This is a genomic window from Nitrosospira briensis C-128 (assembly GCF_000619905.2).
GTDB lineage: Bacteria > Pseudomonadota > Gammaproteobacteria > Burkholderiales > Nitrosomonadaceae > Nitrosospira > Nitrosospira briensis.
This window is the reverse complement of the sequence record NZ_CP012371.1, coordinates 2593765-2707608: the sequence shown is the minus strand read 5'-3', so window position 1 is coordinate 2707608 and position 113844 is coordinate 2593765. Positions and strand designations below refer to the sequence as shown.

At 53.1% G+C, this 113844-nt stretch carries 119 protein-coding genes, 1 tRNA gene and 5 pseudogenes (2 of these 125 cut by a window edge); 76 read left to right on the top strand and 49 right to left on the bottom strand.

Annotated features, from left to right (window positions below):
* The 3 genes from F822_RS12325 to F822_RS12315 form a co-directional block, all read left to right on the top strand.
* A protein-coding gene (locus F822_RS12325) for an RNA polymerase sigma factor (protein WP_025042073.1) crosses the window boundary here: on the top strand, window positions 1-697 show its 3' portion. It extends 98 nt beyond the left edge of the window; only the last 697 of its 795 coding nucleotides appear in the window; its start codon lies off the left edge, out of view; it ends in the stop codon at window positions 695-697.
* Entirely contained in the window at window positions 694-1290 is a 597-nt protein-coding gene (locus F822_RS12320; RefSeq protein ID WP_025042074.1) for a hypothetical protein, read from the top strand. The genes F822_RS12325 and F822_RS12320 overlap by 4 nt, the downstream gene beginning before the upstream one ends.
* 263 nt (window positions 1291-1553) lie before the next feature.
* Complete coding sequence (locus F822_RS12315) at window positions 1554-5111, top strand: CHAT domain-containing protein (RefSeq protein WP_053111350.1); 3558 nt, start codon at window positions 1554-1556, stop codon at window positions 5109-5111.
* 29 nt (window positions 5112-5140) lie between these two features.
* Here F822_RS12315 and F822_RS14965 read toward each other — a convergent pair.
* Window positions 5141-5332, bottom strand: a pseudogene (locus F822_RS14965) (integrase core domain-containing protein); the annotation flags it as partial.
* Between the two features lie 349 nt (window positions 5333-5681).
* Here F822_RS14965 and F822_RS12300 point away from each other — a divergent pair.
* Window positions 5682-6819: pseudogene (locus tag F822_RS12300) on the top strand (IS3 family transposase).
* Window positions 6820-6972: 153 nt separating this feature from the next.
* On the opposite strand, the pseudogene F822_RS12295 reads toward F822_RS12300, so the two are convergent.
* A pseudogene (locus F822_RS12295) lies at window positions 6973-7230 on the bottom strand (transposase); the annotation flags it as partial.
* A gap of 675 nt (window positions 7231-7905) precedes the next feature.
* On the opposite strand from F822_RS12295, the gene F822_RS15435 reads away from it, so the two are divergent.
* Both F822_RS15435 and F822_RS12285 read left to right on the top strand, forming a co-directional pair.
* Entirely contained in the window at window positions 7906-8151 is a 246-nt protein-coding gene (locus F822_RS15435) for a hypothetical protein (RefSeq protein ID WP_156304420.1), read from the top strand.
* Between the two features lie 265 nt (window positions 8152-8416).
* Window positions 8417-9205: a hypothetical protein gene (locus tag F822_RS12285; RefSeq protein WP_025040983.1), complete on the top strand. Its 789-nt coding sequence runs from the start codon at window positions 8417-8419 to the stop codon at window positions 9203-9205.
* A 137-nt stretch (window positions 9206-9342) separates the two neighbouring features.
* Here the strand turns inward: F822_RS12285 and F822_RS12280 are convergent, their stop codons facing one another.
* From F822_RS12280 to F822_RS14960, 3 genes are all read right to left on the bottom strand, one after another.
* Window positions 9343-10545 carry a M48 family metalloprotease gene (locus tag F822_RS12280; RefSeq protein WP_082204645.1) on the bottom strand — a complete coding sequence of 401 codons (1203 nt, stop codon included), beginning with the start codon at window positions 10543-10545 and terminating at the stop codon, window positions 9343-9345.
* 25 nt (window positions 10546-10570) lie between these two features.
* Window positions 10571-11005 (bottom strand): hypothetical protein, encoded by a 435-nt coding sequence (locus tag F822_RS12275; protein ID WP_025040985.1) that lies wholly within the window; start codon window positions 11003-11005, stop codon window positions 10571-10573.
* Between the two features lie 209 nt (window positions 11006-11214).
* Window positions 11215-11385 carry a tyrosine-type recombinase/integrase gene (locus F822_RS14960; protein ID WP_082204711.1) on the bottom strand — a complete coding sequence of 57 codons (171 nt, stop codon included), beginning with the start codon at window positions 11383-11385 and terminating at the stop codon, window positions 11215-11217.
* Window positions 11386-11402: 17 nt separating this feature from the next.
* Here F822_RS14960 and F822_RS14955 point away from each other — a divergent pair.
* A pseudogene (locus tag F822_RS14955) lies at window positions 11403-11721 on the top strand (transposase); the annotation flags it as partial.
* A gap of 235 nt (window positions 11722-11956) precedes the next feature.
* Here the strand turns inward: F822_RS14955 and F822_RS15790 are convergent.
* Both F822_RS15790 and F822_RS15785 read right to left on the bottom strand, forming a co-directional pair.
* Window positions 11957-12232, bottom strand: a pseudogene (locus F822_RS15790) (site-specific integrase); the annotation flags it as partial.
* A gap of 12 nt (window positions 12233-12244) precedes the next feature.
* Window positions 12245-12478 carry a hypothetical protein gene (locus F822_RS15785; RefSeq protein WP_025040988.1) on the bottom strand — a complete coding sequence of 78 codons (234 nt, stop codon included), beginning with the start codon at window positions 12476-12478 and terminating at the stop codon, window positions 12245-12247.
* An 812-nt stretch (window positions 12479-13290) separates the two neighbouring features.
* Between F822_RS15785 and F822_RS12255 the strand changes: the two genes are divergently transcribed.
* On the top strand, window positions 13291-13710 hold the full coding sequence (locus F822_RS12255; protein WP_156304419.1) for a DUF4385 family protein: 420 nt from the start codon (window positions 13291-13293) through the stop codon (window positions 13708-13710).
* Between the two features lie 361 nt (window positions 13711-14071).
* On the opposite strand, the gene F822_RS12250 is transcribed toward F822_RS12255, so the two are convergent.
* Genes F822_RS12250 through F822_RS12195 form a run of 12 tightly spaced genes read right to left on the bottom strand, consistent with a single transcriptional unit; the run spans window position 14072 to window position 20832 of the window.
* On the bottom strand, window positions 14072-15079 hold the full coding sequence (locus tag F822_RS12250; RefSeq protein ID WP_231623512.1) for a tyrosine-type recombinase/integrase: 1008 nt from the start codon (window positions 15077-15079) through the stop codon (window positions 14072-14074).
* 51 nt (window positions 15080-15130) lie between these two features.
* Window positions 15131-15364 (bottom strand): DUF4224 domain-containing protein, encoded by a 234-nt coding sequence (locus tag F822_RS12245; protein WP_025040991.1) that lies wholly within the window; start codon window positions 15362-15364, stop codon window positions 15131-15133.
* A complete protein-coding gene (locus F822_RS12240) occupies window positions 15364-15630 on the bottom strand; it encodes a hypothetical protein (RefSeq protein ID WP_025040992.1) in 267 nt (88 codons plus the stop codon). The genes F822_RS12245 and F822_RS12240 overlap by 1 nt, the downstream gene beginning before the upstream one ends.
* Window positions 15627-16517: a hypothetical protein gene (locus F822_RS12235; protein WP_025040993.1), complete on the bottom strand. Its 891-nt coding sequence runs from the start codon at window positions 16515-16517 to the stop codon at window positions 15627-15629. Before F822_RS12235 ends, F822_RS12240 begins: the two co-directional genes overlap by 4 nt.
* Window positions 16514-16984 carry a hypothetical protein gene (locus F822_RS12230; protein WP_025040994.1) on the bottom strand — a complete coding sequence of 157 codons (471 nt, stop codon included), beginning with the start codon at window positions 16982-16984 and terminating at the stop codon, window positions 16514-16516. Before F822_RS12230 ends, F822_RS12235 begins: the two co-directional genes overlap by 4 nt.
* Window positions 16985-17002: 18 nt before the next feature.
* Window positions 17003-17278 (bottom strand): hypothetical protein, encoded by a 276-nt coding sequence (locus F822_RS12225; RefSeq protein WP_025040995.1) that lies wholly within the window; start codon window positions 17276-17278, stop codon window positions 17003-17005.
* The gene (locus F822_RS12220) at window positions 17257-17835 is read right to left on the bottom strand and encodes a deoxynucleotide monophosphate kinase family protein (RefSeq protein WP_025040996.1); all 579 of its coding nucleotides are present in this window, start codon (window positions 17833-17835) and stop codon (window positions 17257-17259) included. The genes F822_RS12225 and F822_RS12220 overlap by 22 nt, the downstream gene beginning before the upstream one ends.
* Entirely contained in the window at window positions 17832-19709 is a 1878-nt protein-coding gene (locus tag F822_RS12215; RefSeq protein WP_025040997.1) for a ParB/RepB/Spo0J family partition protein, read from the bottom strand. Before F822_RS12215 ends, F822_RS12220 begins: the two co-directional genes overlap by 4 nt.
* Entirely contained in the window at window positions 19706-20002 is a 297-nt protein-coding gene (locus tag F822_RS12210) for a hypothetical protein (protein ID WP_025040998.1), read from the bottom strand. The genes F822_RS12215 and F822_RS12210 overlap by 4 nt, the downstream gene beginning before the upstream one ends.
* Window positions 19992-20333 carry a hypothetical protein gene (locus tag F822_RS12205; protein ID WP_025040999.1) on the bottom strand — a complete coding sequence of 114 codons (342 nt, stop codon included), beginning with the start codon at window positions 20331-20333 and terminating at the stop codon, window positions 19992-19994. Before F822_RS12205 ends, F822_RS12210 begins: the two co-directional genes overlap by 11 nt.
* 17 nt (window positions 20334-20350) lie before the next feature.
* The gene (locus tag F822_RS12200) at window positions 20351-20599 is read right to left on the bottom strand and encodes a hypothetical protein (RefSeq protein ID WP_025041000.1); all 249 of its coding nucleotides are present in this window, start codon (window positions 20597-20599) and stop codon (window positions 20351-20353) included.
* Between the two features lie 17 nt (window positions 20600-20616).
* Entirely contained in the window at window positions 20617-20832 is a 216-nt protein-coding gene (locus tag F822_RS12195) for a hypothetical protein (RefSeq protein ID WP_025041001.1), read from the bottom strand.
* Window positions 20833-21313: 481 nt separating this feature from the next.
* Between F822_RS12195 and F822_RS14950 the strand changes: the two genes are divergently transcribed.
* The gene (locus tag F822_RS14950; RefSeq protein ID WP_036575826.1) at window positions 21314-21490 is read left to right on the top strand and encodes a type II toxin-antitoxin system HicA family toxin; all 177 of its coding nucleotides are present in this window, start codon (window positions 21314-21316) and stop codon (window positions 21488-21490) included.
* Between the two features lie 9 nt (window positions 21491-21499).
* The gene (locus F822_RS12190) at window positions 21500-21901 is read left to right on the top strand and encodes a type II toxin-antitoxin system HicB family antitoxin (RefSeq protein ID WP_025041002.1); all 402 of its coding nucleotides are present in this window, start codon (window positions 21500-21502) and stop codon (window positions 21899-21901) included.
* Between the two features lie 88 nt (window positions 21902-21989).
* Here the strand turns inward: F822_RS12190 and F822_RS12185 are convergent, their stop codons facing one another.
* From F822_RS12185 to F822_RS12175, 3 genes are read right to left on the bottom strand one after another with little or no spacing between them, the layout of a single operon-like run.
* Complete coding sequence (locus tag F822_RS12185) at window positions 21990-22403, bottom strand: hypothetical protein (protein ID WP_025041003.1); 414 nt, start codon at window positions 22401-22403, stop codon at window positions 21990-21992.
* Between the two features lie 48 nt (window positions 22404-22451).
* Complete coding sequence (locus F822_RS12180) at window positions 22452-22694, bottom strand: hypothetical protein (protein ID WP_025041004.1); 243 nt, start codon at window positions 22692-22694, stop codon at window positions 22452-22454.
* On the bottom strand, window positions 22691-23239 hold the full coding sequence (locus F822_RS12175) for a hypothetical protein (protein ID WP_156304418.1): 549 nt from the start codon (window positions 23237-23239) through the stop codon (window positions 22691-22693). Before F822_RS12175 ends, F822_RS12180 begins: the two co-directional genes overlap by 4 nt.
* Window positions 23240-23301: 62 nt before the next feature.
* Between F822_RS12175 and F822_RS12170 the strand changes: the two genes are divergently transcribed.
* The gene (locus tag F822_RS12170) at window positions 23302-23499 is read left to right on the top strand and encodes a helix-turn-helix domain-containing protein (RefSeq protein ID WP_025041006.1); all 198 of its coding nucleotides are present in this window, start codon (window positions 23302-23304) and stop codon (window positions 23497-23499) included.
* A 62-nt stretch (window positions 23500-23561) separates the two neighbouring features.
* Here F822_RS12170 and F822_RS16065 read toward each other — a convergent pair whose 3' ends face one another.
* On the bottom strand, window positions 23562-23774 hold the full coding sequence (locus F822_RS16065) for a YnfU family zinc-binding protein (protein WP_407938213.1): 213 nt from the start codon (window positions 23772-23774) through the stop codon (window positions 23562-23564).
* A 225-nt stretch (window positions 23775-23999) separates the two neighbouring features.
* Between F822_RS16065 and F822_RS12155 the strand changes: the two genes are divergently transcribed.
* The 34 genes from F822_RS12155 (at window position 24000) to F822_RS11985 (ending at window position 53166) form a co-directional block, all read left to right on the top strand.
* On the top strand, window positions 24000-24497 hold the full coding sequence (locus F822_RS12155; protein ID WP_025041009.1) for a phage regulatory CII family protein: 498 nt from the start codon (window positions 24000-24002) through the stop codon (window positions 24495-24497).
* A gap of 2 nt (window positions 24498-24499) precedes the next feature.
* Complete coding sequence (locus tag F822_RS12150; protein ID WP_025041010.1) at window positions 24500-26797, top strand: DUF5906 domain-containing protein; 2298 nt, start codon at window positions 24500-24502, stop codon at window positions 26795-26797.
* 272 nt (window positions 26798-27069) lie between these two features.
* Window positions 27070-27336: a hypothetical protein gene (locus F822_RS12140; RefSeq protein WP_025041012.1), complete on the top strand. Its 267-nt coding sequence runs from the start codon at window positions 27070-27072 to the stop codon at window positions 27334-27336.
* Window positions 27329-27538 (top strand): hypothetical protein, encoded by a 210-nt coding sequence (locus tag F822_RS12135; RefSeq protein WP_025041013.1) that lies wholly within the window; start codon window positions 27329-27331, stop codon window positions 27536-27538. The genes F822_RS12140 and F822_RS12135 overlap by 8 nt, the downstream gene beginning before the upstream one ends.
* A 1-nt stretch (window position 27539) precedes the next feature.
* Window positions 27540-27959 carry a hypothetical protein gene (locus tag F822_RS12130; protein WP_025041014.1) on the top strand — a complete coding sequence of 140 codons (420 nt, stop codon included), beginning with the start codon at window positions 27540-27542 and terminating at the stop codon, window positions 27957-27959.
* A gap of 133 nt (window positions 27960-28092) precedes the next feature.
* Window positions 28093-28476 (top strand): hypothetical protein, encoded by a 384-nt coding sequence (locus F822_RS12125; RefSeq protein ID WP_025041015.1) that lies wholly within the window; start codon window positions 28093-28095, stop codon window positions 28474-28476.
* Complete coding sequence (locus tag F822_RS12120) at window positions 28477-31209, top strand: hypothetical protein (RefSeq protein WP_025041016.1); 2733 nt, start codon at window positions 28477-28479, stop codon at window positions 31207-31209. It abuts the gene before it with no gap.
* Entirely contained in the window at window positions 31206-31505 is a 300-nt protein-coding gene (locus F822_RS12115) for a phage fiber-tail adaptor protein (RefSeq protein ID WP_025041017.1), read from the top strand. The genes F822_RS12120 and F822_RS12115 overlap by 4 nt, the downstream gene beginning before the upstream one ends.
* Window positions 31502-32083, top strand: coding sequence for a phage tail protein (locus F822_RS12110; RefSeq protein WP_025041018.1), 582 nt, complete (start codon window positions 31502-31504; stop codon window positions 32081-32083). The genes F822_RS12115 and F822_RS12110 overlap by 4 nt, the downstream gene beginning before the upstream one ends.
* A 94-nt stretch (window positions 32084-32177) precedes the next feature.
* Window positions 32178-32729, top strand: a complete 552-nt coding sequence (locus tag F822_RS12105; RefSeq protein WP_025041019.1) for a DUF1441 family protein — start codon at window positions 32178-32180, stop codon at window positions 32727-32729.
* Window positions 32647-34611 (top strand): phage terminase large subunit family protein, encoded by a 1965-nt coding sequence (locus tag F822_RS12100; protein ID WP_197272824.1) that lies wholly within the window; start codon window positions 32647-32649, stop codon window positions 34609-34611. Before F822_RS12105 ends, F822_RS12100 begins: the two co-directional genes overlap by 83 nt.
* A 58-nt stretch (window positions 34612-34669) precedes the next feature.
* Window positions 34670-35230, top strand: coding sequence for a hypothetical protein (locus F822_RS12095; RefSeq protein ID WP_025041021.1), 561 nt, complete (start codon window positions 34670-34672; stop codon window positions 35228-35230).
* Complete coding sequence (locus F822_RS12090; protein WP_025041022.1) at window positions 35227-36843, top strand: phage portal protein; 1617 nt, start codon at window positions 35227-35229, stop codon at window positions 36841-36843. The genes F822_RS12095 and F822_RS12090 overlap by 4 nt, the downstream gene beginning before the upstream one ends.
* Entirely contained in the window at window positions 36840-38819 is a 1980-nt protein-coding gene (locus F822_RS12085; RefSeq protein WP_025041023.1) for a phage major capsid protein, read from the top strand. The genes F822_RS12090 and F822_RS12085 overlap by 4 nt, the downstream gene beginning before the upstream one ends.
* Window positions 38820-38893: 74 nt before the next feature.
* Window positions 38894-39226 carry a hypothetical protein gene (locus F822_RS12080; RefSeq protein WP_025041024.1) on the top strand — a complete coding sequence of 111 codons (333 nt, stop codon included), beginning with the start codon at window positions 38894-38896 and terminating at the stop codon, window positions 39224-39226.
* Window positions 39227-39229: 3 nt separating this feature from the next.
* A complete protein-coding gene (locus F822_RS12075; RefSeq protein WP_025041025.1) occupies window positions 39230-39508 on the top strand; it encodes a head-tail joining protein in 279 nt (92 codons plus the stop codon).
* Window positions 39505-39672, top strand: coding sequence for a hypothetical protein (locus F822_RS15430; RefSeq protein ID WP_156304417.1), 168 nt, complete (start codon window positions 39505-39507; stop codon window positions 39670-39672). Before F822_RS12075 ends, F822_RS15430 begins: the two co-directional genes overlap by 4 nt.
* The gene (locus F822_RS12070; RefSeq protein WP_025041026.1) at window positions 39656-40078 is read left to right on the top strand and encodes a hypothetical protein; all 423 of its coding nucleotides are present in this window, start codon (window positions 39656-39658) and stop codon (window positions 40076-40078) included. The genes F822_RS15430 and F822_RS12070 overlap by 17 nt, the downstream gene beginning before the upstream one ends.
* A gap of 12 nt (window positions 40079-40090) precedes the next feature.
* Entirely contained in the window at window positions 40091-40876 is a 786-nt protein-coding gene (locus tag F822_RS12065; protein ID WP_025041027.1) for a hypothetical protein, read from the top strand.
* A gap of 3 nt (window positions 40877-40879) precedes the next feature.
* Window positions 40880-41188 (top strand): hypothetical protein, encoded by a 309-nt coding sequence (locus tag F822_RS12060; protein ID WP_025041028.1) that lies wholly within the window; start codon window positions 40880-40882, stop codon window positions 41186-41188.
* Between the two features lie 233 nt (window positions 41189-41421).
* Complete coding sequence (locus tag F822_RS12055; RefSeq protein WP_025041029.1) at window positions 41422-43950, top strand: phage tail tape measure protein; 2529 nt, start codon at window positions 41422-41424, stop codon at window positions 43948-43950.
* A complete protein-coding gene (locus F822_RS12050; RefSeq protein WP_025041030.1) occupies window positions 43947-44564 on the top strand; it encodes a DUF2460 domain-containing protein in 618 nt (205 codons plus the stop codon). The genes F822_RS12055 and F822_RS12050 overlap by 4 nt, the downstream gene beginning before the upstream one ends.
* Window positions 44561-45415 carry a phage/gene transfer agent baseplate hub protein gene (locus F822_RS12045; RefSeq protein ID WP_025041031.1) on the top strand — a complete coding sequence of 285 codons (855 nt, stop codon included), beginning with the start codon at window positions 44561-44563 and terminating at the stop codon, window positions 45413-45415. Before F822_RS12050 ends, F822_RS12045 begins: the two co-directional genes overlap by 4 nt.
* Window positions 45412-45843 (top strand): C40 family peptidase, encoded by a 432-nt coding sequence (locus F822_RS12040; RefSeq protein WP_025041032.1) that lies wholly within the window; start codon window positions 45412-45414, stop codon window positions 45841-45843. Before F822_RS12045 ends, F822_RS12040 begins: the two co-directional genes overlap by 4 nt.
* On the top strand, window positions 45840-49109 hold the full coding sequence (locus F822_RS12035) for a phage tail protein (protein WP_051536682.1): 3270 nt from the start codon (window positions 45840-45842) through the stop codon (window positions 49107-49109). Before F822_RS12040 ends, F822_RS12035 begins: the two co-directional genes overlap by 4 nt.
* Window positions 49106-49519 (top strand): hypothetical protein, encoded by a 414-nt coding sequence (locus F822_RS12030; protein WP_025041034.1) that lies wholly within the window; start codon window positions 49106-49108, stop codon window positions 49517-49519. Before F822_RS12035 ends, F822_RS12030 begins: the two co-directional genes overlap by 4 nt.
* The gene (locus tag F822_RS12025) at window positions 49516-50508 is read left to right on the top strand and encodes a phage tail protein (RefSeq protein ID WP_025041035.1); all 993 of its coding nucleotides are present in this window, start codon (window positions 49516-49518) and stop codon (window positions 50506-50508) included. The genes F822_RS12030 and F822_RS12025 overlap by 4 nt, the downstream gene beginning before the upstream one ends.
* The gene (locus tag F822_RS12020) at window positions 50505-50693 is read left to right on the top strand and encodes a hypothetical protein (protein ID WP_025041036.1); all 189 of its coding nucleotides are present in this window, start codon (window positions 50505-50507) and stop codon (window positions 50691-50693) included. The genes F822_RS12025 and F822_RS12020 overlap by 4 nt, the downstream gene beginning before the upstream one ends.
* A gap of 72 nt (window positions 50694-50765) precedes the next feature.
* Window positions 50766-51032: a hypothetical protein gene (locus F822_RS12015; RefSeq protein ID WP_036575851.1), complete on the top strand. Its 267-nt coding sequence runs from the start codon at window positions 50766-50768 to the stop codon at window positions 51030-51032.
* 60 nt (window positions 51033-51092) lie between these two features.
* The gene (locus tag F822_RS12010; RefSeq protein ID WP_025041038.1) at window positions 51093-51275 is read left to right on the top strand and encodes a hypothetical protein; all 183 of its coding nucleotides are present in this window, start codon (window positions 51093-51095) and stop codon (window positions 51273-51275) included.
* Between the two features lie 320 nt (window positions 51276-51595).
* On the top strand, window positions 51596-52102 hold the full coding sequence (locus F822_RS12000) for a glycoside hydrolase family protein (RefSeq protein WP_025041040.1): 507 nt from the start codon (window positions 51596-51598) through the stop codon (window positions 52100-52102).
* 82 nt (window positions 52103-52184) lie between these two features.
* Entirely contained in the window at window positions 52185-52487 is a 303-nt protein-coding gene (locus tag F822_RS11995; RefSeq protein WP_025041041.1) for a hypothetical protein, read from the top strand.
* Between the two features lie 54 nt (window positions 52488-52541).
* The gene (locus F822_RS11990; protein WP_025041042.1) at window positions 52542-52925 is read left to right on the top strand and encodes a hypothetical protein; all 384 of its coding nucleotides are present in this window, start codon (window positions 52542-52544) and stop codon (window positions 52923-52925) included.
* A complete protein-coding gene (locus F822_RS11985) occupies window positions 52897-53166 on the top strand; it encodes a hypothetical protein (RefSeq protein ID WP_025041043.1) in 270 nt (89 codons plus the stop codon). Before F822_RS11990 ends, F822_RS11985 begins: the two co-directional genes overlap by 29 nt.
* Window positions 53167-53316: 150 nt before the next feature.
* Here F822_RS11985 and F822_RS11980 read toward each other — a convergent pair whose 3' ends face one another.
* The 6 genes from F822_RS11980 to rpsU form a co-directional block, all read right to left on the bottom strand.
* The gene (locus F822_RS11980) at window positions 53317-53607 is read right to left on the bottom strand and encodes an Ea8.5 family phage-derived protein (RefSeq protein WP_156304416.1); all 291 of its coding nucleotides are present in this window, start codon (window positions 53605-53607) and stop codon (window positions 53317-53319) included.
* 261 nt (window positions 53608-53868) lie between these two features.
* Window positions 53869-53945 (bottom strand) — tRNA-Ile (locus F822_RS11975).
* A gap of 32 nt (window positions 53946-53977) precedes the next feature.
* On the bottom strand, window positions 53978-56209 hold the full coding sequence (gene rpoD / locus F822_RS11970) for an RNA polymerase sigma factor RpoD (protein ID WP_025041045.1): 2232 nt from the start codon (window positions 56207-56209) through the stop codon (window positions 53978-53980).
* 95 nt (window positions 56210-56304) lie between these two features.
* Entirely contained in the window at window positions 56305-58086 is a 1782-nt protein-coding gene (gene dnaG / locus F822_RS11965) for a DNA primase (RefSeq protein ID WP_025041046.1), read from the bottom strand.
* A gap of 147 nt (window positions 58087-58233) precedes the next feature.
* Entirely contained in the window at window positions 58234-58680 is a 447-nt protein-coding gene (locus tag F822_RS11960) for a GatB/YqeY domain-containing protein (protein ID WP_025041047.1), read from the bottom strand.
* Window positions 58681-58745: 65 nt separating this feature from the next.
* Window positions 58746-58958 carry a 30S ribosomal protein S21 gene (gene rpsU / locus F822_RS11955; protein WP_004179462.1) on the bottom strand — a complete coding sequence of 71 codons (213 nt, stop codon included), beginning with the start codon at window positions 58956-58958 and terminating at the stop codon, window positions 58746-58748.
* Window positions 58959-59108: 150 nt separating this feature from the next.
* Between rpsU and tsaD the strand changes: the two genes are divergently transcribed.
* Window positions 59109-60152: a tRNA (adenosine(37)-N6)-threonylcarbamoyltransferase complex transferase subunit TsaD gene (gene tsaD / locus F822_RS11950; RefSeq protein ID WP_025041048.1), complete on the top strand. Its 1044-nt coding sequence runs from the start codon at window positions 59109-59111 to the stop codon at window positions 60150-60152.
* Here the strand turns inward: tsaD and plsY are convergent, their stop codons facing one another.
* Window positions 60153-60749, bottom strand: a complete 597-nt coding sequence (gene plsY / locus F822_RS11945; protein ID WP_025041049.1) for a glycerol-3-phosphate 1-O-acyltransferase PlsY — start codon at window positions 60747-60749, stop codon at window positions 60153-60155.
* A gap of 663 nt (window positions 60750-61412) precedes the next feature.
* Here plsY and F822_RS11940 point away from each other — a divergent pair.
* Window positions 61413-61772 carry a dihydroneopterin aldolase gene (locus F822_RS11940; RefSeq protein WP_025041051.1) on the top strand — a complete coding sequence of 120 codons (360 nt, stop codon included), beginning with the start codon at window positions 61413-61415 and terminating at the stop codon, window positions 61770-61772.
* A gap of 129 nt (window positions 61773-61901) precedes the next feature.
* On the opposite strand, the gene F822_RS11935 is transcribed toward F822_RS11940, so the two are convergent.
* The 7 genes from F822_RS11935 to aroA form a co-directional block, all read right to left on the bottom strand.
* A complete protein-coding gene (locus tag F822_RS11935) occupies window positions 61902-62489 on the bottom strand; it encodes a CBS domain-containing protein (protein ID WP_025041052.1) in 588 nt (195 codons plus the stop codon).
* A gap of 249 nt (window positions 62490-62738) precedes the next feature.
* Window positions 62739-63455 (bottom strand): orotidine-5'-phosphate decarboxylase, encoded by a 717-nt coding sequence (gene pyrF, locus F822_RS11930; RefSeq protein ID WP_025041053.1) that lies wholly within the window; start codon window positions 63453-63455, stop codon window positions 62739-62741.
* 172 nt (window positions 63456-63627) lie between these two features.
* Window positions 63628-63885 carry a LapA family protein gene (locus F822_RS11925; protein ID WP_025041054.1) on the bottom strand — a complete coding sequence of 86 codons (258 nt, stop codon included), beginning with the start codon at window positions 63883-63885 and terminating at the stop codon, window positions 63628-63630.
* A gap of 165 nt (window positions 63886-64050) precedes the next feature.
* Window positions 64051-64335: an integration host factor subunit beta gene (locus tag F822_RS11920; RefSeq protein WP_036575864.1), complete on the bottom strand. Its 285-nt coding sequence runs from the start codon at window positions 64333-64335 to the stop codon at window positions 64051-64053.
* A 9-nt stretch (window positions 64336-64344) separates the two neighbouring features.
* Entirely contained in the window at window positions 64345-66060 is a 1716-nt protein-coding gene (gene rpsA, locus F822_RS11915) for a 30S ribosomal protein S1 (RefSeq protein WP_025041055.1), read from the bottom strand.
* A gap of 391 nt (window positions 66061-66451) precedes the next feature.
* A complete protein-coding gene (gene cmk / locus F822_RS15425) occupies window positions 66452-67138 on the bottom strand; it encodes a (d)CMP kinase (RefSeq protein ID WP_025041056.1) in 687 nt (228 codons plus the stop codon).
* Between the two features lie 39 nt (window positions 67139-67177).
* Window positions 67178-68491: a 3-phosphoshikimate 1-carboxyvinyltransferase gene (gene aroA / locus F822_RS15420; protein ID WP_025041057.1), complete on the bottom strand. Its 1314-nt coding sequence runs from the start codon at window positions 68489-68491 to the stop codon at window positions 67178-67180.
* A 579-nt stretch (window positions 68492-69070) separates the two neighbouring features.
* On the opposite strand from aroA, the gene cysK reads away from it, so the two are divergent.
* From cysK to F822_RS11865, 7 genes are all read left to right on the top strand, one after another.
* Window positions 69071-70066, top strand: a complete 996-nt coding sequence (gene cysK / locus F822_RS11900; RefSeq protein WP_025041058.1) for a cysteine synthase A — start codon at window positions 69071-69073, stop codon at window positions 70064-70066.
* Between the two features lie 221 nt (window positions 70067-70287).
* Window positions 70288-71238: a serine O-acetyltransferase EpsC gene (gene epsC, locus F822_RS11895; protein WP_051536692.1), complete on the top strand. Its 951-nt coding sequence runs from the start codon at window positions 70288-70290 to the stop codon at window positions 71236-71238.
* Between the two features lie 310 nt (window positions 71239-71548).
* Window positions 71549-72304 (top strand): tetratricopeptide repeat protein, encoded by a 756-nt coding sequence (locus F822_RS11885; protein ID WP_025041061.1) that lies wholly within the window; start codon window positions 71549-71551, stop codon window positions 72302-72304.
* A 315-nt stretch (window positions 72305-72619) separates the two neighbouring features.
* Window positions 72620-74035 carry a dihydrolipoyl dehydrogenase gene (locus F822_RS11880; protein ID WP_025041062.1) on the top strand — a complete coding sequence of 472 codons (1416 nt, stop codon included), beginning with the start codon at window positions 72620-72622 and terminating at the stop codon, window positions 74033-74035.
* A gap of 364 nt (window positions 74036-74399) precedes the next feature.
* Window positions 74400-74882 carry a membrane protein gene (locus F822_RS11875; protein ID WP_025041063.1) on the top strand — a complete coding sequence of 161 codons (483 nt, stop codon included), beginning with the start codon at window positions 74400-74402 and terminating at the stop codon, window positions 74880-74882.
* Between the two features lie 2 nt (window positions 74883-74884).
* Window positions 74885-75277: a SirB2 family protein gene (locus F822_RS11870; protein ID WP_025041064.1), complete on the top strand. Its 393-nt coding sequence runs from the start codon at window positions 74885-74887 to the stop codon at window positions 75275-75277.
* A 139-nt stretch (window positions 75278-75416) separates the two neighbouring features.
* Window positions 75417-77747, top strand: coding sequence for a penicillin-binding protein 1A (locus F822_RS11865; protein WP_025041065.1), 2331 nt, complete (start codon window positions 75417-75419; stop codon window positions 77745-77747).
* 94 nt (window positions 77748-77841) lie between these two features.
* Here F822_RS11865 and hemB read toward each other — a convergent pair whose 3' ends face one another.
* The 4 genes from hemB to F822_RS11845 all read right to left on the bottom strand — a co-directional run bounded on the left by hemB (window position 77842) and on the right by F822_RS11845 (window position 81548).
* Entirely contained in the window at window positions 77842-78843 is a 1002-nt protein-coding gene (hemB, locus tag F822_RS11860) for a porphobilinogen synthase (protein WP_025041066.1), read from the bottom strand.
* Window positions 78844-78927: 84 nt separating this feature from the next.
* The gene (gene yihA, locus F822_RS11855; RefSeq protein ID WP_025041067.1) at window positions 78928-79662 is read right to left on the bottom strand and encodes a ribosome biogenesis GTP-binding protein YihA/YsxC; all 735 of its coding nucleotides are present in this window, start codon (window positions 79660-79662) and stop codon (window positions 78928-78930) included.
* A gap of 150 nt (window positions 79663-79812) precedes the next feature.
* Entirely contained in the window at window positions 79813-80574 is a 762-nt protein-coding gene (locus tag F822_RS11850) for a type III pantothenate kinase (RefSeq protein WP_036575876.1), read from the bottom strand.
* Window positions 80559-81548: a biotin--[acetyl-CoA-carboxylase] ligase gene (locus F822_RS11845; protein WP_025041069.1), complete on the bottom strand. Its 990-nt coding sequence runs from the start codon at window positions 81546-81548 to the stop codon at window positions 80559-80561. The genes F822_RS11850 and F822_RS11845 overlap by 16 nt, the downstream gene beginning before the upstream one ends.
* Before the next feature lie 159 nt (window positions 81549-81707).
* Between F822_RS11845 and F822_RS11840 the strand changes: the two genes are divergently transcribed.
* On the top strand, window positions 81708-83411 hold the full coding sequence (locus F822_RS11840; RefSeq protein WP_025041070.1) for a glutamine--tRNA ligase/YqeY domain fusion protein: 1704 nt from the start codon (window positions 81708-81710) through the stop codon (window positions 83409-83411).
* Here the strand turns inward: F822_RS11840 and F822_RS11835 are convergent.
* Window positions 83385-83645, bottom strand: coding sequence for a hypothetical protein (locus F822_RS11835; protein ID WP_025041071.1), 261 nt, complete (start codon window positions 83643-83645; stop codon window positions 83385-83387). The two genes, F822_RS11840 and F822_RS11835, sit on opposite strands and share 27 nt — an antisense overlap.
* A gap of 75 nt (window positions 83646-83720) precedes the next feature.
* Between F822_RS11835 and trxA the strand changes: the two genes are divergently transcribed.
* The 4 genes from trxA (at window position 83721) to F822_RS11815 (ending at window position 87399) form a co-directional block, all read left to right on the top strand.
* On the top strand, window positions 83721-84047 hold the full coding sequence (trxA, locus tag F822_RS11830; RefSeq protein WP_025041072.1) for a thioredoxin TrxA: 327 nt from the start codon (window positions 83721-83723) through the stop codon (window positions 84045-84047).
* Window positions 84048-84189: 142 nt separating this feature from the next.
* Complete coding sequence (rho, locus tag F822_RS11825) at window positions 84190-85449, top strand: transcription termination factor Rho (RefSeq protein ID WP_025041073.1); 1260 nt, start codon at window positions 84190-84192, stop codon at window positions 85447-85449.
* 126 nt (window positions 85450-85575) lie between these two features.
* Window positions 85576-85800, top strand: a complete 225-nt coding sequence (gene rpmE, locus F822_RS11820) for a 50S ribosomal protein L31 (protein WP_025041074.1) — start codon at window positions 85576-85578, stop codon at window positions 85798-85800.
* 114 nt (window positions 85801-85914) lie between these two features.
* Window positions 85915-87399 (top strand): M48 family metalloprotease, encoded by a 1485-nt coding sequence (locus tag F822_RS11815; protein WP_025041075.1) that lies wholly within the window; start codon window positions 85915-85917, stop codon window positions 87397-87399.
* Window positions 87400-87465: 66 nt separating this feature from the next.
* On the opposite strand, the gene F822_RS11810 is transcribed toward F822_RS11815, so the two are convergent.
* A complete protein-coding gene (locus F822_RS11810) occupies window positions 87466-88128 on the bottom strand; it encodes a glycerophosphodiester phosphodiesterase (RefSeq protein ID WP_025041076.1) in 663 nt (220 codons plus the stop codon).
* A gap of 46 nt (window positions 88129-88174) precedes the next feature.
* Window positions 88175-88996, bottom strand: coding sequence for an alpha/beta hydrolase (locus F822_RS11805; protein WP_025041077.1), 822 nt, complete (start codon window positions 88994-88996; stop codon window positions 88175-88177).
* 166 nt (window positions 88997-89162) lie between these two features.
* Here F822_RS11805 and ppa point away from each other — a divergent pair, with 166 nt between their 5' ends.
* From ppa to F822_RS11790, 3 genes are all read left to right on the top strand, one after another.
* On the top strand, window positions 89163-89711 hold the full coding sequence (gene ppa, locus F822_RS11800; RefSeq protein WP_025041078.1) for an inorganic diphosphatase: 549 nt from the start codon (window positions 89163-89165) through the stop codon (window positions 89709-89711).
* Between the two features lie 82 nt (window positions 89712-89793).
* Window positions 89794-90429, top strand: coding sequence for a GNAT family N-acetyltransferase (locus F822_RS11795; RefSeq protein WP_231623511.1), 636 nt, complete (start codon window positions 89794-89796; stop codon window positions 90427-90429).
* Window positions 90430-90569: 140 nt separating this feature from the next.
* The gene (locus F822_RS11790; RefSeq protein ID WP_025041080.1) at window positions 90570-91298 is read left to right on the top strand and encodes an intradiol ring-cleavage dioxygenase; all 729 of its coding nucleotides are present in this window, start codon (window positions 90570-90572) and stop codon (window positions 91296-91298) included.
* 89 nt (window positions 91299-91387) lie between these two features.
* Here F822_RS11790 and lon read toward each other — a convergent pair whose 3' ends face one another.
* On the bottom strand, window positions 91388-93811 hold the full coding sequence (lon, locus tag F822_RS11785) for an endopeptidase La (RefSeq protein ID WP_231623510.1): 2424 nt from the start codon (window positions 93809-93811) through the stop codon (window positions 91388-91390).
* Between the two features lie 385 nt (window positions 93812-94196).
* Between lon and F822_RS11780 the strand changes: the two genes are divergently transcribed.
* Window positions 94197-94508: a hypothetical protein gene (locus F822_RS11780; protein WP_025041082.1), complete on the top strand. Its 312-nt coding sequence runs from the start codon at window positions 94197-94199 to the stop codon at window positions 94506-94508.
* Window positions 94509-94534: 26 nt separating this feature from the next.
* Complete coding sequence (locus F822_RS11775; protein ID WP_025041083.1) at window positions 94535-94906, top strand: cupin domain-containing protein; 372 nt, start codon at window positions 94535-94537, stop codon at window positions 94904-94906.
* Window positions 94907-95098: 192 nt separating this feature from the next.
* On the opposite strand, the gene F822_RS11770 is transcribed toward F822_RS11775, so the two are convergent.
* Genes F822_RS11770 through F822_RS11760 form a run of 3 tightly spaced genes read right to left on the bottom strand, consistent with a single transcriptional unit; the run spans window position 95099 to window position 99859 of the window.
* Window positions 95099-96124, bottom strand: a complete 1026-nt coding sequence (locus F822_RS11770) for a DUF1259 domain-containing protein (protein WP_231623509.1) — start codon at window positions 96122-96124, stop codon at window positions 95099-95101.
* A 35-nt stretch (window positions 96125-96159) separates the two neighbouring features.
* Window positions 96160-97098 carry a DUF6209 family protein gene (locus F822_RS11765; RefSeq protein ID WP_025041085.1) on the bottom strand — a complete coding sequence of 313 codons (939 nt, stop codon included), beginning with the start codon at window positions 97096-97098 and terminating at the stop codon, window positions 96160-96162.
* A 28-nt stretch (window positions 97099-97126) separates the two neighbouring features.
* Window positions 97127-99859, bottom strand: coding sequence for a 3-keto-alpha-glucoside-1,2-lyase-like domain-containing protein (locus F822_RS11760; RefSeq protein ID WP_025041086.1), 2733 nt, complete (start codon window positions 99857-99859; stop codon window positions 97127-97129).
* 270 nt (window positions 99860-100129) lie between these two features.
* On the opposite strand from F822_RS11760, the gene F822_RS14940 reads away from it, so the two are divergent.
* The 12 genes from F822_RS14940 to F822_RS11695 all read left to right on the top strand — a co-directional run bounded on the left by F822_RS14940 (window position 100130) and on the right by F822_RS11695 (window position 113068).
* Window positions 100130-100507, top strand: a complete 378-nt coding sequence (locus F822_RS14940; RefSeq protein ID WP_082204643.1) for a hypothetical protein — start codon at window positions 100130-100132, stop codon at window positions 100505-100507.
* A gap of 375 nt (window positions 100508-100882) precedes the next feature.
* The gene (locus tag F822_RS11750) at window positions 100883-102322 is read left to right on the top strand and encodes a TolC family protein (RefSeq protein ID WP_025041088.1); all 1440 of its coding nucleotides are present in this window, start codon (window positions 100883-100885) and stop codon (window positions 102320-102322) included.
* Window positions 102319-103860: an efflux RND transporter periplasmic adaptor subunit gene (locus F822_RS11745; protein WP_025041089.1), complete on the top strand. Its 1542-nt coding sequence runs from the start codon at window positions 102319-102321 to the stop codon at window positions 103858-103860. Before F822_RS11750 ends, F822_RS11745 begins: the two co-directional genes overlap by 4 nt.
* A 62-nt stretch (window positions 103861-103922) precedes the next feature.
* Window positions 103923-107090 carry an efflux RND transporter permease subunit gene (locus tag F822_RS11740; protein ID WP_025041090.1) on the top strand — a complete coding sequence of 1056 codons (3168 nt, stop codon included), beginning with the start codon at window positions 103923-103925 and terminating at the stop codon, window positions 107088-107090.
* A 285-nt stretch (window positions 107091-107375) separates the two neighbouring features.
* Window positions 107376-107747, top strand: coding sequence for an exosortase system-associated protein, TIGR04073 family (locus tag F822_RS11735; RefSeq protein ID WP_025041091.1), 372 nt, complete (start codon window positions 107376-107378; stop codon window positions 107745-107747).
* Between the two features lie 540 nt (window positions 107748-108287).
* Window positions 108288-108590, top strand: a complete 303-nt coding sequence (locus F822_RS11725; protein WP_025041092.1) for a putative quinol monooxygenase — start codon at window positions 108288-108290, stop codon at window positions 108588-108590.
* Between the two features lie 156 nt (window positions 108591-108746).
* Entirely contained in the window at window positions 108747-109964 is a 1218-nt protein-coding gene (locus F822_RS11720; RefSeq protein WP_025041093.1) for a DUF2863 family protein, read from the top strand.
* Between the two features lie 88 nt (window positions 109965-110052).
* Window positions 110053-110460 carry a peptide-methionine (R)-S-oxide reductase MsrB gene (gene msrB / locus F822_RS11715; protein ID WP_025041094.1) on the top strand — a complete coding sequence of 136 codons (408 nt, stop codon included), beginning with the start codon at window positions 110053-110055 and terminating at the stop codon, window positions 110458-110460.
* Between the two features lie 274 nt (window positions 110461-110734).
* Window positions 110735-111280, top strand: a complete 546-nt coding sequence (locus tag F822_RS11710) for a septation protein A (RefSeq protein WP_025041095.1) — start codon at window positions 110735-110737, stop codon at window positions 111278-111280.
* Window positions 111280-111579 (top strand): YciI family protein, encoded by a 300-nt coding sequence (locus tag F822_RS11705; protein ID WP_025041096.1) that lies wholly within the window; start codon window positions 111280-111282, stop codon window positions 111577-111579. The genes F822_RS11710 and F822_RS11705 overlap by 1 nt, the downstream gene beginning before the upstream one ends.
* Window positions 111580-111980: 401 nt before the next feature.
* Complete coding sequence (locus F822_RS11700; protein ID WP_025041097.1) at window positions 111981-112244, top strand: BolA family protein; 264 nt, start codon at window positions 111981-111983, stop codon at window positions 112242-112244.
* Between the two features lie 26 nt (window positions 112245-112270).
* On the top strand, window positions 112271-113068 hold the full coding sequence (locus tag F822_RS11695) for a peptidylprolyl isomerase (protein WP_025041098.1): 798 nt from the start codon (window positions 112271-112273) through the stop codon (window positions 113066-113068).
* 117 nt (window positions 113069-113185) lie between these two features.
* Here F822_RS11695 and alr read toward each other — a convergent pair whose 3' ends face one another.
* Window positions 113186-113844, bottom strand: partial view of an alanine racemase gene (gene alr / locus F822_RS11690; RefSeq protein ID WP_025041099.1) — the 3' portion only. It continues 415 nt past the right edge of the window; 659 of the gene's 1074 nt are visible here — the last part of the coding sequence; its start codon lies off the right edge, out of view; its stop codon occupies window positions 113186-113188.

Here is a 113844-nt window from a genome sequence, read left to right as displayed (position 1 = left end):
GCTTTCTTTTTTTATTAAACGCGGACGCGTTTCTATAGAGGAAGCATGGGACGTGCTTCAAGAGACAGTTGTGAATATTGTTAGAGGCGCAACAAATTTTTCAGGGGAGGAAAAAGCTAAAGCCTGGATTTGGCGGATAGCCCGGAATTGTCTAATTGATCATTTTCGTAAACATTCTCGTTATAAAGACGCGTTGCGTGAACATGAAGAACAGGAGAATTTTTTTTCCGGTTATCAATCGAAGGATGAGTCCCGCGGTAGGGAATCCACCGAAAACGATGCTGCAGATCTGCCTTCCGATGCGGAGAAACTCGACGAAGTAACAAAGAATCTTGACTGTGAGATCGAGCCGCATTGCCGCAATGAAAAAGATCCTTCGCAAAAAACAATGTATGAACGGGATATAGAGAATGTGAGAGATAACGAAAACGATGACCATGAAGTTGAGAAAGGAGCATTCGTGATATCCAACAACCCCAGAGCCGTTGCTGATTGCGTCTGCGCGGGACTTGAGGCGTTTAGCAGGGAGCATCCTCTACGCGTCCATGTTCTCGAAATGAAGATGGATGGGGTGAGTGACAAAGAAATTAGCATCAAAATTGGTCGAACCCTTTCGGCTACCCGGGAATATCTGAGCCAGTGCAGAAAAAAATTCGAACCATTTATAATTCATTGCAAGGGATTATTATCCTCATGACACAACCTCCTAACATACAAGATGAACAGTGGTTTGCTGCGTTAGCAGGCAACCCTGATCCCGCTGCAGATCCAGAGATCAATCGTGAAGCTTTGGCGTTGCGCAAAGCTTTGAAAGCACGTAACGAGCAAATAGCAGCGGAAATTCCCAAAGCTGACGCGGCACATTACGAACAACTCATGTTTCGTTTGCGCCGTGAAGGCTTAATTGAAACAGGTCGATACTCAAATCTCAACAAGCGTTTTGTTCGGTTTGCTGTAGCTGCATCCGTGATGCTGAGCGTAGGCTTGGTATATCTTACTCATCTACATCAAGATCCACTGCAAAATGAGGCAGAAGCCATACGTGGTTTGGGTGATATGCAAATTGTGTTGGCGGTGGATCCGGAAAAACATTTGACACATCTTACTTCCGAATTAGATCGGCTCCGCATCAACTATCAAGTCGAGCGCATAGGGGATGAAATTTCACTCAAGATTGAAGGCATAGACCCAAGGAAAGAAGAGGTGGAAACCTTTCTGAAGAACAATCACATTAAGCCACCGATAGAAATGAGCTTGAATCTGAATATTCGGCCAATGACCAAACCGTAACGAAATAACGATATCCAAACATGGATTGCAACATGAAGTCGAGAAGCTCCGCTTAAACGGATCTTCGAGATATTTTGTATTACAACCATCCGAAGATATTGCGATATTCGGCCTTGTCTTAAGACTATCATTTTAGATTAGCAAACTCTTCATCCAATCACCATGTCGGGACGTCTGCTGGAAGAATCTTCACCACATTGTCTTTTTCACTTTATCCGGCGAAAGAGATTTTATCTATGATTGTGTCTAATTGATAATAAGAAATGAAACATATAGTGCGTGGTCCCATCATCACATTACTTCTAATGATGAGCCTTTCTCCTGCCAGCGCATATTCTGGCGCAAAAGACGACGCTACCCAATTAAACCAACAGGCTTTGGCGTTATACCAGCAAAGTAAGTATGAAGAGGCGCTACCTCTGTATCAGCGCATTCTTGCACTTCAGGAAGAGACTATCGGTCTGGAGCACGCAGAGACCGCGCGAACTCTGAATAGCCTAGCCAAGTTGTATCAAGCCATCGATCAATACGATAGGGCGCTGCCACTATATCAGCGTTCTCTTACAATTCGAGAAAAAATACTTGGCTCAGAACATCCCGACACGGCGACTAGTCTAAATGGCCTAGCAAGCTTGTATGCAACGATTGATCAATACGATAAAGCGTTGCCGTTGTATCAACGAGCTCTAGCGATTCGGGAAAAGGTCTTGGGGCCAGAGCATTCTGATACTGCCCAGAGCCTAAATAACCTAGGGGTGTTATTCCGAACGATCGATCAATACGATAAAGCGTTGCCGTTGTATCAACGAGCTCTAGCAATTCGGGAAAAGGTCTTGGGGCCAGAGCATTCTGATACTGCCCAGAGCCTAAATAACCTCGCGGTGTTATATCAAACCTTGGGAGAAAACGATAAAGCGTTGCCATTGTACCAGCGCGCTCTAGAGATACGAGAAAAGGCTCTCGGACCAGAACATATTGAAACCGCTAGCAGCCTCAACAACTTGGCTGTGTTATATCGATCGATCGATCAATACGATAAAGCGTTGCCATTGTACCAGCGCGCCCTAGCGATCCGGGAAAAGGTGCTAGGCTCAGGGCACACTGCGACAGCCACTAGCTTGAATAGCTTAGCGGCACTATACGGCACCCTTGGCGAATATGATAAGGCCATGCCGTTATATCAACGGGCCTTGGAGGTCCGAGAAAAAGCCCTCGGCCCGGAGCACACCGAGACCGCTACTAGCTTGAATAATCTGGCGGCACTGTATGACACCCTTGGCGAATATGATAAAGCAATGCCGCTATATCAGCGAGCATTGGAGGTCCGAGAAAAAGCCCTCGGCCCGAAGCACATCGAGACCGCTACTAGCTTGAATAATCTGGCGGCACTGTATGACACCCTTGGCGAATATGATAAAGCCATGCCGCTATATCAGCGAGCATTGAAAATCCGGGAAGAAATTCTTGGCTCAGAACATATTGATACAGCCAACAGCATGGATATTTTGGCAGTATTGAATCAAAAGCTGAGTGCATACGATAAAGCGCTACCTTTATATGAGCGCGCTCTTGCAATCCGGGAAAAATTTCTTGGATTAAATCATGTTGATACGGCGGGCAGCCTTAATAATTTGGCTGCGCTTTACAGAATACTTGGCGAATATCATAAGGCGATGCCGTTATATCAGCGCGCATTAGTCATTCGAGAAAAGGCTCTCGGCCCAGAACACACCGACACCGCTAGCAGTCTCAATAACTTGGCAGTCTTATACAACACTCTTGATGAATACGACAGGGCATTGCCACTACTGCAACGCGCCCTTGCTATTCGGGAAAAGGTGCTTGGCCCAGAGCACACTGATACGGCTAGCAGTCTCAATAATCTGGCGGTCTTATACAACACTCTTGATGAATACGATAGGGCATTGCCACTACTTCAGCACGCCCTTGCTATCCGGGAAAAGGTGCTTGGCCCAGAGCACCCCGAGACCGCTGCCAGTTTAAACAATCTGGCGGCACTGTACGATAGCCTTGGCGAATATGATAAAGCTATGCCGTTATATCGCCGTGCTTATTATTCCGCCCAGTCCGCGCGCGTACCTGAAACGTTAAAGTTAGTACAAAGAGATATTGGATACTTTTATGCTAAACATGGCGATTCTGCTGCGGCGATTTTCTATCTAAAAGCAGCGGTTAATACCATGCAAACCATACGAGGCCAGTCCCTAGGGTTAGACATGGTTCTTCAGAAATCTCTATTGAGCAAGAACAAGGAAGTATATAAACAACTGGCCGATCTGTTGATCGTAGCAGGAAGATTAACTGAAGCCCAGGAAGTACTGTCTATACTTAAGGAAGATGAGTATTTTGACTTCATTCAGCGTGATATCAAAGCAGATCCTCGCAGTACGCGCATTAGTTACAATCAGACCGAGAAGTTAATCGCGGAACACATCGAAAAACTTGGAAATGAGAGCGCTATATTGGTTGACCAACTTAATACATTGAATAAAAAAATTGAGCCTGGACTTACATCCCAAATAGAGCAACAACGCAAACGAATCAAGCAACAGCTGGCCGCACAAGCAAAGAACATGGTGTCCTTACATAATGCTGTCCCAAAACAATTGGAAACAGCAAAAAAACAGGTGCGGATGGCGATAGACAAACAAATTCCTAGTCAGCTTCGCGAGTTGCTGACATCGCTGGGAAATGGTGTTGTGTTGCTTCAGTATCTGGTTACTGATACACATATCCGTATAATTCTGACTACACCTCAGATGCAATTTGCAAGAAACACAAAAATTCAAGAAAAAGAACTCAATCGAAAAATAGCAGAGTTCGGGCGAATAATAGAAAATCCTGCTCTCGATCCGCGTCCGCTGGCACAAGCATTGTATCAATTATTGATTGCCCCGATAGCGCAGGATTTGGAGCGAGCCAATGCCCAGATGCTCATGCTATCGCTAGACGATAGCTTGCGTTATCTGCCTATAAGTGCCTTGCATGATGGCAAGGCTTATCTTACCGAGCGTTATCCGGTGGTAATGTATAGTGAGCTTGCGAAGGCGAAACTACGTGATAAGCCTTCGACTCGATGGAGAGCAGCTGGATTCGGCATCACGCAAGCCACTGGCTTATTTAAAATATTGCCGGCAGTTAGGCAGGAGTTGGATGGCATAATCTATGTCGGTGTTAGGAAAACCATAGATGGTGTATTGCCGGGTAAAATATATTTGGATAAAGAATTTACCGAAGCACGCCTACGAAATGTGCTAGAGCAGGATTATCCTATATTACATATTGCCAGCCACTTCGTTTTTATTCCAGGAACGGTATCAAAGTCCTTCTTATTACTCGGTGACGGAAAACAACTCTCATTGGATGAACTACGATCTGGCGGATGGAAATTTGATTCGATAGATATGATGACGCTTTCGGCTTGTGAGACTGGGCTTGGTGGTGCTCAGGACGGAAGTGGGGATGAAATAGAAGGTTTTGGCGCTTTAGCGCAACGGCAGGGTGCCAAAAGTGTACTGGCCACACTTTGGAAAGTGGCTGATCGAAGCACAGCGATTTTTATGCAAGCACTTTATCATTTGCGGCAGGAAAAAGGATTCAATAAGGCCAATGCGCTACGTGAAGCACAATTGACACTGATATATGGCAAGCACCCGCTTCCAACTTTTTCACACATACCCCGAAAAGCAGAGACTAGAGTCAATATTACAAGCGCACCTATATATGTGCCAGATCCTGCAAAACCCTATGCCCACCCTTTCTTTTGGGCACCTTTTATCTTAATGGGTAATTGGTTGTGACGTCCCCCCAATTTTGCTGGGATTCAAAACTAGAATCTGGCCGCTTCTGGCAATCTGACCTGGTTGGATTTAACGTATTCGTTTGGGGTCAGTTTTCCAAGCGAACCGTGGGGCCTGTGATCATTATAGTCGCGCCGCCATGCTTCGATGATACGCTTTGCCTGCTCCAGGGATTCGAATTCGTGAGTATTCAGACATTCATCGCGCAGCCGGCCATTGAATCGTAAGCTTCCCCGTCAAGTAGACAGTTCAGAAGTAGAATTCATCCCTGAGAGCAATCGCTCGCGGAACAGTGCCGGGGGCAGGCTTCCCAGCGCGTCATGGGGGCGTTCTTCGTTATAGCTTTGTAGTCGTCCCTGAAAAACTCCTTTTTCAGCCAGTCAATTGTAAGTTTGGTATTTTGCTTGCCAGCAGTTGATTGAGACTGACCCGAAAACTGGCACACAAAAGCGCCAAGCGGCGCAGGATCTTGCGCAGGTAGAAGTGGCCCCAAGAATCTGAACAAGTCTATAAGTGGAAAATCTGCTACCTTTTGATGGTCCCTGCGGGGCTTTGATATGGAGCAGAGAAATGGCAAAAAGAGCAAGACGGACGCACTCAGCGGCGTTCAAAGCCAAAGTGGCACTGGCAGCGCTGGCTGGTGACAAGACGCTGGCCGAACTGGCACAGCGGTTTGAAGTTCATCCCAACCAGATTACCGAGTGGAAACGGCAACTGAACGAACGGGCGGTCGACGTGTTTGGCGGAGGCGGCACTGCGGCGGAGCCACCGGTTGATTTGAAGGTGTTGCACGCCAAGATTGGGCAACTGACGCTGGAGAATGATTTTTTAGAAGGTGCGCGAACCTCGGTGGGATTGCTGAGCGCAAAGCGATGATAGACGTCCACCACGCACTTCCGATCAGCCGTCGGGCCCGGTTGGCCGGCAACAGCCGGGGCAGCGTGTATTATCTGCCCAAACCAGTCAGCGCCGTGGATCTGGCGCTCATGCGCCGCATTGACGAATTGCACCTGGAACATCCGTTCATGGGCGCGCGCATGCTGCGCGACCAACTCAATCGGGAAGGGCTCGATGTTGGACGCAAGCATGTTGGCACGTTGATGAAGCGTATGGGCATTGAGGCGCTATATAGAAAGAGAAAGCCTGGAACCAGCAAGAGGCACCCCGGCCATGAAATTTATCCTTACCTGTTGCGCAGCCTCGCCATCAACCGGGCCAACCAGGTCTGGGCGCTCGATTCGACCTATATTCCAATGGCCAAAGAATTATCTACCTTACCGCCGTCGTGGATTGGGCCTCGCGCCGGGTATTAGCCGCAAAGGTAGCGATCACGCTGGAAGCCTGCCATGCCGTCGATGTGCTGCAAGAGGCGTTCCATCGCCATGGCAAGCCGGAGATCGTGAATACCGATCAAGGCAGCCAATTCACCGCGCATGAGTTCGTGCAGGCCGTCAGGGAACAGGGCTGTAACCTCAGCATGGACGGGCGCGGAGCCTGGAGGGACAATGTGTTCGTCGAGCGCCTGTGGAAATCGGTGAAATACGAGCGGGTGTATTTACATGCCTATGACTCGATCGCAGAAGCCAGAGCATCAATTATGCAATACATGGATTGGTACAACCGATCCAGGCCACATGCGAGCCTGGGCAAGAAAACGCCTGATGAGGCTTATGCCGTGATGCTGCCGACGGTCGAACTGGCAGCGTGAGAATCAGCAGAGATTCCACTTAAAATATTCAAGGTGTTGTTCAAACAAACGGAACCACTTCTAGGTTCACCAACTGGCAGGATCGTCTGATGGACAGCCTCTGATCCTGCGCCAAACGTGAAACCATATCCCGGCGCTCGGACGGCGCTACAGCTTTTTTAATACCGCCTTGATCGCTTCATTCTCCAGCGCAAGATTCGCATACATGCGCTTGAGCTGGCTGTTCTCCGCTTCCAGCTCTTTCACCCGCACCAACTCGGAAACCTCGAGCCCGCCATACTTAGCTTTCCATTTATAGTAGGTCGCCGAACTGATTCCATGCTTGCGCCAAATCTCGTTGACCGCAACACCACTGTCCGCTTCCTTCAATATCCCAACAATCTGGCTTTCCGTAAATCGCGATTTCTTCATTTGAACCTCCAGGCAAAATCCTGCCAGAAAGTTCTACTTTTTGCTTGTCTACCAAAGGGGGAAGCTTACGGTCCCTGTAATGCGGAATACCGCTGGTCGGTTGTTTGTTGTGGTTGTTTGTTGTGGTTCTTGTCATTTCCCGGGCGCAAAAAGGACCCGGGTGGCGGATGCTTTTGCCTATCGGCTTTTCACCTCTTGCATTTAGTACGTTGTCCACCGTGATGCATGCTGGCAGGCGAATCGTCTTGCCAACCCGGCTGAGTGCCTCGGCCACGCTGTTGCCGGTTAACCGAAATCCCATTTCTAATACCGGGCTCTCACGTCTCCAGTTAACGACGACCGTCAAAACCCCAAATGGTTATCCATTGACCAGTTAATTGCGCACAAACCTCCTGACAGAAGGTTTTACTTTTCGTCTCTTAAATGAGGGTTTTACGCATCTGCCTGCCTCAGAAATCAAATGATTTGATCATCCGTAAATATATTTTGCATATCTAAAAACGATTTCTACTAGTTAACCTGATGAATTCTTTTTTACAACGTTTCTTATATTGAAAGCCATTGCAATTTACACGCTTTCAAATGTTGAAGTAAGAGCGGATGTATTACGAAGCAATTAAATGTCCCCTTGGTGATGAGTTTTTTATTTAATAACCTTTTTAGGAGAAATATATCATGGGCAAGTTATTGGTTTTGCTAGAAATTATAGATTTTGCATATGACCTTTTATCACCCACGGAGACACAAGGACCAGAAGCTGATAACACGCATGCCCCTTCGGAAAATTCTCATGCACAGGCTCCTGAAACGCATCCTGAAGCACATGATTCCCAACCTTCCCATTTGGATAATTCACCCACTGGGCATGAAAGTGCTAGTCCTGATAATGGCGGCTTTGACGGGGGCAGTGATGGTGATTAACGCTCGGGAGGAAAAAACGATTATCGGCAACTCACTAATATAGGAATACAAGGTCTCTCAAACCAATGATGAATTTTTTTAATATTTGTCTTCTGGGAGATCTTGTTCCGCAAAACGCAAATCTCTTGAATATATTAGCTGATGCGGGAAGCTTTCCAAATTAAATATCCAAGTGATAGGTACCCATTTCCAATCGTGGATTCTTAATTAAATAGATTGCTTAACATAATACGAATTCAATAAATTATTTCGGGGAGAATAGATAATGACGGATCAAAAAACAATGAAAAGAATACAAATTTTTAAGGACTGGACCGATACGCTGGCTTTTATGCTTTGGTTTATTCAGACGGGATTAATCATCATTATTTTGATAAAACCTTATTGGGCAGGAATCCATGGACATCCCGCTTTTCAAGCGCTGGAACTTATCGTCAACACGATATATTCTCTGCAATTATCAATTCATATCGGCTGGATAATAGCTCTAGTGGTTCTCGCGATTATTGCAGGGGTATCGATACAATCACATCTTCTTCGGCCACAGAAGACAGAGACTATCGAATTTGTCAGTACACGTCCCTTTTATTCGTACAGTCGTTCTTGGTTTCTATTTCTGTTGACGTTCTCCGCAAGTCTATTTACAAACACTACGAGTTTTGACTATATCCAAAAAGAAAATCTAAGTACCATATCTGCCATATTGGGCATCATCGCATTTGCAGCAGCGGGTAACTGCTTATACTTGCTTATTCCAGGGGCTCGCACTCGAATCCAGCTAATTAGGACGGTGGGCAACAAAGGAAATCGAATCGTCATTTTTAATGGCGTTATATTTCCATCCATTCAGACCTATTTGCCCCAGCATATTTTGGCTGCTCAGATAAAAAGAGATTTTTTCTGGATTTTTACCTTCACTAATAATGTCGATATCGAGCTGAAGGATGGAAAAACATTAGTTTTGGTTGCCCCTGGCTCGCTTCTGGAAACACGATTATTTCCAAACATCATGAATCCCCTCATTGTCGATGGTAAAATCACTAACCAGAGGTAAATAATTGCAAGCTTTCTCAACTGAGAATCCCGTAAGAAATAGAAATCTTCTTGCGGGATTTTGCTATGAAGTCACCCTCTGACTATCAACTGTGAAATCCTGCAAAGTACCAACGCAATACACCTATACCCCATCTATTATTCGCGTGCTAATCTTTTTTTAACCTCGCCATACATAGCTTTCAGATTATCTGTGCGTTGCATGGTAGTGGGATGGCGCATAAGAGGCATGTCAACAAGCTCAACGAGAACATTTGCTGTTTTCCCCCAGGAAGGTGTGGTATCTACTGAGGCAACCTTTTTTAAGTTTGCGACGGGTAAGTCTTCCAAATCTTTCAGAAATACCTGAATTGAATTAGTCAGCTTATTATCGTCCACAAACACACGATCAAGCAGTTTTACTGCGCAAGAGTCGGATTGCAATTCCTGATCCACGTGATGAGCGGTAAACCGATCTTTCCTTACCTTAAGGTAATCAAATATAATTTCAGGATTATATTTCACTCTGGATACTACTTTCCACAGCTCCTTATCCGGAATCGAGTCAATTATCATGCTCTGCAGCTCTTTTGTTTCATGACGCTGTAATACGTGAGCCAATTCGTGCGCGAGTGCGAAATATGCCTTTGGATGACGATTTGGGTCATCGATCAGGCCTTGATCGATGTATAGAAAACCACCAGGCCGGGCAATTGCATTTCCTCCACTATTTTTTAGAATGAACAATTTGAATTCGTAATCGTGCTTTTGATTTACTGTGGAAAGAATTTCCTCCAGCATCTTATCCGCGATGGGATAATATTTCTGGCCGAGCTTATGTTCTCTTGCCAGTATATTGTCTTCCTGCTTATGTAAACGTTCTCCGTACATTATCTCAACTGTCATGGGTAACCAATTTAACTGTTGCGCTGCACGCTGGAGCGATTTAGGAATATTTTTCTTGATTGGTTTAAGAACATCCATTTTGGGCCGTTGCCCTCCCAACAATCCGGTAAGCACATTGACTCCTATATCTTTAACCTCTCCAATAGTTTGGTTCATCACATAACCGTGGAGAACATCAAAATTATCGGTGAGCTTAAACGGCTGCACAACTTGTGTGCAATTCCTATCGAAAACTACTAAGGCATGTGAAGCAATATCTTTTATTTTGAAATTAACTGCATTATCTTCGTCTCTTGTATCTTCATCCTCCTCGTCTAGATTTTCTTGCTGTTTCATTTGATGGCGCATGAGCAGCTCTAGTAAAGCCTCTTCATTCGCATTGGACGCTGAAGCTATAGTTATCAGCATGATCCAAAGGAAATGCCTTGCCGTGGTTGGTGACAATATGCCCATCATTTCCTCTGAATGGTTATAATCAAAATTAGTATAATTTTTGTTTCAATTGTTGAATTTTCAGTTCACGCGCATCGTAATAGCCATCTTCATCGAGAATCGCAGCCTCATAAATGAGCCGCTCATTCTCATTCGTTACCTTATCCGCTATTTTGTCGATCCTAGCTCGGGTTTCCGGATTGTTTAACGCTTCTTGTAGATTCCCTTTCGCTTTTTGTTGGTCCAGGGGCTTGTCGTTTTCTAGTTTCCGACCTCCTGTTTTTTCCCGACTCATGAGCTTATTTAATATAGTAGTTAAAGATTCACAAGGCACCACCAATGGATTACTCATTACCGACTTTGATAAAATCAATAACGTATCCGGTATGCTTGTTTGATGTAGCGCAGTATTGTCGCAGTTTGCATGGACCAGCTTGGTGGTCGCAAATAATACAATTATCCAAAGCCAAGATTCTAATTTCATACCGTTCTCCATCACGCAATTACGTTGCGAATATTTAAAATTATTTTAGATGAGTCCTGAACGCTTGGCTCTTATTTATTTTGACCAGGCCTAAGTTTTTAAGCAGATCTTCGCTGAATTTTTAGAGTGATCGTTTAGGGCAATTCTCACGGGACGGCCACCTGTGCCTCCCTAAAATATCATTTCGAAATTAGATGCTGTCTCTCTCTTTAGTAACTTACCTTGAATGTAGGACTATCCTCCGGCCGTGTCTTGCGGTGATCATAAATCCGAGTCGTGGCAATATTCGCATGTCCCAGCCATTCCTGTACCTTTGCAATATCCGCCTGATGATCGGGTGCATTGGTTGCCGCGGTCGCGCGTAGCGCATGCGCTCCGATCTTGAATCCTAGCGCATTACTGCGCCCGCGGCGAGATGGAGAACCGTATCAAGGGGTGCCAGCTTGATCTGTTCGCCGACCGTACTTCCACCGCGACCATGCGGACCAACCAGTTGCGGCTATGGTTCGCTTCATTGGCCTATGTCATGCTGGACTCGCTGCGCCGCATCGGCCTGCACGGCACCGCACTTGGCCAACGCCACTTGCGCCAGCCTGCGCCTGAAGATCGGTGCGCAAGTGCGCACGAGCGTGCGCCGCATCCGCATTGCCATGGCCAGCAGCCATCCTCATCAACACGAATGGTGCCTGGCTCAGGCGCGCCTGCACCCCGGCTGATCCTGAGCGTCACATCCCGCCCAATGAACGATCGCGCGATGCTGCGAGACACTGCATCGCCCCGAAAGCCCCTCGGCACATCAGACTTGCCGGTACACGTGCGCTTTGCCTCCCTTGCGCCCGAAAATAAGCCTATCGAGTCGCCACCCGCTTTGACCAAGCCTGCAACAAGCCGACTGACAGACCGAATTATTCCATGGAGAACCCAGAGCAATCGGGGTGTGAGAAATGCGGGCTAGTGATTACCGATTGCCGGGGTCTTGCCCTGATATCCCTCTACTGAAGGTCGCTTGATGCCTTTGACCGGATTATGGGTCACGGCATTTTTGTTGCACAAATATTCGAACAATGAGGACAGCGCGGCCAGACGATGCCGGATGGTCGTGCCGCTCAGCTCCCGGTATTTCAAATCATCCCGCCAGGCAATAATATGAGCGCGGGAAATTTCCCGAAACTCATCCGGCCGCTCGATGCCAGTGAACTTCATGAAATCCTCAAACGCATTTCGATAGGTACGTCGTGTCTACGGATTGTCGATGTTGGCAAACCATTCGATCGCCAGCGGAACATCAGTCAGGCGATGGAAGTCTGCGGTGCTCAGCAACCGGCTGGACGGAGGCAGCGAAACTGGAAGATCGGGTGTGCTCAGATGCCCTATTCCATTATTGATAACGTATTTTGTCAATAATAAACTATTGTAAAAAAGTAGTTTTATAGATGGGCTGGGTAAAAGCTTTTTTGAAATAGAGGCGGCCACAATTCAACATCTCCTGATACCAGGGAGATTTGGGGGTCCGGTCTTGTTATCTGCCATAGCTGTGATAGTCTTTCAACATACCTTTTCCGAGCATCGTAGCGAGGCCATATGGCGTTACATAGATTTTGTAGCAGACGGGCGAAATCAGCCGAGACCGTGGGAGAAATTGAAGAACCGGATTTTTCTGGGTTCTGATGAATTTGTGACGGGCCTGCAGCGCACTCTCGATTCAGATGCTTCCCAACAAGAAATACCTGCCGCCCAGCGACCACCGAAACTGTTGACCCAGATCGCCGAGGCACATGGACGAGGCGAAGCGATCTCGATGCTTACGCCAGCGATGGTTACAGTCTGAAGGAAATCTGGGATCCTTTCAGACTACCTTACCCCCGGGTGAGTCGCATTGTGAAACAACAACAATTGACAAGAAACAAGACTTGACCTTTATCTTCGTCTTTGACAATTACAATTGGCGCCGGAACTTCGGATTTGACACATGCAGCCACAGAAGGAGTCACAGGTTTGGCGTAGGTCGAGGAAAAGGCTAAGAAGGCATCTCCACAAGCTAATAACGAGAAAAATGGTAAGACGATACGAAAGGAAAATGACGAAAGATTAAAGGCGCAGGAACCGATGTATCCTCGGCAGGCTAAATCGCTGGCAAAGCAGTATAGAGAGACAGCGGGGATTGCACGCCAGGGCGGCGATCCCAAACCGCTTCTTGAAGCCCGCCACTTATTTCGAAAGCCAGTCTGAATGATCATCCTTCAGTTCGAGTACAGACAGGGCAATTCCAGAGTTCCAGAGAGATTGTGACAAAACATCGCAAGCCATCTTATTTGGATTTTGATAAGGAAAGCTATCCCTGGAAACCAGATATCGATTATCGGAAGGAGTCCGAAAAATATAAGGTGGGCAAAGGCGAGCAGGGTGTGCTGAGCGAGCCCTACAAAAGCGAATTAACTCCCCACTGGCAGTTTAGAACGCCGGAAATAGCAATTACCAGCAGCACGGTTCTTTATGAGATGTTTGAAAGCTACCTAAAAGTCCGGGATTTTGTTGGCGCTGATCTTGCAAGAAAATTCTTGCAGATGGGATATACCCGAGCACGGCGATATGCAAATTTCAAGGGTGTCGTTAAATATGACAGGACCAAGGACTACGCTTTGAAGGAGAAAGGTACCGGAGATCCAGCTAAAGCGAAAAGTGCGGTTATTTTTTACCAGAAATAGCAGCAGGCCGAAGCGCATCCAGACTACGCTTCCTGGAAGAAAGCGTGGCGCGAGAAATATGGTTAATTCTAACGATCAAACCCTGCTATAGCCAGTCAAAAAGTTAAGTATGTTTTACATGAGGTGAAATTCTTTCACACACATTTTTAAAAAATAAGGAGTACACGCGCCCGCGCATATACTCCTCAATTTATGGTGGGTCTGGCTGGACTCGAACCAGCGACCAAGGGATTATGAGTCTACAGCATATTTCCGATAAAACAATAACTTAGTTGAAATTGGTTTCCGCAAAAATTGATTTATAACCCCGCATGGTTATTAGGTTTCCGAGTTTTTGCGGAAATCAGAATGCATAAATTGGTCATTTCGTCGGTTCCACTTTCTCGCCTGCCCTTGCGCGGACATAATGCTCCGTCATCGTGACGGAACTATGGCCGAGCTGCTTTTGCGCTTGTACCAGGTCACCTGTATCAGCCTTGTCGGTCCCCGCCTTTGCCCGCAAATCCCGAACTTGATACTCGGCAATTGCATTCGCAAGTTTAGGATTACTGTTGATCGCTTTTAACCTGGCCGCATCGAAGCGGTAGCGCATCGCGTCACGGCCCAGCTTCGCTCCCCGTTCGTTGCAGATCAGCGCCAGGCTTCTCACCGAGAACTGCCGCTTGCGTTCGCTGATTCGCCGCAGCAGCTCTTCCAGTTGGCCAGTTATATTCATACGTAGCTTCTTGCGGCCCTTGTTCTGATCGATCAGCAGCATTCCTTCCCTGATATCGGTCTCCCTCATTTTCAGGACATCGGCCGGCCGTTGGCCGGTTAAGTAAGCGAGATCCAGCGCATCGCGCAGCGGGATATCTGCAGCGTTCCAGACGGCCTCGAAAACCATGTCCTCAACATAAATGTCCCGTCCGTCCTCGGTGAAACCCTTAACACCAATGCAGGGGTTAGGCAGATCCGTGAAGCCCGTACGCCTGGAGAAATTCCATATCACCGAAATCAGCGCACGCTCCCGGTTTGCGCGGACCGGGGCTGTCTTCCCTCGCCAGTTCATGTACTGCTGCACATTCACTGGTTTGATCGCACTCAGCGCCGCCGGCGGATCGTTAAAAAACTGCATGATGGGCTTGAGCTGCTTTAGGTAGTCCGCCTGAGTCTGCGGTGCCTTAGCCGTAAATTCTTTGGACAACAGATATTGGTCGCTCGCATATTTAAGAGTGATCAGCTGCAGATGTCGCGGACTTGCGCTGATCTCCAGCTCAGACCATTTCTTGACAGCCATCGGATAGTCAGTCCCCAGCGCGATCTCTTTGCGGGGCTTGCCGCCCGTATCGTAATAATAATACGTGATCTCCCCTCGCCTCCTGGCACGCATCCCGGCGGGTAAATTGCTGTTGACTGTTGGACGCCTTCCCATTCGTTTAATCTACGCTGTTTTTGTCAATTTTAGAATATTTGACTGCCACACTAGCGGGGCTGGCACCTTTTCTTCTACACCATTCACCGCTGCCCACGTTGTTATGGGGCGGCCTTTCGCGTTTACACGGAAAGCTATCCCCATATCCCGGAGCTGCGCTACCTGAAGCTGCTCACGTGTCTTGCCATCGCGGCCGCGTGCGATGCCTGTCAGCACTGTAACCTCTTCGGGGGTCAAGAACATCAGGGTTTCCTCCCATTCTTTCCAAGCGTGCGCCGATGCACCCACATGCTCGCCACAATGCCAAATGGGCCGCCCATCAGGTACGCGGCAATCTCCAGCAATGAGCTACTGGCGGGGATCATTTTGAGGATGACGAGGTTGCTTGCGCCAATGATCAAACTGTTTATAAACGCGGCTTTGTGGTGGCCCTGGTTGACATTGAGCGACTGGAAGCCCAGGGCGAATACGACGACGAAGGTGGCCGCGAAGATTATGAGGGCTGTCATTCGCCAAACTTTTGAGATTTCTTATCCAGTTCAGCACGGAGTTTTTCAATTTTCGGCCACAACAGCGTGTAACCTTCCCAGGCACATATTTCCTCCGCCGCCTTAATTAGGCCGTCTGTTTTTGGGTGAGCGTAGAGCGGGACTAGTCTGCAAGGTAAATTGCAGTTCCCATCTGCTATTGCGTCGTTGATGTGCTCGTTGACCAGATCGCGAAATTCATTGATGAAGATGAATCCATCTTGAGCATCGTGCGCAGCCCATGCGGCAGGCTCAACCTCTGGCGCTGGCGGTGCCTTACTGTCGCGTTCACCCCTGGTTTGGATAGTTGGTACACCAACCGTCGCTACATCAGCGGGGCGCCAGATATAGCCGCAAGACTGGCATTTGTGCGAACGGTGCGGCGGGTTATCCCATCCCTCTTCAGGCTGATCGATGTGCTGAGTGCGGCACAAGGGGCAGTGCAAGATCATAGGTAGCGGATCAACCGCTGGCGCCGGCGCTTCGCAGTAATCCAGGGCCTCCTGCCACGGATTATTTGCGTTGCTGTGTTCTCCGATATCTACACCCAAGCGGTCCGCTATCGCATTAGCCAACTTGTCCGCCCAATTTTCCGCGTTGTCGCGCTCACCGATGAGCTCCATCACAACCTCTGGCGGAGCAACCATTTTTACGGCGGCATTAACATGGTCTGGCGGTGTCGGGGCGGCAGACTCCTGTATTGCCTCTACCAGCGCGTCACCCGCAGAAACACCCGATGGGTTGGGGCAAAGATCGTTCATTGCCGAGATCTGCAAATTTTCTTGACCGCACAGGACGCAGCGACCAATGAAGGGTCCGCCCTTCGGTGATGTGCGGCGTAATGAGTGCTGAGTTGTTGGCTTGTTCATTTCGGTTCCTCGTCCAAAAAGCGTTTTAATGTCAAGGTCGCAAAACCGAACTGCTTTGCGACCTTTTTTATCCCATCTGTTTTTAGTGCCAGCAATATCTCGTTTTTTTTCTCACGAAACCTGTCCTTGGACAGACGAGATATTGCGCTCGAGGCTTTGACGCACGTGTTTGCGCGCCGGGCTTTGCATAGATCAGTCATGTCATATGACAACGACAAGTACCTTTCTATATACCTTTCGGGTAATCCAACCGCGTCACCGATCTCCCTGTTTGTCGCAAACTGCCCAAGCATTTTTTTAATGAGCTGGCGGTTTCGGTTAAACAGTTGACTCTTTTCGCCGAACTGTTGGGGTGAAAAATAGGCTGGAGCATCTACAGGCACATGCATCAGCAAGTGCGCCGTCGAGTAGGGTGGGAGAGGTTCGCCGCGCTTTTGCTTCCGGACTATCTGAGTTGATTCGCTCATAATTGCACTCTCCGTAGGCTACAGTTTTGAGCTGGCCAGCGTGACCTGCTGGCCTATGGGCGCAGTTGAGTAGGTACACATCAGCTCGCCGGGCTGGCCGTCTGTTTCCATATGGCCACGGCCGATCAGCTGCTGGCCCGGGCCTGGACGCGGGCAGCGGATTAAATTTTCCGGATCCATTTCGCGATCACGGATCCAGCTCAGCAACGAGAAAAACAGGATCAGTGCGATGATCATGATTGCCCATGCGGCAAAAGGATTGTCGGGATTGATCAGTTTGTGCTGTCTTTGCATGATGTCTCCTCAAAGAGTGCGTTGACGTTGTCGTACAGGTCATCGATGCTGCCAGCGTTGGCAATGAGGCCATCGCCGGGTTTCCACTCGACGCCGGCTTCGGTGTTGTGCAGCCTGGTGTTGCTGGCCAAGCCGGTGTAGGCCAGCGTGGTGCGGTGGATGTGCCAGAGATCGCCCATTTCGCGGATGTAGTGCGCCTCGTTTTCTTTGCGGACGTCACTGATGACGATGCCGGTGATGTACAGCGACGGGGGAGATTTGAGGATCCTGGCAAGTCTTGGCTGCAGCAGGATCAGGAGCATGTCGGGGTCGAGTTCGCGCAGCCAGTCGCCGGCGCTTTGCATGAGCTCGCGGGGGGATTTGCCGATTCGGATCACGACGGCTTCTTTTTTTGCCCGGTCCGTGAAATAGCTGTCATCAAGCCCAAACGCGGCCGCCACCATAGCTCTTATCGGATCGGCAAAGGCAAGCTCTACAAAGCCCTGGGTTTCGCACAGCGCTCTGGCCACGCTGCCTTTGCCGGATCCGGCGGGGCCGGAAAGTCCGATAATTTTCATGGCGCCACCGCCGCAACGGGGGTTTCAACGGGCTGTTTTCTAGGCCGTCCACGCTTTTTCGCGGCGGGCTTTTCCGCCGCCTGGATTGGGGTTGCATCGGGTTGCGTTTCGGCCGCTGGTTCGTCCGCCTGCGCAGCGGATTCCGCCGCCTCGATTGGGGTTGCCTCGGGTTGCGCTTCGGCCGCTGGTTCGTCCGCCTGCGCAGCGGGCTGCGCGCCGGGCTGCGTTTCGTCCGCCGGGTTTTCCTCGCGCGCGATCTCTTCCGCCGCATGCGCAGCCGACGTGGGGTCGGTAGGCGTGGGGTCGGTAGGCGTTTCGTCGGTTTCGGGGGTTAGCGGTGCGTCCGGATCGATGCCAACTGCGCGCAGGATGGTGTAGAAATTATTGGGCGCGTAGTTGATTTCGTTATCAGATCCATAGCACCGTGGGACATCTAGTACATAGTTATCGGCGTTTGCGGCGAACAATTCCAGCAAGAGCTGGGATAGCTCCCTGGGGCTCTTGTCACGGAAAGCCTCTTCATACAGGGTGCCTTTCTCATCGTTATTCGATAGCCAATCCTCTTCTCCGCGAGCAGCAAAAAGCCTTTCTGTTTCGGTCAGGGGAAGCTGATCCCAGAATGCGGTAATCATCATCGGGATTACGACTATGAGGGCTTTTTCACGCACTGCAGCATCACCCAGCCGTTGATGGAGGGCTGCGAACAGGCGCATGCGGCGCTCGACTTCGACCTTTTGAATCAGCTCACGAGCTCGCTGCTCGATCTGATACGGGCTTAAACGTGCCGGGGTATCATCTTCGGCGGGGATTTCAAGCCCTCTTTCCTTGATGAGCTGCTGTGCCGCAGCGAGGTCTACCAGCGTAGCCGGGGTGTCCTTGAGCAGGAGCGTGCGGGTGGGTAGATCGTCGCCCAGGAGGGCTGCAATCTCTCTGACACGGTAGTCGTGGCGGTGAGCAAAGTTCTCGTCTTCGATGTAATACTCGCCGGTGGGTATGATTTCTCTCGCGGCGTCACCCGTGATGGTGTTGGGGTCCTGCCGCAACCGGTCGATGTGCGCCTGGCGCTTTTCGGCGTAGCAATCCGGATCCGTGCAGACGTCTGCACTAACAATGTCCGAATAGATTTCACGGCAATTGCCGGAGCGTTTTTCGCACGATTGACAGTCGCCAGCCGCTTCGACCAGGTTAGCATCGTCGATGTCGAAGATGGCGCGCTCGAGATCCAGCGTGTATCGGGTGCGAATCATATTCACGGCATCCCGATAGGACGGGAGGGCATTGCTATAGCCGGGCTTGGTAATTTCCTTGAGGGCAGTCGCCTGCAGCTTTGCGCCAGGGATCCTCGCAACGAGCAGCGCAGTGCTGGCAGTCAGCTTGCCGTCGTAGAAAGCCTCGCGGCCGGCCGGGCACAGCGCGCACAGCTTGAGGCTGGCATAGACTGTCGCTTTGCTTTTGCCGAGTTTGCTTGCCAGGATCTCAACTGTGTAGCCGTTGGCGTCAAGCAGCTGCTGGAAGCCTTCGGCTTCTTCCAACGGATGCAGGTCGTTGCGATGCAGGTTTTCCAGCACTTGCAGCTCGAGCGCTTCCAAGTCTGTGAGGTCGCGGATGATAGCGGGGATGGTTTCAAGCCCGGCCATCATCGCCCCACGGTAGCGGCACTCGCCGGCAACGATTTCGTATTTGTCATCGCGGACCGGGTGGGGCCGGACGAGGATCGGTTGCAGCACGCCGACCTTTCCAATACTGGCCGCGAGCTCGGTGATCATGCTCCCCTCGAACCGCTTGCGGGGATTAGTGATAGAACGCTCGATCTTATCCAGGGGCAGCACTGCCTGGTGGGCGAGATCCGGCGAGTTGATGAATTGCTGGATCATGACTGGGCTCCTTCGACTGATGTCTCCGCGTCAGTGTTGTCGCTAATCAGTCGCCGTCCCATCTTTACTACCCGACCAAACTGATGCGCCCTTCCATCTGTCGCGATGGAAAGTTTCGCCGCATTAATTTCGACTTGAATGTTGTCATTCAGCACCTTCATATTTGCAGCAATCGCCATGCCGCGTGATATGTCTAAATCACCATCGCGCAGCGCGACTACTGTCTCCAAAATAAACCGTCGAACGTCTCCGAACGTTTCAATCGTCTGAACTTTTGTTATTTCACCCGGCATGATTTTTACTCCTAAGTTTAATTTCTAAGATCAACAACTCTGTACTCGCGTCGCTTTTTGTATTTCTGCCCTTCAAAGCCCTTAGCATCTCTGGGTAATACGGATCGATGCCACGCCGTGCCGGGGGCTCTCCATTCCACATTCCAACAAACACGCAGTCGTACCGCATCGCATGTGACGCAACATTTCCCCACCCGACTGGCGCCGCTAGTTTTGATAGCTTCATGCACATATCATTTATCTCTCCCCCGCAAATCCATTTTTCACGGCTGAGCCGTTTCAGTGCTTTCTGCACTCTGTAAACTGGGCGCTGTTTGGGGAAAAGTTTCATTTGGTCTCCATTGGGGGTTAAAGCGGGGTCGCGTGGTCGAGCGGGCTGCACTCGGCCGCGTAGAAAATGAGAAAGTGGAAATGCAGCCCGGGCAGGTTCGCCGGGGTCTCCATGCGGATAATTGCGGCCTCGCCTCGGCTGGCGTCCACCAAGGCAGCGGGGGCGAGTACGGCCTCGACTACACCGCTGCGGCCTTGCATGGCCGGGATGACGGCGGGGCGGGTGATGACTACGCGCTGGTTAGGGGCGAGCTTCATAGCAGGCATTTCGCTTTCCCCCGTTTTTATGTGGGACGGACTTGTTGGGCGTGCAGGGTTCTGGCGTGATGAAGCACTTTGGTGCGATCCATCGCTCCCCAGTCGCTGCGTTGCATTGCGCCGGCGATATACCCTTCAAGCAGGGTTTCTTTCGTCTCGGCAATGCCGGTGAACATGCCGAGTTCGTTCAAAAACTTGATTTCGTTTTCCGTGGTATGTGCCACGGGTGCTGTTCCAGCCATCTGTCTCTCTCCTGATTCGTTTATTCGGGACCTCTGGCTCTCACCCTGGCCGGACGAGGAAGGCGTACATAATCGGCCGTAAGGAAATTCGTATCTCGAGCCAGAGGGTTTTAAACGTGCCGGATTCTTTCCATCCGGCGTAAGTCATGCTGTTAGTCGCAAACTCGGGCATTACTCGACATTTTTGAGGACCATCTTGAATGCCTTCGAAGTCATCCAGTCCTGGTAAACACTTTCGTTTGAATGCGCTTACCGGGATCGTCGACCTATCCCCTGACCTCACCCGGGGCTTACCCAGTACGGGAAATTCTTATCTTGGTCAGTGGATGAGTTCAGAATAAGGCATACCTAATATCATTGTCAAGAACAATCATTAGGTATGCCTTATTATTTGATGCAATGATCACAGCTGCTAATGTTGGCGGTGACAGTGGTAAGCTAAATAGTTGACTATTCTTATTAAGTGTGTATAATACACACTATGAACAGCAAACAACTCATGCAGCTCTTAAAAGACAACGGTTTCGAGATAGACCGTATCAAGGGCAGCCATCATCAGATGAAGAAAGACGGCAGAACGGTGACAGTGCCGCACCCTAAAAAGGATTTGGGAGTTGGTTTGGTGAATGCGATTTTGAAACAGGCGGGATTAAAGTGAGGAGGAGTTATGCGTTATCCGATAGCGATTGAAATGGGGGATGAGTCACACTCATGCGGCGTGGTGGTGCCCGATTTGCCCGGTTGCTTTTCAGCGGGCGATACGGTGGACGAGGCCATAACGAATGCGCATGAAGCGGTATTGCTTCACCTGGAAACCTATCTGGATGAAGGCCGGGCTTTTCCCAAACCGCTCCCCATTGAAGAACACAGGAAAAATCCTGAGTTTGACGGCTGGATCTGGGCAATGGTAAGTGTCGATTTATCGCAGCTCGATGACAAGGTGGAGCGCGTCAACATAACTCTACCGAAGCGGGTATTGAGGGTTATTGACGAAGGCGCGAAACGATCCGGTGAGTCGCGCTCGGCTTTCTTGGCCAAGGCTGGGATAGAGGCTGCACGGCACCAATAGAATTCCCCCAGGTGGGGGTGGGGAAGCGTTACTTTTCCCTAGTTGGGGAACAGGTGAGCAGGAGGCTTGTGCAGACGTCTGCACTAAATTACTCAGTAACAGCCTCTTGTGGCAGGGAGTAATCCGGTTTCTGATATTTGCCGGAAGCAAAGCCTGTTCCGGCGCCGCTCCTCATATCTGTGCGCGCCATCTTTACCAGTTTTCCATCTGGCCCAAATCGAAAGGCAACGGCCGATGAGCGCGTATCTGTCCCCCCAAGAAACATACCAAAGATCGGAATGAACGTTGCTGGGCGCGCTTGGACATGCGCAAAAGAGTAAACGATAACCGTGCTATCCGTTGTAGTTGTGCTTGATGTTGGCGTTCCAAGCGCAGTTAGAACCTCATCTTGCGTGGTTATCCCTTCCTTGAACTGAGATAGCTGATTCGGTGATATTTCCTTTCCTACCGTCGCGCAGGCAGATAACGCTAACGCCATTGCGACGATTACAACAACTTTCATTGCTTTCCTTATGGTTGAGTTTTGATCGACTGGATTGTATCACTGCTGTTATTCATTCGCCTTCCGCATGAGCTGGTAGCTTAGAGACGCGAGCATGCCGGTGGTGAAGATGGGGTTGCGCTCGGCCTCGTCGGTGACAAAAGCGATGAAGTGAGGTTCCGGCTTCAGGTACATTACGACGGCTGCCATGCCTATGGAGTCGCCTTGTTGCGCATCCCCGGCTATCGTCAGAGCAGCCTCGGCGGTGTCGTGCGATATCGGTCGTTGCATTAGTGTAAAAGGCGGCTTCATTTTTTTCCCCTCCTTCGGTCCGTATACGTCTGTTTCTTTTCCGGGAAATTCGGTGCGCCGTATAGATGCCTGCGTTCTGGGTCAAAACCTAAATCGGTCTTCCTCCGGTCTTCAGTTGCCAGGCGGCGCTCTGGTTGTGATTCCATTGGCTTAGATTGTGGCGTAGCAACAGCGTCGGAAGCAGACATAACGGATACAAGCAATTCGCCGTTTGCTATCCAATTCTCTTTGGCCTTAAGTTCCATCCTCTCGAGGAGCTTTAATACTTGCTTCTGTTCGGTAGTTAATAACACGGGCGCGTTATCAGTATCATCCTCAAGCCCGCTCGGTCCTTTCTTATATAGAAGCCAGTCAACATTAATTCTCAGGAAATTACATACCTTTGTTGCATTGGGTGCTGTCATGTTCTTGGTTATACCAGACACCCATTCGTAAACTGATGGTGCTTTAGCTCCGGTGACTTTAACCAGATCAGCCTGAGTTTTCTTGCGCACCTTGAGCGCGTAAACAAGTCTGTCGTTCCATTTTTCCATACTTGCAATCATATCGTTTTTATTATTAGGTATACCTTGACACCTAATGTTAGGTATGCCTTATAATGAGAGCCATGGATAAGTCAGAATTTGCAAATCAAATTATTGATGCCCTCGGTGGCACGAATGCTGTCGCGCGCTTATTCAACATCAAACCTCCCTCTGTTTCCGGATGGCGTGAGGACGGTATTCCGGACGCCAGGCTTATGTATATCAAGGTAGCGCATCCCGAAGTATTCAGCACCCCCAACCAAACAAAGGCAGAAGCATGATCCCTTTGTTGAGATTAGAGGTCGATTGTGACGCAACAGCACTGACTGCCGCGCTCGATTCACTATCGGCCAAGCTTCCCGATCTGCCGCTTGAAATCGTACAGCGTTTTCTCGATTCCGGCACGGAGCTTTGTAGCGTCCACAGTGAAGGATTCGTGGCAGGCGGGGCAAATAAGCTTCTGATCTTGCTTCAACCTTCCGATCTTCTCGTCGAATTTCTTGCTGCAGTGGGGGCAGGGGATTGAAACAGTTTTCGAGTCTATATCGAGTTTCAAGGGAATTCCTTTTGTTGTTGAGATTGATGTGGAAATCAAATCTTATCACGTTGGAATTCCCGCCTTTTCCGTTCTGCCCGGCCTTCTCTCCCACTTCGGCCGTGCAGTTCCCCCTCCCTTCGGGGAGGGCTTTTCTTTGCTCAGCACTGGTTTCACGAAATCGCATGATCGAATCATGCGCCCGCGTAATGACAAAAAAAACGTTAATCGAAGCGGGGTTTTAACGTGACTCACCGCTATTCGGACATCAATCAGCACGATGCTCTTTACAAGGCCGCCCGGAAGTATCCAGGAGGGATCGAGTCCCTATACAAGCGGTTAGATTTACCTTCCGCCGCGAGGCTTTATAACAAGCTGCGCCCCGGTGTCGAGTCGGATTACACCGGCTTCGAAGAAGTCTCATTGATCATCGAAAATTTGCAGGAAGCTGGAAAAGATGAAGCTGCCGGGCTTCCCATCCAGGCGTTCTGTTGGCGGCATGGGTATGCTGCCGTAAAGCTTCCGCCTGCCGAGCATGTCTCCAACGGCGAGCTGCTGCAGATGATCTGCAAGGTGATGGCGGAAGAGGGTGAGGTGGCCGCCGCGATCTCAACCGCGCTCTCCGACAACTGGATATCGCCTCCCGAGCAGGAAAAGATAGAGCTGGCGATTCGCCGGGCCGTGCAAGGTCTGCTCGAGCTCGAAAAGCGGGTGCACGAGCGCCGCCGCGCCCCGCGCGCGTAAATATGACAGATGCCGCCACCGATCTGTACGCTGTCCCGGCCGCATTGCGCGAACGCCGGCAATGGCTGACATGGCGTTTTGAGCAGAAACCAGGCGATAAAAAGCCGCGCAAGATGCCGTACTACCTCTCCGGAGAAAGACGAAACGGTACGCAAGGCAGCCCGGAAGACCGCGCAGCCCTGGCAAGTTTCGAGGAGGCGTGCACGGCATTGTCATCTGGCCGGTTTTCCGGCATCGGGTTCGCCTTCCTCCCTGGCGATGGCTTGATCGGTATCGATATCGATGGGGCTATCAACACAGAAACAGGCGAGATCTCGGAACGCGCCACCAACATCATCCAGGCCTGCGCCAGCTATACCGAGTATTCGCCGTCCCGAAAAGGGGTGCACATCATCGTCTTCGGCGATTCCGATACGTTCAAGTCAAACGATATTGGTGTTGAGGTGTTTTGTGGCCGCCAGTATTTTACGGTTACCGGGGCACGCTTCCCGGGCACGCCGGCTGAGGTGGCGCCGATTTCAGATAAGACGCTCGCCCGCCTCCAAAAGACAGTCGATGCTGCCAAGAACAAGCATGTCAACTCTCCTCCCGTGGAAACGAGTGGGGATATTGATGTGCGCGCCAAGGTCGAGTCTGCGCTGGCGTTTGTCAACCCGACTTGCGGATACGATGAATGGATTCAACTCGGCATGGCCATCCATGCCGAGTTGGGTGAAGCCGGATTGTCGGTATGGGAATCCTGGTCTGCAAAGAGCGCAAAATATCCCGGCGGCAAGACGCTGCAATCTCACTGGAAGAGCTTCAAGCCCGGCGGCATTACTGGCGCAATTATCTTCAAACGCGCCATGGAAGCCGGCTGGAGGCCTCCAAAACTTCGCGCAGTGCCTAAAGACAAGGGTAAATCCTCTCCCTCCCCCTCTGATAAAGCGCCCGAGCCCCCAGAAAAGGGGGGAGGGGATAAGCGGGATAAGCAGCCGATCAATTGGGACCGCTATAACGACTTGATCGACAACTTTGCGCTGATCTATAGCACAGATACCTGCTATGACGAGAAAGCGCGAAAGCTGATCCGGGTAAATGCCATGCGTCTGGCCTTCGGCAACGATTACGTCAAGATGTGGCTGAATTCGGACAAGCGCCGGATGATCATGCCGGAGCAACTTGTGTTCGACCCTTCCGGGGCAATCGAGCCGCCTGCTGTCAATTTGTTTGCCGGGTTGCCGATGGAGGCGAAGAAAGGGGACTGTTCCGCAATTATCGAGCTGATCAGCCACTTGTGCGCGGAATCTGCGGAATCCGAACTGGCAATCGAAGAAGTAATCTCATGGACGCTGAAATGGCTGGCGCTGCCCCTGCAGCGACTTGGAACAAAGATGCGCTCGGCGCTGGTGTTCCACGGTCCTCAAGGGGCGGGAAAGAACCTGTTCTTTGAGATCGTAGCCAAGATTTATGGAGATTATGCGCTGGTCGTTGGCCAGGATCAGATTGAGGACAAGTTTAACGACTGGGCTTCACAGAAGCTGTTCCTGATCGCTGATGAAGTGGTTGCGCGCCAAGAGCTCTATCACCATAAAAACAAGCTCAAGGGCTTCATCACCGGCGAGACCATTCAGATTAACACCAAGATGATGCCGCTGAGGACTGAGGCAAATCACGTGAACGTGGTCTTCCTTTCCAACGAGCATCAGCCCCTGGCGCTGGAAGAGGGCGACCGCCGCTACTTCGTTGTCTACACCCCGCAGATGCGGGCAGACGATTTATACCAGCGAGTTGCAGACGCAATGCGCGCTGGCGCCATCGAGGCTTTCTATCGACACTTGCTGTCGCTCGACCTGACGGGGTTTACGGAATTCGATATCCCGCCAATGACCAGGGCTAAAAAAGACCTGATCGAGCTCGGGCTAAAACCTCCGGAGCGGTTTGTCCGCGAGTGGCTGAACGGTTATCTCCCTCTCCCTCTGAAGGTATGTTCCGCCGGTCAGTTATACCAGGCATTCAGGAGGTGGTGCGCCCTGACAGGCGAGCGGTTTCCTCCTACGCAGGAGCATTTCACCAAGATGGTACGCAAGACATCGGACCTGTTATCCAGCAGGCGGGCGGATCAGCCTGTCCTGCTCATCTACAAAGTCATAAAACTGGATGATGTGCAAAACGGGAAGAAGGCCGAACGGATGTGGATACCCGGTACTGAACAGCCGCCGATGGAAATGACGCAAGGCAAGTGGGCAGCACGTGAAGTAGCCCATTTCGAGCGGGCATTAGATGAATTTTTAGGCAAAAACGAGGGAAAACAGCTATGAAACCCATGCAGTTACGCAGGTTACGCCAAAAGACACCCGGTTACGCGCTCGGTTACGCCGGAAACCCGCGCAGTTACGTGGGTTACGCGGAAACTCGCATGCGCGCGTACGTGAGAGCGTTTTTCTATTCATCCAGTAAATCTGTAAATAACAACAATTTCGCAAAAGTTGAGACCTACCGCGTAACCGCGTAACCCACGTAACTACAGGGCTTTCAGGCGTAACCGCTGGCGTAACTAACCATTTTCGCGTAACCAAATAAAGGTGATGAGGTGATAGAAGAAAAGGACAAGGAAAAGCTTCGTGCTGATTACATTGCGGTCCGGAAGTGGTGGAAAGAAGCGGACGGATGGTCTGATATCGATCTTGCCGAGGCGGATGAGAGCATCGGCCGGGCGGTGAAAAGCGGGGATGCCGAGCTGATCGCATGTTGGGCTAATGACCTGGGAAAGAAAGCGGGTGAGATAAGGGCATTCACCCTGCAAGTGAGAGCGATGGAAGATCGAATTCGTGAGGTAGCGGTGGTGGCTAATGGATAGAAGCTATGCATTGCCTGCAAAGTATTACCGCGACCCGGCCGAGACGCTGGAAGCCCGGCAGCTTGACCGCCTGGGCTGCAAGCTGTGCACCAAGCATGCCAAGGTGCTGGGTCGGTCCATGTGCATGGATGAGCGCAATAAGCTGCAAGCGGGCGTGCCAACTGTAGGCCATAGGTGCCGCTGGTTTGATGAAAGGAGGTAGTGTGAGTAAAAAAATCTACAACGAACTGCCGGAACATTTCATACGCGGCATGCGCAACTGGGCATTGACCAACGCGGGTGTCATCAAAGAACGGCGCACCATCAGCTCAATTTACTCAGGCATTGGCGGCGATACATACGGCGAGTCAAATGTGCCTCTGCTGACAGGCGAGGCTCGGGATATAGACCAGGCTTTAAGTGCTTTGCCCGCCCGGTACAAACAGGCGGTATCGTTGTTCTGGCAATACGAGGGGTGGCCGTTGACCTGGTTTGCTCGCCGTTCAGGGCAGGGCGTTGACTGGCGCACCTATGAGCAACGTGTCATTCGTGGGCATGAGATGCTAAAGGCCGAGATCGCGCGCCAACGTGAGAAGTGGAATAACTATCGCGAGACAGTCAAAAATTTGAGGCAGTTGGCTTGATTTTCCATTTTTGTCGGTATATCCTGTCAAGTGTCGGATTTTCAGAAGTCCGCCCAGATCATATAGAAACGCAGCACAGCACCCGAATGGCCCGCGCCTTCGGGTTTTTTTATGCCCGTCATTTGGAGAATCAATGTCTAAATATGCTCATTCCGATGTGCTGGATGGTGGCCTCAATGCAATCAGAAATGGTGCGATCCGCATGCTGTTGCTCAAGGCTTTCGCTGTCGGTGACTCGTACGCAACCGTGACCGGAAACTCGATCTGTGAAGTCACCATGGCCCCCGGCGATTATGCACTGACCGGCGCCGATGGCGCAGCGCGTGTGCTGAGTGTCTCAGCCAAGAGCGGAGCGGCTTTCGCCAACTCAGGCGCAACACCGGATCTGCACATTGCTTTTACGGATAATGTGAGTAAGGTTTTGCTGGTAACGGACGAAACCAGCGATCAGGTGATTACCAGCGGGAATACGATAAATTTCCCGAGCCTGACTTATACCAGCGGTCAACCAGCCTAAGTGCCGGTCAATCTAAGCGACCCGCTCGGAGCAAAAGCCGGGTTCGTTCTACGCGGATCGGAAGGGATCAATGAGCTGTTAACAGGCTCGATCCCGGACGGCTCTACGCTCACGACCGAAACCACGGCGGGTGGCGTTGCTATTGTTCCTAGCGGTAGCTGGACGGCATGGAGGTATGTCGAAGCGGGTGTTGACCCGTTTGTGTCCGGAGATTTTACCTATAACTGGTATGGCGTTCTCCGAGACGATGCCGCGCAGGAATTTCTGCGCGTAGCCGGGGCTAGTTATGGATGGGCAATAGGCACAACCAGTTACTCCCCTGGCGTTCTGTATATGTATTGCGTGAACCTGCATTCCGGTTACGCTAAATATTCAAACTTGACTTATGACATAACCGATAACTCATTACACACTATTACGGTTCGTTATACCGAAGTACAAAATAAGGTCGAGTTCTTTCTTGATGGAGCATTGATAGGTTCTGGTGACTTCTGGAAAGAGGCTGGCGCGATGGGGCCGGACCAGAATTTCAGTATCACTGGACATGCAACAAAACCATTCAAGCATATAACTGCGCAAGCCTACATTGAGGCAATTAGCGATGCTGAGATAGCAAGACTTGTTTCCGACCCTAATGCTATTTTCACTGCATCGCCAAAGACTCTAACGGGATCGAACGCGACACAAGCAAATACCAGCGGCGTTGGGTATATCTCAGTGCCGGGTAATTTGTTCGGATTACCATCGAGTCAATCGAATTTGGTTTCTTCGGGAAGCATAACCCGAACACAAACGCTAACTGGCGGCAATGCAACTCAGGTCAACGCTTGCAGTGTAGGCTCAACGGACCCTTATGGCCGACTTCGCGGTCTATTGAAGCCGGTGCAGAAGGGGGAGTGGCTTCAAGTCAACACCAGCACGTTTCTCGACTGCACGATGCCGCGCAGCGACGACGCGCCAGGGTATATCGACTGGTCGCACTTTGCCATCCTGAACGCGTGGCCGAGCGTTGCATGGGATACCGAGAAAGGTAACCTCATAGTATGGGGCGGGGGCCACGCGAACTATGGCGGTAACGAGATTTACATTTGGAATGGACAAACAGGGCAATGGAAGCGCGGGAGTTTGCCGAGCAAATTCACGCTCACTGGAGATCCGGTAGACGCTTACATACTCGGTAAAGATGCGCCCCAGTCCTCTCACACTTATTGTAATAATGTTTACTTGCCGAATAACAGGATGTTCTGCACATTCGGCGGCGCAGCATATTCCAGCGGCAAGGCATTCCGCGAGCAGGTCGGAACGGGTTCCCGCGCTGTAGGGCCGTGGTGTTTCGATCTGGCACTGGCTGACCCTAACAAGGTGGGCGGGGCAACTGGCTCCGGTTGGGACACGACAAACGTAAAGGCCGGATCGAACGCCTGGTATAACCGCATAGACATGGTAGACGGCGGTTACAGCCTGGACAGTCTGAGCCATATTAATGGCGCTACGGTCTGCGTTGACGAAGGCGGCAAAGACGTTTGCTACTTCACGATGGACAGCGCCTCCGGCTTTCCATACTGGTACAGATATGAATTCGGGGATATTCGCGCTGGAGGACGGGATACCTTCTCCTACCTTACCCAAACACAGAACTCGGTTCTCTACGAAAGTTGGGGTGTTTTCGACAGCAAGCGCGGCATGTTCTATCGTGGCGGGCTAGGAGATTTAAGCGGGATCGGCTCTCCGGCGAAAGCGACTGAACTTGCGGCGGTGCATGTCTCAACGGCAGTTTGGAATTCTTACGATACCCCTATCCGCCTTGTTCGGTTGGAAGATGGAACTCCGCTTCCTACGAACATATCCAGCAGATCATTCGGCGCGGCTTACGGGGAACATGACGACTTACTTTATCTCTGGACAGGCTGGGAAGATAACCCCGGCACGTATTACACCGTAGCAATACCCGAATGGAGTCCGGTTACAGGCTGGGCGTCAACTACGTGGGCCGCAACCGAGCATGTACCCACCGGCCCTACGCCTATCGGGAACTATCAGATTTCTATCCTTGGCCGGATGCGCTATGTTCCCGCGCTTAAATCGGTAGTAATTGTTGATCAGCCCCGAACTGAAACCGCTCAAGATGCTTCGGTCTGGATGCTGAAGACAACAGAAGCTGAACTTGATTTGATAGGGGATGGGTTAGCTCAAGCTAATACGGGTATCACCGGAGCTGTTATCCAGCTTCATGCGCTCAGCGCAGCGGGATCAGTACAAGCCAATGTGGCCAGCACAGGCGCAATTGCGGCAGGGGCAGAACATAACCTTGTCGCAGCCGCTGCTACTCAGGCAAACATCGGCATGCCTGGCACAATTTCCCAGGCGCATGTCCTGAACGAAGCGGGATCGACGCAGGCGAATGCCGCAAGCGTGGGCGCGATCACGACAGGAGTTGTTCATGATCTCGCGCCCTCGCCCTCGACTCAGGCAAATATCAGCGCATCTGTCGTAGTTTCGCAAGCGCAAGCGTTGGTTTGTCCGGCAAGCGTTCAGGATAACGTAGCGGCAGCATCAGCTATCGTGCAGCAGCATATGCTGATTGCCGCATCGAGCATTCAAGCGAATTTAGCAAGCTCTGGATCACTCAGGCCAAGTGGTTTATTACCCACGCCATCATGGCGAACAATGGCTGTAGTTGGAGAGCTGAGGGTTATCGAAGTTGAGGCTGAAAACAGGACGCTATCAGCATGACGGGATTCGAGACTGACGCGCTCGGCGATTACATCATCAAAGATCCGGATGCGGATCTCGACTACGCGGTGGATTGGTCCGCATGGCTTGATGGCGACACAATCAATGCTGCCACATGGACGGTAGGCGCCGGCCTGACAAAACATGATGAGGCTGTGACCAACTCGATCGCAACGGTGTGGCTAAAAGGCGGAAACGTTGGGCAAACCTATTGGGTGTCGTGCCGGATAGTCACCGCAAATACCATGCCCCGTACCGAGGATAGAAGCTTCCGCGTGATAGTAAAGCAGCGATGATCAAGGTAAGCGTGAAGGCTGATATAAGCAAGGCCTTAGCTAAGCTTGGTAACGTACCCAAAGAGGTAATGGATAAGGCTGTGCCCAGGGCGCTGAATAAGATAGCGGCGCAAGTGAAGACTCAAACGTCACGCAGCATACGCGATGCGGGTTATGGCTTGAAGGTGTACGTGATCAAGAAGCAGTTGTACATTCGTCGCGCACGTCCCGGTGACCGACTGGCTAAGGTAGGAGCCAGGAGCGCAGTCGTTCCCTTAATAGACTATGGCGCCCGTGCTGTGAAGGCTGGCGTATCAGTCAATGTCAAGAATGGACGCAAGATCATAGCGGGCGCATTCATTGCAACCATGCCCAACGGTCACAAGGGCGTGTTCGTACGTACCGGGGCAGGCCACAAGCTGAGAGTCAAGAACGGCATGAGGGTATGGAGCGGCCTACCGATCAGGCAACTGTATGGCCCGAGCGTACCAGCAGCATTCGTCAATGACATAGTTCAAGCAGCACTGAAGAGGAAGATCATTGATAACTTTCCGCGCATCTTCGAGCATGAGGTGCGATACCTCAGCCTCAAGAGGTAAAAGGTACTTCCCAGGCCCTCCTACAGCGGGTGCGAGAACCGCGAGAAACGCGCAGATGTTTGGGTTCCCTTGACTTCCTTCCTTTGACCTCATCTTGAGCAAGATAGTAAATAAATCAGCTCTTTCAGAAATCGTCGGCATTTCTGAGCGAACGTTGACCGATTGGCAGCGTGACGGCCTGCCGGTTGTGTACAGCGGAGAGCGTGGCGAGTCGAACCAGTACGACACTGAGCAAGTAATCGCCTGGATGATCGCCCGGGAGGTTGCCAAGTTCCAGGTGGAATCGCAGAAAGACAGACTATCCCGCCTGCAGGGTGACAAGGTCGAACTGGAGATCGCGGAGAAGCGCGGACTGCTGATTCCTGTGGGTGAGATCGAGCCGGCGTGGAATGCGATGGTCGCATCCGCCCGCTCCTTTCTGCGCTCGCAGCCCGATCGCCTGGCTCATCTTTTAGAGGTAACGGATGGTGTGGATGCCAAGCGCGACCTGATCGCGGAAACTTTTGATGATGCACTACGCAAACTCTCCGAATACGAATCCGCTGAAGGCACTGCTGAAGCGGGTGACCAGGACCTTTGCGCCGCCGCCGAAAATAACGGTAGCGCAATGGGCGGAAAAGTACCGGTATATCTCAGCAGAGAATAGCGCCTTGCCGGGCAAGTACAGCCTGGCAATCACGCCGTACCTGCGCGGGATCCTCGAGTGCATCAATGATCGGACGGTGCGGAAAGTGGTTTGCCAAAAATCCGCGCAGGTTGGCTGGACCGATGGCGTGATCAATAACCTGATCGGGTACACGATCCACATCGCGCCGGCACCGGTTATCGTGATGTTTCCCAGGGATCAGAACGCAAAGGATTACAACGTCGAAAAATTCAACCCGATGGTTGAAGCGACGCCGGTACTGACAGCCCTGGTACAGACCAAGACTCGCACAGCCGATAACACACAGAACCGGAAAAAATTTCCCGGCGGCTTCCTCAAGTTCATCGGGTCGAACAGTACCGGCGGGGTGAAATCGACGCCTGCAAAGATCATGATCGTTGAGGAACCCGACGATTGCAACTTGAACATCAAGGGTCAAGGCGACTCGATCAAGCTCCTGGAGGAGCGGGGAAAAACGTATCACGATCGAAAGGTTATTGCAGGCGGTACGCCGAGTATCAAGGGTGTCTCCAGCATCGTTGCCGAAATGCTGGAAAGCGATCAGAGAAAAAACTTCGTGCCGTGCCACGAATGCGACGAGTCGCATGTGCTGGCCTGGGAGAACGTGCACTGGCACAGTGACGAAACCCGCAGCCATTCTGTGTATGGGCATGCGCTGCCGGAAACCGCATATTATGCTTGCCCAAATTGCGGGGCACTGTGGAACGATGCACAAAAAAATCGTGGCGTACGCAACGGCGAGTGGCGGGCCACTGCCGAATTTCGCGGCGTGGCTGGTTTCTACCTCAACGAACTCTATTCGCCATTCGCTGAAAGTAAACTTACCAGGCTCGTTGAGAAATATCTCGCAGCAAAAGCCGAAGAGGCCCAGGGTGACATCGGCGCGTTAATCGCGTTCTGGAACTCCTCCCTTGGTTTATCCTGGGAATATCAGAGCGACCTTCCTACCGAAGACGTGCTGAAGGATCGCGCGGAAGAGTACGAAGAATTTGTCGTTCCCTGGGGCGGCCTGGTACTCACCGCTGGTGTGGATGTGCAGCATGATCGGCTGGCAGTAGTTATACGCGCTTGGGGTCGAGGGGAAGAGAGCTGGCTGCTGTACTGGGGCGAGATCCACGGCGACACCCGGCTCGCCGAGCAAGGCGCCTGGATTGACCTTGATGCATTGCTCACGCGCGAGTTTGTTCATGCCGGCGGCACCAGGCTCATGATTCGCGCTGTAAGTATAGATTCGTCAGATGGTGTTACCTCGGACCCTGTATATAGCTATGTGCGCCGGCGCCTGAACAAGAACTACATGGCGGTAAAAGGCGCCTCAACAGACGATGGGCGCGAAATATTCGCTCCTCCCAAATCGTCGGTGGACACCAACCGCCAGCACAAGCACACAAAGCATGGGCTTAAGCCGTTCATAGTTGGGACATCGCGTGCTAAAGATTTGCTGCTCGAAGGCAGGTTGCAGTTGACCGGTTCGGGACCGGGCAGAATGCACTGGTATGACACGGTCCGCCTAGATTACTGGGAGCAGCTCACCAGCGAGATCAAGGTGCCGCACCGCACCATCCGGAACAAAAAAGTTTGGAAAAAGAAATCCGGCGTGCGTAATGAAGCGCTGGATTGTGAGGTCTATGCACTGCACGCGGCGCGCTCGCTGAAGCTGAACTTGTACAAGGAATCACATTGGCTGAACCTGGAACAGAAGGTGCGCCAAGCGGATATTTTCACCGAGCCCGCTACACCTGCAGCCGCCGCGGTTCCTGATGTGCCGTCTGTTCCTGTTGTGGCTGAAAAACCCGTAATCAAGCCAAAACCTGCGCCGTTCAATCCGGGTAGGAAGAGCTATAGCGCGTCGCGCTGGTAAACGAACAGCAGGGCGATATCGGTGCAGACGTCTGCACTGTCGAACACCGGGAATGTAAATGAATATATTTAACGCTTTACAGCAGGGCGACTCAACCTCCTGGAATGACGGAGCATTCACCGATGCGCGAGGTAACCGCTATGACAGCAGCGGGTACTCGCTCATTTATGAATTGCGCGGCCCGGCCTCTTTGACGCTTGTTGCTGTTACCGATGGGCAAGGTTGGAAAACGACCTTGACGCTTGAGCAAAGCGGAACCCTGCTGCCAGGACGTTACACTTTCGCGGCATGCGTCAAGGCTGAAGGTGTGCGCGTCACTGCCGCGACTGGCACCCTTACGATCACGCCGGATCTGTCACTCGCAACTGTCGGGCACGATTCGCGCAGCGTGGCCGAGAAAGCCTTGGCAGATGCGGAGTCCGCGCTGGCGAATCTAAACGCGAGCGGGAAGAAGTTACGGGAATACTCCATCGGTTCGCGCTCCGCGAAATACTACACGGCAGCTGAGCTCATAGCAGCTATCAGCTACTGGAAACTGCGCGTGCGCAATGAGCAGCACAGCAAGGCTATTGCCAACGGCTTGGGCAACCCATCGAACCTATACGCGAGGTTCAGATGAGCTGGTATGACGAGCGGAACGTCGCTGTGAAGGGATCCGTGGTCCTGGCGAAATGGAATAAAGAGCGGGCGCTAGCCAAAGCGCGAGCGGCCAAACCGGCGCAACGCTCATACGCCGGGGCGCAATTTACCCGGCTGACATCTGACTGGACCGCTTTAAATACCTCTGCAGATTCAGAGATACTGACCAGTCTCAGGGCGTTGCGCGCAAGGTCGCGCCAGATGGTGCGGGACAACGGCCACGCTAAAAACGCTGTGCGCATCGTACAGAATAACGTGGTGGGCGACGGTATAGGCATGCAAGCCCAGGTGGTCAATAGTCAAGGAAAGCTGCAAGAAGACATCAATACCCAGATCGAGGCCGCATGGGGAAAGTGGATTCTATCGAATACCTGCCATGTCGCTGGCAAGCTGGGGCTCACGGAGATTCTTCGTGTGCTGATGGGCCAGCAGGTAGAGGCCGGCGAAATGCTGATCCGTAAAATCAGGCAACCGTTCGGCGGCGGGAAAGCTCATTTCGCGCTGGAAGTGATCGAGGCCGACCGCTTGATGGATCAATTCCAAACCGCGAAGGCGCCGAACGGCAACACGATCCGCATGGGCGTGGAAATGGATCAGTGGGGTAGGCCCATTGCTTACTGGCTGCACCCTGTTCACCCGGGTGACTACACCTTTGCTTCGTTCGTTCCGGCCAAGTTTTTGCGCGTGCCGGCGGAAGACATCATCCATCCGTTCATAATCGACCGCTGGCCGCAAAGCCGGGGCGTGCCATGGTTCCATGCTGTTCTGAAAAAGATACACGACATGGCCGGCTACACAGAGGCGGAGATTGTCGCGGCGCGCGCGTCTGCCAATATCGTCGGGTTTATTACAACGCCAGACGAAGCGCCGGCGGATGATCTTGCCAATGGGCAGCGCGTCATCGATGCCGAGCCTGGGACATTCAAGCAGTTGCTGCCAGGTGAGTCTTTTATGGGCTTCAATCCAAGCCGCCCGAATGCTGCGCTTGAGCCTTTCATGCGCTACATGCTTCGCGAGATGGCTGCTGGTATCGGTGTAAGTTACGAATCCCTTTCTCGCGACTACTCGCAATCCAACTATTCCAGCAGTCGCCTATCTCTGCTAGATGATCGGGATCTGTGGCGAGTCCTGCAAGGGTGGCTAATCCGCGGTGTGATGCATAATATATATTGCGAGTGGATGGAAGCGGCTGTCATGTCTGGGGATTTGAATATTCCTCCCGATTATTACGAGGATAGAGAAAAGTACCAGGCAGTGCGCTTCAAGCCGCGCGGCTGGGGCTGGATCGATCCGGTCAAGGAAGTGAATGCCTTCAAGACAGCGGTCCGTAGCGGATTCATGACGGTTTCGGATGTTGTGGCGCAAACCGGTGGAGGGGTTGATGCCGAGGATACTTTTAAAGCCAGGCGTCAAGAGCTGGACATGATGTCTGATTTGGACCTGTCTTTCGATACCGATCCCGCCAAAGTTAGTTTACCTGGAGAGTCGCAGCCAACCGCAGTCGATCCTCCGGCCGAGGATGCTCCGAAAGATGGAGCAGAGGAAGAAAAACAATTACCCGCTTCGGCGGGTTTTTTATTGGAGCAAATATGATCAAGGAACGGCCGGCAAAACTTAAGCCGCAAGTTCGTGTCGTCTCACGGATCCTCAATGTTGATGGTACGCGGGCACTGACGAACAAAGAGACCCGAACAGTTGAATTGTCGTTCAGTTCGGAAGAGCCGGTAGAGATGTGGTACGGAACCGAAATCCTGAGCCATGCAAAAGGCGCGGTCCGTATCGATGGCATCCGCCAGGCAAACATGCCGCTCCTGTTCAATCACAACCGCGATGACCTCCTGGGGATCGTTGAAAGCGTGGAGATCAGGAGCGGGCGAGGCTACGCCACCGTTCGCTTTGGAAAAGATGAGCGCGGCGATTGGGCGATGCAGCAGGCCGATGACGGCATCTTGTGCAACGTGTCTTTCATGTATCGGGTATTCAAGTTTGAGGAGGATACCGAAAAAGAAATTTATAAGGCTACCGACTGGGAGCCGTACGAAATCTCACTAGTCACTGTTCCCGCCGACGCTACTGTCGGCGTCGGGCGTGGGGCTGGCGATGAAGAGCGGGATGTGGAAATCACATCCATACCGAAACCGGCGACCGCCGAAATTAAGAAGGAAATTCCAATGAAAGGTAAAAGAGTATTGCAAGACGCTGCCGGCGATGGCACGGGCGGCTCAGCCGGCGGCGCGCCGGCCGTGGTAGTCGTTGACGCAAATCGCGAACGTCAGACCGGCGCCGAAGCTGAACGGGCACGTATTGCTCAAATAGACGGTCTTTGCAACCAGCACAAGATCGATCCGGAAGTGAAGCGTGGCTTGATCCAAAAGGGTGCAACCGTTGAAGTCGCGCGCGGAGCAGTGCTGGACATCTTGCAGGCACGGAATACCCAGCAAGCGGTGGATCTCGGCCAAGGCGCGCATGCCGATATGACCCAGCGTGAAAAGGATGGGTACTCCGTTATCCGCGCCTTGAATGCTTCACTTAACCAAAACTGGAAAGAGGCAGGTTTCGAGCTGGAGGTTTCCAACGCCATCGCCAAACGCCTAGGCCGGGTTCCTCAAAACGAACGCGGCTTCTTCATCCCGACGAACATACCTTTTGCCGCGCGTGCAGCCTACTCGACGGGCGCGTCCGCAACAGGCGGCGCCCTGGTTGCCACTGATCTCCTGGCGGGTTCGTTCATCGAAGTCCTGCGCAACAAGGCTCGCGTGATGCAAATGGGCGCCACCGTCCTCTCCGGACTTGTCGGCAATGTTGACATTCCGCGTCAAACCGGTGCGTCTTCAACCTACTGGACATCGGAAGGCACCAACACCACGGAATCAGAAGCCACTTTCGACAAAATTTCCCTGACACTCAAAACCATCGGCACGTTCAGCCAGATCAGCCGCAACATGCTAATGCAGTCGACCCCCGATATCGACATGATCGTGCGGGCCGATCTGATCGCTCAGCTTGCGCTAGGCATCGATCTTGCCGCTTTGTCCGGCAGCGGTTCATCTGCGCAGCCTCTCGGTATCGCCAACGTATCCGGCATCGGTTCGGTTATCGGCGGCACCAATGGCGGGGCTTTGACCATCGATCAACTTATCGATCTTGAGACGGCGGTCATGGCAGCGAATGCGCCCGAAGAGTCTCTGGCGTACATGGCAAATGCAAAATCGGTAGGCGCGCTCAAGAAACTCAAATCCACCACCGGCCAATATCTTTGGTCAGGCTCGGCGGTTGGCCAGCGTTCCGGAACACCAGGCGAGATCAACGGTTATCCCGTTGCCCGCACCAACCAGGCGCGCGGCAATCTGACTAAAGGCACCGCCGCCGGCATCTGCTCCGAGGTTTTCTTTGGCGCCTGGAATGAGCTGCTGATCGGCGAATGGGGGGTTCTGGAGATTGTTCCGAATCCTTACGATGCGTCGGTTTACAAATCCGGCGGCGTACTGATCCGCGCACTGCAATCTATCGACATCGGCGTGCGTCACGCGGCCAGTTTCTCCGTGATTTCCGACACCCTGACTTCTTAATCTGGTCAATACCGTATCGATAACAAGCGGGCCGAAAGGCCCGTTTCCAATTCACGAATTCTGAAGGATTAAAAATGGCGAAATATATTGTGCGCGATGGCTTCCTGGTCATCACGCAAGTAAGAAGCAGTGATGGCAAGATTCACGACAAAACCATTATCGGCGGCGAAACGATCGAGCTCGATGACGATGTGGCCGCTCTTCATCTTCATAAACTAGAGCTTGCCGAGCCAAGGGCGCGCGCCGCGGCATTCAAGGCCGAACAGGAAAAGAAGGTAACGGCGATGTCCGCGTCGGGTCAGGCAAATTTGGTTGCGCAGTTGGTAGCGGCGCTGACGGCTTCAACGCAGCAATCAGCTCCAGCGCAGCAATCGGCTCCAGCTGAACCCAAAGCGCCCGAGGCCTGATCGATGTTCCAGGAGGACGTTACCGATTTCCTCGGGGACTTCGCGGTCCCGTGCATGAAAGGTAATGTCCCCTTCTCCGCAATCTTCGACATGCCGGACAACAGCATGCCGTTTTCCGGCGCCGATGCCATTTCAACTGACTATTCCCTCACCTACCCAACCGGCGTCGTTTCATTCAAACGAGATGATGTCGTCACTGTTGATGGCGTGAAGTACACCGCCAGAGGCGTAGGGGAAAAACAGGATGACGGCGTTTTTTCAAAGGTGATGCTGCAAAAATGAATACATACCGAATCAAGAATGGCGAACACTTTCTCATGGATGGCAAGACGCTGGAAGGTGGCGAGCTGATCGAGTTACCTGCTGACCTGGCAGAAATGCATAAATCTCGGATCGATCTTGTGCCGCCGGAGAAGGCAGGAAAGGCTGATGCCAAGCAAGCGTGAGCAAATTCTGTCGGCACTGGTAACCCTGTTGACAGGGACAACGCCGGCAGGAGCGAGTGTATTTCGTTCACGCGTGACAGCGATCGGGCGGGATGAATCGCCGGCAATCATAGTGCGGCCGGAAGAGGATATTCCAGAGAAGCAGTTTGCTGGGGTAACTATTGCCACGCTAGCCGTGGCGATCGACGTTTACACCCGGGGCGACGTACCGGATCAACTCGCCGATCCAATTATAGTTGCCGCTCATGCGCGGATCATGGTCGATCCAACCCTCGGCGGGCTGGCGTCGCTAACGTTGCAGGGCCCGGCAAAGTGGGAGTCGCACGAAGCGGATCAAACGGCCGGGTTCTCCACGTTTATCTATCACATCAGATACACCACTCAAGTTTTTGATTTAACCCAATAAAGGAGCAACAAAATGCAAACCATTTTCGGTGCCGGCAGCTTATGGGGCACGCCCTTGATCGACGCGACTGGCGCGGCTGTTGCTGTCCCCTCGCCCATCCAGTTCGGGTTGTCGCAGGAAATCTCCATCGACATGTCGTTCGATAACAAGTTGCTGTATGGCCAGAATCAGTTTCCGGTAAAGGCCGGGCGCGGCAAGGGCAAAATATCCGGCAAGGTCAAAAACGCACAGGTCAACGGCGCTATGTGGAACAGCATTTTCTTCGGCCAAACGCTCACGGCAGGGATCGCGACTATCAAGCAGGATTCAGTCGGCATTCTCATTCCCGCCTCTCCATTCACGATCACGGCGGGCGCGGCTGATTCTCTCGTGGCCATCAAGATCCCGGATACCGGCACCTGGGCAACTGATCTGGGCGTAGTGACTGCCGGCGGCTTGCCGATGACGCGCGTGACAGCTACTCCCGCAACCGGGCAATACACGGTTTCGGCTGGCGTCTATCTGTTTGCCGCGGCTGACCTGGGCTTGAAGGTATTCATCAATTATGGATATACCGCCACCAGTACCACCGCAACCAAATCCACCGTTGCAAACTTGCCGATGGGTTATGCGCCCACCTTCCGCGCCGACATTCTCCTGCCGTTTGAAGGCAAGGCTGTTACCTACACGTTCTACTCTTGCCTCGCCTCAAAGCTCACCGTAGCTACCAAACTGGATGATTTCGTAATCCCGGAAATCGACTTCGACTGTTTCGCGGATGCGCAAGGTCGGATATTCGATTATTCGATGTCGGAGTAAACCATGATCAATGGCATAAAAATGAAGTTGGGCGGGGCGGTCTACATCGTGCCACCGCTTTCCCTTGGCGCTATCGAGCTCATGCAAGACCGAATCAGCAAGTTTCAGGTTGGCGCCAGTCTCGAGTCTGTCGGGACCGTGATCGACGCCCTGCATTCGGCACTGGCACGTAACTATCCTGAGATGACGCGGGCAAAGGTAGCCGAGATGGTTGACCTCGGAGACATGCAGGAAGTCATGGAAGCGATCATGGATGTCGGCGGGCTCAAGCGAAAGGCGCTGGAACCGGGGGAAGCCCTGCCGGGGAAATAAACTGGTTTGAACTGTATTCACGTGTCTGCGCCAACACAGGGTGGACGTGGGACTACGTTCGGGATCACGTCGATATTCCCCGGCTGGAAGCTCTGAACAAATACTGGAAAGATCACCCGCCAGTTCACGTCATGATTGCAGCGTACCTGGGCATCAAACCCGAATCGAAACCTAAAAAGATGAGCGAAGCAGAAATCGCGCAACTGATGCAGCAGTTTCCACAAGGATAATCCATGGCAGATAAAGACGTATCGCTCGGTATCAGCGCGGAAGATGCCGGGCTGAATGCCGCCGTGGCGAATGCTGCGAAAGTGGTGCAAAACGCCACCTCGCAGATGGGCAAGAGCTTCGATTCGGTGGGCGGGTCGATCAAAAAAATGCAGGACATTTTTGCGGGATTCACCACGATCCTTGCTGGCGGTGCGGCTTTCAAAGCCGCTGTAGACCAGTCAGTCAATCTCACCAAGGAATCAATGGCGCTCGGTAAGGCGCTCGGTATCTCTGCGACTGAGGCCTCAGTGCTTAATGTCGCATTGGGCGATACGTACCAGACGAGTGAAAGCTTCATCGACTCTAACGGGAAGATGACCAAGCAGCTGCTGAAGAACGAGGATGCATTCAAGAACCTGGGCGTGGCCACCCGCGATAGCAATGGCAGCTTCCGCAATTCCGTAGACATTCAGATGGACGTGAACAATCGTCTGCTTGAGTTCAAGGAAGGCATCGACCGCAACATGGAAGGCATCAAGATTTACGGCAAGGGGTGGGATGAAGCGGCGCAAACCTTGAAACTCACCAGCGGCGTGATGGCGGCCGCCAAAGAGAAGTCAGACGCACTCGGCCTATCCATCGGGCAGGAAAACGTCGCTGCCACGACTCGATACCGTGCCGCTATGAATGATGTGCAGGATGTGGTCACGGCGGTACTGAAGGCCACCGGCGATGCGCTGCTACCTATCCTCTCCCGGTTGGGCGAATGGTTTTCTCAGATCGGACCCGCTGCAGTCGCGATGACCCGAGTGGCGATGGATGTTTTCGGCACAGTCGTGACAACCGTTGGCACGGTGATTGGGGAATTATGGAATATCGCGAGCACTGCATTCTCGGCCATCGGCCGTGTCGTGCAAGCTGCATTCGGCGGCGATGGTTTGACGGCGATGCAAGTCTTCACTGGCGCAATGAAAGCCGTGCAGGTTGCCGTTATCGCCATGCGCGTCGGCTTTGAAATCTCCATCGAGGCTATCAAGCTGATCCTGGCCGGCGCGGCCGAGAACATCATGCGCTTTGCCAACGTTGCCGAAAGGGCGCTGCACCTGGACTTCGAGGGGGCTAAAGGCGCATGGCGGCAAGGTGTCACAGACATAGAGGGGATAGTCGCGGCCTCGACCGCCCGAATGGTAGCCATAGCCGAGAAGGGCCGGTCCGACATGGACGGGGCCATCTATGGGGACGCGACCAAAGTAACGACCACCCCTATCGAACGCAAATCGTCCGGAGGCACATCCGGCGGTGGCGAGGCGAAGGATAAACCCTCGCGCGTGCCGATGTGGGATGCCGCGCTGGCGGAAGAGAAGGTTTACTACCAGCAAAGCAACAATTTAAAGGAATTTTCACTCGATCAGGAGAAGGCGTTCTGGGCCAGCATTCTCGCGACAAACAATGCCAGCCAGAAAGAGAAAATAGATATTTCTCGCAAGATGTCTGGAATAGATTTGGAGATCATGAAAAAGGCGGTCAAAGACAAGATCGCCATGACCTCCCAGACCATCGACGCCACTGAAAAAGCGGCAATGGGCAGCATCGCCCTGGACGAGATCCGCGCACAGCGGGAAGTCGACGAAGGATATATGAGCAAGCGGCAATTGCTTGATATTCAGCGCAACTACGAAGAGCAGCGTTTCCAGATACAAACTACCGCTCAGCAGGCGCGCATCGATGCAATGAAGGGCGACCCGAATTATGATCCGGTAGCCCTGCAAAAGCTGCTGGATCAGATGGCCGAGATTCAGTTTAAGCACGCGCTCGACGTGGAAAAGATCAATTCCGCCATGCAGCTCGACGTCAAGGAAAAGTGGGACGGCGTCCTCTTCCCCATCAGGGATGCATTCGACCGCACCATCAACGGCATGATCCAGGGTACGCTCACCTGGCGAAAGGCCATGCTGAATATCGGCGACAACGTCGCCGCCTCGTTCGTAAAATCAGCGGTCAATATGGCGACGGCCTGGGCATCGGCTGAGCTGCGGAAAACCGCCGCGACGCAGACGGGCTCCATGATGCGGGCGCTCTTTGAAAAGATGGGCTTGTTTTCTACGGTAGCCGCACAGGGAGCTGCGTCAGCAGCAACCGTTACGATCAAAACGGGAGAGGCCGTTGCAGTAGTTGGCGCAAATGCGGCGGAAGGTGCGTCAGGTGCGGCTGCTGCGGTCGCTGATATTCCAATTGTTGGCCCTGCCTTGGCGGCGCTAGCCTTCGCTGGGACTATGGCAATGATACTGGGCGCCAAGGGCCAAATATCCTCCGCAAAAGGCGGTTATGACATTCCTGCCGGCATAAACCCAATGACTCAACTTCACGAACGCGAAATGGTGCTGCCTGCCGAGCACGCGGATGCGATACGCAATATGACAGGTGGCAGCGGGGTAACGAACTTTCATATTCATGCCGTGGATGCGCAGAGCTTTAAGCGTTTGCTCATGGACAACGGGCGTGGGATTGCCGACGCGTTGAACGCTCAGGCTCGCAATTTTTACAAACGATGAGTAACACCGTTTTTCCGACATTGCCGGGGCTTGCGTGGTCTACTGGCAAACACCCCATATTCAAAACCAAGATTCAGGAATCCGTTTCTGGCCGCGAGTTGCGTTCATCGTTTCAGGCATACCCTCTCTGGCGCTTCACGCTGTCGTATGAGTTCCTGCGCGGCGATTCCAATGATGACCTAAAAAAGCTATTGGCATTTTTCCTTGTTGTGCGCGGCTCATGGGATTCGTTCCTGTATTCCGATCCGGATTTTAGTTCAGTCACTGATTATCAGTTCGGTGTGGGGGATGGAAGCACGACTCAATTCCAACTGACCCGGGCAATCAGCGCAGGCGGGAACGCTTTCGTTGAGCCGGTGCAAAACGTCAATATTTTGACCAATATCAAAAAGGCCGGGGTCACTCAAACTAGCCCGGCCAATTACAGCATCAGCAGCACTGGGCTGGTGACATTTGTTAGCGCACCCGCTGCCTCTGCCTCTCTTACCTGGACCGGAACATATTATTACCGCTGCCGGTTCATGATGGATGAGGGAGGTTTCGATCAATTCATGAAACAGCTATGGGAGCTCAAGAAATGCGAGTTCAAGGGCGCCCCGGGTAACAAGGTATGAAGACCGCATCTGCAGCCATGATAAGCCTGCTAGCAAGCAATCAGCAGGTGATCATGGCTGATCTTTACACCTTTACGCTGGTCGGCGGGTTCGTTGCCCGCTACACCGGAGCGGATGCCGATCTCACAGTGGGCGGGAATACTTTCAGTAGCGACGGTCCGATAATCACTCGCGGCAAAATTTCCAACAAAGCCGGACTGGAAGTGCAAACCATGGATATGTCAATCTTTGCCGATAGCACGACGCTCCTGAACGGCAAGCCGTGGCTGCAAGCTGCGCGAAGCGGAGATCTGAGCGGCGCGCACGTACTGGTTGAGCGCGCCTTCATGCCCACTTTTGGCGATACCAGCGCGGGCAAGCTGTGGGCGTTTTCGGGCAACGTTGCGGATATAGAAGTTGGCCGTACTGAAGCGCGACTTACTGTTAAATCCGATCTGGAAAAGCTCAATCAGCAATGGCCGCGGGACATGTATCAGCCCGGGTGCCTGCATACACTTTATGACAGCGGCTGTACGCTAAATAAAGTGGGTTTCAGGACAGCGTCCAACGTCGCCCCGGGGTCGACTGTGACCTTGATCAATTGCGGTCTGTCCCAGGCAGCGGGTTATTTTTCCTTGGGGACCATGGAATTCACCAGCGGTGCGAATGCCGGCATTACACGCACGATCAAACAATACACGCCAGGCGTGATAGTCCTGGCGTTGCCGCTTGTGGTGCCCCCTGCAATTGGTGACACATTCGCCGCCTATGCCGGGTGCGATAAGCAGAAATCGACGTGTTCTGGTAAGTTTTCGAACCTCGCGAACTTTAGGGGATACCCATTTATTCCGGTACCGGAAACAGTGCTATGAGTAATAAACGTGTCGCCATTGTCGACCAAGCGCGGACGTGGTTGAAAACCCCATGGCACCATCAGGGCCGTGTCAAAGGCGCGGGCGTGGACTGTGCATATTTTTTGGTAGAAGTTTTCGCCGATGCAGGATTTATTCCCCGCATTGACCTGGGTGAATACCCGCCGGATTGGCACATACACAGGGATGAACCACGCTTCCTGAATGTCCTGAAAAACTACGCGGATTTAACCGATCAGGATCCGCTCCCTGGTGACATCGCCATGTTCCGGTTTGGCCGGACGGCCTCGCACGGATCCATCGTTGTCGAGTGGCCGCTCATCATCCACGCTTATAAAGACGAGCGCATGGTCATCATATCGGACGCCTCGCGTGGACCGCTCGCCGATCGGCATGCCGGGATCTATCGATTAAGGGGCTTGGCGTGAGCGGTTTTTTCGGTGGAATAAAACAGAAGAACAACGTAACACCGATTATCGCGTCGGTCAGATTGCAGACGTCTGCATACGGCAGCGTGGTGCCGGTTGTTTTCGGGCGCGCCCGAGTGGCAGGAAACCTGCTCTGGTACGGGGACTTTACGCCGGTCGCGCACACCGCGAAGCAGTCGGCCGGTGGCAAGGGTGGCGCTGGCGGCAACCAAAAATCCACGACTTACAGCTATCAAGCTGCGGTTATCATCGGTTTATGTGAGGGACCGATAATCGGCATCCGGACGATTTGGCAAGGTAAGGAAATCCATAATACTTCCGACCTGAATCTGTCCCTGTACACCGGGTCATATTCGCAGTCCGCGCCGCCGTACATGAGCACGAACCACCTTGACCAGGCGCTCGGGTACCGCGGCACGGCATACTTGTTTTCGCCGGTCTACCAGCTCGATGATCAGGCGGCACTGCCGAATCACTCGTTTGAGGTTGATGGACTGCTTCAGTACGGCGGCGCGATTGTCGATGCAAACCCCAAGGATGTGCTTTTCAACGTTTTGACAGATGCAAATTTTGGCATGGGGTTTTCTGCATCCCTGATAGGCGACCTGACTCAGTATTCTCGATTCTGCGTGGCCAGCGGGATATTTATTTCCCCAGCCTATACGCAGCAAGAAACTGCGCACGGAGTAATTGAACGCCTGCTGCAGCTCGGCAATAGCAATGCGGTGTGGTCGGAAGATCGGTTCCGGGTTGTGCCTTATGGCGATGCCGCCGTCACTGGTAATGGGGAGACCTACACCCCGGACCTGACCCCGCAATACGACTTGGCAGATGATGATTTCCTGGACAATGATGACCCTGTCAGAGCGCGACGCAGCACTCAGGCAGACGCTTTCAACCAGATCAACATAAAGTTTTTCAACCGCGCGAACCAATACGCGGAGGAGCCCGCCGAGTTCAAGGATCAAGGGGCGATCGAGATGTACGGGCTCAGGTCGGGGAACCCAATAAACCTGGATGAGATCGCCGACCCAGCCGTTGCTAGGACCGTAGTACAGCTGATCGGCCAGCGCGACCTGTACCAGCGCAACACGTACGAGTTCCGCCTTGGCTGGAAATACGCCAGGCTTGAGCCGATGGACATCGTCACACTGACAGATCCCGCTCTCGGGCTAAACCGGACCCCGGTCAGAATCACGGAAATCGAGGAAGACGAGGACGGGGCGCTGTCCGTCAAGGCCGAAGAAGTTTTGTCCGGCGTGAGCTCGAGCGCGGTTTACTCAAGCCAGGTAGTCGGCGGATATAGCGCGGATTACAACGTATCTCCGGGAGACTCAAACGCACCGGTTATTTTCGAGCCTCCTACATCCTTGTCAGTTACTCCCCAGATTTGGATGGCGACATCAGGCGGTGTCAATTGGGGTAGCTGCGAGGTTTGGGTATCGAGGGACAACGCCACCTATTCACGGGTTGGGTTGATTTCCGGACCGGCACGGCACGGCACCGGCGCGCTGGCCAACGGATCTGATCCTGACGTTACAAACGCACTGGTAGTTGATGTGACAGCGTCAAAGGCTGTATTGACGGGCGGCACATTGGCTGACCGGGATCAGCTCAATACGCTGTGTCTGATAGGCAATGAGCTGGTCTCGTTCCAGACCGCCAACTTGACCTCGCCGTATCACTACAACTTGACCAGCTTGCGACGTGGCGCGTATGGATCGAGCAAAGCCGCCTGGACAGCGGGGACCCGATTTGCCCGGCTTGATCAGGCTATATTCAAGTATGACTATGACCCGGAAATGATCGGTACCACGATCTATATCAAGCTACGGTCAGTTAATGTTTATGGGCTGGCGGCACAAGATTTGGCCGAACTCACCGCCACGCCGTACGCGGTAACCGGGTCCTACCTCGGGACTATTACCGGCTTCGCATTGGAGCAGGCATTCACGGGCACCGGGGCTAAAGTAAAGTGGAACGCATATGCCGGCGCGACATCCTACAAAATCGAGGTATGGAGAGCCGGCGTACTGAAGCGCACAGTAAGCGGGATCGGATCCACCAGCTACGAATACACATTTGAGGACATGGCGGCCGACGGCGGTCCCTGGCGCTCGGTTGACCTGAAGCTGTACGCCATGTCCGGGAATGGCTCATCAGTGAGTGCAGCAACTCTCACGGTAACCAACCCCCAGATAGCGGCGCCCGCGGGACTTTCCGCAACCGCCGGCATAGGTAATACTACCATTGCCGCCACGTTGCCCGCAGATACAGACTATGGCGGCATGTTGGTATATGGATCGATCGCAAGCGGCTTCACGCCGGGCACGGGCAATCTGCTATATGACGGGCCCAACAATTCCGAAACCTTCAACGGCCTTCCGGCTGGGGTTGCCAGATTCTACAGGGTCGCTTTCTATGACCAGTTTGGAAAAGATGGTCTGAATTTCAGCTCGGAAATAACCGCGATTCCGCTGTCTGCTGGCGGCATTATCGCGGTAGCGGATCTGCCGACAGCAGGAACTCATGAGGGAGAAGTAGTTTACTTGACCAGCGATGAAAAGCTCCATCGTTGGAATGGCGCGGCCTGGGTTACATGGGTTGATGGCACTGATATTCTGGCCAACTCAGTGACGGCCGGGCAAATGAGTGTGACGAACCTTTCTTCCATAAGTGCGGACCTGGGCACGATTACAGGGGGAACTTTTACGTTCGACGGCGCCGGACACATCAAGGGTGGGCAGACCGCTTATAACACCGGCACGGGTTTATTCCTCGGGTATTCCGGAGAGGCTTATAAATTCAGCGTAGGCAATCCGGCAGGTAAAGCCCTGTTATGGGATGGCACAAACTTGACGGTGCAGGGCGACATTATCGCGACCGGCAATATAAGCGCGAATGCGGTCACTCAAGTCGGAACTGCCTATACATTAGCGCCAATTACCGGCGGCTCATTACAGTATCTATCTGTAAATAAAGCTTCAGACGGTCGAATGCTCGTGAATTTCTCATGCTTTATAAAGCCAGTGGGATTAGATGGAATGTCATCGAGCAGTTCTGAAATTGCTATCTATGTGAATGGAGTCCAAATATATAGGGAGCAGGTTATTTATACGGATACAGCTGCAAAAAATTTATCATTTTATTTTCCTTACGTCGACACTTCATCACCGGGAACTAAAACATATGAAATAAAAACCACTAGTGGTGCAAATTGCCAGTATTCCGCTAGATCAATTGTTGCGATGGAGTTAAAGCGATGAATTACATTGTGTATGAAACCACCACTGGTGCGATTGTGCGATCCGGCGAGTGTCAAGACGATATGTTGGATGATCAAGCTCGAGTTGGCGAAACAGCAATTGAAGGCGAGGCTGACGACACCACGCAATATGTTGATGGCGGGCTCGTTGCTTCTCGTCCCGAGATTACCGCTCTATGGAACAAGACGGAAGTTGCGGCGAATGGAAGCGATACGGCAACACTTGGGACCTCACTGCCAAACCCTACTGAAGTTTCAGTTTCTGTTCCCGATGGCGCCGTGGCGCCGGAAACGGAGATTGTTACCTCTGGAACGTTTTCATTTGCGACACCTATCGCCGGTTCTTACACGATAAATGTAATCCCGCCATTCCCGTTGCGGCCACATACTCAGATCATCGCAGCCATATGATTATCCAGCCAGTATTGGCGCCCACCTTGGATGGCTTAACCGCTACTCCCGCGCTAAAAAGTAACCTGCTGAAGTGGTCCGCATTAAATGACCCACGGCTGTTCGGCGCCGAAGTGTGGGCATCGAAAACGAATGACCGCGCGAGCGCCTCCAGGCTGGCCACGGTTTACGATAATTCGTTCACCCACGCGAATGACGGAGAAACTTGGTATTACTGGATTCGAGCGGTAAGTATCTACGGAAGGTCTGATGGCGAATGGTTTCCGCTGTCTGCAACGGCGGGAGTGTCATCAACCGCGCTCCTGGTGCAGACCACAGACATGGCGCTGAATGCCGTCACCAATCTGGAATGGGCGCAAGATCCTACGGCACACTCTCAAACAAGCTACAGCACTTGGGAAAGAATATTTTTGTATTCCTACCTTGGCACCGGCAATGACTTCGTTATTGAAATGCAGCATTTGGCAAATCTATCGATAGGCACTATCGGAACATCGCAATCGGCAAACGCACAGCAAAGGCTGATGCTTACGGAAAACACGATTTACAACGAAGGCACGGTAACGGTCACAAATGGCTCTGCGATAGTGACAGGTAACGGAACAAGTTGGCTTTCTAATATATCTGCCGGCGGCTTGTTTCTCCTGCCAGGTAAGACACGATATTTAATAGCGTCGGTGGACAGCAACACCCAAATAACATTATCGACCGCCTACTTAAGCACAGGCCAATCTGGTGTCACTTATTACGTTATAAAGTCGGCCTCTACTATTCTTACCTTGAATCAAATAACGGATCGATTCACCATAAGCGGAACTTATTGTCTTACTCACACCTTTCCTTTTCGCTACAGAATACCAGTGAATTCAGTGGCTGGAAAACTCTATGACATAACTTTGGATTGGGCTTTAGTTAGGGATAACACATCCTGGTCAATCAATAATTTATCTGTTGTGAAAACTCTCATTCTGGAGGAAATAAAGAGATGAAACAAAACCATATCATTTATGACGCATCATCTGGTGATGTAAAAATGATAATCACTACAGATAACCCTATGACGCTTACCCTTAATACACCTGATGGCTATAACTCTATTCCCACCGAAACAAGAAACATAGAGGAAATTGCAGGGGTTGACCCAGGTACCGAAACAGTGATTTTAGCTGGTTAACAGATAGGATTTTTGAACACCGAGCCGCCTTGAGCGGCTTTTTTATTTCCCAACCTAGAAGGAGCAATACCAATGACTAAGATGCGCGCAAAGATGGTAGTGGCCAACGTTGAAGAGTTTAAGAGCGGTCCTGATGGTGAGAAGACCGGCGAGCGCCTGTCCTTCCGTGCCGTGTCCCGGCCCAACGGCTACCCCGTAGACGGCTCCGACGAGGACAACACGTATGCCAAGTGGAGCCCGCAGGCCGATCTATCCATCACGGTGAACAATCCAGCTCTCTTCGGTCAATTCGAGCGCGGCCAGAAGTACTACGTCGATTTTTCCCAGGCATCGAACTGATCGCCAGCCACTGAGAATACCAAGCCGCCTTCAGGGCGGCTTTTTTATGGAGATTCGAAAATGTCGATAGTGAACAAAGCAGTTGATGAAGCAAAAAAGAAAGCGCTGGAAATGAATGACAAGATCGATGCGAAAGTGGATAGCCAGATCGACAAAGCGCAAGCGTCACGTTTTTCGTGGCTGAAGCTTGCCGGCGCCGCGGCTGTGCTGCTGATCATTCTCGGCATACTGGCTGCGAACTAAGGGGCAAATCATGCGGAATGAGACGGCGGCTATAGCAGCAAAATCCTCTCCCGGCGTAATCGCCGTCGCGTACACGTACATCATCGGGGCGCTGCCCGACATCATCACTATTGCCACTGCGACATATATGGTCACGCAAGCATGTCTTGGGATTTGGCGGGTGATAGAAAAGCTTAAGGAGACAAAAAAATGTGGATGAACTCAGGTGACTTTACGCGCATGGTTATAAAGTTTGCGATCATCTGCGCGCTATTTGGCGCCGGAGGTTTCTGGCTAGTGTCATGGCTGATTGAACACGTCAGCATAGATATTGCGATGTCATGATTAAACCATCCACCACGCAAGTTCGCTCAGCTGTGGCTGTTATGGCGCTGGCCGCATCCACGCTCGTGGGCATCGCCGCGCATGAAGGCTACAAGGGTGAGGCATACATTCCTGTGCCCGGCGATGTGCCGACTATTGGATATGGCACGACTGCCGGGGTCAAGATGGGCGATAAAACCACACCGGTGCGCTCTCTGCAAACCCTGCTTATGGAGATCGATAGTGTCTATGCGCAGGGCGTGCGGCGGTGCGTGACGGCGCCGTTGTATCAGCACGAGTTCGGCGCATACGTGAGTCTCGCCTACAACGTGGGCGTCCCTACATTCTGCCGGAAAGCTCTGCCGGGAAAACCGCCCAATCTTATCGATCTGATCAATGCCGAGCGGTATGCGGAGGCCTGCGAACGCATCGAGGCTTTCAAGTATGGACCAGGCAGAAAGGTATTGCCGGGCCTGGTAAAGAGGCGGGCCGAAGAGCGTGCGATATGCGAGGGTAGGGCATGAAAGAAAAAGCCTTCGTCGCCCTGTTGTTTCTGATCGCTTGTGCTGAAACGTGGCTGATGATTTACGCTTTTGAGGCATGGAAATGAGCAGCTGCGTAACTATTGAGTGGAGCGTCGGTTTTGTTCGCCTACACGATCAGCCCGCCAAGTTTGGTGAGTTTGCACCGTTCGATGATGGCTTTGCGGTGGTGCAAGTCGAGCCCGGGATCTTCGAAGCCAAAATTGCACGCGGCACTGTCCTGACACCAGAGCAGCATCGAGATTTGCGGGAGCAAATGGAATCCATGGGTGCGCAAGCCGTATTTTACTGGCGATTTAAAGAAGGGAGGCCGCCTTATAAGGTATGGATTGCAAGGCGCGAAATTGCACAAAAATCGGGCGATTGAGAAGCCCTACAATCGATTTAAATCATCAGGTTAAGGGTGAGACAAGGGGTAAAAATGTACAGTTTATTTATCGTTATCTTGATTGCGCTTGGATCGGCGCTCGGTGGCGGCGGGGTCGGTTGGATGGTCAAGGATTGGAAGGATGGAGCCAAGATCGCCAAGCTTGAGTCACGTGATGCAGTTGTGACTGCGGCGAATGCACAGTGTAAGACTGATGTCATTTCAGTCAAAGCCGGCGTGAAGGATGTTACCGATGCGCTGGCTGCAAAGAAGAAAGCTGCGGATGCCGCGATGAAGGATGCGGAGTATTGGGCTCGCAAACACTCGACTCTTGCGCAAGAGGTCAATAGCCTGCCGGTGCGTCCGGATGAATCGACGTGTGATGCAATAATCAGGGAGCAAATCGAGTATGTACAAAATCGCCATACTGGTAATTAGCTTGACGCTGGCAGGATGCGCCGGAAAGCCGGTGATCCAGACTCAGGTAATCGAGAGGCTTGTCGCGGTACCGTGCGAAGTCGAGACGCCAGCCGAGTGCAGGGACGCTTACGCAGTAGACCGCGTTTCACCGGCTGATGATGCACTGACTATCAATAGGGCGCTGCGGGCTGAGATAGAGGAAAGATGGGCGTGCGAGATTAAGCTACGGGCGGCGGTTCGGGGATGCAACGCTAAATAGGGTGATCGGCAAACCGCCTGCTTTGCGCTGGGTTGCCGCTCCTGCATTGGGTTTAAGGGTGATCGGCATTTCATGCGTAAGGCATTTTATTCGGCAGTTTGCCAACTTGCGCACATTTGCGTCAAGTGAAAGGTGTGGCAGTTTATTTTATTAATCATCGGCAAGCATTTTTGCACAAACAAAACACTTGCTCGTTCCATTATTATCCTCAACCACGCTCTTGATGAAGTCCGTCATTTCGCGTCTGGAGCTAAATAAATCTCCAAGCATGCCATTCGTAAATTCCGCATTTCCGAGCCTATAGGCGCGCTCAATATCAATTTCATTACCTTCAAAAATTATGCCTTCATGAAACCCGCACGCTTGCAAAACACCCGCCTTGATTGCAATTCCAATTGCAACGCTTTCCTTACGGTCGCAATCATTTATTAAACTTTTCACGAGTCCCACGCTCCCTCCCGCAACAAATCTTAGAGCAACACGCTGCTCCCATTGCTATTTTAACCATCGAGGGGCGCTGGTCTATTGGACCAAGGTACACCAGAGCTCCGGTGTGGGTATTTGCCCAAAAACGCGGGAGACCGTCGCGCCGATCACCAAAATTACTAGGTCAGGTTTATTTCAATAAAGCAGAATTGCGGAAAAGATACAGAATTGCGGAAAAAAGCACTTAGCCGAAAATGCGCTAAGTGCTTAATTTATTGGTGGGTCTGGCTGGACTCGAACCAGCGACCAAGGGATTATGAGTCCCCTGCTCTAACCAACTGAGCTACAGACCCGATTTAGACACCAGCAGTCAATACCGAACCTATCACCCTTCGGTATCCAGGAAACTGCGCAGGCGTTCAGAACGCGAAGGATGGCGCAGTTTGCGCAATGCCTTGGCCTCGATCTGCCGAATACGTTCACGGGTCACGTCGAATTGCTTGCCGACTTCCTCCAGTGTATGGTCAGTATTCATTTCTATGCCGAAACGCATGCGCAGCACTTTTGCTTCGCGCGGCGTCAGCGAGTCGAGGATGTCTTTCGTTACGTCCCGCAGGCTGGCATACACTGCCGCGTCCGCGGGCGCCATGGTAGCGGCATCCTCGATGAAATCGCCAAGGTGCGAATCTTCGTCATCACCTATCGGTGTTTCCATTGAAATAGGCTCTTTGGAAATCTTGAGGATTTTACGAATTTTCTCTTCCGGCATTTCCATTTTCTCCGCCAGCAGGGCGGGTTCCGGCTCCTGTCCGGTTTCCTGCAGAATCTGGCGCGAAATGCGATTCATCTTGTTGATGGTCTCGATCATGTGCACCGGAATACGTATGGTGCGCGCCTGATCGGCGATGGAACGGGTAATGGCCTGGCGAATCCACCAGGTCGCATAAGTTGAAAACTTGTAACCTCGCCGGTATTCAAATTTATCCACCGCTTTCATGAGCCCGATATTGCCTTCCTGAATGAGGTCAAGAAACTGCAATCCGCGGTTGGTATACTTTTTGGCGATGGAAATCACCAGCCGCAAATTGGCTTCGGTCATTTCGCGCTTGGCTCGGCGTGCCTTGGCCTCACCCGTCGACATCCGGCGATTGATTTCCTTCAGGTCTTTCAAGGGGATACCGACCTGCTGTTGCAGCGTCAACAGGTTTTGCTGCTGCTCCACGATATCCGGCCGGAAACGCTCCAGCGCTTGGCTATACGGTTTGCCAAGTGCGACTTCCTTGTCCATCCACTCAAAGTTGCTCTCATTACCAGGAAAAGCCTTGATGAAGTGGTTACGCGGCATCCCCGCCTTGGTCACGCAGAGTTCCAGGATTTTGCGCTCGTAGGTTCGCATTTCATCCACCAGCCCACGCTGGGTGTCACAAAGCTTTTCAACCATCTTTGCCGAGAACCGAATAGCCATGAGTTCGGCCGAAATCTGTTCCTGTATGTCTTTATAGGCTTTGTTACCCGGTCCTTTTTTCTCCAGCGCCTTCTGCATTTCCACATATGCATTTTGAATTACGGCGAAACGCTCCAGCGCGTCATTTTTCAATTTGAGCAAATTGGCATTGGCTATCGCAGCAATGTCTTCGTCTTCCCCATCCTCCGTGCTCAGTTCCTGCTCCAGTGACTCCTCGGAGATTTCTTCCCTGAGCAACTCTTCGGCATTGGGGTCCAGCAATCCATCAACCAGCTCATCGATGCGCATCTCATCTTTCGCCACCTTATTGGCGAGATCGAGAATCCCGGCTATGGTTGTCGGACAGGCGGAAATCGCCTGGATCATATGCTTCAGGCCATCTTCGATACGTTTTGCTATCTCGATTTCGCTCTCGCGCGTGAGCAATTCAACCGACCCCATTTCGCGCATATACATACGGACCGGATCGGTGGTGCGCCCAAACTCCGAATCCACAGTGGAAAGCGCCGCTTCGGCTTCTTCCACTACATCCTCATCGGCCACCGTGGGCGCAGTCTCCGACATCAGCAGTGTTTCCGCGTCGGGCGCTTCATCATAAACAGAAATGCCGACGTCATTGATCATGCTGATGATATTCTCGATCTGCTCGGCATCGAGCATATCATCGGGAAGGTGATCGTTGATCTCGGCATAGGTCAGGTAGCCGCGCTCCTTGCCTTGCACAATCAGGCTTTTGAGCCGCATACGCCGCGCCTCGAGATCCTGCGGTGCAAGCGAAGATTTTTCTGCATCTTTCGACTGGGCAAGCTTGCCTTCCTTTGCTGCCTTGACTTTACTTATTTTGGCAGCAAGCGGACTCGGTTCCTTGGTGGTCATTATCGGCCTCACGATTTCGGTCACAGCGGCCGGGACTTTAGCCGCCGACTTTGCAGTAGTTGTCGTAACATCGTCTTCCTGTGTTTCTGCAGCCGTCTTTACCGGCGCTTTTGCCACCACTTCTTTTGGCTGCCCTCTCGGCGACTTCTTCATATCGTTTGCTTCCTTTTTGGCGGCCACCCGAACGTCATCGGCGGGACGACTCACAGCCGCAGCCAGCGAAGCTCCGGTCTTTGCCTTTATCGCCGCTTTGACTTGTATTTTTGGTTTTACCATGTTTTTTTCCAAAATAGTATCGCCAGTTGAAATTCAAAAACTCTCTATTATATCAAGATTCAATTACACTGTCCGTATGCTGTCCCACATCGTCTTCAAGAAATCGCCATTCGCTGGAGCTCCTGTTTTTCCTCAGGAGTAAGCGCGCTCAAGGACTTGTTGTGTAATGCCGCCATTCGCTCTTTACGTTTCATTTCACGCAACCGGGCCATTGCGCCGGAAAACTCTGCTTCCAGATCTATCTCGCTATCCCACGTGAGCGTGTTGCTCTCCGCCTTCTCCAGGAGAATGCGATGGGAACTGTCGTGAAAATATGCGATAGCCGAAGGTATTGCCGTGTTTCCTCCAACGTTGGGGTGCGTATCGATAAATTCAACCAGAGCCTTCAGCGCTGCCACTTCTTCAGCATATTCCTCGTTCTGTATGAGCAACTCTCTATCCAGCTTCTGGATATAGCCGGGGTCGTATAACAATACCTGCATCAACCAGCGATAAGGTGAGGCAGGTTGTGGTCGAGGAGCCCTTTCACGCGACCGGGAAGCTGAAACGCGCTTGATCTTTAACAGCCCTTCCAACTCCCTCTGATCGAGGCCGCTGATCTCCGCCAATCTTTTTAACAGCATCAGCGCGAGCCCCGGCGCAGTAACCTTTGCAAGCAACGGCTTGGCATCCTGTACCAGTTTAGCTCGCCCCTCGCTAGTTTTGATGTCCGCACGCCCCGACAGTTCCCTAAATAGAAAAACCGATAACGGCAATGTCTGTTTTAACAAGGCTTCAAAAGTATCCTTGCCGAAATTGCGAACGTAGCTATCCGGATCTTCACCTTCGGGCAGGAAAAGAAAACTGACGTTCTTACCGTCCACAAGCTGCCCAAGACTATCCTCTAACGCCCGCCACGCCGCCTTCCTGCCGGCGTTGTCTCCATCGAAACAAAACACGACATTATCGGACTGGCGCAGAAGTTTCTGGACATGGTAAGGCGTTATTGCCGTGCCCAACGCGGCAACTGCGTACTCGATGCCATGCTGAAAAAGCGCCACCACATCCATGTATCCTTCTACCACGATGACACATCCCGCCATGCGGATTGCCCTGCGGGCGGTGAAGAGGTTATAGAGTTCGTGGCCCTTCTGAAACACGGGTGTTTCGGGAGAGTTAAGATATTTGGGCTCACCCTGTTCCAGCACTCGCCCACCGAAACCTACAATCGCTCCTTTGAGGTTAAGAATGGGAAACATGATGCGGTCGCGGAACCGGTCGTAGTATTTACCATCGTCGTTCGCGATCACCAGCCCGGACTCCACCAGCAGATTTTTCTGTGCCTTTGTCGGGGCGCTGGAAAATACGGCATCCAGGTTTCGCCAACCGGCCGGCGCATAACCAATGCTGAAGCGGGCAGCAGTCTCGCCCGTCAAACCACGCTTCTTCAGATAAATAATGGCATCTTTCGAATGCTTGAGCTGTTCCCGATAAAATCGGGCAGCTATATTCATTACATCGAGCAAATCCCCGGAAGAGTTTTGGCCTCCTTGCGGCTTGTCTTGCGCCGACCCCGATTCCACTGCTCCAGAGCGGGATTCCGTTTGTTGCACAGGAACCTGAAGCCCGATCCGGGCCGCCAGATCATCCACCGCTTCGACAAAATTCATGCCGTTGTATTCCATCACGAAGCCGATGGCGCTGCCGTGAGCACCGCAGCCAAAACAGTGATAAAACTGCTTGGTGGGGCTTACCGTGAAAGAAGGTGTCTTTTCGCTATGAAACGGGCAGCACGCCGCATAATTTGCGCCACCTTTCTTAAGCGGCAGGTCGCGCTCAATGACGTCAACGATATCTACACGGTTGAGCAGTTCGTGAATGAATGATTGTGAAATCATTTATAGTGGATCACGCAATATTGCCCCAAGGCAGGGCGCGAACAGGAAGTATTTTGTTGAAAGCAGGTACACGTACACTCCAGCAGTCTCGATACGCGCGATATTTGTAACAGCCTTTGCAGCTATCTGCGGCGATAAGCTGCGGTATCAGGTGATGAGCCTGTTTTTTACCAAGGCCGATACTTTTCCCATATCGGCGCGCCCTGCAAGTTTGGGTTTGAGTATCGTCATCACCCGTCCCATGTCCTGTTGTCCTTTGGCGCCAACAGCGGAAATCGCTTCGCTTACGGCACTTTCCACTTCGCTGTCGCTCAATGCCTGAGGCATATAATGTTGCAGCACGCCCATTTCGTATTTCTCTACATCGGCCAAATCCTGACGATGAGCAGCCTCATACTGGGCAATGGAATCCTTGCGCTGTTTCAGCATCTTTTCGATTACAGCGACTACCGCAACGTCATCCAGCTCGATACGCTCATCCACCTCGCGCTGCTTGATAGCCGCCTGCAGCAGCCGGATAGCATCCCGTCGCCGCGTATCGCCTGAACGCATGGCGGCCTTCATGTCTTCGGTGATTTGTTTTTTCAGATCCACAATGAACCAAACCGGGCAGCGCTTATTATTATGGAAGTTTCACTCGTTTTTTGGAGTGACTTTGACTAATAAAGTTTCGGGGGAAGCAATTGGCTGCGCAGACGTTTGTAAGTGCGCTTAACTGCCGCGGCCAACTTGCGCTTGCGTTCAGCCGTCGGTTTTTCGTAGAATTCCCGGGCACGCAACTCGGTGAGCAGACCGGTTTTTTCTATGGTACGCTTGAAACGTCGCATGGCAACTTCAAACGGCTCGTTTTCCTTGACTTTAATAGTGGTCATGAAGATTTGGTTCCTTTCTAGAAATGTTGAATGACTGACAAAGAGGGGCGGGGTAAACAGTATCGTATGGTTGATCTAACTATAGACAGCGCACTATTATATAACAAGTGCCAAATGCTGTCGTGAAAGAGTAATTTCTCCCATATTCCATTGCTCATACTTGGCATTGAAACATCCTGCGACGAAACCGGGGTCGCGCTTTATCACACTCAGCAGGGGCTGTTGAGCCACGCGCTTCATTCCCAGACGGAAATGCACGGGGAGTATGGCGGCGTGGTGCCGGAACTTGCCTCCCGCGACCACATCCGGCGGGTATTGCCTCTCGTCAGGCAAACGTGCGCGGCGGCCGGGCTCGACCTAAAAGCCCTCGACGCCATCGCCTATACTCAAGGACCGGGACTGGCGGGAGCGCTACTGGTAGGGGCGAGTATCGCAGCCGCCCTGGGTTTCGCACTGGAAATTCCCGTACTGGGCATCCATCACCTCGAGGGGCATCTCCTTTCTCCGCTGCTATCCGATCCCGCGCCGGCTTTTCCATTCGTGGCGCTGCTCGTATCGGGCGGCCATACCCAGCTAATGGAAGTGAGCGGCCTCGGGCTATATAAATTGCTCGGTGAAACCGTGGATGATGCAGCGGGAGAAGCTTTCGACAAGACCGCCAAGCTGCTAGGGCTGAGCTATCCCGGCGGTCCGGCGCTATCGAAACTTGCTGACGAATTTTTTCGGTCAGGCCAACCAAATCAATTCAAGCTTCCCCGCCCCATGCTCCGCAGCGGCGATCTCAATTTCAGCTTCAGCGGGCTCAAGACAGCAGTATTGACCCTGGCCAGAAAACAACCCCTGACCCAGCAAATCCGAGGTGCCCTTGCCTCTGCTTTTCAGGAAGCCGTCGTTGACGTCCTGACGGAAAAATCGCTGGCGGCACTTTCAAGAACTGGTCTTACTCAACTGGTGGTTGCAGGCGGAGTGGGGGCAAACCGTCAACTGCGGAGCAATCTCTGCCGGGAAGCCGAAAAAATGGGCGCCACTGTTTTTTTTCCCGAACTCGAATTTTGTACGGACAATGGCGCCATGATCGCATTTGCCGGAGCGATGCGATTACAGGCATCAGAAACGTGGAATAAAAAGCCGGATAATACGTTTACGATAAAAGCCCGATGGGATCTGGAGATGCAGGATGCCGCGGAGGGATAATCATGAGGCGCTGTGCTTGCCGATCCGTGGTTCACCACCCGCAATCAAGCTGGCGATATTTGATTTATGCCGCCAGACAAGCAATACGGACATGATAAAAACGACAACGGTACGGGCTTCAAAACCAAAAAAAAACACGGCGAAAATTGGCGCGAACCCCGCCGCGGCTAAGGCTGCTAGCGATGAGAAGCGCCAGATCGCAGCAACGATGATCCAGGTCGCGATTGCCAGCAGCCCTATCCAGGGGTTAAACCCCAATAATACGCCCAGTGCCGTCGCTACCCCTTTCCCGCCTTTGAAACGCAGGAATATCGGGAATAAATGGCCCAGAAACACTGCCAGCGCCACTACGGCAATCGCTTCCTCACCGAGCGCAAAACATTGCGCCAAGACGACCGACAGCCAGCCTTTGCCGACATCCCCCAGCAGCGTGAACACGGCGGCCGCTTTCTTTCCACTGCGCAGCACATTCGTGGCCCCTGGATTTTTTGAGCCGTATGTACGAGGGTCGGGCAAGTGGAAGAGCCGAGCTGCCAGCACCCCAAAGGAAATGGATCCCAGCAAATAGGCCAGCAGGACAAGGGCCATCAGCATCATTTAATTAGCGACATCGTTGCAGAGGGAAGAAAAAAATTCCCGTGATTCTACGTGAAAATAACTTCGTCCATACGCGCCTTTGTTTCTGCTGGAGCTTTTAACCTAAATCCGGTAGTTGGACGGGGTAAAGTGTACGGTTTTTGGGGTGCAGGGCAAGGCGCAACGACGCGGAATGCGACCGCGCAGGGCGGAGCAGTGCCTTCCGCAGGAAGGTGCGACCCCGAAGCGGGATGCTGGCGCCCCTTTGCGTGCGGAGCGCAATCGCGGCATCCCCTGCGCTGCCCGATCCCCGCTTCGCGGGGCCCCTCGGGCGACGCTTCGGGGCGCCGTTCCATTCCAAGAAGTTGCAACGCAGCCATGTGCCCCAAAAACTGTGCAATTCGCCCCGTAGCGCCCTCGCCCGGAAGGTGAGCGTTAAATAATATGAAATATTGTTATTAATCACGACACTGATCTATTAAATGAGCGGTCAACTACCGGATTTAGGTTTAATAAAGACTCCAGGATTTAATCGACGACTGAACTGGTAGAATCTGGGCGGTTCCAAGGGCGCGGCGACGGTTATAGCTGGACCTTTTCCTGGGGGAATCTGGTCTTGTCATGCTGCTGCACCGCTGTCGCGCCCCTCCGGAAAACCCGGGGATTTATTCAGAGACTTCATATATGGACATTATTTTTTTGAATGAGCTCAAGATCAAAACCTTGATTGGGATCTATCCATGGGAGCTCAACACTGCACAAACCATCCAACTCGATTTGGAGATCGGACTGGTGACAAGCCGAGCTTGCCAAACTGATAATATCGAGGATGCGCTGGATTATGCCTTTATTGTCCAGCGCATCAATGAAACCCTTTCACAGAAGCATTTTTCTCTGCTGGAAGCCTTGGCTGAGCATATCGCGCAAATCGTCTTGACCGAATTCAAATCACCCTGGATAAAAGTCAGCGTTGCGAAACTCAGCGCGATACGCGGCGTGAAAAAAGTGGGAATATGCATCGAAAGAGGATCGAAGCTCGCGTAGGAACACGAATGCTTCAGGTTAGGTACGTTCAGTCAGCTAATACAAGCCTGGATGGCTCGCATGCCGGGTAATTACGCCCCGAGAGTAGTTGAATGGCGCCTATCGCTCGCCCCGCAGCACACCCACATGCTAACTTGTGATCAATGCTTCTTCAATTTCAGTAAAAGTCCTCGCCACCTCTATCGGCAGAATTGCGGCGCCAAGTTGCTTCTCGATCTGCGTCAACGAAAAAATACCGCACACCTCGAGATTGCCCTCGTGATCGCTCTCTATGACTAAAGAATGCTGCCGCCCGGCATTGCGCAAGCTGGCGACGACATTTGCGACTTTGCCATGCTGAACCTGTTCGATCGGAATAGCTTCCAGATGATCGAGCGGTGTCATGATATCAGCGACCAGAATCTCATTATGCTTCATGTGCCGCTCCTGAATGAAGCGAAGCGGCTTTTCACCGAGAATATCGGCCGCGGTAATCATGCCCACCAGAATCTGATCCTGGTTCAGCACCAGCAGTGAACGTATACCTCGCTCCATCATGTGTGTATTTGCGCGTTCCATCGTTTCATTGGGTTCGGTTGTACCCGCCTCGACAGTACGCAGGTCGGTCATCACATCAAGAGCGGGCGACATCAGCGTGACAAATTTAGGCGGAATGGGACGGACGACCCGGATAGCGCCCGCCAGACGCTGTGCAGGGAGAGGGTGATATTCGGACATGGCATTATCCTCCAGTAGTGGTGGATGGGATGCGCTTGAAATCTGAAAATACAATGCAAGCCTTCCCGTATTTGAACTCTACGCGCAACGAGACGGCGGGTCAATTCGGTAAGCAGCATATATATCATCGCCACCAAACCGAGGACGCTCTTACTTGGGAGTGATAATTGGAAACGATCGGGGAAACGGAAGTTCTGGCAGGAACCAGGGCATTTCAAATTTAACCAACCGCAGGGTTATTGCGGAATTTCAAGCAGATAACCCCTGCCCATCCTTCAATTCACCGATTTCCTCGTTCAGTCGCCGCAGCATTCCTACCGGGTCTTCTGCCTGTGTGACCGGTCTGCCAATGACGAGGTAATCCGCGCCATTTTCAATTGCTTGGCACGGAGAAGTTACCCGCTTCTGGTCTCCCTGAGAAACGTCGGCCGGACGTATTCCCGGTGTGACGAGGCAAAAGCTCTCGCCCATCATTTTCCTGAGCATGGGCGCCTCCAGCGCCGATGCCACCACCCCATCCAGTCCGCAGTCGCGCGCCAGCAAGGCCAGTCGCTGGACTACATCCTGAGGGTCGCCTTTCAGGCCAATCTCGTTCATATCCTCCGACCCCATGCTGGTGAGGAGGGTGACGGCGATGAGCCTGGTATTTCCCACCGGCACGGCTTCCCGGGCTGCCGTGAGCATTTTTCTCCCCCCAAGCGCATGGATATTCATCATCCAAACGCCCAACCCTGCTGCGGCCTTGCATGCACCCGCCACAGTGCTGGGAATATCGTGAAATTTCAAATCGAGGAAAACCTCAAATCCGTTATCCATCAATTTCTCGACCAATTGCGGGCCCGCGGCGGTAAAAAGCTCCTTTCCCACTTTGACCCTGCATGATGCAGGGTCAAGCTTGGCCGTCAGGTCCAATGCCTGTTTTGCGTCAGGAAAATCCAGGGCAATAATGATTCTTGGGTCGTTCATACGATCAGTGCGTTCTCAATGAATTTGGCGGAAGCACTTACAACTGCTCAGTTCATATTGGATAGACGGGCTTTCGATAAATATCGTAGCTTCGCGAGTCTTTGATGGTGCGCATAATGCACGTTGACCCATTCCCGCTCTGCCTGGATGGGCAGGACGGATTGGCGCTTTCTTATCGCTGTTCATCCAGCGAAGGATATTTTTTTCTGTATATCGAAATTTCCCGCCTTTGGCTGAATATCTTGCCGAGGCAGGACCCGATGCCAATCGCTACGCCGAGGGCGAAAAACAATAATATTATCAGTACCAGCGGCGCGTGCCATTCATAACCGAAATAATAATGTAGCGTTACCGTTTCGACATTTCTCACGGTAAAGCCAAGCAGCAGCAGAAACAGCGCGATGCGCAAGAACCATCTCAGGTAACGCATGATTCCTTTTCCCCGGGGCCAGACATCGTTAACAGCATGAACCGTCAAATACCTCGAACCTCAATTTCTTCGTATTGCATCAATTGAATCGCTTCACATAAGTTAAAAAAACGGCATGGTCCTTCGACCCTGCCGTCATTATACCTACCCATCCAATACGATTTTTCAGGTTTTGTTATCGACCCGCTCACGCATTTCCTTCCCCGCCTTGAAATGGGGAACATACTTTTCCGGCACCTTGACCTTCTCTCCGGATTTCGGATTACGCCCGACACGCGGCGGCCGGTAGTTGAGATCGAAGCTGCCGAATCCACGAATTTCAATACGCTGTCCCTGCGCTAAACTCTTGGCCATCGCATCAAGTATCACCTTGACTGCAAGCTCGGCATCCTTCGCGCCCAACTGCGGATAACGGGCTGCAAGCCTCGAGATCAGTTCAGACTTTGTCATGGACACCCTTTATTGTTCAGTATTTTTAACATCCATCTTGGCTTTAAGCAACGCGCCCAAACTGGTGGTTCCCGCGCTTGCAGCACTATCCACCGTAACCTTGTGCATGGCGTCGGATTCCTCTGCGATATCCTTGGCCTTGATGGAAAGATTAATGCCGCGATTCTTGCGATCGACGTTGATTATCATTGCCTCGACCGTATCGCCTTCCTTCAGGTGCGAGCGGATGTCCTCGACCCTGTCGCGCGACACTTCGGATGCACGCAGGTAGCCTTCGACATCATTCTCCAGCGCAATTACCGCACCCTTGGCATCAATCGACTTGACTGTGCCTTTGACGAGGCTATTCTTGTCGTTTATCGAGACAAAGCTGTTGAACGGGTCGCCTTCCAACTGCTTGATACCCAGCGAAATCCGTTCACGCTCGACATCGATGGATAACACCATGGCTTCAACTTCGTCGCCTTTCTTATAATTGCGAACTGCTTCTTCACCCGGCTGGCTCCATGAGAGATCGGAAAGATGCACCAATCCGTCTATCCCGCCCTGCAATCCGATGAAAACGCCGAAATCAGTGATGGACTTGATTTGCCCGCGCACTTTGTCGCCTTTTTGATGGTTCATGGCAAAGTCATCCCACGGATTGACCTTGCATTGCTTCATGCCGAGCGAGATACGCCGCCGTTCCTCATCGATTTCCAGGATCATCACTTCCACTTCGTCGCCCAACTGCACCACTTTGGAGGGGTACACGTTTTTGTTGGTCCAATCCATTTCAGAGACATGCACGAGCCCTTCGATACCCTGCTCAATTTCAACAAACGCGCCATAATCGGTCAGATTGCTGACTTTTCCGAACAGGCGGGTATGCGGCGGATAACGCCGGGAGAGACCTACCCATGGGTCTTCGCTCAATTGCTTCATGCCCAGCGATACGCGATTCTTTTCCTGATCGAATTTAAGCACTTTGGCGGTGACTTCATCACCGACGCTGATTACTTCGGAAGGATGCTTCACACGTCGCCATGCAAGATCCGTGATGTGCAACAGTCCGTCTATACCACCCAGGTCCACGAATGCGCCATAGTCCGTTATGTTCTTGACAATACCCTTGACTATCGCACCTTCCGTCAAATTCGCAAGCAAGGTCTGGCGATCCGCACCCTGGCTTTCTTCCAGAACCGCGCGACGCGATACAACCACATTATTGCGCTTGCGATCAAGCTTGATGACCTTGAATTCCATCTCCTTGTTTTCGTATGGAGTCGTATCCTTGACCGGACGGATATCCACCAGCGAACCAGGAAGAAAAGCGCGTATGCCGTTGATCATGGCAGTCAGACCACCCTTGACCTTGCCGCTTACGATGCCGGAGACGATGGCGCCGCTTTCCATCGCAGCCTCCAGGTCATGCCAGGCCGTGAGCCGTTTGGCCTTGTCGCGCGATAAACGGGTTTCGCCGTAGCCGTCTTCGAGCGCCTCGATGGCGACACTCACGAAATCGCCGGCCTTGACCTCGATTTCGCCCTTATCATTCTTGAATTCTTCGACAGGAATGAAGCTTTCCGATTTCAGTCCGGCGTTTACAACCACAATGTTGTAATCAACACGAACAACCTGGGCGGTGATGACTTCACCGACACGCATTTCCTGGCGGGAAAGACTTTCTTCAAATAACGCCGCAAAACTTTCGGAAGAATCTATAGCGGGGGAAGCAATAATCATTGTGGAAGATACCTGGTTTGGAATCCCGTCAAAGAAAATCGACGGGGTTAAAAGTTAATAATAAGTGCCCGATCAGACCGCACGCTCCTTTTGCCCGGAAAAAGTGCGATCAGACAGCACCAGCCATACTCCTTAACTACTTGACTACTTGATCCATTGCCTGGACAACCCTATTTCCATATTTCAACTATTTTTCATGCGCCGAGACCTGAATCTTTGCCATAAAAGCAAAGTTTTATCCATAACACGTATTAGTCGAACGTGCTATTATCATACTGTAGCGTTTATGGCGCCTGCATTCTTCTTCTTTCTATTCTTTTTCCTGGCTCGCTCGCTGCGACTGCGGCCACCTGATACAAGTGCATCGAGAGGCGAAGCTGACTTCAGTTTTTCACCTGCGATCTTGTGCACAGATTTCAATATATTGCTTTAGTACGCTATCCACGGCTTGTGTTATGTCGAGGGAAGTCGTATCCAGCAACGTTGTATCCGTACCCAGTTGCAATGGCGCCACGCTCCGATTGCTGTCGCGGGCATCGCGGTCTCGTATATCCTGCAAAAGGGTGGCAATATTAGCACCTATCCCTTTTTCCATCAACTGCTTATGGCGCCGTTGGGCTCGCGTTTCAGCACTTGCCGTGAGAAATATTTTGAGAACGGCTTCGGGAAAAACGACCGACCCCATATCGCGGCCGTCCGCCACCAGGCCGGGAAGCTGGCAAAATGCGCGTTGCCGCGCTAATAGCGCGGCTCTGACCAGCGGATAAGCGGCTATTCTGGAAGCCGAGTTACCGCACGCTTCCGTGCGGATCGCATCGGTGACGTTTTCATTGCCCAACCGGATTTCTTCATCCTTAAAGACGACATCCAGGCTTGCGGCAACATCGCTTATTGTTCTTTCATCGCCCAGGTCGACCCCCGCACGCATCGTTGCCAGCGCTACCAACCGGTAGAGCGCACCACTGTCGAGATAGTGAAACCCCAGTTTTGCCGCCACCCGTTGTGCAACGGTGCCTTTGCCGGAAGCGGAAGGGCCATCAATGGCGATTACGGGAACGTCATTAATATTCGTATTCATGAAAAACCGCCTCGATAAAATTTACCCGGATTCTGCCGGTCAGGGACTGACGATGGCCGCGAACTTTTCAAAATAGCCGGGAAAAGTCTTGGCGACGCAATCGGGTTCGTTGATACGCACAGGCGCGCCAAAAGACGCCAGCGAAAAGCACATGGCCATCCGGTGGTCGTCATACGTATCAATCGCTGCATCCTTGGTGAGTCTATCGGTTGGCGGAGTGATACGCAGAAAATTCGCGCCCTCCTCCACCACCGCCCCCAACTTGCGCAATTCCTTTGCCATTGCCGCGAGGCGATCGGTTTCTTTCACCCGCCAACTGGCGATATTCCTGAGCGTGGTGGTACCAACGGCGAACAACGCCGCCACTGCAAGCGTCATGGCGGCGTCCGGAATATGGTTGCAGTCGAGATCAACGGCCCGCAGACCACCAGACGCAGGAGCGCTTGCCTCGATCCAGTTATTGCCCACGCTGATGCGTGCTCCCATTTCTTCCAGCACTTCAGCAAAACGGACATCTCCCTGAAGGCTGCCATGACCGATACCCTCTACTCGCACCGGACCGGCACCGATGGCGCCGGCGGCGAGGAAATACGAAGCGGAGGATGCATCGCCCTCGACAAATATCTCGCCCGGGCTGAGGTAGCGTTGGCCTGAGCGCATAGTGAAGCGGTGCCATTCCTCACGCTCCACCTGCACGCCGAAACGGGCCATCAGCGCTATGGTCAACTCGATATAAGGCCGCGAGATCAATTCTCCCACCACCGTTATCGTCGACGTATGATTGAAACGCATTGCGGATAAGGGCAAAGCCATCAGCAGACCTGTCAGGAACTGGCTGGATACATCGCCCCTCACCGTAATTTCCTCTCCGTGGATCCGCCCGGGCTTGATTTGAAGCGGCGGAAAACCTTCATTGCCCAAATAGGTTATATCCGCCCCCCACTGGCGTAACGCGCTCACCAGATCGCCGATAGGGCGTTCATGCATGCGCGGTACACCCGATAATTTGTAATATCCCTGAGCCAGCGCCAGCACGGCGGTCAAAGGACGGAAAGCCGTGCCTGCATTACCCAGGAATAAACTCGCTTCACTGATGGGGAAACGGAGAGGCAACTTTCCGCCTATACCTTGCACCCGATAACAATTTTCATTGATCAGGGCGATGGGCACACCCAGCGCCTCAAGTGCTTCCAGCATTCGCGCCGTATCGTCGGAAACAAGCAGGTCACGTATAACTGTCGCGCCGTCGGCCAATGCAGCAAGCAATAGAATGCGGTTGGAAATACTTTTGGAGCCAGGCAGGCGCACCGTGCCCTGAGCAGTCTTGACGGCCGGGAGATCAATAAAACTCACGCCGTGCCTTATGGATCATTGGGATCATCTTTGCCGATATGAATAGGAGTTGCATGAAGACTCGGGCAATCGCCCTGCCCTGTCTTTGAGATTCAATGCAGTGTCAGTGTCAGTATCAAGAAGCGGCATCGTTCCTGGTTTACAATACTTGCAAATGTTGGACGCCCGGCTTGAATAAGCGGTCTCGTTTCCGGAGCAGACTACAAGCATCAAAGTAGTACCTGAAGAGCGGGACGTCGCCTGCGTTCCACGATTGACCTCAGTCAAATGGTTACTCCGACGCTTATACTCATGTTAAAATAACTCAATGATTTCAGCGAGATATTATAGAGAAGACCGCGTAAACCCTGCGATAAACCAAGTATTATAATCAATACGTCTTGAATAAACATTAAACCTGCCGTTCTGATGAACGCGCAACGCCTGGATGCGCCTCACCCACGGTTGCAAGAAAGCCCATCTCGAATGGATTGGGTGGGTTGAAACAATTTAAGTTCTGTCTTCCAAACATGTCCATCTCACGGGCGTCATATTCGTGAACAGGCTTGCCCGGAACCCATACTGAAGGAAGTCGCAAGCATGCCGCGTTGGTTCAAGGATAACTCGCTGTCCATGGGACATACCCCGTTGGTCCGGCTCAACCGCATTACCGATGGCGCTCCCGCAACGGTGCTGGCAAAGATCGAGGGGCGTAACCCCGCTTATTCCGTAAAATGCCGTATTGGCACGGCGATGATCGAGGACGCGGAAGAGCGCGGACTGCTCCTTGCAGGAAAAGAACTGGTGGAACCGACCAGCGGCAACACCGGCATCGCACTGGCGTCGGTTGCAGCCTCCCGCGGCATACCGCTGACCTTGACCATGCCGGAAACCATGAGCCTGGAGCGGCGTAAACTGCTGGGCGCATATGGGGCAAAACTGGTATTGACGGAAGGGGCGCGGGGAATGAAAGGCGCCGTGTTGAAAGCCGAGGAAATCGTTGCTTCCGATCCTGGCCGGTATGTACTGCTTCAGCAATTCAACAACCCGGCCAACCCGGCCATCCATGAACGCACTACCGGGCCGGAAATCTGGAACGATACCGAGGGCGCCATTGATATTTTTGTTTCCGGCGTGGGTACAGGCGGTACTATAACCGGCGTTTCGCGCTACATCAAAAACACAAAGGGGAAAACGATCATTTCAGTTGCCGTTGAACCATCCGCCAGCCCGGTATTGACCCAATTGCGCGCGGGTGAACCGCTGAAACCCGGACCGCACAAAATCCCTGGAATTGGTGCCGGTTTCGTTCCGGAAAATTTGGACCTGGCGCTGGTGGACGATATCGAGCAGGTCAGCAATGAAGATGCGTTGCGCTATGCCCGCCGCCTCGCACGCGAAGAAGGCATTATTTCCGGAATTTCATGCGGAGCGGCTGTGGCGGTGGCGATACGTTATGCGAAGCGTCTGGAAAACGCAGGCAAAACCATTGTGGTCATCCTTCCCGATTCGGGAGAACGTTACTTGAGTTCCATTCTCTTCGAGGATGCGCTCGATGGTCAGGGTTCGGTGCATAATCCTAAATCCGGTAGTTGACCGCTCATTTGATAGATCAGTGTCATGATTAATAACAATATTTCATATTATTTGACGCTCACCTTCCGGGTGAGGGCGCTACGGGGAGAATTGCACAGTTTTTGCGGCACATGGCTGCGTTGCAACTTCTTGGAATGGAACGACCATTCCGCGTCGTTGCGCCTTGCCCTGCACCCCAAAAACCGTACACTTCACCCCGTCCAACTACCGGATTTAGGATGATGGCAAAATCAGGAAAAACAGGATACTCATCATCGAGAGGGACAGGTTTGGAAATCGACAAGGTTGTGGCCGAGCTGCGCGCCTTGCGTGTGAAATCACTGGAAAACCGGCAAAGGCGCGACAGGCCGCCTAAACTGCCCTCCCGCAAGATACTGGTCGGGATCGCGGATGGGCTGAGTGCAGTGTTGTTTCCGAACCGCCTGGGCTTACCCGAACTCACCAATGAGAGCGTCGATTATTACGTCGGACACACCTTGGATGTCACACTCCGCGAACTGTTGGTTCAAGTGCGCCGTGAACTGCGCTTTACTTCCGGCCTGGAAACCACAAGCGATTCGGATCGAGAACAGGCTGCGGCCATCACCCAGGCATTCGCCCGGCAATTACCCCATGTACGAACGTTGCTGGAAAGCGACATTCAGGCAGCGTACGAGGGTGATCCGGCTGCCCGCAGCCTCGACGAGGTACTGGTCTGTTATCCGGGCATCACGGCCATAACGCATTATCGCCTCGCGCATGAACTGCACTGCCTGGGCGCGCCGCTGATTGCACGCATGATTTCGGAAATTGCCCATTCCGCCACCGGTATCGAGATCCATCCAGGGGCGAAGATTGGAGGCAGTTTTTTCATCGATCACGGCACCGGCGTAGTCATTGGCGAAACCGCTATCATTGGCGAACACGTGCGCCTGTATCAAGCCGTAACGCTGGGCGCCAAACGCTTCCCCACGGATGAGCATGGTGCGCTAGTAAAAGGGAATATTCGGCATCCTATTGTCGAGGATGATGTAATTATTTACGCTGGCGCCACCATTCTTGGCCGTATCACCATCGGGCGCGGCTCGACCATTGGCGGTAACGTCTGGCTTACGCGCAGCATTCCGCCCGGCAGTGTTATCTCGCAAGCGCAGATACGTAATGAGGTATATGACGGTGGCGCCGGCATTTAAGCGGGTAAACCATATCCATATCGACATCGATACTGAAATCATCCCGATCCGCTGGATCAGGTTGGGGCTGGGTAGCCTGAATGCGCAGCCAACCGAACTCATCAGGAAGTTGATTGCGCTGAGATGTGCCTTGGCATTCCTGCCTGGATTGACGTTCGGTCAGCCGCTACTTAGACTCCGCGAGATACAGGAACGCCCACTTTTTTAGTAGAACAGCACAATACTAAATACCATGTACCCGAAATGCATTAAGTGCGGAAGTAAAAAAACGCATGGCTCTCGTGCCCGACCCGGGGAACGGACATTGTCCATGCTGTTCCTCCGCCCTGTGCGCTGCCGCGATTGCAGAGAGCGCTTTTGGGTGCGAAACCCCCATGCTTATCTTGTAACGGGATCGACACTAACCGTGGCCGCGCTACTGATTGCGTTGGTCTGGCTTATCATAGAACAAAACATGGCTGATTATTACGTCGGACCCATATCTGAAATCGAGCAGGAGAAACCCGCAATTCCCGGTAATGGCAATCCCGGACGCGATCATGAAGAACACTTGAATGCGGCGACCACCGGCGTCAAACAGCCTGCCGGAACAGCAGCGACGCGTAACACAGGGCCAGCCTCTCCTTCGGCACCAGGGCCAACGGATGATCATTATTTTGCGGTGCGGTTGTATCAAGAGAGTGCGGAGAAGGGGGATAGCGATGCGCAATATAAGCTGGGCCTGTTATATTTGACTGGAAATGGCGCCCTTCAGGATTTCGCCGAAGCGGCGAAATGGCTTAAACTGGCAGCAGAACAAGGCTACGGACTTGCACAGTATGAGCTGGGCCTCATCTACCGCACTGGATATGGTCTTGCTGTCGACCAGGTACAGAGCTACGTATGGCTGAATCTTGCCGCTGCCGCCGGGGTTCAGCAAGCTGTAGCGGCTCGGGACGAAATCATGCGCTCTCTTAGCCCCAAACAACTTGCGCAAGCGCAAAAAACCTCACGCGATTGGCTCGCCGCAAGGCCAAAACCCAAAACAACCGGCAAAAAACCTAACCAGGCGGAGCCAGGAACGTAGCCCGATATATTAAAGACCAGGCGTCCCTGCAAGATCGCCTTTACCTTACACGACGCGCGCACAACACCGGGCGATACAGCATTCCCGGAACCGGCAGCGATTGTGTCCGCGAAAACAGCGTTGGCTTACTGGTTCAGCGAACCTTTCGGTTCGCACTGCTGCATTTGTCGTCACTTACCTGAAGTTATCTGAAGTTACAAGTTATCTCAGGCAGCCGACTGAGATAACGTTTAGCCAGTTACACGTTCATGTTTCTGCTCGCCCACCTTGCCAGCCACTTAGGTTCAATACCGTTATATTGCAGGAGAAGTCATCATGAATGAATCATACGACGTCGTCATTATCGGGGCCGGTACGGGGGGTTTGGCTGCATTGAATGAAGTGAAGAAGCAAACCTCCAATTTCATCCTCATCAACGATGGACCATGGGGAACGGTCTGTGCCCGCGTTGGTTGCATGCCTTCCAAAGCGCTGATCGAGGCAGCGAATGCCTTTCACGCTCGTAACACGTTTGAGGAATTTGGTATTCGGGGAGCAGGTTCTCTCACACTCGATATTCCCGCTGCGCTGCGGCATGTACGCCGGCTGCGCGATGATTTTGTTGCCAGCACGCTGAAGACCACCGAAGCACTGGGCGAGCGCGCGATTTCCGGTCGCGCGCGTTTGCTTGGAGCAGGAAGGCTGGAAGTAAACGGGCGCGAGCTCCGCGCACGCAGTATTATCATCGCTACCGGCTCACGCCCGGTCGTGCCTGAGCCATGGCATGCTTTCGGAAGGCAATTGCTCACTACGGATACCTTATTCGAACAGCAAACGCTGCCTTCCCGCATGGCAGTGATAGGCCTGGGCCCGGTCGGTGTGGAAATGGCCCAGGCACTTTCGCGGCTAGGCGTGAACATAGTGGCGTTTGACCAGAAAACTGCCATTGCGGGATTGAGTGACCCCAACGTCAATGCCGTCGCGACAGAACTTCTGCAACAGGAATTCCCTGTTCATCTGGGGCAAAAGGCTGATCTGCATGCGTCCAACGGTGGTATGCAAGTCCGTGCCGGAAGTAAGGAGGCTGTGGTCGACAGTGTTCTCGTTAGCCTGGGCCGGCGGCCAAATATCGACAACCTTGGGCTGGAAACGTTGGGTATCGAACTCGATGAGCACGGACTGCCTCCAGTTGATCCTCATACTATGCAAATAGCCGATCTGCCGGTTTTCATGGCCGGCGACATCAATGACCGGATACCTCTTCTGCATGAGGCGGCGGATGAGGGACATATCGCCGGAATCAATGCGACCCGTCGCGACCCGATGTATTTCAAGCGTCGCGTCCCGCTCGCGATAGTCTTTACCGATCCTAATATCGCAATGATAGGCAGGCGCTTCAATCCACTCGACGCCAATAAAATACTGACGGGAGAAGCGTGTTTTAAACACCAGGGTCGCGCCAGGGTAGGTCAGCGCAACAAGGGCATCCTGCGTCTTTATGCCGAACCGGAAAGCGGTCGGCTGCTCGGCGCTGAAATGTGCGCCCCTGCCGGGGAGCATATGGCACATTTGGTGGCGCTGGCTATCGAGCGTTCACTCACGGTGCATGATATGCTGCGCTTGCCGTTTTATCACCCCACTCTGGAAGAAGGCCTGCGTAGCGCTTTGCGCCAGCTATCGGCACAAGTTCCCGCTTGCGGCAAATCCGATCTTGCCAACTGTGATGCATTCGATTGCGAGGCGCTTGATTAAGAGGCTCTTGATTGATTCTGTTTGGTCAAACATGGCCGGTTTGCGCCGCTCCTTCAATGAGAAAAGGCATTCACAGCACATATAGCAGGGCCCATATACGGCACGACACGCCTGAAGCAGTACATAAGCAAAGGGACGAAAATCAACCGAGGTGGCGACTCCGTTTCATGTTTATGTGTGAAATACTTGAACATTTTAGTGCCCATGCTGCCAAACCCAATCACAAGCATTAACGACCTGCGAGTCAGCGAGTAGCAACGCAAGCGGACAACAGGGGTGAATCCTGGCATATTTGTACTGGCATGGGTATCGAGAACATTTTTACATAAGCGTTTCGAGCAGGAAAGACCGGGAGATTATTTCTATGGATGAGTTCGCTTTCGCCCGGGTGGTCCATGTGTTGGGCGTTGTGCTATGGATTGGTGGCGTGGCGATGGTCACTACCGTGCTGATTCCAGCCATGGCACAGATGAGGTCGACATCCGAGCGAACGGAGTTTTTTGCGCGTATCGAAGGCCGCTTTGCACCGCAGGCTCGCTTCGTCACGTTACTCGTCGGCTTGAGCGGATTCTACATGGTGCATTTTCTGAACGCATGGAGCCGTTTTGCCGAATTGAGCTTCTGGTGGATGCATGCCATGGTTCTGGTCTGGCTGATCTTTACCTTGATGTTGTTTGTGGTGGAACCGCTGGTGTTACGGAAACAGGCCCCGAAAACAGCGCAGCACGACGCCGAGAAGACTTTTCGCCGGATGCGGCGCATGCATTGGATATTGCTCGGGTTAAGCCTTGTCACTATTGCGGGCGCTGTGGCAGGCAGCCACGGCTGGATGTTGAGCGGGGAGTGAGCATGAGTTACGCGGCATTAAAAATGATTCATGTCACCAGTGTGGTAATCAGCTACCTGTTGTTTTCGTTGCGCAGCATATGGAAAATGCGTGAATCTTCCGCTTTGCAGCAGCGCTGGGTAAAAGTTACACCCCACGTGGTGGACACCATACTGCTGACGAGCGCCATCGTGCTGGCTACCAGGATTCACCAGGATCCGATACATGATTCATGGCTCAGCGCCAAAGTCATCGGCCTGCTGGTTTATATCGGCCTCGGAATGATGGCGCTGAAATTCGGCAAAACCCGTAAAGCAAGAATCTATGCGTGGATCGCGGCTCAGTTGACTTTTCTTTATATCGTACTGGTCGCCGTGACCAAGAATCCGGCGGTAGTTTCCTTTACATCCTCGTAAACAGACAAGCCTGCAAGTTGAGAAGCCGTAGCGTTCCCAGCATTCGCTTCTGCCACATTGCTTCACGTAATACTGCGTCACGTAATGCCTTATAATTGCATATGTCCGTCTTAACTCTCTTTTTCAAAATTCTTTCTACATGCTAGCACGTTGGTGGGTTTACCTGCTCGCCGCATTTTTAGCGCTAGGTCTTATTGGAGTCTTGCTGACCGGCTTTGCCGCGCTGGTTACCATTCCCACATTGCCCTCGCTTGAAGCGCTGACCGATTACCGTCCGAAAATCCCTTTACGAGTGTACAGCGCTGAAGGTCTCCTGATCGGAGAGTTCGGCGAAGAGCGTCGCGAGGTGGTCAAGATCAGCTCGGTCCCGGAACGCCTCAAACAGGCGATTCTGGCCGCTGAGGACGACCGCTTCTATCAGCATGGCGGAGTGGATTATCCCGGCATATTGCGGGCGGCCTATTCGAATTTCACTTCCGGCGGCGCGCGGCAAGGGGCCAGTACCATTACCATGCAAGTCGCACGTAATTTTTTCCTGACCAAGGAAAAAACACTCACTCGGAAATTCAGCGAGGCTTTGCTGGCATTCAAAATTGAACACAGCCTGAGCAAAAACGAGATTCTTGAACTTTACTTCAACCAGATATATCTCGGGCAGCGTGCTTATGGCTTTGCTGCCGCATCGCAGGTCTATTTCGGAAAGAGCCTGGAGAAAATCAACCTTGCAGAAGCCGCAATGCTGGCGGGACTGCCCAAGGCGCCTTCACGCTTCAATCCGGTAGTCAATCCCAAGCGTGCGAAAACCCGGCAGCTTTATGTCCTCCGGCGCATGCGCGAACTCGGCTATATTTCCGATACAGCGTTCAAGGAAGCGGAAAAACATCCGCTGCAGGTCAAACGCGAATCGCAGGAATTCGCAATGCACGCCGGTTTTGTGGCAGAAATGGCACGGCAGGCAGTATATGAACGCCATCGTGAAGATACCTACACCAAAGGTTTCAAAGTCTATACCACGATACGACGGCTGGATCAGGATGCAGCCTACAACGCGGTGCGGCAAGCCGTGATGGATTATGACAGCCGGCATGGGTATCGCGGCCCTGAAGCATTTATCAATCTGGCACAAACTGGCCAGGATCGCGAAGAGATACTGGAAGACGCGTTACAGGAAGTGACCGACAGCGACGATATCCAGGCTGCCGTAGTGCTGGCGGCCAGCACGAAATCGGTCAAGGCGTACCGACGGGGTGGGGAAATCATCGAGATTACCGGTGATGGCCTCAAGTTTGCCCAGAAATCCCTTTCCAGCACCAGCAAGGCGGGCTCTGGTCAGCAATATATTCGTCCAGGCTCGCTCATCCGGATACGGAAGAACGAAAAAGGCGTGTGGCATATCGTGCAACTTCCTCAGGTCGAAGCCTCGCTGGTCGCAATAAACTCGCATGACGGGGCAATTCGCGCCATTGTAGGCGGGTTCGACTTCAACCGGAACCAGTTCAACCATGTTATACAGGCATGGCGCCAGCCGGGCTCCAGTTTTAAGCCGTTCATTTATTCCGCATCACTGGAAAAAGGCTTTACGCCAGCCACCGTCGTCAACGACGCTCCGCTCTCCTTTACCGCCGAGGAAACAGGAAGCGATCAGTGGGATCCCCGAAATTACGAGGACACCTACGAAGGACCGGTACGCATGCGCGAAGCGCTCGCCAAATCCAAAAATCTGGTTTCCATTCGCATTCTTCAGGCAATTGACGTTCAATACGCGCAGGATTATGTTGCCCGCTTCGGCTTCGACCCCAAGCTGCACCCCGCCTACCTGCCGATGGCGTTGGGTGCCGGGTCGGTGACCCCGATACAAATGGCGGTGGGTTACGCCGCGTTCGCCAATGGGGGCTTTCTCATAACACCTTATTTCATCCAGCGCATCGAGGATGAGAGAGGCAATATACTGGAGCAGCCAAAACCCGTGCTGGCGGGAGAAAGCGCCAAGCAGATCATAGATCCGCGCAACGCCTTTCTTATGACCAGCATGATGCGGGATGTGGTACAGCGGGGAACCGCGACCAGGGCAAAACAGCTCGGCCGTGCCGACCTGGCCGGGAAAACCGGCACCACCAGCAATTATGTCGATGCATGGTTTTGTGGCTACCAGGCCGACCTGGTCGCTATCGCCTGGATCGGCTTTGATAACCCAAAATCACTGGGAAACAACGAAACCGGTGGCCGGGCTGCCTTGCCGATGTGGATGAGCTATATGAGCAAGGCATTGAAAGGCGTCCCGACAGCAGCCTATACGCCGCCTGCCGGCATCACCACAGCAAAAATCAACCCTGAAACCGGTTTGAGGGAAGCGCACGGTACCATGACCGAATATTTCCTGGAAGAGCAGCTACCGCCCGAAGCGAACGACAAGGTGGACGAAGCGATAAAATCGGTGGAGGACGTGATCAGGGAGTTTTTGTCACCGTGAATGAAGCGGTCCATACCTCATGCCAACCCACCAGTAGGTCGGGCTCCGCCCGACGATCAAAGAAACGATGTCGGGCGGAGCCCGACCTACCTGTTTACTCCTTCAGCCACTCCGCCGCATCGAGGGCGTAGTAGGTCAGGATGCCGTCAGCGCCGGCACGCTTGAAAGCCAATAACGATTCAAGAACGCATGTTCTTTCGTCAAGCCAGCCGTTTTGCGCAGCAGCCTTGAGCATGGCATATTCACCGCTTACCTGGTAGACAAAAGTAGGGACGCCAAACCGGTCCTTTACGCGGCGCACGATATCCAGATAAGGCAAACCAGGCTTTATCATCACCATATCGGCGCCTTCTTCCAGATCCAGACCTACCTCCCACAGCGCCTCGTCTGAATTGGCCGGATCCATCTGATATGTATACTTGTTACCCGCGCCCAGATTGGCGGCGGAGCCCACTGCATCGCGAAAAGGGCCGTAAAAAGCGGAAGCATATTTTGCGGAATAAGCAAGAATACGGGTATGAGTACACTTCTGACCTTCAAGCGCCTCCCGGATCGCTGCAATGCGCCCATCCATCATGTCGGACGGCGCCACTATGTCCGCCCCGGCCTGGGCGTGCATCAGCGCCTGTTGTGCCAGCACGGTGACGGTTTCATCGTTCATCACATAGCCATGGGCATCGATCAACCCATCCTGGCCATGGCTGGTATAGGGGTCGAGTGCAACATCGGTAATAACGCCCAGCTCCGGAAATTGCTTCTTCAGCTCCCTTACTACCCGTGGCACGAGCCCTGCAGGATTGAAGGCTTCCGAGGCGGTGAGATTCTTGAGACCGGGCTCGATAACCGGAAATATCGCGATAGCCGGTATGCCGAGCCGCAGGCATTTTTCCGCTCGATGCAGCAGTACATCCAGGCTTTGCCGCACAACACCCGGCATCGAGGATACGGTCTCCTCCCGATTTTCTCCATCCAGTACAAATACGGGATAAATCAGGTCGTCCGGATGCAGACGATTCTCCCGCATCAGGCGACGAGAAAATTCGTCGCGACGCATGCGCCGCATCCTCTTCTGTGGAAACTGGTTTAAAACTGGCATTGGTCTACCTAAAAAAGAAAATTGATAAAAAATGAAAAACCGGGAACTTGTACTCGAATCCTGCGTCTTACTTGCAGACGTTGCTTAATTGTCTCCCGCTTTTCCTCCCTGAGCGGGTACCTTAATCCCTATTAAGGTATGTTTGCCCCCGGTTTTATTCCCCTTTAACCGGGGGTTTTTTATTTTTTGCTTCGGAACAGCATTCGGTTCCCGAACCGAATCAGCTTCCAATCCCAGCCACGTGCCTAGCAAGGCCGTGGCGTCTTTCACCCCTTCCCTGGTTTTACTGGAAAATAACTGTACGCTGCATTGCGGATAAGCTTCACGTAAATAAGCCAGCACCTCTTTGAGTATTTTTTCTGCCTGCTGTCTGGTCAGCTTATCCGATTTCGTGAGCAGCACATGCACCGGTTTTCCTGTTGACGCAAACCAGACCAGCATCTGGCGGTCAAGCGGGGTCAACGGGTGCCGCACATCCATGATAAGCACCATTCCACAGAGCGATTCCCGCGTCTGGAGATAAGTGCTGAGCAGGTGTTCCCAATGCCGCCGTACATCGATGGGTACTTTGGCGTAGCCATATCCAGGGAGGTCCACCAGAAAACGGTCGCCCCCCAGCTGAAAAAAATTCAAATGCTGAGTGCGTCCAGGCGTTTTGCTGACGAAAGCAAGGCGGCCCCGAGTAGCCAGCGCGTTGATCGCGCTGGACTTGCCCGCATTCGACCGCCCGGCAAAGGCTATCTCCACCCCGTCGGGTGACGGCAAATGGCTCAACTGATTGACAGTGGTATAAAACGTTGCATGCTGAAAAACGGACATATTTCAACCAAAAGAGTAAATGCAGATAGCTAAAAACAAAATTTCCAGAGCCTCCAAATAAGTCCCCCAGGATACGAACGGACCGATAATCGCATTGAAGGGACGAGACCTGTTCAGAGGCTTCCAACTTGCTGCGGATGAAAGCTGAATTTACAGCGGTGCCTGCGGGTTCTCCTGGGCGATTGCCAGCAGGCCTTGTAATACCAGATTATCCATTACTTTGGCATTGACGTTAAGTTGCGGCAGCAGCCGCTGTGCCGAGCCTCCGCATAAAATACAGTCAGGCACGCGACCCAGGGTACCTGCAAGCGTCACGGCCATCCGCTCGATGGCGCCGGCCATTGCATGCATCGCGCCACTGCATATGGCATCCGCGGTGCTGTCAGGGTAATCGCAGAATTTCCCCTCCGCGGATTTCAAGGATACGATATCCCTCATCAGTATTTGCTGCATCAGATCAATACCCGGAGTAATAATGCCGCCAAGAAATTCACCTGTGTCGGTAAGAGCGTCAACAGTCATTGCGGTCCCGGCGTCCACGACCAGGCATCCTTGCCGTTCCGATTCCCATGCGCCAATCAGGGCCGCCCAGCGATCACTGCCGAGTTGGGCGGGGTCCGCATAGTAGTTGCGCACGCCGCACTGGTAAGCAACCGCATGGATCCATTCCGGTTGGGTTTTCCATCGGGCAAATAGCTCGGACAGATCGCTCCCGGCCTGCGCGTCGGCAACATGGGATACCATGATACGCGAGGGTTCCTCCAGAACCTCCCATTCTCGCTCCAGCAGCACCTTTTTTCCTTGTGCCACGACTCCTTGTTTCAGCCGGTTGCTCCCGTCGTATAGTCCCCACTTGATATGGGTGTTGCCGGAATCAACTGCCAGCAAAAGCGGTTTCAGGCTATTCTGCATAGCGTAATCTCGCCACCGCTGTAGCTACGAATACCTGCCGAAGTTTGCAGCAGCAACGATCCGTCATCCGCCACACCATGAACGGTGCCCTCCTGGCTTGAACCGTCGGGGAAGCGAAGTTTGACAATCTTATTTTCGCAAAGATGGCGACTCACCCATTCTTCCTTGAATGGCGCAAAGCCTCGGCGCTCAAACTCTCTCAACGCGGCTGCGAGATCAATCAATAGCGCAGCCAATAATTCATTTCGATCAGGCATTTTACCGGTAATCGAATACACGTCCGTCACCCCCTGGTCTATACGCGCCTGTATATTATCCGACAGCTTCAGGTTTACGCCCACGCCAATGACGGCAGCGGAGGGACCCAGCATATCACCGTGCAATTCGATGAGTATGCCTGCAAGCTTGCACAGGTTGTACATGACGTCGTTGGGCCACTTGAGTACCGCGCCCTCGATTCCCGCGGACTCGAGCGTGCGTATGATCGCCACTCCAATCGCGAGGCTCAGGCCGGACAGGAAGCTGGCACCCTGCTGAAATTGCCATGACATCGAAAAAGCAAGGCTGCCGCCCAAACCCGAATGCCATTGCCGTCCGCGCCGTCCACGTCCTCCGGTTTGCAATTCTGCCGCAACCACATGAATACCGGCCCTGCCGCAATTTATCCCTCTCGAAGCTTCATGGAGCAAAAAAGTGTTGGTTGAGTCGATGCTATCCATCACTTCGAGGTCGATATTGTCCGCCTCGCTGCCGAGGTGCTTCAGAATAGCCTCCTGTTCCAGCCATTGCACCGGATCGAGCAGGCGGTAGCCACGACCGTAAACCCTGTGTACTGTCAGACCGGCTTCATCCACGTCTCGTAGCGCGTTGGACACGCTGGCCCGGGAAACACCCAGGGTTTGTGCAATGGTAGCGCCCGAATGGAATTCGTTATCGCTCAACAGGCGCAGAATAGAAAAAGTGAGCGGCTTCATATTAACCAGTGTAGTGCAAATTTTTCCGGCCTGCGCTACAGCTTGCGCATTAATCGGCGTGAAGGGTTTTTATCGGATTTAGCGTAATGCGCTAATCTCTCTATAATAGGTGAACCAGCGTTAAGCATAATGAATGAATGAATGACATGAGAGGCTAATTTGAAAGATAACCCTGCGACCGGGCCCGCGGCGCTGCCCGTTTCCAACTTCATCCGTAATATCATCGAAGAAGATAACAGGACGGGCAAATGGGACGGACGCGTAGAAACCCGTTTTCCGCCTGAACCGAATGGCTACCTGCACATCGGCCATGCCAAAAGCATTTGCCTCAACTTTGGCCTTGCCCGTGATTATAACGGTATATGTCATTTGCGTTTTGACGATACCAATCCTGAAAAAGAGGAGCAGGAATATGTCGATTCAATACTTGATTCGGTTGAATGGCTGGGCTTCAGCTGGGGCAAGCACCTCCATTACGCCTCCGACTATTTCGATAAGCTTTACGAGTTTGCCGAGCACCTCATCAAGCGGGGCAAGGCGTATGTAGACAGCCTTACTGCCGAGGAAATCCGCGCGCTACGCGGAACACTGACCGAGGCTGGCGAGAATAGCCCTTATCGTGAACGCGCCACTGAAGAAAATCTTGACTTGTTTCGACGGATGAAAGCGGGAGAGTTTGCAGACGGGACGCATGTTTTGCGCGCCAAAATCGACATGACGTCTCCCAACATCAACCTGCGCGACCCGGTCATATATCGTATCCGCCATATTCATCATCACCGCACCGGCGATAAATGGTGCATTTACCCGATGTACGACTACACGCATTGCCTTTCCGATGCGCTGGAGAAAATTACTCATTCGCTTTGCACGCTGGAATTCGAAGATCACCGTCCGCTCTATGATTGGGTATTGGATCAATTGGCTGATATTGTCCCCTGTCATCCCCAGCAAATCGAATTTGCGCGGCTGAATCTCACCTATACCGTCATGAGCAAGCGCAAGCTGATCGAATTGGTCGAGGGGGGTTTCGTCGATGGCTGGGATGACCCGCGCATGAATACGCTGGCTGGGGTACGGCGCCGCGGCTACACGCCCGAGTCCATTCGGCTTTTTGCCGAGCGCATCGGCGTCAGCAAGGCCGATTCGTGGATAGAGCTGGGTATGCTGGAAGACTGCCTTCGCGAAGACCTGAATGAACGCGCTCACCGGCGACTGGCTATCCTGGAGCCGCTAAAGGTCGTTATCGATAATTATCCGGAAAACAGCGAGGAGGATTGCCTGGCGCCCAACCATCCGCAAAAACCGGAGTGGGGAAACCGCATCGTGCCCCTGTCGAAAATCATCTATATCGAGCGCAGCGACTTCATGGAAACACCATCGAAGGGCTACTTCCGCCTCTCGCCCGGCACGGAAGTGCGGTTGCGTTATGCTTATATCGTAAAATGCGTGAATGTCGTGAAAGACGCCGCCGGAGAAGTCATCGAAATTCACTGCACTTATGACCCCGATACCAGGAGCGGCACCGCAGGCGCGGACAAACGCAAGGTGAAGGGCAACATACATTGGCTTTCGGCAAACCATGCGCGACAGGCCGAAGTGCGGGTTTATGATCGTCTGTTTTCCCATGTCCAGCCCGACGCGGGGGGGCAGGATTACAAGGCTTTTCTGAACCCCAATTCGAAGAAAATTATCAATGCCTATGTAGAACCGGCGCTCGGCGAAGCTGAACCGGAAGACCGTTTTCAATTCGAACGCCATGGCTACTTCATCGCCGACCGTGAGAGCTCGAAACCCGGAAAACCGGTGTTCAATCGAGCGGTTACGCTGCGGGATTCATGGAGCAAGCCCGCCAAGGCCTGAAACACGACGGTTGAAATTACGATTGACGCCGATACCGAACTTGCCCGGTTCTACTGTGATATAATGCGAATTCAACTCAAGCCCGTCTTTCTTGAAAAAGCTGCTTCCCTTTCCTGCATTTTTTCGATAGCATATAAAAAATACAAAAGCAAAGCATCCGGAAAAGAAGCGATATATAATTTCTGATATTGCCACAGACCCCTGACTGAACTGCAGCTTCTTCATTTTCAGCATTATCGCATCGGTGTCGTTTGGCCCTGCCTGCCGTAGTCATTAGCCGCATATATTTAACTTGGACGAGAAAGTCACATGAGCCAGCATATCCTTTATATTTCCGACGGGACATTTGAAGCCGAAGTACTGCAATCCGCCGTGCCGGTGCTGGTTGACTACTGGGCTGAGTGGTGCGGACCATGCAAGATGATCGCGCCGATCCTGGATGAAGTGGCCAAGGAATATGGAGATCGGCTGAAAGTGGCAAAACTGAATATTGACGAAAATCAGGCTACCCCGCCAAAATATGGCATCCGTGGCATTCCCACGCTTATGCTTTTCAAAAACGGCAATATCGAGGCAACCAAGGTTGGCGCACTATCAAAGTCCCAGCTTACCGCTTTTATTGACAGCCATATCTAAAATCGCTAATCTTGTAAATAACCGCCTCCCCAAGCGGAATCCTATTCGATCTACCGCTTCTAATTCTCGCTCTGCCCCATCAGTTTTTTCCAACGCGTCCTGACGCTTTACGCCCCTGTTCTTCACCCACGAGTTCCGCTCAATGCACCTATCCGACCTTAAGAACTTTCACGTCACCGAACTGGTGGAAATGGCTATCGCCAACGAAATTGACGGCGCCAACCGGCTGCGAAAACAGGACCTGATTTTCGCCTTACTGAAAAACCAGGCTCGCAAGGGGGAGAGCATTTACGGCGAAGGCACCCTGGAAGTGCTCCAGGATGGCTTCGGCTTCCTGCGATCTCCGGATACCTCATATCTGGCCGGACCCGATGATATTTATGTCTCCCCCAGCCAGATAAGACGCTTCAACCTGCATACCGGCGATTCCATAGAAGGCGAAATTCGCACGCCCAAGGATGGCGAACGCTATTTTGCCCTGGTCAAGGTTGACAAGGTCAACAGCGAACCGCCGGAAAATTCCAAGCACAAGATTCTGTTTGAAAACCTCACCCCGCTATTCCCCACCGAGCGACTACTGCTCGAACGTGACATCAAGGCCGAAGAAAACGTTACCAGTCGCATCATCGATCTCATTGCCCCCATCGGCAAAGGCCAGCGCGGTCTGCTGGTAGCGAGCCCCAAGTCGGGAAAAACGGTCATGCTTCAGCATATCGCCCATGCGATCGCGGCCAATCACCCCGACGTCATCCTGATGGTATTGCTGATAGACGAGCGTCCCGAGGAAGTAACGGAGATGATCCGCTCGGTCAGAGGTGAGGTGGTTTCCTCCACTTTCGACGAGCCTGCGGTACGTCACGTGCAAGTGGCCGACATGGTGATCGAAAAGGCCAAGCGGCTGGTCGAACACAAGAAGGATGTGGTGATACTGCTGGATTCCATCACGCGACTGGCGCGCGCTTACAATACCGTGGTTCCTGCTTCCGGCAAGGTACTGACCGGCGGCGTCGATGCCAATGCATTGCAACGCCCCAAGCGTTTCTTCGGGGCCGCACGCAACATTGAAGAAGGCGGCTCCCTTACCATCATCGCCACCGCCCTGGTGGATACGGGCTCGCGCATGGACGATGTGATCTATGAAGAATTCAAGGGTACCGGCAACATGGAAATCCATCTTGACCGGCGCATGGCGGAAAAACGCACTTACCCCGCCATCAACGTAAACCGCTCCGGCACCCGCAAGGAAGAATTGCTCATCAAACCGGATGTATTACAGAAAATCTGGGTGCTGCGCAAATTGCTCTACCCAATGGATGACATGGAAGCGATGGAATTCTTGCTCGACAAGATCAAGGCCACGAAAAATAACGCGGATTTCTTCGATTCCATGCGCCGGGTATAGTACAAAAACTGCGCCTAATGGAATACATTGTTGCAACCTCTCCCCGGATTATAAGATAATAAGAGTTTTTCCTGCTCCGCAGCTATCTACTGCCGACCGGGCACAGCTCAGCTCAAGGACTACGCCATGAAAGCAAACATTCATCCAAACTACCAGGAAATCACCGTTACCTGTAGTTGCGGTAACATATTCCAGACTCGCTCCACCATGGGCAAGCCGTTGCATATCGAAGTATGCTCGGTCTGCCATCCTTTCTATACCGGCAAGCAAAAAATTGTTGACACCGCCGGGCGAGTAGAAAAATTTCGCCAGAAATATGGAAAAAAGCTCGAAAAGCAACCAGCGGCTTAAAATCAATCGTCAGGTATCTGCTGAAAAAGAGCAGGCAGAAAAAGAGCAGCTTCACGCTGCTCTTTTTCGTTTCCCTACGCTCTTTTATTGTCAGCGGTAAATCAAAATAATACGATGAGGATCGTAACCGCGTTTCAATTGACTCTCGCGCTCGGCTGCCTGCTTCAGTTCTCTGGTTGCGCGGTAAATCCGGTTACGGGCAACCGGAATTTCACGCTCATGTCGGAGGCCGATGAGATGCGCGAGGGCCGGCAAGCCGCTACCGAGATAAGCAAGACATATGATACTTATGACGGTCTGCCGGCTTTGCAAAATTATGTTAACGAGATTGGGCAGAAGCTCGCCAGGAAAAGCCATCGCCCCCAGCTTGATTATCATTTCACGGTCGTGGATAGCCCTGAGGTAAACGCCTTTGCCCTGCCCGGCGGTCATATCTACGTCACACGGGGCATCCTGGCTTATCTTAATTCCGAAGCGGAACTTGCCGCCGTGCTAGGGCATGAGATTGGCCATGTTACGGCACGCCACAGCGTGCAGCAATATAGCGCTGCCACTGCAGCCAATGTTGCCGCCGCCGTTGGCGGCCTGGCAGCAGGCATATTCATGCCGCAACTTGGCGGACAATTGGCACAAGGCGTTCAAAGCCTTCTCGGGGTTACTGGCAGCGCTCTTCTTTCAGGCTATGGCCGCAACCATGAACTGGAGGCGGACCGTCTGGGTGCGGAGTATCTTGCGCGCAGCGGTTACGATCCGCAAGCGATGATCAAAGTCATTTCCGTGCTTAAAAATCAGGAACTGTTCGATATCGAAGCCGCGAAGCAGGAAGGACGCGAGCCGCGACGTTATCATGGTATTTTTGCCACCCACCCTGACAATGACACACGATTGCAGGAGGTGGTTGGTGAAGCGAATCGATATGCCCGGCCGGGAAAACTCGATGATCACCGCGCGGAATTCCTGCACCAGACCGAAGGCATGATTTTCGGCGATGCCGCCAGCCAGGGAGTCGTGCGAGGAAACACGTTTCAACATAAGCAAATGGGTTTCATGCTGTCTTTCCCGTCCGGCTGGCGTATCCGGAATAAACCGGATGAAGTGGTTGCGGTAAGTCCCGACGGGGAGGCCATGGTGGTGTTAGGGCCTCTGGGTGACCAACGCGGGGCGCCAGCCGATCTTGCCCAGGAACGCTTTCGCCCTGAATCCCCTGCGGAAATTCTATCGATAACCAGTAATGGCCTGCCAGTAGCTGTCGTAACGCCCATTGCGCAGGGCGAGCGACCCTTCAAGGCTGCCGTTATTTATCATGAGGGCAAGGCATACCTTGTCGCGGGACGAGGCGACTCCCCCGCGGCGTTCGCCCGCTACCGGGATGCCATCTCCAGCACCATCGGAAGTTTTCGCGCACTTACCGATGCGGAAAAAAAGTCTGCCAGGGCACTTGAGATCAGAACCATTAAAGCCGCCAATGGCTTGAGTTATGCTGAGCTGGCCAAAGAGTCTCCTCTTGGAGTTAACGCCGAAAGTTACCTGCGCTTGCTCAACGGCCAGTATCCCGAGGGAGAGCCCGCCGCTGGCCAGATCATCAAAATCGTCAAATAAACCATTGCTCTACCCTGGGTGATTTATAGCATGCGTAATTCCCAAGTCCTGTTTTTTTTAGCTGCACTACGCATTTTGCACCAGAAGCGGATAATCGGTAATCACCCCATCCACGCCCAGTTCCCGGCAATCGTCGTGCTCGGCTTTAGTGACGGGACCATAAACGAAATTGCGGAAACCATCCAAAGACGCCTGCTTCAATAGATCGCTGTCCAGCACATCATAATCCCATACGATATGATTGATCCTGGGATTGCCGTTATCGTTCAAGTCCGCCAGCAATGAACTCAGCGTTCGCGGCCGATGCGCCAGTAAAAGGCCACAATTGACCTTGAGCGACGACGCGCAGATCGCCACCAGGTCATGGCGAAACGACGTGACGATAATACGATGGCCAGCCTGATGCTTCTTGATAACGCCAATCACGGCGGATAGCGCCTTCATTGTCTTGATCTCGACATTCCACAAGATGCCGGGAAAGTGTTCCAGCGCTTCATCCAGAGTGGGTACCTGATGCCCTGCGATTCGTTCGATGTCACTTCGGATCAACTCCGCCACCGCTTGTCCGGATGCAATAATACGGTCATGAATCAGTACCGGCAAACCATCGCGACTGATGCGCACATCGGTTTCAATGCCGTTCGCGCCTACCGCCACCGCCGCTTCGAAAGCAGCCATGGTGTTTTCAGGAACCGCGTCGTGATATCCGCGATGAGCGATTACCAGCATGATCTGTGATCAGGAACCATATTAGTTCGTCGAAGCGCCCGACGCTTCAGCGTGGAGGCACATACTTGTCGATAAATTCATTCAACACTTTCACCCAATCGTCCCGCATGTAAATGAAACCATTATTGTGGCCGCCCTGCAACTCCAGAAATTGCTTTGGATCGGGTGCTGCCTGATATAGCGCCTGACCATGCGCAAACGGCACGATTTCATCCTGCGGACTATGCGCGACAAATACCGGGCAGGTAACGTTTCGCAGGTAGTCAATCGTGTTGTACTCGAAACGGGACAGCAGCCGTACAGGCAAAAACGGGTACATTTTCGCGGCCATGTCGGGTACCGAAGTAAACGCGGAAGCCAACACCAGCAGAGCCGGCTTTTCCTGTGCCGCAAGCCATGCTGCTATTGCGCCACCGAGGGATTCCCCGAATAAAACGATACTATCAGGCGACAAAGCTTTTTTTTCGATAAGGTATTGCCAGGCGACCTGAGCGTCAAGATAGGTGCCAGCCTCTGATGGCGTTCCGCTACTTTCGCCGTAACCGCGATAATCGAAAATGAATGTATTGTAACCGAGCCGGTAAAACATCGGCAGATAGTCCAGGCGGTGCGAAATGCTTCCGGCGTTGCCATGCATGAACAAAACGGTTGCGGTTGCGACCGGGGCCGGTACAAACCAGCCATGCAGGATTTCGCCGTCAGCGGTCGTGATTTCCACTGACTCGTACGCAAGCCCCAGGTCATCCGGTGTTCCGGTAATGCTTCGCCCAAAATCCGGATAATAGACAAAACGCGGCTGCACAAAAAAAATTGCCGCCGCGAAAACGGCATACCCAGCCATGGCCATGAGGCCTAAATTGAACAGCATATCGGTGCCCGATAGGATGGAATTAGGGAACCTATGAATATTTTCCGGGCTTATCTGCCCAGTTGCCGGTCATTTGGTACACGGAAGCTTATTCAAGGTTTCTGGGTTAATCTGCCTGCTCATAGTTATAATAGCCGTTTTTCAGCCATCAGTAACAGGAACGCAAATGAATCTCGACCGGGTTGGTTCAGGCCGTGACGTGCCCAACGATTTCAACGTCATCATAGAAATACCCATGAATGCCGATCCTATCAAGTACGAAGTTGACAAGGAAACCGGTGCAATGTTCGTGGATCGCTTCATGTCAACGGCGATGCACTACCCATGCAACTATGGTTATATTCCGCATACACTATCGGACGATGGAGATCCGGTGGATGTGCTGGTAATCTCGCCGGTTCCGCTTATTTCCGGTGTGGTCGTGCGATGCAGGGCCCTGGGAATGTTGGAAATGACCGATGAAGCCGGTGAAGACGCCAAAGTATTAGCCGTGCCTGTTGACAAGCTATGCAGCCTCTACCGCAAAAAAAAATCCCATGATGATTTACCTGAGCTGATTCGTTCACAAATTGCACATTTTTTCGCTCATTACAAGGATCTGGAACCAAACAAGTGGGTCAAGGTAAATGGCTGGGTTGGTGTCAAAGAAGCAAAAGCGGAAATCGTGAACGGTGTAAAACGCTATAACACAGCCAAAAAGAAGCCGATGTTTTAGGAAAGCCACTGAACAGGTCCCAGGCGTGCACGATGGAGATTGATACGGTACAGGTCAGTGAAAGGCAATATGAACGCATGCAATGATGCACTGGCTTGAACCTATCCAGCTCAAGGGAGCGCTTGTAACCCTTGACCCGCTTGATATCAATCACATCGATCCGTTAAAGACAGCGGTAATGGATGGAGAGTTGTGGAAGCTCTGGTTTGCCAACGTGCCCTCCCCTGCCCAAATCGGCAATTATGTGGCTAAAGCCATTGAAAATGCCAGGAACGGGGATATCGCGTTTGCGGTTCGGCTTAATGATGCGAACAGGATAGTGGGAACCACGCGCTTCTATAACGTGGACGAAAAAAACAGGCGACCGATGCTTGGCTATACCTGGTATGCAAAATCCGCCTGTAAAACAGGGGTAAATACCGAAAGCAAGCTGTTGCTGCTGCAACATGTCTTCGAGCAAAAAAAAGCCATCGCGGTAGAGTTCAGGACACATTTTTTCAACCAGGCTTCAAGAACGGCAATTGAACGACTGGGAGCGAAGCAGGACGGGATTTTACGCAATCACCAAGTAATGCGTGACGGTTCGGTTCGTGACACGGTTGTCTATTCGATACTCCAGCATGAATGGCCCTCGGTAAAAAACAATTTAACAAGCAGGCTCTCGTTCCACAAACACGGCAATGAATCCGCTGTGGCGGAAATTACGCCAGCCTCATAACCTCCATTGTCGAAATTAAATCGATTTCATGAACTTGAAGGCAGCGGCGCTATCAAAGTAGTTAACCGACAACGCCACTGATGCGACTGTCCACCACTTTATGGGAGATAACGTGTTCCGGCAGTTGCGAGGAATCGTACATGAATCGACGGAAAATGCTCACTCTGATCGGTGCAGCCGGCATTAACAGGCTCAGTGGATATTCATCCGCGAACGCCAGCGAACCGGTGCGCAGGGCTCTCTCATGTGTCCTCACCCCTCAGCAGACCGAAGGTCCCTACTTCGTCGATGAGCATCTGCATCGTTCGGATATTCGATCCGATCCTTCGGATGGATCGATAAAAGAGGGACTTCCACTCGCACTTGAGATCCGTGTTTTTGCCGCCGGCACAGGTACGAAGGCCGGCAATGGAATCGACTGCAAGCCTCTTGCGGGCGCTTCTGTGGATATTTGGCACTGTGATGCCCAGGGGATCTATTCCGATGTGACGGATAGCAGCTTCAACACCGTCGGCAAGAAATTCCTGCGCGGCTATCAAGTGACGGACACAAGCGGCAGCGTACGATTTCTCACTATTTACCCCGGCTGGTATCCCGGCAGAACGGTTCATATTCATTTCAAGATACGTACTGACCCGAAATATGCGCGGGCCCGCGAGTTTACGTCGCAGCTCTACTTCAACGACTCGATTACGGACCTGGTATATGCACGGCAGCCGGCATATGCAAGAAAAGGGTCCTACCTGCCGAGAACGAGAAATGAGGGCGACAGCATATTCCGCGAAGGGGGAGACCAGTTGATGCTTACGCTTCTGGAAACCGGAAAGGAGTACGCGACAACGTTCGATGTCGGGCTCGAAACGGGTTAGTTATTTTTTGGATGACGCGAGTGCCGCAGCAAACTCGGAAACCCTTGGATCACATGCATGAGTTCGAAGGCGGCTGGTTCAGAAACTTCTTATATCAGCTTGAATTCGGAAGCGGCGCGACTGGTGCCCCGTTGACCCAGTGCCGCCTGAATTGCGTCATCCACCGTTTCCAGGAAAACGAATTCCAGTGTGGCGCGCGTCGCTTCGGGCACATCCCGCAAATCCTTTTCATTGCGCGCCGGCAGTAGTACCGCGCGCAGACCCGCACGCTGAGCCGCAAGCACCTTCTCCTTGATTCCCCCCACGGGCAATACCATTCCGCGCAAACTGATCTCCCCGGTCATTGCCACATCGTGATTTATCGGCCGGTCGGTAAAAAGCGAAGCGAGCGCTATAAACATGGCTACCCCGGCGCTGGGGCCGTCTTTCGGGATGGCTCCCGCCGGCACGTGCACATGAACGTCCACGCCGTCAAACATTGACGCCGGAATATGCAAATCGCCCGCGAGCGCCTTTACCAGGGTGAGCGCGGCCTGAGCACTCTCTTTCATGACCCCGCCAAGCTGCCCTGTCAGAATCAGTTGGCCGCGCCCACTGACTCGCGTCGCTTCGATGAAGAGAATATCGCCGCCTGTCGGCGTCCATGCAAGGCCGGTAGCCACGCCCGGCAGGCTGGCGCGCAAGCCGATCTCATGCTCATATTTGGCAGGGCCCAAGATACCATCCAGATCTGCGATATCGACCCGCACCTTGAGCTGCGCACCATCGGCAACCCGCATGGCCGCATGACGCATCACACGCCCGATCTCGCGTTCGAATTGGCGTACGCCGGCCTCACGAGTGTAATTCGCAATGATGCTATTCAACGCCTCGACCGTTATTTCACACTGCCCTTCGGTCAGGCCGTTGCCCTCGCATTGGCGAGCCACCAGGTAACGCAGCGCGATCTGAAGTTTTTCCTCCCGGGTATAGCCGGGGATGTCGATAATCTCCATGCGATCGCGCACCGGGGGTGGCACGTTATCAATTACATTCGCCGTCGCAATAAAGACGACGCGGCTCAAGTCAAAAGGCACGCCGAGATAATTATCCCGAAAAGTCGAATTTTGTTCCGGGTCCAGCACCTCCAGCAGTGCAGCCGATGGGTCTCCGTGAAGACTGGCGGACATCTTGTCTACCTCGTCAAGCATCATCACGCAATTGCGTGCTTTGGCCTTGCGCAGACTCTGCACGATATTACCCGGCATAGCGCCAATGTATGTGCGGCGGTGACCGCGCATTTCCGCCTCGTCATGCACGCCACCCAAGGATACGCGAACAAACGGCCGCTGCAGCGCCCGCGCGATGCTCTGGCCGAGGGAAGTCTTGCCCACCCCCGGCGGGCCGACAAAACAAAGAATCGGCGCGCGCCCCTGAGGCTTCAGCTTTTGCACCGCCAGGAACTCGACAACGCGCTGCTTGACGCGCTCAAGCCCGAAGTGATCGGTTTCCAGGATCGCGCGTGCTGCATTCAGGTCGATCGGCATGTCAGCCGGAAGCCGCCAAGGCAACTCGGTCATCCACTCAAGATAAATGTGAAGCATCGAATATTCGCTTGAGGCAGAGGGCATGCGTTGCAGTCGTTGTAGCTCCTTCCGCGCCTGGGTCTCGATTTCATCCGGCATGCCGGCCTTGGCGATAGCCTCATCCAGTTCGGTGATCTCCTGGTCGTTGCCTTCAGTTTCACCCAGTTCCTTCTGGATCGTCTTTAATTGCTCACGCAACAGGAATTTGCGCTCGCGATCCACCAATTGTTCTTTCGTTCGCTCACCAATCTCCTGCGAGAGCCTGAGCACCTCGATGCGACGCGACAAGATCTGAAGCACTTTTTTCAGCCGCTCTTCCGTACTCAAGGTTTCGAGCAGCATCTGCTTCTCACCGACTTCGGCATCGAGCAGGCTCGCGGCAATATCCGCCAGATGCGATGGTGCTCGTGTAGCTTGCAACGCGTGCGCAAGCTCTGCCGGCACCCCGGGCAAGAGCGAGAGAATTTCCACGGTGCGTTCACGCAACTGCATTGCCAGCGCCTCGGCCTCTGTGGATACCTCGGCTGGCTCGGCAATGCGCCGTATACGAGCGGCAAGAAACGGATAACCTTCGACCAGTTCTTCGATGCAGAACCGCTCCAGACCCTGGCATACGGCGTGGCGCAGCCCATCGGCCGAAGTGAGGTGGCGAACAATGCTTATTATCGTGCCCATATTGAGCAAGGCATCGAGCCCCGGCTCGTCGACGGCCGCGTCCTTTTGCAGAACGATGCCCAACGGCCAGTTGGAGTGCAGCGCATGCTCCACTGCCGCGATTGACTTTGCCCGGCCAACGGTGATCGCCGTCAATACGTGGGGAAACACCACAAGGTTGCGCATAGGCACTAGCGCGATCACGTCCTTGGGTAACTTGAACTGGGTGACGGCAGACTGTTCCATAACGATTCCCTCGGCAATAAACGATTCTTTGCTAAGTGTATAAGTCATAGGGATCTGCTCAGCCTCTACCGTCATGCATGGGTATAAAAGACCGGTAGCGGAGCAGGATGAAAGACGATAAATTATCGCTTCCATGTTCCAGTCTAGCATTCGCTGGTCGAGCGTCAACTTGAATAGAATTATTTCTGGCTTAACAATGTTTTCACACTTTAGGAAGAACAGCCATAAGAGCGAGACAGCACCTGAAATACCGGCATTCGCATTCGCACGTTCGTTGCACCGGAGCCGAGGGAGGGAAGCGCTCCGGATATCCCCGAGCTACGCGGGTTCTGAATAAAGCCTGAATAAATCTCACGCAGGCCCGGATTATTTCATACAATGAAGCAGTAACGGCCGTGCTTCGGCAAGGCTCAATCCATTGTCAGAGAAATAAATGAGCAGATATCTCGTACAACTTAGCTTCGTTTCCTTCGTAAAGTTCAATTCACTGGCATTCTGTTGTGCCAATACGTTATTTTCCCCCGTAAACGCATTTTTCACTTTTCAGAGCAGCGGTATAGGGAAAGCACTTCTTGTTCTCCTTTTAGCACCGTTTGCAGGCCTGCTTCTGGGCATAATCTTTGGCGCGCTCGCGTTCCCGCTTTATAAGCTGCTGACTACCCACAGCCAGTTTCTTGCGTCCCTTACCGGCAGATTCCAGGAAATACCGAGCAGTTCCACGGATGAACCTGCCAGGGATGACTAAGCGCGGCCTGCCCGCGAGGAGGGCAATTGAAAGTTAAAGCAACGTTTGAGGAAGTATTTTCCCGCATTCCAGGTCCAGTTACCGCAGAGTGGCCCATGGGTGAACGATTCGCCGTTGCGCTTGCTCATGGCACCATGTCGGTCGAGTATTATGCACCCATCGGCCTCGATCCCCAGACACCGCATGAACAGGATGAGGTTTACTTCATCCATAAAGGCACGGGTGAGCTTGTCATCGGCAATGATCGTCATTCGTTCGAACCGGGCGATTGCCTGTTTGTAGCTGCTGATGTTGAGCACCGGTTCGAGAATTTTTCCGGCGATTTTGGCACGTGGGTTGTATTCTGGGGGCCTAAAGGCGGAGAAAGCGGTCGTGGAAGGGTTGAGGAAAATTCCTGACTCTCCAGTCTATTCAGGCGTAAAGAATGCGCAGTTCCTATGCGGATTCCATGAGCTTTGATCGATAGCCCTCCAATTTACGCACATATCGTAGCCGTGCCATCAGCGCTAATTCATCTGGTGAATTGTAATCCATATGCAACCGCTCGCTCTTGGCGGCCTAATGGGACTTATATTTGACGTTCCCAAGATTCATGAAACACGTCGACTCGCATCCAGCGCCTTCCTGATCGTTTTTGCCAATTCTTGTGCGTTGCCCTTGCCCCAGTAGTGCATGAATAAATAATACGGCTGATCATGGGTCATATGTTGATGGATCGCGACGACATTGATGTCGCCTGCCCGCATTATTTTTAGAACAGTCTGCATTTCATCTGGCAGCATTGCGAAATCTCCATCAACAACCGCTTGGCTATCTGTACCCCCAAATGCTGCCCATGTGTTAATACCCATTTCCTTGCCGACTTGCGCGCCATGCATGGTAGCGGAACGGCCAACCGTAATTTTGAACATGCCATCTTTTGATATACCCTTTATTCCCAAGATTGTTTCGAGAGGCCCTGCGGAGATTCTGCTTTCCTTCGAAATTGCTTTAGGGAACTCGGGCACAGGTACAGGTTGTATAGCGCGAATTTCGGCAATTTTGTCATAAACCTTTTTTACGCCCGCGGCAAGCTGTGCGGCGTTACCCACGCCGCCAATATGCATGAAATAGATTTTCGGTTCATCGAAGAAAAAGTGATTGTGTAAAGCGGTAACTTCCAGTCCTGAATCAAATGCCATGCTCATGGCTGGATTAACCTCATCCTCGAACAAAACAGTATCTCCCATCATCATCACTTGCCCATCCTGGGCAGGGACAAAAGCAGCCCAAGAGGTCAAGCCCATGAATGGCGGCATCATCCATTTATCCACCTTGATTTTTACGTCGGTGCGTGGTTTGGATACCTTGAAAACATTTTCTTCGCTGGAGTATGTTCCTTTAAGACCCGTCAATTGTTCTATTTCAGCCGTATTCAAAGTGTCGGGGGTATCGGCGGCGTAGGCTGTTGCGGCAACTAGCGCGAGTATAGCGGTAATCAGGCGGATGAGAGCGGGCATGGCTGTTTCCTGGTTATGTAATTGACATGCAATAATTCGAAAGGCCTTTTGATTCCCGCTTTCGCGGGGAAGACAAGATTTGACAGTACCTTTATAAAAAATGGATAGCAGGTACAAACCCGGTTAAATACGTTCGTCATAGCTGCCAGCCATCAATGTGACGTCTTGTGGGAATGGGCTGAATGGGCTGAATGGGCTGAATGGGCTGAATGGGCTGAATGCGCCGAAGTGTCGGCATCCTCGGATAGATGAAGTTGATGCAGGATGCCGTCAGTGAAGACCTGGTAATTTATGTCGTAATACAGGCGATACTGGATTTTTCGTGCATCGGGCCGGGGCTGTACCGATCCCGGAGTGGCGGTTGAACCTTGATAGACCTTGCCCGAGAACTCATAACGGAATGCCGGGCCAAAGCCGCTATAAGGCAGCGTCAACGTTTCGGAATGTATCAGCTTGTCGCCACCGTCAAAGACATGAACGTCAATCCATGCGTTGGCGCCGAAAGTGGTTTCCCTGACCCATGCGGTCACCTTCAGCATCGTCTGCAAGTCTGTGCCCTGGCGGGGGCCGCCTTCCGGCAGTGATGGAAAGACATTCACCTTGACAGCGCTGTGCTCCAGCACATTGACCGTCTCCGGACTTGTTATCGCACCGTTGCGATAAGCGACCGGCTGCATTGGGGTCTGCGCCGGCGCACCATCGATCTCGAACCAGTAATTGGAACCAAATCGGCTGTCCCAGGCGTCGCAATGCGTGCTGGTCTGATAAAAATTGTGGAACCAGATCTCCGCCTGTGCAGCGTCGTCCGGCACTGCGGTTTCAAATGGCGCAGGCACATGCCCGATAATCATGCCAGGCGGGCTTTCCTGGTTTCGGACCGGAGCAATCACACTGCCGCTAACGACCTCCCCTCGAGGATGAAAGCGGATATATGCGGTGATATCGCCGAGCCCGGCGCCATGCCATGCCGTGAAACAATGCGGTAGCCGGTGCATGTCATACTCGACCTTGAGCCGTCCATTTCGCTCGATCATGCCATGCTGGAACTCGCGCCAATCCCTGAGGAACTGAATCGTTGCTTTGGATTTCATGATTTCCCCTGCTTTCTGCTGGTATGGGCTAAGCGGTCTTGATGCGGACATGGCGCCAGGCCACTGTGCTGCCCGCATAAGCCTGGATGCCGATGAATCCCGGGGATAGGCCGCGGTCCGCGTCGGTATTGTGGAATATCGTCGTTTGCTTGCGTTCCCCGGTCTCGATGTTGGTGAGGAAGACGGTATAGTCGTTGCCCTGCACGACGATCTCATATTCAAACCAGACAGCAGGAACGAGCGCGGGGCCGGGCGTATAGTTCTGCACGGCCGGTTCGTTGAAATTCAGGTGCCAGACCCTGTCGCCAGCCTGAATTTTATAGATCGCGCCGGTACGGTTTTTAAATAATCCATCCGGCTCAGGCTTGATGCCATAAAAGTCCTTGCCGGAATCCCCGCGGGCATTGTCGTCTATCTGGACCTCAAAACCAGCAACCACAGGTTTCCAGGCTGAATTTCCCGCATCGAAGGAAGGTTCGGGCGATGGTTGCTGCGAGATGCGATTTTGGAGAGCTGCAGTCAGGCCAAGCGTCGGACGCGGGAAGCGGATGAATACACCGCTGTTGTGATTCGTGGCGTCGAAGATGCGAAACTGCAGGCGCAACGTGAAATCGCCAAAAGCTTCCTGGGAGTAGTAGAACAGCCGTAGCGCGCCATCGCCATAACTGACCATCTCGCCGTTGAGGTGAAGCATGCCACCACCGCCGGGTCCGGCAAGCGTCCAGTTTTTGAATGTTGCCGCCGTGCCGTCGAAGAGAGGGCGGAAGCCAGCCTCGTCCTGAAGATTGATGACCGGGTCGGGGTCGAAGAGCACGCCACCGTTGAGCAGATCTCCCGTCCGACGGCCCAGCGCAACACCCGTGAGCATCGGGTTGGGTGAACCCAGCGAGGGGAAGAGCGCAGGGCTGGCGATGTAGCAATTGGTGGTGTCGTGAATACGACCAAAATCATTGGTTACAGCGTCCGCGATGTTATCGCCCATGCGCATCGTGCCGGCGTCGTGGTGCGTTGTACCCAGGTCGTCGCGGCGGTTCTTGAACGCGGCGAGCATGGCGAGTCGCTGCGCCCGGGTACCAGAGGGTATCGGAATGGCGCCGTCAGGATTGGTGAGAAGTATCTCGAACGGTTCATTGCCGGCGAAGATGAGCGCGATCTTATCGGCTACCGCATCCATGGCATCCCACGTGGCGCGATCGTTGTTGGTCTGTGCACTGCCGGGAAACTGCTGTGGACTGGCTTTGGCGTTGCCGAGATGAACAACGGCCTTCGGGCGCCCAAAGTCGCTTTCCTGCGTCGAAAGATCGATGAAGCTGTCCGGATTGCGAGTCGTCATTTCGCCGATGCCGCGGATGGTAATGATAACGGTCGCATCGTTCGCGCGGCGCATCGCTTCGATGAGTTCCAGATCCGGGATTTTCTTGAAAAGCTCGGCTTCGGAATCGGTGCCCAGTTTGCCCAATCCCGAGGCGGTGATCTGGAAATGATAAGTCCGATTATTGGGCGCCTTGCCTTTGATGAGCAAGGCCGATGCCTGGAGGCTGGGAATCAACGTAGCCGGCAAGTTGGCCGCAATGGCCGCACGCGGTATCCGTATGGTGAGGTTGGTGCGCAGATGCGCAATGAGATTTTCACCCATGCGCTGTGCAGCGCGCCCCGCGAGCGACTGCTGAAAGGTGGTCAGCGCCACGCGCGTGGTTTCAACCGTCCCAAGCGCGATTACCGACGCACTCTGCCGGCCATTTCGCGGCGGCGCGAGCAGAATATCCCGTGATGCGCCATTCTGCCAGATACGCGCGCCCGTCACCCGCACCCAATTATCGGGTTGTGTCTCGGTGATGAGTTCCTGTACGTGGCAGTTTGGCACAATCATGAGCCGCTTGCGTGCGTCCGCCACCGGTCCTACTCCGTCCGCCTCTTTGTTCGCCAACCTTGCTGCGCTGATCAAGCCGGGGATCGCACTGAATTTATTGGTTGGAAAGAATCCGGGCAGGGTTGTCGACTGCACCGCAAGCGGTGCTTCAAGTTTGAAAAGTTCGTGCAGGACCGCCTCAGGGGTGGTGTCGGTACTGGGCAAGCCCAGCCAGTCACGAAGCAGCGCGGCGGTCAGCGGCGGTTCTCCGGAGTCAGGGTAGCGCACTGCCGGATGATCGAGGAGTTGAGCGAAAGTAAAGCCGGTTTCATTGCCCGGGGTGTTGAGCCCGGCGTGGAGTTGTTTGCGCAGCGCGATGTGGAGCGGTCCGTAGATGAAGTCGTTGGTTTCTTTTACACCAATCTGCCGGCTCGACTGTGCGAAATATCCCTCAGCAGGAAGTGGCGGCCGCAGCGCCATTTTTACCGCCGGTGGCCATGCCGCCATCTCCTCATCGAGCATCTCGGGCGACCACCCGCCCCATGTCAGCGAACGTCCTCCGACAGCGAAGATCAGGCCGAGGTAGTTCAGCGCCGGATGATTTACCCAGGGCACACGCAAATCGGGCGCGCCACCCATAAACGGCATGTTTTGCACGTGCTCGGGTACTACGAATGGCCCGGCTTCGAGTACGAGAATCCGGCGACTGCGCGTGGCGTCGGTAATAAAAAGATGTTCCGCCATCACTGCCCCGAAGGTGCCGCCGCCAATGATAATCACATCAAAGTCGCGCTGGCGCCCACCGACGGTCTGTGCGGCGCTATCGACTGCTTCCTGCAACGTGTTGCAGAGGAATCTGCCCATATTGTCCAACGTAAACGAGGTGGATTCAGAGGCCAGCAATTGAGGCATGTCGTTTCCTCCTGATTAGGTAACTATTTGATTGCTTCGGTTGATTGAGAGAGCAGGAAAGTGCCATCACAGTGTTGATGACCTCTACGCTCATGGATCAAACATTCATATCACTATAGTTCACAAACTTGCGCATTTCCGAGAATGAGAGCAGCTGAATTATTTGGGCAGTTCATTGCTCCCTATGCGAAATCCTGAGCTTGGCCTGTGCTAACGATAAAAAAGCAGCTATTGGCATTATTCGTTCCCGGGTATAGAATCTAAGAAGCCATGAACCCACGCCGTCATATCCACTCCGTCATGCTTGTACTGTTCGTCACTATGATGACGAACGCATTTAGCTGGGCATTTAACGGCGAGGTTTTCGCTCATGAGCTCGATCATGAGCATCACGTTCTTTCTCTCGATCCAACAGCTCATCTCGAGGCTCATCAGCATGCGGCTATAAACGATGAGGGCCATCTGGATGCCGCTACTCATTTGTGTCTTCACGCGGCAGGACAGTATCAGCCCTTTTTCTTTACGGCTCCTTTAACTGTACCCGCTTTCACCGGTATGGAAGTTCTGGGGGTCTTTGTCTCTGCCACCGTTCCCGAATCCATTCCCGAGTCACCTCTGCATCCACCCCGAAACATCCTGGCAAGCTGAATCTGCAGGTCTCAGCATGCGTATCCCCCTGGCGTTGCTTTGGGCGGACCCGGCTCGCCGGGAGAATACTTCGAGGCCTTTATCCTCGTGCCCATTGTGCCGCTGCGCCATGCGCAGACTTGCCCCATTCTCATCTACGTAAGGACCGGCTGACTCATAGGAGGGCCGGTTACGGAGTTTGATATCTACCCCGGATGTTTCATAAATTGACGCGCGCCCTCGCTGGTCTTTTGTTTCGTATGAAAATTTCGTTCAGTCGGGCGTATGAATAACTACGCCACTCTTTCACGAAATCTCCCTACAAAACAAAATCCTGCGCAATCATCACGCAAATTTATGAAACATCCGGGTTACGTCGCCTTGCGGAGGATTTTCATGAGCTTTGATGTATCGTTCGCGCCGTCACGATATTCCGTGCTGGCTGGATGTCTTGTTCTTGCACTGAGCTGGCATTCTTCGGCAATTGCGGAAAATACCTTTGTCGGCGTCATTCCCGACAGAAGCCCGCGCTTCTCCAATATGCTCCAGCCCGAGGAAAAGGGCGATTTGACGTTACGGGACGCAGCGCTGCTTGCATTGCAGCGCAATCCCGAGCTAGCCTCTTTTGCCAAGGAGATGCGCGCCTTGGAAGGCGCAACGCTTCAAGCGGGGCTGCTGCGAAACCCCGAATTATCGATCAACGTCGAAAATGTCGGAAATATTCAGCCGCTTCAGGGCGATGTCAACTCGCAAAAGGCGGTTACGCAAGAGGTTGTGCAACAAATCACGACTATCCGCATCAGCCAGCTGATCGAGCTCGGTGGGAAACGCGCGGCTCGAGTCAACGCGGCGCTGCTTGGTGAAGAACTGGCAGGTAAAGACTACGAAACAAGACGGGTGGAACTTATCGCCCGGATAGCGAATACCTTCACGGAAGTGCTGGCCGGACAAGAACGTGTGCGGCTTGCCGAGGATAACCTGCAACTGGCGCAGGGGGTAGTCAGTACGACCGGAAAGCGTGTTCAGGCTGGCAAGGTGCCTCCCATCGAGGAGACCAGGGCGGGAGTGACACTATCCACCACGCGCATCGAACTTGAGCAAGCACAGCGTGATCTGGCATCGGCGCGCAAACGGCTGACGCTGCTATGGGGTAACGCTTCCCCCCGATTTACCCGGGCGCTGGGAAATCTGGAATTATTGATCACCCTGCCGAGCTTTGAAGTTCTCTCGGAACGCGTCCTCAGCAGCCCCGCAGCGCTTCGCGCCATGAAAAATATAGAACAGCGTAAAGCACTGCTGGAGGTGGAACAGACCCGTCAGATACCGAATCTCACCGTGAACGCGGGTGTCGTTCACCACGCGCTGCTGGGGGGCAATACGCCTGTGGTCAGCCTGGTGATGCCGTTACCATTTTTCGACCGTAATCAGGGCAATGTCCGCGAAGCGCATCAACGTGTAGATAAGGCCATCGACGAGCAGGCAGCCATCGACCTGCGGCTTAAAGCCGAGCTCACGCTTGCGTATGAGGCTTTGTCGAGCGCACAAAACGAGGTAGGAATACTGCGTGACGAAATTCTACCTGCGGCCAGAAGCGCGTTCGAGGTTACCAACAGAGGCTATGAGCTGGGTAAATTCGGATTTCTTGAAGTACTGGATGCGCAGCGGACTTTATTCCAGAACAGAATTCTTTATGTGCGCGCGCTCGCGAATTACCACCGCCTGGTCAATGAGATCGAACGCGTGATTGCAGCACCCATTGATGGAGCCGTAAATCCCGCTGCCATCAACGGCAACAATACAAATGGCACAAATGGGAATTCGAGGAGCACATTGTGAACAAGCGTCAAAGGATATCGATTGCCGTTGTCATCGTAACTGGGGTCGTACTGGGTGGGTTAATCCTTGGATGGGACAAGGCTCCTTCTCACGATACCCTGCATGAAGTCCATGATGAAGCTGCCGCCTCCGGCGCTCGCGAAGACCATGATCATCCAGCGATGGAAAAGCGAGCCGGACAAGAGCCCGGCAAAGGCCCCAAGGGAGGAAAACTGTTTATCAAGGATGGATTCGGCGTAGAGGTCACCATTTTTGAAAAAGGGGTGCCGCCGCAATTGCGCCTCTACCTCTATGAAAACGGGAAGCCTCTTCCGCCCACTGCCGCAAAAGTAACGGTCACACTATCCCGGCTGGGTGCGCCGGCGCAGATATTCAACTTCAAGCCTGAGGTCGATTATCTGCTGGGCGACCAGGTAGTGGAGGAACCTCACTCATTCGATATGGCAATTGCCGCGGAACACGACGGTGAAACGTTTCGCTGGGGCTACAGCCAGGTCGAAGCACGGGTAGCAATGCCGGACGAAATGCTGAAAAGCATCGGCGTCGAAATACGCGCTGCCGGGCCAGCGACGCTCAGGCTGACACTCAAGCTGCCCGGCGAGATCGTATTCGATGAGCATACCATCGTGCAGGTCGTACCCCGGTTGCCGGGCATCGTGGATGCCGTCTATCGACATCATGGCCAGCATGTGCAGAAAGGCGAGGTGCTCGCAGTCATCGAAAGCATGATGCTGGCGGATTTACGCAGCCAGCTCTTCGCGGCGCGAAAACGGCTGGGGCTGGCGCGGATCACATTTGAACGAGAGAAGCAGTTGTGGGAGGAAAAGATCTCCGCAAAGCAGGATTATCTCACCGCCCAGCAGGCGCTGGCCGAAGCCGAGATCGCCTCCGATCTCGCCTTATCCAAATTGCGTACGCTTGGCGTGCGGCCTGAGGTAATTCATCAGGAGCGCGATCTGTCCCGCTATGAGATCCAGGCGCCGATTCCCGGCCTTATTACCGCCAAAGCCATAGCCCAGGGCCAGACGCTCAAAGAGGATACGGCTATCTTCACCATAGCCGATGTGTCCACGGTATGGGCGCAAATCACGGTGTATGCGAAAGACCTGGATGTACTCAAGATCGGACAGAAGGCGAAGGTGAAAGCAACAGCGATCGATGTCGAGGGCGAAGGTGAAATCTCCTACATCAGCGCCCTCGTCGGTGCCGCGACCCGTACTGCCACCGCGCGGATCATACTGGATAACAAGGATGGCAGATGGCGCCCAGGCATGTTTGTCACCGCGGAACTGGTGGCCGAAGAAATTCAGGTGCCTGTCGCGGTATCGGTCGACGCCATCCAGACACTGAACGACTGGTCGGTGGTGTTCGGCCGCTACGGCGAGCATTTTGAAGCACGTCCGCTGAAGCTCGGGCGCAGTGATGGCAAGATGGTGGAGGTGCTCAGCGGACTTTCCGCCGGGGAGCAGTATGCGGCGGGCAACAGTTTTATCATCAAATCCGAACTCGGCAAAGCAGGCGCATCCCATGATCACTGAAAATCGGTGCGGCCAGCCGGCAAGCTGCAGGTCAGCCACAATATTTTCGATGGCGATACATCATGATTGAACGCATCTTGCAAGGTTCGATACACCGGCGCGTCTTCGTGATGGGAGCGGTGCTGGCGATGGCCGCGGTCGGGGTTTATAGTTTCCAGAAGCTGGCAATTGACGCCGTGCCGGACATTACCAATGTGCAGGTACAGATCAATACACCGGCGATAGGCTATTCGCCGGTGGAAGCAGAACAGCGTGTGACCTTTCCGATCGAGACGGTCATGGCCGGCCTTCCCCACCTTCACCATACCCGGTCCCTCTCTCGCTATGGTTTATCCCAGGTGACGGTTATTTTCGAGGATGGCACCGACATCTATTTTGCGCGCCAGCTGGTCAACCAGCGCATCCAGGAGGCCAAGGCCAAGCTGCCTGTTGGAATTGTGCCCACGATGGGACCGATCTCTACCGGCCTTGGGGAAATCTTCATGTGGACCGTGGATGCCGGGAAAGACGCACAAAAGCCGGACGGCACCGCTTATAGCACGATCGACCTGCGGGAGATCCAGGACTGGATTATCCGGCCCCAGTTGCGCATGGTCAAAGGGGTAGCGGAGGTCAACGCAATAGGCGGCTACGTCAAGCAATTTCACGTCACACCCTATCCCGACAAGCTGCTCTCCTTCGGACTGACATTACAGGATGTCATCATCGCCCTGGAGCGGAATAATCTTAACGTAGGCGCAGGCTACATCGAAAAAAGCGGTGAACAATACCTGGTTCGAGTGCCGGGGCAGGTGGCCGACCTGGATGAAATTGCCAATATCATTCTCGGTTCGCGGCAAGGTATACCCATACGTATCAAAGACGTTGCGGATATCCTGATAGGCAAGGAATTACGCAGCGGCGCCGCTACGCAGAATGGTGAGGAAATAGTCCTTGCCACCGCGCTCATGCTGATCGGGGAGAACAGCCGGACGGTCTCTCAAGCTGTCGCCGACAAGCTGGTAGAGGTTAACCGGACTCTGCCGGAAGGCATCGTCGCGACGCCGGTATACGATCGCACCGATCTGGTGGATAAAACCATCTGGACAGTCGCAACCAACCTGTTCGAGGGTGCAACCCTGGTAATCCTGGTGTTGTTCCTGTTCCTGGGAAACCTGCGTGCCGCGCTGATTACCGCGCTCGTTATTCCGCTTTCGATGCTGTTCACCTTCAGCGGCATGGTGGCCAATCATGTCAGCGCCAATCTGATGAGCCTGGGGGCGCTTGATTTCGGCCTGATCGTAGACGGTTCCATCGTCATTGTCGAAAATGCCATCCGGCGGCTCGCGCACGAGCAGACGCGGCTGGGGCGACTGTTGACGCCTGCCGAGCGCTTTGCTGTGGTCTTCGATGCATCCAGGGAGGCCCGACGGGTGCTGATCTACGGCGAGCTCATCATCATGGTGGTCTATCTGCCGATTTTCGCGCTGTCAGGCGTGGAAGGAAAGATGTTCCATCCCATGGCTTTCACGGTCGTGATCGCGCTGGTCGGCGCAATGATTCTTTCCATAACATTCATCCCGGCGGCAATTGCACTCTTTCTCTCCGGCAAGGTAGCGGAAAAAGAAAGCCCGGCAGTGGCGTGGGCGAAGAAAGTGTATGTACCGGCCCTCGCGGCGGCAATGCACAATAAGGCACTCACGATCACGCTTGCGGTGGTGATTGTGGTGCTGTCCGGACTGCTGACGACGCGGATGGGCAGCGAATTCATACCCAGCCTCAATGAAGGAGACATAGCTCTCCATGCCATACGCATCCCCGGCACGAGCCTGACTACTGCCGTCGAGATGCAGGATGAACTGGAAAAAAAAATCAAGGCATTTCCCGAAGTGGACAGGGTGTTCTCCAAGATTGGCACCGCTGAGATTGCGACCGATCCGATGCCGCCAAGCGTAGCGGATACCTTCGTTATCCTGAAGCCGCCGTCGGAATGGCCGGGGCCGCACCATACCAAGCCGCAGTTGGTTACTGCGATTGAAAAGGCCGTGCGGGAAGTACCGGGTAACAATTACGAGTTCACCCAGCCGATACAGATGCGTTTCAATGAACTGCTTTCCGGCGTGCGCGCGGATGTCGCCGTAAAAGTATTCGGCGACGACATGGATACACTGCTCGCTGTAGGGGAAGAGATCGAAAAAGTTCTGGACACCATCCCTGGCGCAGCGGATGTGAGGACCGAGCAGATCAGCGGATTGCCGGTATTGTCGATTCAAATGGATCGGGCAAAAATGGCGCGTTTCGGTTTGAATGCAGTGGATGTGCAGGATGCCGTCGCCATTTCCATTGGCGGCAGAAGCGCGGGCACTATCTATGAGGGGGATCGCCGCTTCGATTTGCAGGTTCGGCTACCGGAATCACTGCGCAGCGATATCGAGACCCTCGAGCGTTTACCGGTCAGGCTACCCGATTCGACCCTGGGGGCTACGGCGGCCCCTGGCACTGGCGTAGTCGGCTACGTCATGCTGGGCGAGGTGGCTAATCTGGAAGTCGTCCAGGGACCTAATCAGGTAAGCCGCGAAAACGGTAAACGCCGGGTAGTGGTCACCGCTAACGTTCGTGGCAGGGACCTGGGCTCCTTCGTTGAAGAAGCGGAAGCGCTCATCGCAGAGAAGGTGCAGAGTCCGCCAGGCTATTGGATAACGTGGGGAGGGCAATTCGAGCAATTGATTTCAGCGGCGCAGCGCCTTCAGATCGTCATTCCCGTGGCCCTCGGATTGATTTTTGTTCTGCTCTATAACATGTTCGGCAATGTTCGGGACGGATTGCTGATGTTCAGCGGCGTTCCCTTCGCGCTTAGCGGCGGAATTGTGGCACTGTGGTTGCGCGATATCCCGCTGTCCATTTCAGCCGGCGTGGGATTCATCGCCCTGTCCGGCGTAGCCGTACTGAATGGCCTGGTCATGCTGGCGTTTATCCGTGATTTACGAGCACAGGGCATGGCCCTGGATGAGGCTATTCAAACTGGCGCTCTCACCCGTTTACGCCCGGTATTAATGACGGCACTGGTGGCGGCACTTGGGTTCGTCCCCATGGCGCTCGCCACCGGAACGGGTGCGGAAGTGCAGCGGCCACTGGCAACAGTGGTAATCGGCGGCATTCTTTCGTCCACCGCGCTGACCCTGCTGGTACTGCCCATATTGTACCGCCTGGTCCATGGCAGCGATGATGATCGCGATGGAATGCGGCGTTGAATACTCACCCCTTATTTACCCCTTAATCGCCCATTACTCATCACGGGGTGAGCCTGAAAAAATGTTGCAGATTCCTTCTGCCAGCCTATTCCGACGTCCGGAAGAGGCGTCGGAACTGTGGCTTCCATATTCTCCGTTCAATGCATCCATCACTTTCATAGCGTCTATCGCTTCTCGCCAACCCATGCGCCAAGCGGGGTAGGGGTAATACATTTGACATTGCATCTCATCCGTGCTAGTGTTAAATCGGGTTTGATTTATTCAATCCACCTTTCGGAGGTATCGATGAAAAGTACGCTGAAACCGTTACTGATACTATCTACTCTGATATTCTTCTCGTCTGAAGCCGCAGTGGCTGCCAGTTATGCGACCTACGGCCTAGGCGTAGGCAACAAACTCGCGCACGGCGCCGCGAATACCGTAACAGGCATCGCGGAAGTTCCGAAGAGCATGCTGATGGAGACTAATGACAAAGGCTTGGGTTATGGACTTACCACAGGGTTGCTGACCGGTATTACCTATGGGGTCGGCCGTTCGCTGGCGGGGGTTGCGGATCTGGGTACGTTCTTCATCCCAGCCAAACCGCTGGTCTCTCCCGGTTATGCCTGGCAGGATTACCGGACCCAGCAAACTCGATTCCAGCCAAACTGGAAGTAGAATATATCATTTTGGCAGCGGACTGATCCTCTGCCCTTATACAAGAAGGGAGCTGCGGCTCCCTTCTTGTATAAGGGCATCAATGTAGCAACTACCGTCGGGCGGCCGTCGCACGCTTCAGGTCTCCACTTCCTGGCAATGCCTGTTGAGTTCCGATTCCACAGCCTCGCCAGTTTGGGTTACTCAGTCAACCTGGCAATGATTCCAGGCCACACCAAACCCAGCCATGCTTCTTCTCCTTGGGGCGATCAGCGCTTCGGAAGCATCAATTTATCGAGCGAGGTAGTGGCAACTCGCTAATTATTGATAGCAGGTCAAGGACCTGATCCAATTCTTCAGTGGAGTGCCTGTCGCTCACTCTAACCGGGCAATTCCACCGCGAAAAAAGCTCGCAGCACTGCCGTCTGCATGGACGACCGATGCAAGGATATGAGGGTGGGTGAAAGAACTTTATTTAATTTGCCAGTCTCGCCATTTACGGGAAACGGTATGATGCCTGGAGTTGTGCCTCGTTGTTCAACTTCAGAAAGGAAAGCCATTATGCTAAAAGTCGCTCTATTCGTACGATTACAAGCCAAACCGGGGAAGGAAACCGATGTAAGCAATTTTCTCGAGCAGGGACTTACACTCGCGAACCAGGAAGCCCAGACGCCGGTATGGTTCGCTCTTCGCCTGGGCCCATCCACTTTCGGCGTTTTCGATGCATTCGCCGATGAGGCGGGGCGGTCGGCGCATTTATCCGGTCCGATCGCAGAAGCACTGAGCGCCAACGCGGCCGATCTACTGGCGGAACCCCCGCAGATTGAGTATATAGACGTACTCGGCGCGAAGCTTCCACTCTGACGCCATCAGCGGCGAGAAAGCCGGGTAGTGCGGAGGAGCGGAGCAGATGATCCGCTCGTTCCTTCGCATCGTTCGATCCCCTTAAAGCGTATCCTCCTTCCATCCCCGGGATTTAAGTTAAAATATTTTTTTGATCATACGCGCACATCAATTTTAATGAAAAAAACTCGCGCTCCCCATCGCACCAAATCTCCGCGCGCAGTGCAAGAGCTTTGCCGCCTGGCGGCGGGGCTTGCCGCTTCAGGCAGCCGTATAGAAGACGCATTCTGGGAAAACCGGCTTGCGGCAAAGATACATGCCCAGCTGCGGACAAGCGACGATCAGAATCTCGAAGCGGCGCTGGATCAGCTTTATGATACCGACCCGGCGGGTTATAGCGAGTTCATTTATGCCATAGAGGCGGCAATTGAATGCAGCATATTGACACATGAAGATCGGCGCTATGATGTTCTGATGTTCGCCGTGCCGGTGCTGACCTGGTCGCGGTTTTCGATTCCTTCGGGTCCGGTAGACGAAGAAATGCTGGCCAATTTGCGCCTACAGTTGCAGACCCATGTGCTGGCGCCGAATGTCCAGTTCGTGCTCGCGGATTGCCTGTTCAGTCCCGACCAGTTACCACGCGGCTATCACCTTACACATGAGCTGGCCGGCAAGCTATGGGCAGCAGCGGTGGCGGGAGAACGCAAGTTGCATATGAACCCCAACCGGCTGCCCGAAACCGGCCGTTTCCTCTCCGATACACGCTATCTTCTCGGGGGTATCGCGGTGCCGCAAGGAAAGGCCATGTTCCGCTGGCAACAAACGGATGGGGCTGGCGAGACCAGGAACAGCAACTTGCCGGCTCTGATGTTATCAAAAGACGAAATTGTGCCTGCATGGCAGACTCACGGTGGTGAAGCTTTGCGGAAGTTGTTCCTGGGGTGCGCGTTTGAATTGCTGATACCCGATGGCTTTTTTTCGGCCTGGCGCATGGCGGATCGCCTCGCTCGGCCCTATTCCACGCATGCCACCGTTAATTTCCTGCAAACTACCCTGAACATTTCACCTAACAGGCTGCGTGCGGTAATCGCACCGTTCTATGATCAGTGGCTGGAAGAATACCGTATAGGTTTCACGCTCAAGGATCGCAACGAGGTGCTGTATGGGATAGTATGGGCATTGGTTGGCGATGAAGATGAGAGCAGCGATATCGTAACCCAAATCGAAACGACCTTGCGGGAATGCGGTATAGGCCATACCATGTTGCTGCAAAATCATTTTCTTCTGGACTATTGCGAGGAGTGTGGCGCTCCATTGTTTCCAAACCCGGAAGGCGAAGTGGTACATGCTGAATTTCCGGAAGAAGGCGAAGTGGCTCCGGTACATCTACATTGACAGACATTCTTGGTCCGCTTGAAATATATCCCTGAAATATCCCTGAGATACTTTTCAGGTGGCGCTAAATTATCGACTGAAGGGAATCATGGACCGAAAAATCGTCAAGTCTGAACAGGAATGGCAAAAGCAGCTCACGCCTCAGCAGTACCATGTTTGTCGCGAGGGTGGTACCGAGCCCGCTTTCACGGGTGAATACTGGAATTGCCACGACAACGGCGTATACCGTTGCGCATGCTGCGGCGCCGCGCTATTCAGTTCGGATACCAAGTTCGATTCAGGCACGGGCTGGCCTTCTTTCTGGCAACCCGTGGACCCGGCCAATGTCACTGCCGAGGAAGATGACAGCTTTTTCATGCACCGGACAGAGGTATTGTGTGCTCGTTGCGACGCGCACCTGGGGCATGTATTCGACGACGGACCTGAGCCAACCGGTTTACGCTATTGCATCAATTCCGGGTCACTCAAGCTCGATCGGGGAACGGGCAGTATATAAACGGATCGATTGCTGACTCGATCGCTTTATCAGTGGGGTATATCGTTTTTATAACGCTGAGAGACATGCTGCGCGTTTTAACGGGAACCTGGTTCGACCACTCTTCATTCGTTCAGCCTTTTAAGCCAGGGTGGAGAATTATCTGCCGGGGTTAAAATCTCCCGCAATTTAAGCGTCTATATTCGCTCATCTTTCTGGAAAATTTGAATAGATTTTTCCGTGGCTAGCGGCCATAATCACTCTTCAACGGCTCCTGCCGGCCCAGTTGGACATTATGAAGCTTCTTTTTGATCTCTTTCCGGTAATCCTGTTTTTCGTCACCTTCAAAATTTATGGCATCTACGCAGCCACTGCCGTTGCCATTGGCGCCACTTTTGCACAAATCGGCTGGGTCTGGTTTCGCCACCGCAAGGTGGATACCATGCTGTGGGTCAGCCTTGTTATCATCGTTATTTTCGGCAGTGCGACATTGATTCTACAAGATGAAACATTCATCAAGTGGAAGCCGTCGGTACTTTACTGGTTTTTCGCCGCCGCGCTGCTGTTAGCCCCGCTGGTTTTCAAGAAGAACTTGATCCGTATCATGATGAAAGAACAGATCAAGCTGCCAGACCCCGTGTGGGGGCGCCTCAACGCCAGTTGGGCTGCATTTTTCGCGTTGATGGGCGGAGCGAATCTTTACGTGGCTTTCAATTATGATACTGATACCTGGGTCAACTTCAAGTTGTTCGGGTTTATGGGCCTGATGGTAGCTTTTGTCTTATTACAAGGTGTAATGCTGGGTAAATACATACAGGACAGCGAGGATAAAGAAGCGTGATGTTCTATGCGATAAGCGGGGAAGATATACCCGACAGCCTGGAAAAACGGCTGGCGGTCCGTCCGGAACATCTGGAACGCATCAAGATATTACAGGAAGAGGGGCGTCTTATCCTAGCCGGACCCTATCCTGCAATTGACAGCCCCGATCCCGGCCCCGCGGGATTTTCCGGTAGCCTGATCGTGGCCGAATTCGAATCGCTGGAAGCAGCGCGAACCTGGGCGGAGGCCGATCCATATGTCACTTCCGGCGTATATGGCAAATTGACGGTCAGGCCATTCAGAAAGGTTTTGCCTTAAACCCAAATCCGGTATTTGACCGCTCATCTAATAGATCAGTATTATGATTAATAACAATATTTCATATTATTTGACGCTCACCTTCCAGATGAGGGCGCTACGGGGTGAATTGCACAGTTTTTGCGGCACATGGCTGCGTTGCAACTTCTTGGAATGGAACGGCGCCCCGAAGCGTCGCCCGAGGGGACCCCGCGCAGCGGGGATCGGGCAGCGCAGGGGATGCCGCGATCGCGCTTCACACGCAAGGGGGCGCCCGCATCCCGCTTCGGGGTCGCACCTTCCTGCGGAAGGCACTGCTGCGCCCTGCGCGGTCGCATTCCGCGTCGCTGCGCCTTGCCCTGCACCCCAAAAACCGTACACTTCACCCCGTCCAACTACCGGATTTAGGTTAGATAAAACCGATGAGTACCATCGAATTGATCAAGCAGAAGCTTTCTGTTCTTGAACCGGAAAAAATTGAAATCGTGGATGAAAGCGCCAGGCATGCAGGACACGAAGGCGCTAAAAGCGGAGGCGGGCATTACTTGCTTACCATTGTTTCCCGTAAATTTTCCGGCAAATCCGCGTTGGCGCGACATCGTCTGGTCTATACCGCGCTGCAAGAGATGATGCATAAGGATATTCACGCATTAAGTGTAAAAGCGTATACTCCCGAAGAAATTTGATTTTGATCCCATGACAAGGAAGCCCCATGTATTTTATTAAATTTTCTCAACTCACAGCGCTAGGTATTTCCGGACTGATTGCCGTGACGGCTGCTCAGGCTCAAACTGGGTCAACCATGGCCAAGGTGAACGGAGTTGCCATTCCTCAGTCGCGTATCGAATTTATAATGAAAGCGCGCGCTGCCCAGGATCAGCCGGATTCTCCTGAAGCCAGAAAAGCCTTGCGTGAGGACCTCATAACCGAGGAAGTCATAGCTCAGGAAGCGAAAAAGAAGGGGCTCGACAAGGACCCGGATTTCATAACCCAACTCGAGATGGCGCGTCAAACAGCTCTGGTTAGGGCCTACCAGGTCGATTACATAAAGAACCACCCGGTGAGCGATGAAGAGCTGCGCAAAGAATATGAAACGGTCAAAACTCAGATGGGTGACAAGGAATACAAGGCACATCATATTTTAGTCGCCACTGAAGCAGAAGCTAAAGATATTATCGCCCGTATCAAAAAAGGTACCAAGCTTGAGAAGATTGCCGAGGAAAAATCCCTGGATAGCGGTAGCAAGAATAAGGGTGGCGAACTCGACTGGAGTCCCGCTGCAAGCTATGTTCAGCCCTTTGCAGAAGCGTTGACCAAATTGACCAAGGGCCACCTTACCGAACAGCCGGTGAAAAGCCCTTTCGGCTGGCATGTCATACGACTGGACGACGTGCGGCCCCTGAAAGTTCCACCATTCGAAGAAATAAAGCAAAACCTGGCCCAGCGCGTATTGCAACGTCAGTTCGCGGCATCGGTCGGCGATTTGCGATCCAAGGCGAAGGTTGAATAACCCAAGTTCACCTGCTTGCTGGATAAAAAAGGCGGTCAGTTGACCGCCTTTTTTTGGGCTCAGTTTGAACAGGTCCAAGGAGAAGCCCGCGCTTTCACCTGCCAAATCAAATCGGAATCAGGTTACTATCTGCATGCGGGGCGCCAACGCGCACAACAACTCATAGCCTACCGTACCGGCTGATTGCGCCACCTCGTCAACGGGCATTCCCTTTCCCCAGAGCGTTACGGGGGTGCCTACTCCGGCGCTTTCTATTTCGCTCAGATCTACATGCAGCATATCCATGGACACGCGCCCGACAATGCGGGTGCGCCTGCCGTTCACCAGTATGGGGGTGCCGGTAGGCGCATGACGCGGGTAGCCGTCTGCATAACCCCCCGCCACAATTCCCACGCGCATTGACCTGCCCGCCCGAAAAGTATGACCATATCCGACGCCATCTCTCGGTTCAAGCGTTTGCACCGCGATGATCTTGCTCAATACCGTCATTGCCGGGTGCAAATCCAGCTCGTCAGCCGCGGTGTCGGCGAATGGGGAGGCGCCATAAAGCATGATGCCGGGCCGTACCCAATCGGCATGTGTTTCGGGAAAACGCAGGATAGCAGCGGAGTTGGCCATTGAACGGGGCAGATACCGCCCTTCGGCGGCAGTGTTGAAACGCTGTAGCTGCGCAGTGATGCTCTCGCTTCTGCATGACTCGTCTGCGCGGGCAAAATGCGTCATCACTGTAATTTGACCTACGGCAGGATTCGCCTTGAGGGTTTCCAGCGCAGCGG

What these genes read in the sequence shown, in the direction of transcription:
- F822_RS11805 (WP_025041077.1), bottom strand. Translation starts at nt 88,996, where the DNA reads ATGCTGTTCAATTTAGGCCTCATGGCCATGGCTGGGTATGCCGTTTTC.
- F822_RS11710 (WP_025041095.1), top strand. Translation starts at nt 110,735, where the DNA reads ATGAAGCTTCTTTTTGATCTCTTTCCGGTAATCCTGTTTTTCGTCACC.
- F822_RS12235 (WP_025040993.1), bottom strand. Translation starts at nt 16,517, where the DNA reads ATGAACAAGCCAACAACTCAGCACTCATTACGCCGCACATCACCGAAG.
- F822_RS11920 (WP_036575864.1), bottom strand. Translation starts at nt 64,335, where the DNA reads ATGACAAAGTCTGAACTGATCTCGAGGCTTGCAGCCCGTTATCCGCAG.
- F822_RS14950 (WP_036575826.1), top strand. Translation starts at nt 21,314, where the DNA reads ATGAACAGCAAACAACTCATGCAGCTCTTAAAAGACAACGGTTTCGAG.
- dnaG (WP_025041046.1), bottom strand. Translation starts at nt 58,086, where the DNA reads ATGATTTCACAATCATTCATTCACGAACTGCTCAACCGTGTAGATATC.
- F822_RS11845 (WP_025041069.1), bottom strand. Translation starts at nt 81,548, where the DNA reads ATGAAGCCGCTCACTTTTTCTATTCTGCGCCTGTTGAGCGATAACGAA.
- F822_RS11985 (WP_025041043.1), top strand. Translation starts at nt 52,897, where the DNA reads ATGTACAAAATCGCCATACTGGTAATTAGCTTGACGCTGGCAGGATGC.
- msrB (WP_025041094.1), top strand. Translation starts at nt 110,053, where the DNA reads ATGGACCGAAAAATCGTCAAGTCTGAACAGGAATGGCAAAAGCAGCTC.
- F822_RS12245 (WP_025040991.1), bottom strand. Translation starts at nt 15,364, where the DNA reads ATGTTCTTGACCCCCGAAGAGGTTACAGTGCTGACAGGCATCGCACGC.
- F822_RS11705 (WP_025041096.1), top strand. Translation starts at nt 111,280, where the DNA reads ATGTTCTATGCGATAAGCGGGGAAGATATACCCGACAGCCTGGAAAAA.
- F822_RS12240 (WP_025040992.1), bottom strand. Translation starts at nt 15,630, where the DNA reads ATGACAGCCCTCATAATCTTCGCGGCCACCTTCGTCGTCGTATTCGCC.
- F822_RS12095 (WP_025041021.1), top strand. Translation starts at nt 34,670, where the DNA reads ATGAATATATTTAACGCTTTACAGCAGGGCGACTCAACCTCCTGGAAT.
- F822_RS12200 (WP_025041000.1), bottom strand. Translation starts at nt 20,599, where the DNA reads ATGCCTGCTATGAAGCTCGCCCCTAACCAGCGCGTAGTCATCACCCGC.
- F822_RS14940 (WP_082204643.1), top strand. Translation starts at nt 100,130, where the DNA reads ATGAACCCACGCCGTCATATCCACTCCGTCATGCTTGTACTGTTCGTC.
- cysK (WP_025041058.1), top strand. Translation starts at nt 69,071, where the DNA reads ATGCCGCGTTGGTTCAAGGATAACTCGCTGTCCATGGGACATACCCCG.
- F822_RS12110 (WP_025041018.1), top strand. Translation starts at nt 31,502, where the DNA reads ATGATCAAGGTAAGCGTGAAGGCTGATATAAGCAAGGCCTTAGCTAAG.
- F822_RS11720 (WP_025041093.1), top strand. Translation starts at nt 108,747, where the DNA reads ATGAAAAAAACTCGCGCTCCCCATCGCACCAAATCTCCGCGCGCAGTG.
- F822_RS12150 (WP_025041010.1), top strand. Translation starts at nt 24,500, where the DNA reads ATGACAGATGCCGCCACCGATCTGTACGCTGTCCCGGCCGCATTGCGC.
- F822_RS12090 (WP_025041022.1), top strand. Translation starts at nt 35,227, where the DNA reads ATGAGCTGGTATGACGAGCGGAACGTCGCTGTGAAGGGATCCGTGGTC.
- F822_RS15430 (WP_156304417.1), top strand. Translation starts at nt 39,505, where the DNA reads ATGAATACATACCGAATCAAGAATGGCGAACACTTTCTCATGGATGGC.
- plsY (WP_025041049.1), bottom strand. Translation starts at nt 60,749, where the DNA reads ATGATGCTGATGGCCCTTGTCCTGCTGGCCTATTTGCTGGGATCCATT.
- F822_RS11865 (WP_025041065.1), top strand. Translation starts at nt 75,417, where the DNA reads ATGCTAGCACGTTGGTGGGTTTACCTGCTCGCCGCATTTTTAGCGCTA.
- F822_RS11725 (WP_025041092.1), top strand. Translation starts at nt 108,288, where the DNA reads ATGCTAAAAGTCGCTCTATTCGTACGATTACAAGCCAAACCGGGGAAG.
- F822_RS12050 (WP_025041030.1), top strand. Translation starts at nt 43,947, where the DNA reads ATGAGTAACACCGTTTTTCCGACATTGCCGGGGCTTGCGTGGTCTACT.
- yihA (WP_025041067.1), bottom strand. Translation starts at nt 79,662, where the DNA reads ATGTCCGTTTTTCAGCATGCAACGTTTTATACCACTGTCAATCAGTTG.
- F822_RS11815 (WP_025041075.1), top strand. Translation starts at nt 85,915, where the DNA reads ATGAGGATCGTAACCGCGTTTCAATTGACTCTCGCGCTCGGCTGCCTG.
- F822_RS12195 (WP_025041001.1), bottom strand. Translation starts at nt 20,832, where the DNA reads ATGGCTGGAACAGCACCCGTGGCACATACCACGGAAAACGAAATCAAG.
- F822_RS11810 (WP_025041076.1), bottom strand. Translation starts at nt 88,128, where the DNA reads ATGCTGGTAATCGCTCATCGCGGATATCACGACGCGGTTCCTGAAAAC.
- F822_RS12275 (WP_025040985.1), bottom strand. Translation starts at nt 11,005, where the DNA reads ATGAAATTAGAATCTTGGCTTTGGATAATTGTATTATTTGCGACCACC.
- F822_RS12030 (WP_025041034.1), top strand. Translation starts at nt 49,106, where the DNA reads ATGAATTACATTGTGTATGAAACCACCACTGGTGCGATTGTGCGATCC.
- F822_RS12185 (WP_025041003.1), bottom strand. Translation starts at nt 22,403, where the DNA reads ATGAAAGTTGTTGTAATCGTCGCAATGGCGTTAGCGTTATCTGCCTGC.
- F822_RS11780 (WP_025041082.1), top strand. Translation starts at nt 94,197, where the DNA reads ATGAGCAGATATCTCGTACAACTTAGCTTCGTTTCCTTCGTAAAGTTC.
- F822_RS12225 (WP_025040995.1), bottom strand. Translation starts at nt 17,278, where the DNA reads ATGCAAAGACAGCACAAACTGATCAATCCCGACAATCCTTTTGCCGCA.
- hemB (WP_025041066.1), bottom strand. Translation starts at nt 78,843, where the DNA reads ATGCCAGTTTTAAACCAGTTTCCACAGAAGAGGATGCGGCGCATGCGT.
- F822_RS15435 (WP_156304420.1), top strand. Translation starts at nt 7,906, where the DNA reads ATGGGCAAGTTATTGGTTTTGCTAGAAATTATAGATTTTGCATATGAC.
- F822_RS11740 (WP_025041090.1), top strand. Translation starts at nt 103,923, where the DNA reads ATGATTGAACGCATCTTGCAAGGTTCGATACACCGGCGCGTCTTCGTG.
- F822_RS11735 (WP_025041091.1), top strand. Translation starts at nt 107,376, where the DNA reads ATGAAAAGTACGCTGAAACCGTTACTGATACTATCTACTCTGATATTC.
- F822_RS11835 (WP_025041071.1), bottom strand. Translation starts at nt 83,645, where the DNA reads ATGCTGAAAATGAAGAAGCTGCAGTTCAGTCAGGGGTCTGTGGCAATA.
- F822_RS12075 (WP_025041025.1), top strand. Translation starts at nt 39,230, where the DNA reads ATGTTCCAGGAGGACGTTACCGATTTCCTCGGGGACTTCGCGGTCCCG.
- lon (WP_231623510.1), bottom strand. Translation starts at nt 93,811, where the DNA reads ATGACTTATACACTTAGCAAAGAATCGTTTATTGCCGAGGGAATCGTT.
- F822_RS12085 (WP_025041023.1), top strand. Translation starts at nt 36,840, where the DNA reads ATGATCAAGGAACGGCCGGCAAAACTTAAGCCGCAAGTTCGTGTCGTC.
- F822_RS11880 (WP_025041062.1), top strand. Translation starts at nt 72,620, where the DNA reads ATGAATGAATCATACGACGTCGTCATTATCGGGGCCGGTACGGGGGGT.
- F822_RS11875 (WP_025041063.1), top strand. Translation starts at nt 74,400, where the DNA reads ATGGATGAGTTCGCTTTCGCCCGGGTGGTCCATGTGTTGGGCGTTGTG.
- F822_RS12170 (WP_025041006.1), top strand. Translation starts at nt 23,302, where the DNA reads ATGGATAAGTCAGAATTTGCAAATCAAATTATTGATGCCCTCGGTGGC.
- F822_RS11765 (WP_025041085.1), bottom strand. Translation starts at nt 97,098, where the DNA reads ATGAAATCCAAAGCAACGATTCAGTTCCTCAGGGATTGGCGCGAGTTC.
- F822_RS12315 (WP_053111350.1), top strand. Translation starts at nt 1,554, where the DNA reads ATGAAACATATAGTGCGTGGTCCCATCATCACATTACTTCTAATGATG.
- F822_RS12230 (WP_025040994.1), bottom strand. Translation starts at nt 16,984, where the DNA reads ATGAGCGAATCAACTCAGATAGTCCGGAAGCAAAAGCGCGGCGAACCT.
- pyrF (WP_025041053.1), bottom strand. Translation starts at nt 63,455, where the DNA reads ATGAACGACCCAAGAATCATTATTGCCCTGGATTTTCCTGACGCAAAA.
- F822_RS11750 (WP_025041088.1), top strand. Translation starts at nt 100,883, where the DNA reads ATGAGCTTTGATGTATCGTTCGCGCCGTCACGATATTCCGTGCTGGCT.
- F822_RS12025 (WP_025041035.1), top strand. Translation starts at nt 49,516, where the DNA reads ATGATTATCCAGCCAGTATTGGCGCCCACCTTGGATGGCTTAACCGCT.
- F822_RS12115 (WP_025041017.1), top strand. Translation starts at nt 31,206, where the DNA reads ATGACGGGATTCGAGACTGACGCGCTCGGCGATTACATCATCAAAGAT.
- F822_RS12180 (WP_025041004.1), bottom strand. Translation starts at nt 22,694, where the DNA reads ATGAAGCCGCCTTTTACACTAATGCAACGACCGATATCGCACGACACC.
- F822_RS12250 (WP_231623512.1), bottom strand. Translation starts at nt 15,079, where the DNA reads ATGCGTGCCAGGAGGCGAGGGGAGATCACGTATTATTATTACGATACG.
- F822_RS12175 (WP_156304418.1), bottom strand. Translation starts at nt 23,239, where the DNA reads ATGATTGCAAGTATGGAAAAATGGAACGACAGACTTGTTTACGCGCTC.
- F822_RS12285 (WP_025040983.1), top strand. Translation starts at nt 8,417, where the DNA reads ATGACGGATCAAAAAACAATGAAAAGAATACAAATTTTTAAGGACTGG.
- F822_RS11990 (WP_025041042.1), top strand. Translation starts at nt 52,542, where the DNA reads ATGTACAGTTTATTTATCGTTATCTTGATTGCGCTTGGATCGGCGCTC.
- F822_RS11870 (WP_025041064.1), top strand. Translation starts at nt 74,885, where the DNA reads ATGAGTTACGCGGCATTAAAAATGATTCATGTCACCAGTGTGGTAATC.
- F822_RS11935 (WP_025041052.1), bottom strand. Translation starts at nt 62,489, where the DNA reads ATGTCCGAATATCACCCTCTCCCTGCACAGCGTCTGGCGGGCGCTATC.
- rpoD (WP_025041045.1), bottom strand. Translation starts at nt 56,209, where the DNA reads ATGGTAAAACCAAAAATACAAGTCAAAGCGGCGATAAAGGCAAAGACC.
- F822_RS11790 (WP_025041080.1), top strand. Translation starts at nt 90,570, where the DNA reads ATGAATCGACGGAAAATGCTCACTCTGATCGGTGCAGCCGGCATTAAC.
- rho (WP_025041073.1), top strand. Translation starts at nt 84,190, where the DNA reads ATGCACCTATCCGACCTTAAGAACTTTCACGTCACCGAACTGGTGGAA.
- F822_RS12010 (WP_025041038.1), top strand. Translation starts at nt 51,093, where the DNA reads ATGTCGATAGTGAACAAAGCAGTTGATGAAGCAAAAAAGAAAGCGCTG.
- F822_RS11695 (WP_025041098.1), top strand. Translation starts at nt 112,271, where the DNA reads ATGTATTTTATTAAATTTTCTCAACTCACAGCGCTAGGTATTTCCGGA.
- F822_RS12215 (WP_025040997.1), bottom strand. Translation starts at nt 19,709, where the DNA reads ATGATCCAGCAATTCATCAACTCGCCGGATCTCGCCCACCAGGCAGTG.
- F822_RS12320 (WP_025042074.1), top strand. Translation starts at nt 694, where the DNA reads ATGACACAACCTCCTAACATACAAGATGAACAGTGGTTTGCTGCGTTA.
- cmk (WP_025041056.1), bottom strand. Translation starts at nt 67,138, where the DNA reads ATGAATACGAATATTAATGACGTTCCCGTAATCGCCATTGATGGCCCT.
- F822_RS11995 (WP_025041041.1), top strand. Translation starts at nt 52,185, where the DNA reads ATGAGCAGCTGCGTAACTATTGAGTGGAGCGTCGGTTTTGTTCGCCTA.
- F822_RS11700 (WP_025041097.1), top strand. Translation starts at nt 111,981, where the DNA reads ATGAGTACCATCGAATTGATCAAGCAGAAGCTTTCTGTTCTTGAACCG.
- F822_RS11795 (WP_231623511.1), top strand. Translation starts at nt 89,794, where the DNA reads ATGATGCACTGGCTTGAACCTATCCAGCTCAAGGGAGCGCTTGTAACC.
- epsC (WP_051536692.1), top strand. Translation starts at nt 70,288, where the DNA reads ATGGCAAAATCAGGAAAAACAGGATACTCATCATCGAGAGGGACAGGT.
- rpsU (WP_004179462.1), bottom strand. Translation starts at nt 58,958, where the DNA reads ATGACCACTATTAAAGTCAAGGAAAACGAGCCGTTTGAAGTTGCCATG.
- F822_RS12220 (WP_025040996.1), bottom strand. Translation starts at nt 17,835, where the DNA reads ATGAAAATTATCGGACTTTCCGGCCCCGCCGGATCCGGCAAAGGCAGC.
- rpsA (WP_025041055.1), bottom strand. Translation starts at nt 66,060, where the DNA reads ATGATTATTGCTTCCCCCGCTATAGATTCTTCCGAAAGTTTTGCGGCG.
- trxA (WP_025041072.1), top strand. Translation starts at nt 83,721, where the DNA reads ATGAGCCAGCATATCCTTTATATTTCCGACGGGACATTTGAAGCCGAA.
- F822_RS12060 (WP_025041028.1), top strand. Translation starts at nt 40,880, where the DNA reads ATGATCAATGGCATAAAAATGAAGTTGGGCGGGGCGGTCTACATCGTG.
- F822_RS12020 (WP_025041036.1), top strand. Translation starts at nt 50,505, where the DNA reads ATGAAACAAAACCATATCATTTATGACGCATCATCTGGTGATGTAAAA.
- F822_RS12015 (WP_036575851.1), top strand. Translation starts at nt 50,766, where the DNA reads ATGACTAAGATGCGCGCAAAGATGGTAGTGGCCAACGTTGAAGAGTTT.
- F822_RS12070 (WP_025041026.1), top strand. Translation starts at nt 39,656, where the DNA reads ATGCCAAGCAAGCGTGAGCAAATTCTGTCGGCACTGGTAACCCTGTTG.
- F822_RS11885 (WP_025041061.1), top strand. Translation starts at nt 71,549, where the DNA reads ATGCTGTTCCTCCGCCCTGTGCGCTGCCGCGATTGCAGAGAGCGCTTT.
- F822_RS12210 (WP_025040998.1), bottom strand. Translation starts at nt 20,002, where the DNA reads ATGCCGGGTGAAATAACAAAAGTTCAGACGATTGAAACGTTCGGAGAC.
- ppa (WP_025041078.1), top strand. Translation starts at nt 89,163, where the DNA reads ATGAATCTCGACCGGGTTGGTTCAGGCCGTGACGTGCCCAACGATTTC.
- F822_RS12045 (WP_025041031.1), top strand. Translation starts at nt 44,561, where the DNA reads ATGAAGACCGCATCTGCAGCCATGATAAGCCTGCTAGCAAGCAATCAG.
- F822_RS12280 (WP_082204645.1), bottom strand. Translation starts at nt 10,545, where the DNA reads ATGATGGGCATATTGTCACCAACCACGGCAAGGCATTTCCTTTGGATC.
- F822_RS12055 (WP_025041029.1), top strand. Translation starts at nt 41,422, where the DNA reads ATGGCAGATAAAGACGTATCGCTCGGTATCAGCGCGGAAGATGCCGGG.
- F822_RS12000 (WP_025041040.1), top strand. Translation starts at nt 51,596, where the DNA reads ATGATTAAACCATCCACCACGCAAGTTCGCTCAGCTGTGGCTGTTATG.
- F822_RS11925 (WP_025041054.1), bottom strand. Translation starts at nt 63,885, where the DNA reads ATGCGTTACCTGAGATGGTTCTTGCGCATCGCGCTGTTTCTGCTGCTG.
- F822_RS12065 (WP_025041027.1), top strand. Translation starts at nt 40,091, where the DNA reads ATGCAAACCATTTTCGGTGCCGGCAGCTTATGGGGCACGCCCTTGATC.
- F822_RS12080 (WP_025041024.1), top strand. Translation starts at nt 38,894, where the DNA reads ATGGCGAAATATATTGTGCGCGATGGCTTCCTGGTCATCACGCAAGTA.
- F822_RS11940 (WP_025041051.1), top strand. Translation starts at nt 61,413, where the DNA reads ATGGACATTATTTTTTTGAATGAGCTCAAGATCAAAACCTTGATTGGG.
- F822_RS12135 (WP_025041013.1), top strand. Translation starts at nt 27,329, where the DNA reads ATGGATAGAAGCTATGCATTGCCTGCAAAGTATTACCGCGACCCGGCC.
- F822_RS12125 (WP_025041015.1), top strand. Translation starts at nt 28,093, where the DNA reads ATGTCTAAATATGCTCATTCCGATGTGCTGGATGGTGGCCTCAATGCA.
- F822_RS12205 (WP_025040999.1), bottom strand. Translation starts at nt 20,333, where the DNA reads ATGAAACTTTTCCCCAAACAGCGCCCAGTTTACAGAGTGCAGAAAGCA.
- F822_RS12190 (WP_025041002.1), top strand. Translation starts at nt 21,500, where the DNA reads ATGCGTTATCCGATAGCGATTGAAATGGGGGATGAGTCACACTCATGC.
- F822_RS12040 (WP_025041032.1), top strand. Translation starts at nt 45,412, where the DNA reads ATGAGTAATAAACGTGTCGCCATTGTCGACCAAGCGCGGACGTGGTTG.
- rpmE (WP_025041074.1), top strand. Translation starts at nt 85,576, where the DNA reads ATGAAAGCAAACATTCATCCAAACTACCAGGAAATCACCGTTACCTGT.
- F822_RS11850 (WP_036575876.1), bottom strand. Translation starts at nt 80,574, where the DNA reads ATGCAGAATAGCCTGAAACCGCTTTTGCTGGCAGTTGATTCCGGCAAC.
- F822_RS11760 (WP_025041086.1), bottom strand. Translation starts at nt 99,859, where the DNA reads ATGCCTCAATTGCTGGCCTCTGAATCCACCTCGTTTACGTTGGACAAT.